We start from the raw sequence: 115,343 nt of genomic DNA, 5'->3' as shown, positions 1-115,343 counted from the left end.
TCCAAGCTGGAACTTGGTAAAACCAAGCAACACACGAACCGGAGGGGCGAGCGCGCATGGAGTTCCGGCAGTCGAACAAGCTGAGCGAGGTCTGTTACGAGATCCGCGGCCCGGTGATCGAGCAGGCCGACGCGCTGGAGGCAGCCGGCCACAGTGTGCTGCGCCTGAACACCGGCAACCCCGCGGCCTTCGGCTTCGAGGCGCCGGAGGAGATCCTCCAGGACATGATCCGGATGCTCCCCCGGGCGCACGGTTACACGGACTCGCGGGGTGTCCTCTCCGCCCGCCGTGCCGTGGCCCAGCGCTACCAGGAGCGGGGCCTGGAGGTCGGTGTCGACGACGTCTTCCTCGGCAACGGCGTGTCGGAGCTGGTCTCCATGGCCGTACAGGCCCTGGTCGAGGACGGCGACGAGGTCCTGATCCCGGCCCCGGACTTCCCCCTCTGGACGGCGGTCACCACCCTCGCCGGCGGCAAGGCGGTCCACTACCTCTGCGACGAGCAGGCCGAGTGGTACCCGGACCTGGACGACATGGCGTCCAAGATCACCGACCGCACCAAGGCCGTCGTCATCATCAACCCCAACAACCCCACCGGCGCGGTCTATCCGAAGGAGATCATCGAGGGCATCCTCGATCTTGCCCGCCGGCACGGTCTGATGGTCTTCGCCGACGAGATCTACGACCAGATCCTCTACGACGACGCCGTCCACCACTCGGCCGCCGCGCTCGCGCCCGACCTGGTGGTCCTGACCTTCTGCGGCCTGTCCAAGACCTACCGGGTGGCGGGTTTCCGCTCGGGCTGGCTCGTGGTGACCGGCCCCAAGCAGCACGCCAAGGACTACCTGGAGGGCCTCACCATGCTGGCCTCCATGCGCCTGTGCGCGAACGCGCCCGCCCAGTACGCCATCCAGGCGGCGCTCGGCGGCCGCCAGTCCATCCACGAGCTGACGGTGCCGGGCGGCAGGCTCTACGACCAGCGCGAGACGGCCTGGGAGAAGCTCAACGAGATCCCCGGCGTGTCGTGCGTGAAGCCCAAGGGCGCGCTGTACGCGTTCCCGCGCATCGACCCGAAGGTGCACCCGATCCACGACGACGAGAAGTTCGTCCTGGACCTCCTTCTGCGGGAGAAGATCCAGGTCGTCCAGGGCACCGGCTTCAACTGGCCGGCCCCCGACCACTTCCGCATCCTGACGCTGCCGCACGCGGACGACCTGGAGGCGGCGATCGGCCGGATCGGGCGGTTCCTGAGCGGGTACCGGCAGTAGGCGGCCGGGCGGGTGGTTCGCCGGACCGTTCACCGGACGGAGTTCCCGCCCGACGCCGCCTCCCGCCGCCCGTCTCCCGCACGCCGCCGATCGCCCGCGTGCGCACGCCCAGGTCCTGTGTCACGGTGCTGGAAGGCACGGCAGGAAGGGGCACGCGCGCGTGGGCGACCTTTTTCTCGTGCGGCACGGGGAGACCGAGTGGTCCCGCTCGGGCCGGCACACCGGAACGACGGACGTGCCCCTGACCGAGCACGGCCGGGACGAGGCACGACGGCTGGTGCCGCTGATCCGTTCACAGCGGATCGGGGCCGCGTTCGTCAGCCCCGCGCAGCGCGCGCGGGAGACGGCGGAGCTGATCGGACTGCACGAGGTCCGGGTGGACGCCGGCCTGCGGGAGTGGGACTACGGCGGCTACGAGGGCATCACGACGGCCGAGATCCAGCGGACCCGACCGGACTGGTTCCTGTTCACGGACGGGGTCCCGCCCGGCCCGCCCGACCATCCCGGGGAGACGCCCGAGCAGGTCGGCGAGCGGGCCGACCGGGTGCTGGCCCAGGTCGACGCGGCGCACACCGACGCCGGGCACGGCGTGGTGCTGGTGGCGCACGGGCACTTCCTGCGGGTGCTGACCGCCCGCAGACTCGGGCTGCCGGCATCGGCCGGAGCGCTGTTCCAGCTGGCGACGGGGACGCTGTGCCGGCTGGGCACGGAACACGGGCGGCCGGTGATCGCCGCCTGGAATGTCAGACCCGGGCCGTAGCCTTCGACGAGGGCCCCCGCCGGGGGCGGCACTCGAGGGGAGCCCGCCGTGACACGACCGCCGACCGCCGCCCAGCGGCGGGTGATCGACGCGGCCGACCCGGTCACCGGGCGGCTGCGGGGCACGCAGGCACAGCTGGCGGCGCTGGTACGGCAGGGGCTCGCCTTCCGGCATCCGCGCCCGCCGCACGACCACTTCCTGACACCGGCGGGACACCGGACACGAGAGGCGGTCCCGGAGCCGGGCGCCCGATCGCCCGAGGCCGCCCCGGCAGGAGCTGCTGCGGCCACGGCGGCAGCCGCGGCCGCAGGCACTCCGCGGGCCGCCGCCGAGCCGCCGGCGGCGGCGGACACCGGTGTCTTCGCCGCGCGCGTCGGCGGCGAGGAGGACATCGGCCCGGCCGCCGCTCCCGCCCGGGCCCGCGAGGTGCACAGCGCCTGGCAGGGCCTGCTCGAACTGCGCCGGATGACCCACCCGGACGGAGGCACGGACCGGCCGTGCGGCTGGGAGCGCAGCCACCTCGTGCGGGCCGCCGCGCTGGCCCTGGAGGCCGCCGGCCACCGTCCCGCCGGGCCGCGGGGCACCGACGGCTACCGGGTGCGGGCGACCCCGCAGCCGGAGGCGGTCGCCGTGCACGGACCGGACGACACGACACTGCGGGCCTGCGCGGCCACCCTGGAAAAGGCGGGCTGGCAGGCCGGCGAGCACACCGATCCGCGCACCCGGGCGCGCTATCTGCTGGCCTCCCCACGCCGGGTGTGAGGGACATGCCAAGATCAGCGGGCAGGGCACCGACTCCGAGAAAGCGAGAAGGGGACACCGTGAGCGAGCCGTTCTCCGTCCGGATCACCGTACGCGGATACGAGACCGACGTGCAGGGGCACCTCAACCAGAGCGTGTACATCAACTACGCGGAGCACGCCCGCTGGTCGCTGCTCCAGGCCGCGGGCATCACCCAGGCCGGCCTGCTCGCCAAGGGGGTGGGCCCGGTCGCCCTGGAGACGACCATCCGCTACCAGCGCGAACTGCTGGCGGGCGACGAGGTCGACGTGACCTGCGTCTTCGAGTGGGGCGGCGGCAAGACGTTCCGGATCCTGCAGACCATCAGCAAGGCGGACGGCACGGTGTCCGCCCAACTCACCTCGGTCGGCGGGCTGCTGGACCTCACGAAGCGCCGGATGGTGGCCGACCCGACGGCCTACTTCAAGGAACTCGCCTCGGATCCGGGCCTGTTCGGGCTGTAGCGCACACCGGCTCAGCTCACACCGGCTCAGCTCACACCGATTCCGTTTCCCGCGCGGTGTCGTAGGCCGCCCGCGCCTCGGCGATATAGACCCTGTTGCGCTCGGCCCAGTCGGTCAGGCGTTGCAGGGTCTCGTGCAACTCCAGCGCCACCGGGGTGAGTTCGTACTCGACCTTGGGCGGCACCGTCGGATGCACCGTGCGGGTGACGAGCCCGTCGCGCTCCAGGTTGCGCAGGGTGAGCGTCAGCATGCGGCGGCTGATGCCCTCGATACTGCGCTCCAGCTCCGTGAAACGGATGGGGCCGTGCGCCGCCGCGACGAGGATCTGCACACTCCACTTCCCCGAGACCCTGTCAAGAACCTCCCGCACCGGACAGGCGTGCGCGTTCACGACCTGCGAGGTAACACCGGTGTTCCCCTGGGACATCGAAGTGCCTCCTTATGCCGCTCTCCATGGTTATCCACGATGGTCCCCGTTACAAGTCGTGCACCAAGGGTTCACCAGGAGAATGTGGAGGCCACGCCGCCATGACGGCCATCGCCGGGTCCCCGAGACCGACACCGACACACACATCGCCATCGAAACGAACGTACTCCCGCCGGGCGTCCCTCGTCGTCCTGTGCGCCGGAACCCTGATGACGATCCTGGACGGCAACATCGTCACCGTGGCGATGCCCGCCGTCCAGAGCGACCTGGGGTTCAGCGCGTCGGGGCTGGCCTGGGTCGTCAACGCCTATCTCATCCCCTTCGGCGGTCTGCTCCTGCTGGTCGGCCGGCTCGGCGACCTGGTGGGACGCAAGCGGATGTTCACGGCGGGCCTCGCGGTGTTCACCGCGGCGTCCGTGCTGTGCGGGGTCGCGGGCAGCCGGGGGACGCTCATCGCGGCACGTGCCCTGCAGGGCGTGGGCGGGGCGATGACCTCGGCGGTGGTCCTGGGCATGCTCGTGACCCTCTTCCCCGAGCCGCGGGAACAGGCCCGCGCCATCGCGGTGTTCAGCGCCGTCGGCGCGGCGGGCGGAGCACTGGGCACGTTCCTGGGCGGGGCGCTCACCCAACTCGTCAACTGGCACTGGATCTTCCTCATCAACCTGCCGATCGGCATCGTGGCCTGGCTCGCGGCCGTGCGGGTCCTCGCGCCGGAGACCGGCGCCGGGCTCGGCAGGGGCGCCGACTACCCGGGCGCGGCTCTGGTCACGAGCGCGCTCATGCTGACCGTGTACGTCATCGTCGGCGCCGGTGGCCGCGACGGCACCGCCACCGTGCTCCTGGCCCTGCTCGCCGTGGCCCTGTTCACGGGGTTCGTCCTGCGCCAGGCCCGGGCCGCGCGCCCGCTGCTGCGCCTGCGGCTGTTCGGCTCCCGGCTGCTCAGCGGGGCGAACGCCGTCCAGGTGCTGATGATCGCGACGATGTTCGGCTTCCAGTTCACCGGCGCGCTGTATGTGCAACGCGTCCTCGGGTACAGCGAGTTGGCGACCGGTACGGCGTTCCTGCCCGCGCCGGTCCTGATCGGCCTGCTGATGCTGGTCCTGTCCGCGCGGACCGTCGGCCGCTTCGGCCCGTACCGCGTCCTGCTGGGCGGTCTGGTGCTGATCACCGCGGGAATGGCGCTGCTGAGCCGCGCACCGGCCGACGGCTCCTACGCCGCCGACTTCCTCCCGCCCATGCTGCTGATGGCCGCCGGTTTCGCCGCCGCGATGCCCGCACTGACCGGACTGGCCATGTCGGGAGCCCGGGAGGAGGACGGCGGCCTCGCCTCCGGTCTCTTCAACACCACGCAGGTGGTGGGCGGTTCTCTCGGCCTCGCGGTCCTGTCGACCCTGGCGGCGAGCCGCACGGACGACCTGCTCGACGGCGGCGCACCGCTCCTGCCGGCCACGGCCGAGGGCTACCGGCTCGCGTTCCGGGCCGCGTCGCTGATCGCGGCAACGGCACTGACCCTCGCGGCGGCAACCCTGCGGACGAGGCACCCGGAGCGGGACAGAGGCTGAGACGGCCCCCCTCCCCCCGGGGGGGGAGGGGGAGAACCGACAGGACGCCCGGCGGAGCGAACCCCCGCCGGAGGCAGGTGTGTTGGTCGGCCGCCCCCGGTGGCTCATGCCGTGCCGAAGGCCTCCCGGTGGTCCCGTGCCCACTCGCGGTACGTCCGGGCCGGACGTCCCAGCAGTTCCCGTACGTCCTCGGTGACGACGGCGTTCCCGCCCCGGCGGACGTAGGCGGACCCGCGCGCGATTCCGTCCGCGACGGCCTCGTCCTGCCCCCGGCCGAGGAGGTACTCGCGCACCTCGTCCGGGGCGAGGTCGTGTGTCGTCACCGGACGGCCGAGGACCTCCGTGAGGACGGCGGCCTGGCCGGGCACGCTGATGGTCCCGGGTCCGGTCAGCGTGTACGTCCGCCCCGCCCGGCGCTCGTCGAGGAGCACCACCGCCGCCGCCTCGGACACGTCCCGCGGGTCGACGACGCCCTGGCGCCCGTCGCCGCTCAGGTTCGGTACCGGCTCGCCGGCGGCGATCGCCTGCGCCCAGCCGAGCGTGTTCGAGGCGAAGGAGGAGGGCCGGAGCACCACCCACCGCGCCCCGCTCTCCCGGACGGCCCGCTCGCCGGCGACATGCCACTCGCCTCCCGGGCCCACCTCGGGATCCCCGGTGGCGATCGCGGACAGCTTGACCAGCCGTCCCACGCCCGCGGCCCGCGCCGCCGCCACCAGGGCGCCGTCGTGCTGCGCGGACGGTCCCGGCACGCCCACCAGGAAGGCTGCCGTCACCCCGGACATCGCCGCGTCCAGGGAGGTCCGGTCGAGGTAGTCCCCACGTGCCACCTCGGCCTCCGCGGGCAGGTGCGACCCCGCCGGGTCGCGGGTCAGGGCGCGCACCTTCTCGCCGCGTGCGGTCAGGTGCCGTACGAGTTCGCTGCCGATGGTGCCCGTGGCACCGGTCACGAGAATCATGTCGACCACGCTGGCGTCCGGCCCCGCCGTGGCTCTAGGAAATTCCGGCACGGTTCGACCGCCCGGGGGAACCCGGGGCACGCCTACCGTGGAGGCGTGACGAACAGCCCCGCGCCTCCGGCAGATCCGTCGTCCCCGCCCGAGCGGGCCCTGCCCGTCCCCTCCGCACTGCGGCCGTGGTTCACCGGCATCGGGGCGGTCACGGTCGACGGCCCCTTCGACGACGCCTTCGCGCACGTACCGGACACGGACACGAAGGTGGTCGTCCGCGAGGAGCGAAACGGCCGCCGGGACACCCTGGTGGTGGGACCGCGCACCCGCGCCTCGTACCACACGGACCTGCACAAGCGGTCGGTGTCGTGTGTCCAGCTGCGCCTGGAACCAGGGGCGGTGGGACCGCTGTTCGGCGTGGCGGCGGTGGACCTCGTCGGCCGGGTCGTCCCGCTCGGCGACCTGCCGACCGGGACGGCCCGACGCCTCGCCCACGAGCTGACGGGGGTCGAGCGGGAGGGGATCACCGCACGTCTGGCGGACCTGCTCCCGCCCGCCGCGGACGGCTCCCGCGAACGGCTGCTGCGGGCCGCCGTCGACGCCCTGTCGACCCGCCCGTACCGCACCCCCGCCCCCGTACGGGACGTGGCACGCGAACTCGCGGTGAGCGAACGTCAGTTGCGCAACCTGTTCGCCGACGGCGTGGGCGTCTCCCCCAAGCACTACGCCCGTATCGACCGGCTGCGCCACGTCCTCACGCACGCGGCCTCCGCCCCGTGGGCCGAACTCGCCGCCGCCACCGGCTACTACGACCAGTCGCACATGACGGCCGACTTCCGCACCCTGATGGGTGTCCCGCCAGGGGCGTTCTTCACCGGGCGGCTGCCCCGGGCCACACCCTGTCAGGCGCTCCGGCAGCGGTGAATTCGGATGCGCGCAGCCGTGCGGACCTGCGATGCTCCGGTCCCATGCCCGTACGACGTGTGAAACCCAGCCTCTATGTCTCCGTCGACAAGTACTAACTAAGGGCCTTCGAATCCTAGGCCGCTGACCTGGGGCGACGTCGATTTACTTTAGTTAATTCGGCCCGATCGGGCGGGCGGAGCACACCAGGGAATCCCTGGCGCTCGACGCTCCTCGCCAGGGATCCACAGAAGCCCAGGTCAGTCCCTCCAGGGCGAGATCACCCGGCTGAGCGACCCCCTGTGCAGCCGGGCGCGCAGCTCCGGCGGCCAGGTGTCGACGGCGGCGTGGTCCTGCTCGGTCAGGCCCTGCACCGGGGCCACCGACCGCTCGGCCGCCGGGGGCGGGGCGGACAGGGTGCGCCTGCGCCGACGGCGGGCCCGCTTCAGCTCGGCGGTCAGCTCGGCCACCCGCTCGGTGTCCGGCGGGTCCTCCGCCAGGGCGGCCGTCAGCTCAGCCTTGATCGTCGTCTTCGTCCTCATCGTCATCCTCCTCAAGCAGGGCGCGGGCGGCGGCCAGCACCGAGTCGGCGTCGTCGCGCGGGGGCCGCCGGGCAGACGGGCCGGGCGGCAGGGCGAGCTGTTCGACGGTCGGGGCGTCCTGCGGCTCCACGGCCATGACCCGGTACCGCAGCCCGTCCGGCCCGTCGATGTAGAGCTGTCCGCCCTCGTTGTAGGGCGTGGGCGCGGCGGTCAGGGGCGGCAGCGGCTCCGGCGCGCTCCAGGCCCCTTCCAGGGCGCGGAGCCGGGCACCGGCGGCCTCCAGGGCGTACTGCTGCCGGTCGGGCGGCAGGGAGACGGCCGCGAGCCCGGCCATGACGGCTTCTACGACGTCCACGGACTCCTCGTCCACCCGGCGCTCCAGGGAGACGGTCAGGGCTTCGGGGGCGTCGGCCCCGTGCAGCTTGCGCCGGGACTCATTGATCCCCCGCAGGACGTTGATCGCCTTGAGCCGGGTGTCGGGGTCGTCGGCCTTGGCGTACTGCGCCTGCGCCTTGAGCCACAGGTCTTGCAGCTCGGCGTCCCGCATGGTCACGAAGGTTCCCACCACGGGGGTGAGGTGCGCCGCCGCCTGCTGCTCGACGATGGCGTTGACCCGGGACTGGGACAGGCCGACTTCGGCGGCGATCTGCCGTTCCGACAGCCCGCGCACCTTGAGTTTGAAGATCTTCTCGTCACGTTCGGCCCGGCGGGCACGGTTGCCACGGGCCTGCGGGGGTGCGGTCATGTGATCACTCCTCTGTGATCAGGCGGGCGAGGTCGCACAGGACGTTCACGGCCTCGTCGCACGCGCTCTCGGCTGCGACCCACCAGGCGTCGTACGCCCTTCGGTAGCGGTCTCCACGGGGCCGGTGAGGGCCGGAGCGGCCGGGGACCTTGACGGTGCAGGGGCGGCCGACGGGAGCCCGGCACCACGTGCACGGGAAGTCGGTCGGCACGGGTGCCGGTACCCGGGCGGTGAACCGGTCCCGGGCCTCGGAGCATGCGGCGGTCAGGACGTCGTGGGCGGGGCTGTGGATCATGGTTGGGGCTCCTTTCGGATCTTGAACTGAGTGATACCGCGATCTTGGGTATCGGGGCCCGAACCGATACCCGGGTATCGGTACCGGGTATCGGTTCGGGCGGGTATCGGTATCGCTCGTGCGGGGCTCTGACCTGGGCTTACGGCGATACCCAAGATCGGGGTATCACCGGGTATCACTCGGTATCGCCCCCGATACCCGGAGCGGAGGGGGGCCGGTAGGCCCCTCCTCCGGTATCGGTACCGCTGCCTCTTTTTCAGCCCTGTGGTTGCGGGCGTCGATCGCATCGTTCTTGAGACCCCTGCGAAGGGGGATCTTGACGCCTTCGCCGTTCATCCACGCGTGCGTCGCGCGCTGGGAGAGCCCCGTGGGCACCCCGGCCTCGTCCATCTTCCGGACGGCCCACTCGATCCGTTCCGCCTCCGTCCACTTCTCGTCCTCCTTCTCCTCCGAGACGAACGGGTCCGGCGCCTCGAACACGGTCCGCACAGGCCCAGCCGGAGCGCCCTTCTCCGCCTCCGACGTCATGACGGCCGTGGCGACGGTCTTGCCGACCTGGTCCCCGAGGGCGCCCTGGTTGTCCTTGCGGAGGATGAGCCGCGTCCGGCCGATGAGGCCGGGCTTCAGCGGTGCCTCGAACTGGCACTCGTACAGGGCACCTTGTACCGCCTGCGCCTTGCGGATGGAGCCCGCCTGCCGGTCCTTGGACTCGTGGCCCACGTGGTCCACGAACAGCCCGCACGCGCCGTGCAGCGTGAACGGCGCGAAGAACTCCCGCACCGCGTTGTCGATGCCGCCGGGATGGTAGGGGTCGCCACCGAGCGACGTGACCGCCGGGTTCAGGGCGTCCAGGGTCACCAGCCTGACCGCGCGCTGCACGTCGTCCGTCAGGGCGTCGCGGTCGAGCGTGGAGTACAGCACGTGGAACCGGCCCTCGATGTGCTCTCGGGTCGCGCCAGCGTGCAGCAGCCGGGCCACGATCACCGTCACCGGGTTGTTGTCGAACTCCCAGTGCACGACGATCCCGCCGTCGGCGAGCGTGCGCGCCTCTACCTCGGCCTGGATGACCGACTTGCCGACCGAGGCGTCTCCATACACCCCGTTCACGAGCCCGGGGTAGAACAGGCCGCTCCTACCTCCGCCCGCCAGCCGGGCGACGGTCGGGGTGACCGTCGCCTGCCCGCTCAGCACGGCGTCCAGGGCCTGCGAGACGGTCATGGTGGCGTTGGTCCGCTGGCTTGCCTCGTACCTGCTGACGAGCCGCTGAGCGGCCTTGTACTCCAGCATCCGTTCGGCCGCTTCGCGCACCGCCGGACTGACGTCCGGGGCGAACACCTCCAGCCCGGTCGGCTGGGCTGGCTCGTCCGGAACGGCCTTGGCCCACGGATCGTCCGCGCTCTCCTTCTCCCTCTCAGCCGCTGCCACCAGGACCCGGCCAACGCCGTCCCGAAGCATCTCCTCCCACTCGCCGGACCGGTACCGGTCTGAGGTGTGCTCCTCGAACATCTCGCCCAGCCGGTCGAATCCGTGCTCCGCCGGGTAGCGGCCGTCCACCGCATCCCGGGCGATCTTGCAGATCGCGATGAAGGCGTTGCAGTGGCGGGATCCGCCTTTGTCCACGGCCTCCCGGTACTGCCCCAGGACCCTGTCCAGGATGTCCGTACGGTCACCCCGGGCATAGTCAGCGCAGAAGTCGTCCACGCCCTCGTCGGACACGGTGCCGCTGTTCCCGGGCGGGCGGAGCCGGACCAGGACGTCATCCGGAACCATGCAGACGGGCCCGGTCCGCAGCCACTGGTAGTGGCCGTGCTCCTTCTCGTGCGGGGTCGGCTCAACGATGATCACGGCGTTCCCGCCCCGGATCTCACCCCACCCCTGGCCCTCGAACCCGGCCGTACTGCTGCCGCACATGAAGCCGCCAGGCAGTTCGAACAGGAAGTGGCGTCGTGTGTCGTCGTTGTCCCGGGTGGACTGGACCGGGCCCTCGTACCTGCCGTTCAACTCGCAGGCCAAAACACCCGTCAGCCTGTCAGTGTGATCCGCGTCGAACGCGACTGCACCGGACGGGCCCATGTGCAGAGCAATGCCCTTGACCCGCTTGCGGAACTTCCCGAACCATCCCCGGATCACCGCCTCGTCCCGGCTGGTCTGGTGCTGCCACCCCGGCCCCAGGAGACTCCCCGGGTTCTTGGACGCGTCGACCGGGGCGATGTACCAGCCCGCCTCCGCGTACGCGAGCATTGCGGTTCCCAGCGCCATTCCCCGCACGTCGGGGATACGGAGGCCGGTCGAGCTTATTCCGGAGCCATTCCGGGTACCCTGGCCATTGACGTTGGCAGCGTCTCCTTCAGGGCCCCTCGGTTCCCGGACCGGGGGGTTTTCTGTTTCCTGGATCATTCCGCCTTACCCCCCGTCGGCCGCAGCAGGCGGCGCAGCGCGACATAGTCCGTCTCGGTCGGCTCCCCGGCCTCCGCGACCCACTCCCGCACGAATGCTGCTCGTGCTTCCCGGGCCTTTTCCGGGTCCTGCTTTCCGCTCATCGTGAGCGCCCTTCTCGCGTGCCTCCTTCTGGGTCTGGTCTCTGGTCATGTGGTCGTTGGTCGGCGGTGCGGGTCGTGCTACTCGGCCGGGCCGGTCTGCTCCATCTCCTCCGCCTCCTGACGGAGCCGGGCGGCCTCGGAGGTCAGGGTGTCTGCCTGGGCCCTCTTCTGTGCGATCAGGTAACGGTGGGCCTCGTCGGGGCGGCCGTATCGCAGGGCCGCCGCCCGGCCGCTCTTGGCCGTCCATTCGGCGGCGGACATCTTGATCCGGGGCATTTCTTCCTCCTGAAATGCAGAAAGACCAGGCCCCTGGCTGGGGCTCTGGTCTGTGGTCTACCTCCATCATGCCCGGTGCATGATGCCCCGCAACCCCCATTTCGATCGCCTTAGATAACGACTTCATATACGGGTTTAATTAATCCCAGCCGGCCAGCACCCGAGGTGTACCTAAACGGAAAGGGACGCACTCCCGATCTCTCGGCATGAAACTAGGAGTGCGCCCTTCATCAGGCTACTCTTATTTCGAAACCTTTCCCACCCGTCGAATTAGGTGGACCGAATGGACGAAATAGGGGTCGCCGTAGCGGCCCGGCGGCTGGGCATTTCCGAGCCCGCCGTCCGCAAGATGATCACCGCCGGTCGGCTGCCCCGCCTGACCGGCTCCGGCCCGGCGCTCGTCGCCTCGGCCGACGTCGACCGCGTGACCCACGAGCGCCGGGCCGACGCGCTGCGCCGCCACCCGGACCCGGCAGCCTTCGCCCGCCAGGTGCGCGAGCACCTGTGGCCCGGTGAGCGGGTCGCCCGGGTGACTCTCGCGGACGGCCGGACCGAGATAGCCGACCCCCAGCAGGCCTACGACCTGTTCGGCCTGAAGCACGGCCGCAAGGCCCTCGCCACCCTGTCGCCGGACGCGGTCGCGCTGTTCGGCTGGGCCGCCGTGGAGACCGCCGCCAGCGACCGGAAGGCGTTCGCTGGTGCCTGCCGTACGTGCTACGCCGACACGGCGGCCCGGGTGCACGGGGGCCTGCGGCCGACCGACGCTCCGGCGTACCGGGTCCTGCTGGGCGACCCGTGCCCGGCCGACCGGAAGCGCTGGGCGGCCGAGGCGGAGCAGCACCGGCGGGAAGTCACCCACGCCCGGATGACCGAGCAGCGTCAGCGTCAGGACGCCGAACGCGCTGCCGCCCGGCAGGAGTTCCAGGCGGCCCGCACACAGGCCGAGACGGCTGCCTCCCGGCTTCGCACGGCGACCCGGGTGTACGCCGCACTGGACCCCTCCGTCGCCCGCGAGGCGGCGACTCAGGCCCGCGCCCGGGGTGCGTTCAAGGCGGTGAGCCGGATGCCGTCGTGGTGCGACTGTGACGCCGACCGCCAGTGCTCCAAGCACGCGGAGACCGACCGACGGGCGGCTCGTCGGCCCCGGCTCGGGCGGCAGCGGTGAGCGCCCCCTGCGCCTGCACAGGGGCGGGCCGCAACCTCCGGCCCTGCCTCACGCACTACGACGCCCTGCCCCCGGCAGAACGCATCCGGGTGCTTCACCGGCTGGGCATTCACAACCCCCTTCCATCCAGGAGGAGTTGACATGCCCAGGGAACTCGACAAGGAGCGCGAGCGCATCGCGGAGGCCGGGCGCGAGGCACTGGCCGACATCCGCCGCACCTCGGACGAGGCGGCGGCGGCCGTGGTGCGCGTGATCGAGCAGCAGACGGGCATCACCCTCGTGCCCCCGGCGGGCCCTTCGATCATGGACGCGACGAAGGAACAGCTCATGGCCGCCGACCTCCGGGCCCAGTACGCGGTGGCCGCGATGAACATCGTCCTGCGGAAGTGGACCTGGGGCGACGCGCAGACCCTCGGGGAGCTGGTGCGCGGCCTGCCCGAGGACGTCCGCGAGCGGATCGCCGACAACCTCGTGAAGGCGGGGCTGTCGTGAGCGACGTACCCATACCGCAGCGCACCGCCGCCCTTGAGCTGGTCACGGCGAACCCCGGCCGCCGGGCGGCGGAGCTGACGGCCCTGTGCCCGTCCGTGATCCTGCGGGCGTGGCTGCCGACGGCCCTGATGGTGCTGCGCGAGTGCTGCACCGTACGCATCGACGACCGGGGCCGGTACTGGCCCACTTGAGCTGGGCGAGCCGTTGGCCGGCCTCAAGTCCCCTCAGCTCAAGGACATATAGAAGCCCCCGCCGGGCGTACCGGCGGGGGCTCCGCGTCTCGGTCAGCTCAGGCTGCTCAGGATGCCGCTCACGGTGGTCCCGAACTCCGAGAAGCCGCCCATGATCAGGATCGTCGCCACGATGGCGATGGCGATCTTGGCGCGGTCCTGCTTGGCGGCGGCCAGCAGCACGCCCAGGGCGATCAGTGCTCCGAACTCGATCATCACGCGTACCCGCCTTCAGTGTCCTTGCGACGTTCCCGGCGGACGGCTGCGCCGACGCTGCCGGGGTTGGCTTCGGGAAGCCGGGCGAGGATGTTCGCCACGGCCTCGGTGTTGCTCGGGGTGATCGCGATCTGCTCGCGAGCAAGCTCGCTGATGCTCGGCTGCTCGCGATCCGTGTTCGGCCCGGTCAGCGGGGCCGTGCTCGCCGTGTTCGCGAGCTGATCGCGAACAGGCTCGGTGTGCTCGATCGTGCTCGCGATCTGCTCGGGCTGCTCGCGAGCAGTGACCCGCTCCAGCTCGGTGGTCTCCGGCGCGCGCTCGGCGTTCAGCTCGGCCGTGATCCGCCGGGCTGCGTCCAGCGCGCGTGTCTCCTCGGCGAGCGCCTTGCGGGCGTAGATGTCGTTCCGCGTCTGGTCCAGCCAGGCCTGGTTCTTCGGGTCCAGCTTGCGGACCGTCAGCTTGAACCGCAGCAGCCAGGCCCCCTTGGAGCCGAGGGGGATCAGGGCGGCGATGACGCCCGCCGCCAGCTCCCCGAGGAGCACCCCGTAGACGACGATGGCGGCCATGGACAGAGCCACGAAGACGGCCCCGGCAGCCTGGGCCCAGCGGGCGGTCTTCGGGTCGTAGCGGGCCTCCCACTCGCCCATGACTGCGTAGATCCACAGGGCATCCAGGACGGCGGCAGCCGGGTAGGCGACGAACGGCGTCACCAGCCGGGCGAGCAGTCCGCCGATGGCCGCGACCGACAGCGCCACGGCCAGCACGGTGATGGCGACGGCCATGCGGAACATGACCCGCTTGACCAGGGCGGGTACGTCCCGGGGCGGGACGGGCACCTCGGCCTTGTACTGCTCCGGCACCATCTGCGTGATGCCGTCGTGGGTGACGGGAACGCTTCGCGTACGGGTCTCAGTCCTGGTGCGCATCGGTGGCGTCTCCCTTCAGGTGGATACGGAGGCCCTCCAGGAGGGTGGCTACGTCTGCGCTCAGCGCGTCTATCTCGGGCTGCTGGGCCGTTACGCGGGCGAGGGTCTGAGCGGCCCTCTCGCGGGCTTCGGCCGCCTTCTCCAGGGCGGCGGTGTCGTGCACCATGGGGTCAGTCCTTCTCTGCTTGGCGGTCGAGGGGGATGGTGAAGCCGTCGGCGGCCTGGGCGACCAGGCCCCGGCGGCGTAGTTGTGTCAGGACGTCGTGCGCGCGGTTGCGCTCGATGCCCAGCTCGCGGGCGAGGTCGGCGGCACCCAGCGGGCGGTCGGCCACGTCCAGTGCCATGAGCGCCTCACGCTGACGCCCCGTGAGGGCGTCCGCCGTCCGTCCGGGTGTCCGTGCGCCCGCCTGACCTGCGCCTTCCGTGCGGACGGGCGGACGGGCTGACGCCTTGACGAGCACGACCGGGCGGGCGAACTCGGGTGCGGCGTACGGGCCCTTACGCTCCAGGGCGGCGAGCCGACCGGCAGACAGCCACAGCCCGTAGACGACGCGCGGAGCGGACATGGCCCGCACGGGCGTCCAGATGAGCATCTGGCCCGAGCGCATCAGCCGGTGCGGCGACCACCCGGCGGAGACCAGTTCCTTGAGGGCGACGCGCGCCGCCTCTTCCGTCTGGAGCTGGTGGACGAGCTTGGCGCTGAACTGGTCGCGGATCTCGGACGGGACGCTGTCCGTCTTCGGGTCCTGGAGTCCGAACCACAGGTGCACGCCGAGTTCGCGGCCGGTCTGGATCACGGTGACTAGGTCGCGCAGGGCGGCGGACGACAGCTCGTTCAGCAGTCGGGACTCGTCCATGACGATCGCCAGGTGCGGCGGCTCGGCCATGAGTGCACGGGCGGGCAGCTCCCGCGTGACGAGGTCACGCAGCCGGGCCTCGATGGCGTCCATCGTGTCCAGGACCGGGCACTTGCCCCGGTAGGCGCGGACGCTGGCTCCCCACTTCCCGTCCCAGGCCTCCAGCGACCAGCGGGGGCTGGCGAAGGCCCAGGCCGCCAGCACCCGCAGCGTGGACGACTTCCCGGAGCCGGTGAAGCCGACCACGAGGATGTGCTGCGCGGGGTCGATCCGCTCGTACCGGCCGAACGGCCCCCGGCGGGCGACCCGGACCGTGGGACGGATCCGGCGCTCGGGGGTCCAGCCGAACAGCCGGGACACGGCGGTGTCGGGCAGCAGGGCGTGCAGGCGCTGCGTCAGGGCGCGGCGGGCGGCCTCGCGGGACTTCGCTGCTTTGCCTGCGTCGATGGCCCGGCGGGCGTCACGCACGGCCTTCCAGGTACGCAGACGGTGCCGCAGGTAGAACCAGCCCCCGACTGCGGCGGCGAGGCACAGGTAGACCTTCACGACGCCCCGCCCCCGTCCGCTTCAAGGAAGTGGATCAGGTCGGCGGTGCGGACCTTCTGGCCTCCGAGCACCCGGACGACGGGCACGGGGAACCGGCCCCGGGCGGCGAGGGTGAAGGCGGTGGTGCGGCTGATACCGAGGGCGCGGGCGGCCCGGGTGAGAGGGACGAGGGCGGGCCAGGCGCGGACTTCGTCGAGGGTGGCGGGGTTGCCCATGCGGGCCTCCGGTCGGGTCGTGACCCGGACCAGCCCCACGCAGCAGAAAGACCACAGACCGCGTGTTGCTGGTCTGTGGTCTTGGTCGTCTTGCTGATCCCAGAGTACGCCGAAGTACGGCCCCGTTCCAGGGGGTTCGGGGCCGTTCGGAGGCCAATCTGAGCTGGGGCTTCAATGGAATTAGTTATGTCGCCGGCCAACGGGCACCGGGGCAGCAAAGAGCCCCGGGCGGGGAGGGCCCGGGGCTCGGCTTCGGGGTCAGGCGCTGTGCCCGATGCGCGGGGCGACTTCGGACGCCTCCGGCGGCAGGATGCACTCGGCCGCGTCGGCGCAGACGACGATGCGGACGTCGGCAGCGGACATGCGGGGGATCCAGTGGGTGATGCCGTTGTCGGTCCAGTGGCCGCAACGGGCGCAGACCCCCGACGCCCGGGACGACGCCATGTCCCAGACCGGGCTCACGGGTTGCTCCGTCCGGCGCAGCGCGAGCACCCGCACGGGGGGAAGGTCAGGCTGTCTACCGGCTCGTCGACGGGCGCCAGGGTGCGCTTCGCCCGGACGAGCGTGCGCACCCGGGTCTCGGGATCGACCCGGTAGATGCCGATCGTCAGGCCGGGGTGTTTGGTCTCGTCACGTTCTGTGGTCGCCATGTGACTCACCATCAGGCTCAGCGGCCCCGGCGCGCGGCGGCGAGGGAGGCGTCATTCCGGCGTCACAGGGGGCGTCAATTCGGTGTCATTGGCGAGGGTGCGCGGGTAGCTTGATCCCATGAGCACACCGAACGCAACGCTCCGGGCCGTGCGGCTCGGACTGGTGATGAGTCAGGACGACTTCGCGCGAGCCATCCGGGAGGCCGGGCAGCGCGCGGGTCAGCCCAACGAGGCGAACAAGCGGCTCGTGCAGCGCTGGGAGGGCGGGGAGACGGCCGCACCCCGCCCGGTGTACGCCCGTGCCCTCGAAGTCGTGACAGGCCTGCCGATCGAGGCTCTGGGGTTCGCAGCCTCCGCGCCTCAGGTGCGGGTGTCCGGCGACGGGCACGGCGGCCACGACGTACAGGACAGCCCTGTGGGCGTCCCGGCCGCCAGCGGCCAGCCAGCCGCCCAGACCGCCCCCCGGGGCAACTACTCGGGCATCTGGCTGTCGACCTACGAGTTCTTCAGCTCGGGGCGCGACGACACGTTCAAGGGGCAGCACTACGTGGTGCTCCTCCAGCACGGCAACCGGCTCACCGGCCGCAGCCTGCCTCAGGGCTCGCTGAACCCGGACAGCCCGCTGACCCTGGACCTCCAGGTCGAGGGCAACATCGTCACCGGTACGTGGACCGAGGCCACGGCGACCGAAGGCTACTACCGAGGGGCGCGGTACTTCGGCGCGCTCCAGATGCTCGTCGAGCCGACCGGCCGTCGCATGGCCGGAAAGTGGGTCGGGTTCGGCAAGGAGTTCGACGTGAACACCGGCCCCTGGGAGCTGCGGTTCATGGACGCCGACACATCCAAGGCCACCCTCGCCCGGTACAACAAGGCGCCGGAATGACCGGTGCCGGACAGCACTGAGCCCCCGCCGATCCGGCGGGGGCTCAGTCATGCGGGGTGCATGGCGTCGGGGTTGTGCTGGCCGGCCTACAACTCGGCAAGAACGCCGGGCATTTGGGCACCCCCAGTTGTCAGTGTCGGGTGGGAGAATTCCGTGCATGAGCGATGAGCTGACCTCACCTGACATGTCCCTCGCCCTCGACGCCCCGCAGAACATCCCCCTGGTGAGTGAGTGGCTGCTCGGCACGAGCGCAGTGCTCGCGTATCACCTCGGGAAGACCGATACGGCTCGGATGATCGCCGACGTGTCATCGATTGAGGTCCGGCTCTGGAACACCGAGTACGACCACGAGGGCTACCGGATCGTGCTTGTGGTGGAACCGAGCCTGTACCCCACGTACACCGAGCCGGAGTTGGAGAACATCGCTGTGGTGATGCGAGACGTGATGTGGGGGTCCAGGAAGTCCGTTGATGAGGTTGTCGCCCGGCCCTCGATTCCTCGCCTCGGCCCGGACTGGCGCAGGCAGGTCAAAACCGCCGACGGCCCCAAGCCCAGCAATCAGGGGCGAAGGCAGCAGCTCGAACCAAGTCACCCCGTGGAGGACCAGCTTCGCTTCACGAACCGGTACGAGCAGCGCGTCTACCAGGTACTCAAGCAGAGGCAGGCCGCGCTGCCGGACAACGAGACGATCGGGATCATGCCGCTCGGCGGGATGCGGGTGAGGGGTTGGACCTTCGAGCCCGACCTGTTGGTCACGTATCGCGGGTACGCCGGTGTGATCGAGATCGACGGGCCCCAGCACAAAGGCCACGCTGGTCGTGACCACAGCCGCAGCCGCCTGTTCCTGCACTCCGGGGTGAAGATCGTCGACCGGCTGAACGTGGAGGAAGTGAACAGCTTGGCCGAGATCGAGAAGTTCGTCGACGACTTCCTGGCCCAGCTCAAGCGGTAGACAGCCCTGATCCCCTGCCGGATCGGCGGGGGATCACCGGACGGGGCTCCTGCGCCTCGGCACAGACGGCGGACGCGCCACGAACCCACCTGTGACCAAGGACACTTGGGCACTTTGGGAGAGAAGCAAACACCGTAAGAACGCCCCAAGAAGTACCCGAGAAGCACCTAGGAAGTACCCAGGAAGTACCAAGGAGCACCCCGGGAAGCCAAACCCCATTTGCAGTCGGCCGAATCGCACTGCCGCGCGCTTTACCTAGACTGCTCATCACATGCAAAGGAGCCCGGCCCCCGCCCAGTTGGCCTACGAAACCGAGGGCGGGAGCGGGCTCCCTGCGTGCACCCCACCAACACGGAATTGGAAGGAGACCCATGCACCATAACCAGCCGGGGCCTGACCTGCACAAGGGGACTCGGGCTCGTCGTGCAGCCGAGCGGCTGAAGCGCTACCGACACGCCTTGCTGCTGCGCGCCGTGCAGGGCGCGGCATACGGCGCGAGCACGACGGCCGCCAGTCTGTTTGTGATCTGGCTGCACTCCCGCTTCTGAGCCAAGAGGGCCCGCCACCTGATGGTGGCGGGCCCTCCGTGTCAGATCTCCACATGCGGGTGAATCAGGCGGCGCGAACCCACCTGAGACGGTCAGTCACGGCGTCCGAGGTGCTGTCGGCGACGCGCTTGATCCGGACCTGACCGAGGAGTTCGGGGGTGAGGAGGAGGGCGGCGACGGTGCGCTGTGCCGTGACGGGCGCAGCCTTCCACCACAAGATCAGGTCGGCCCCGGGGTCGTCGGGCAGAAGTCCGGCGAGCGGGTTGGGCGCGGTGAGTTTGGACAGCTTCACGTCCAGTGCTGCGATGTCCATCTCGATCTCTTCCATGTCGGCGGTGCGGGCAATCCGAGCGCGGGCCGTCTTCGGCGACGGAGCAGCTTCCAGCTCCTTCAACTCGACACGCAGGCGGCTGAGTTCGGCACGGGCGGATGATTCCTCGGTCCCGGCTTCGGGACGACGGCTCAGGGCCGCGTGCCGGTGCGGTACGGACAGGTACGCGAGGATCGCGCCCAGCTCCGGAGCTGACTCGCCGGTCTCCGGGTCGACCGCTTCCAGGTCGCCGATGATCACTCGGTCCACGTCTGCCTGACGGATCCGCAGGCATCCGTACTTCCGGCACACGTAGGCAGCTTGGCCGTGGTGTCCTGTCCCGGACCGTTTGGGGCGGTCTCCGGCGGTGATGGTCATGGCGTTGCCGCATACGTCGCACCGGAGCGTTCCGGTCAAGACGTGCCGCACGGCGCTGGTTACGGTCGACTTCCGGGACGGGTCGGCGAGCACCTCCTGCACGGCGTCGAAGAGGTCGCGGCCGACGATCGCGGGCCAGTTCCCTTCGCTCTCCGTGCCCTTGTGCGTGCGCACTCCGATGTACGCCTTCCGCAGCAGCATGGGGCGCATGTTCTGAGCGGAGATCGGCACGCCCTTCTCACGGCTGACGATCCCGCGCTTCTCCCAGTCGAGGGCGATGCCACGGATCGACTCGCGCTCTCGGCCGTTCCACCCGGCGACGCGCTCGAACAGCTCGACGACCAGCGGGCCTTCGACCGGGTCGGGGTACTGCTCCACGACGCGGGACCGGCCGTCCACCACCTCGTACCGTCGGGCATAGCCGAATGGCCGCTTACCGTGCGGGCGTCCCTCGGCCAGGGCGGAGTCGGTACCGCGCTTGGTCCGCTTCGACAACAGCCGCGCCTCCTTCTCCGCGTCATTGATCCCGCTGATCAGGCTATGGCGGTCGCCGTAGTTCGAGGGGTCGAAGGTCCGGTCGAGGCTGGTCACGTGGATCTTGTACCCGGCTGTCTCACACAGGTCGATCAGCTTGACTCCCTTGCCGGTCTCGCGGGCAAGCCTGCTGATCTCCCACAGGACCAAGACGTCGCCCGGGTCCCCGAACGCACCATCGGCGAGATCGGCCGTCAGCCGGTCGAAGTCGTCGCGGCTCTTGGTCGCGAACTTGGAGGCACTGCCGGTGTCCCTGTACGCCTCGCCCCAGGTCCACGGCCCGTGGTCCTGCTCGGCCGCGAGGTTGTCGCGGTGCTGGTCATCAATGCTGCGGGCCGTGCGGCCCTTGCCCTTGCTGACCCTGAGGTATTCGCGTGCTGCGGTCATCCCCGGCCCCTCCCTGGTGTCTTCTCCCTTCAACCGTAGGTGAGTATTTATCCGTCGACGTCGAGGCGGACGGTCCGATCCCGGGACCGTACTCCCTGCTGAGCCTGGGCGCGGCGGTCGCCGGGCGGCAGGACGCCGACGGGTTCACCGCGGCCGACCCCACCCGGCAGACCTTCTACCGTGAACTGCGCCCGATCAGCGACGGGTTCGTCCCCGAGGCCCTGGCCGTGAGCGGGCTCGACCGGGCGCGTCTGGTCGAGGAGGGTCTCGAACCCGCCCTGGCGCTGGCCCAGTTCACCCGCTGGGTGCGCGAGGTGAGCGGCGACGCCCAGCCGGTGATGTGCGGCTACCCGGCGTCGTACGACTGGACGTTCCTGTACTGGTACCTGATCCGCTTCACCGGGGAGAGCCCCTTCGGGCACTCCGGCTGCCTCGACATGAAGACCCTGTACGCCGCCAAGGCGGGTCTGCCGCTGCGGGCGGTGGCGAAGCGGAGCATGCCCGCCCACCTGCTGCCGAGGCGTCCTCACACGCACCACGCGCTGGACGACGCCGTCGAACAGGCCGAGTTGCTCGCGAACCTCATGGCGTGGCCGGGGCCCGGGACGCCCCGGTGATCTCCTCCCCCGCCTCCATCGGATGGGTGACGTCCGCCGCGTTGCGCCCCTGGCCGACGTGGTTGAAGACCAGGTTGAGCAGGACGGCGGCCAGGCAGCCCGTGGAAATGCCCGAGTCCAGGACGATCTTCGCCGTCTCCGGGAAGGCGTGGTAGAAGTCCGGCGCGGTGATCGGGATGATGCCGACGGCCAGGGAGACCGCGACGATCAGGACGTTGTTGTCCTTCTCCAGGCCGGCCCGGACCAGGGTCTGGATGCCGCTGGCGGCGACCGACCCGAACAGGACCACGCCGGCGCCGCCGAGGACCGGACGGGGTACGACGGCGATGAGTGAGGCGGCCATCGGGCACAGGCCCATCAGGACGAGGAAGCCGCCGCCGGTGGCGACGACATATCGGCTGCGGATCCTCGTCATCGCGACCAGCCCGATGTTCTGGGCGAAGGCGCTGCACATGAAGCCGTTGAACACGGGGCTGAGTGCCGAGCCCAGGGTGTCGGCGCGCAGGCCCGCCGCGATGGTCCGCTCGTCCGCCGGGCGTTCGACGATCTCGCCCAGCGCCAGCATGTCCGCGGTGGATTCGGTCATCGAGACGACCATCACCACGCACATCGACAGGATCGCCGCGAGCTGGAACTGCGGGACGCCGAAGTGGAAGGGAGTGGGGAAGCCGATGACGTCCGCGTCGGCCACCGGACCGAAGTCCGTGACGCCGAACGGGATCGCGACGAGCGTGCCGGCGAGCAGCCCGAGCAGTACGGCGATCTGCTTGACGAAGCCGCGCGTGAAACGGCGCAGCAGCAGCACGATCAGGAGGGTCGCCGCCGCCAGGCCCAGGTTCGTGGTCGACCCGTAGTCCGGTGCCGCGGGGTCGGGACCCTGCGCCCAGCCGAAGGCGACGGGGAGCAGGGAGACGCCGATCAGGGTGATGACCGTCCCGGTGACGACCGGCGGGAAGAAGCGGACCGCCTTGCAGAAGACGGGCGCAGCCAGAAAGCCCAGCAGACCGGCGACGATCACCGCGCCGAAGATGACGGGCAGGGCGTCCCGCTTGTCGTCCGTGGACGCCACGATCGCCGTCATGGGCGCGACCCCGGCGAAGGTGACGCCGTTGACGAAGGGGAGGCGGGCGCCGATCTTCCAGACGCCCAGGGTCTGGAGGAAGGTGGCGAGTCCGGCGGTGAACAGGCAGGCGCCGGTGAGGAAGGTGAGCTCGGTGCCGGTGAGGCCTACGGCCGCGCCGACGATCAGGGGCGGGGCGACGACTCCCGCGTACATGGCGGCCACGTGCTGGAGGCCGCTCGTCGCCATTCTCAGTGCGGGGAGTTTCTCGTCGACGGGGTGGTCGACTGCATGCGGGGACACGGCGGCTCTCCTCCGGTCGGGTACACGTCGGCTCTGACGCGGGTGTCAGGGAGGTGGTGCGGCGGTGCGGGAGTACCTGGAAGCCGGAGGTACTCGCAAACGGGGACGGTGGGGAACCGTTCCGGGGCACGCGCGTTCCACGCGCGCCCCGGCCACGGCTACCGGTCGAGGGCCGTCCCCCCCGACCGGAGTGCGGTGCTCGCGTCGGGACCGGGTCCCTTGCCGAGCGGGTGTGTTCAGCCCTGTGCGGCGATGCGCGCCAGCCGCTGTGCCTCTTCCCGCGTCGAGCGGGCGATCGCGTCCTCGTCGGCGTGCAGCAGTCGTCCGTCCTCGACGATCTGACGGCCGTTCACGAAGGAGGCGGTGACGGGGGCGGCCGCGCCGAAGACCAGGGCGGTCACCGGGTCGGCGATGGAGGCGTGGGCGAGGGTGTCCAGCTTCCACAGCACCAGGTCGGCCAGCTTGCCCGGCTCCAGCGAGCCGATCTGCGCGGCGCGGCCCAGGACCCGGGCGCCGCCGTGGGTGCCGAGGCGCAGTGCCTGACGGGCGTTCAGGGCGGCCTCGCGGTGGGCGCCGAGGCGGTTGATGAGCAGGGCGTTGCGCAGTTCGGTGTGGAGTTCGCCGGACTCGTTGGAGGCCGTGCCGTCGACACCGAGGCCCACGGGGACGCCGGCCTTGAGCATGTCGGGGACCCGGGCGATGCCGGCCGCCAGCCGGGCGTTGGACGACGGACAGTGGGCGACCCCCGTCCCGGTCCGGGCGAAGGCGTCGATGTCGGCGTCGTTCATGTGGACGCAGTGGGCCATCCACACGTCCTCGCCGAGCCAGCCGGTGGACTCGAAGTAGTCGGTCGGTCCCATGCCGAACAACTCGTGGCAGAACTTCTCCTCCTCGACCGTCTCCGAGCCGTGGGTGTGCAGACGCACGCCGAGGCGGCGGGCCGACTCGGCCCCCTGACGCATCAGTTCGGTGGAGACGGAGAAGGGCGAACAGGGGGCGACGGCGACCTGGGTCATCGAGTCGAAGGAGGCGTCGTGGTGCAGCCGTACGGTCTCCTCGGTGGCGGCGAGGGCGCCCTCCAGGGTCTCGACGGCGAAGTCCGGGGGCAGGCCGCCGTCCTTCTCGCTGCGGTCCATGGAACCGCGGGCGAGGGTGAAGCGGACGCCCATGTCGCGGGCGGCGCCGATGATCGCGCCGGACAGGTCGCCGGAGCCCCTGGGGAAGACGTAGTGGTGGTCCATGGCGGTGGTGACGCCGCCGCGGGCCATCATCGCCAGCGAGCCCTGGGCGGCCGCGCGGACCATCTGCTCGTCGATGCGCGCCCAGGTGGGGTAGAGGGCGACGAGCCAGTCGAAGAGGTTGTGGTCGGTGGCCAGGCCCCGGGTGATCCACTGGTAGAAGTGGTGGTGGGTGTTGACCAGGCCCGGGGTGACCAGGTGCCCGGTGGCGTCGATGCGGCGCTCGACGTTCTCCAGGCCCTCGGGGGCCCGGCCCGCGCCGAGCGACTCGATCCGGTTGCCGGCGAGAACGAGGTGACCGTTCGCGTACTCGGTGTCCTGGGCGTCGACGGTCGCGATCGAACAGTTCTCGATGACGGTGCGCCGGTCTGCTGCCATGGTGTCGTCCTTTTCACTCAGTGGACTCTGGTGGAGAGGGCACGGCAGGACCCTGGGAGTTTGAGTGCCGTGGCCGGTGAGGCGCGGGCTCGCCGGCCACGGGTGCCGAAAAAGGGGCGGTGCGGGTTCAGCGGTTCGGGTTCAGAGGTTGGTGAGGTCCGCCGGGATCCTCGCCTCGCAGCCGTCCCGCAGAACGGTGCCCTCGATCAGTCCGTAGGGACGGTCGGCGGCGTAGTAGACGGCTCCGTCGGCGGTGTCGTTCTTCAGTCCGAACGGCTTCAGGTCCACCAGGAAGTGGTGCTTGTTGGGGAGCGAGAAGCGGACCTCGTCGATCTCGCCCCGGTGGTCGATGATCCGGGCGCCCATGGCGTACAGGGTCTGCTGCAGGGAGAGGGAGTAGGTCTGCGCGAAAGCCAGCAGCAGGTGCTTCTTGACCTGGGCGTACGACTCCTCCCAGTCCGGCGCCTGCTGGGCGTCGTCGGACCAGTTGAAGCGCCAGCGGCCCGACACCTCGGTTGCCAGGACGCGGTCGTACGCCTCGGGCAGTGTCGTGTACTCGTCCTTGACGTAGCCCCAGAACTCGGAGTTCGTCGAGTTCATGACGGTGAGGTCCTTGAGCCCGGAGACGACCTCCCAGGACGAGCCGTCGTAGGTGATCTGGGCGAGGCGGGTCTCCTGGCCCTGGCGGACGAAGGAGTGCTCGTCCTCGCCGGGCGTCCCGATCCGCTCCCAGCCGTACTCCTCGATGCGGATCCGCGCGGTCCTGATCGGTTCCTGCGAGGTCACGAAGTGGCGGGCGAGGTGGATGCCGAACTGCTCGGCGGACTCGATGCCGTGCTCCTTGGCGAACGCGTACACCGTGTTCTTGGTGGTGTCGGTCGGCAGCACGTTGGCGTTCGAGCCGGAGTAGTGGACCTCGTCCATGTCGCCGCTGAGCGACACGGACACGTTGAGGTCCTTGATGTGGTGGGTGGTGCCGTCCCGCGTGATCTTGACGACTCGGTTCTCGGCCTTGCCGTACTGGTTCTGTCCCAGGTAGGTGGGCATCTAGCTAGCTCCCTCGGTAAACGGAGTAGCCGAACGGGTTGAGCAGCAGCGGTACGTGGTAGTGCTCGCCGGGCACGACGGCGAAGGTGATCGCCACCTCCGGGAAGAACACTGCTGGGGGACCGCTGTCCCGATTCGCGGGGGCGTCCTGCTGCGCATCGGCTTGCTTCTTCTCGGATCGCTCGAAATACGCCTCCACGGCGAAGTCGAGCCGTACATGGGTGGTCCCGTCCGGCAGCGCCGGCAGGTCCTTGCAGCGGCCGTCCGCGTCGGTCGCGGAACCGCCGAGCGCCCGCCAGTCCCCTTCCTGCCCGTCCCGGGCACCCCGGCCCGAGCGGGCGGAGAGGTGGACGGCGACTCCCGCGGCGGGTCGGCCGACGGAGGTGTCCAGGATGTGCGTGGACACCGATGCGGTGCTGCTGGTGCTCATGGGGTGTGTCAGTCCTCTTCGACGAGTCGGGCGAGGCGGATACGGTTGATCTTGCCCAGTTCGACGCGGACGATCTCCCGTTCCTGCTCCGGCGCGTTGCCGATCCGTTCCTTGACCGCGTCGCGCATCTGCTCGCCGGTGCGACCGGTGGCGCAGATCAGGAAGACCTGGCCGAACCTCTCCTGGTAGGCCAGGTTCAGTTCGAGCATCTCCGCCCTGAGCTCCTCGGAGGCGCCGGCCATGCCGCGCTGTTCACGGGCCGAGGTCGGGTCGCCGGGCTTCGGACGGCCGATCGGCGGGTGCCCGGCCATCGCCTCCGCCAGGTCCGTGGCGGTCAGGCCGGCCGTGGCGGCGTCGCTGACGGTGTACAGGTCGTCGACGGTGGCGTAGGGGCGGCCCGCGAGCAGTCGGGTGGCCCACGCGGTGGAGGCGCACGCCTCGTGGAGCGCGGCGCGGGCCACGGACTCCTCGAGGTCGTTGAACCGGGCCAGGCCCGGGGGCGGGGAAGTCGAAGTCACGGGAGCCTCCGTGGCCGCGGGACGGCCTTCGTGCTTGAGCGGGCTGCGGCCAGCTAACGCCTGTCCGCGACATCACGTCAACACTTTGTTGAAAATTCCGGGTAACGAAACCCGGCCGTCTCCCACTGGCTCGCCGACCGCCCCCCMCCCGCCCACCCGGCTGTCCCCCACCGGCTCCACGGCCCGTCCCCGGTCGGCCCGGGAGACCCCGGGGAAGGCCGCTCAGGCCTCTTTCTCCCGGTTGAGATAGTTGTAGACCGTGAAGCGGCTCACCCCGAGCGCGCTCGCCACGGTCTCCACACCGTGCCGCACGGAGAAGGCGCCGCGCGCCTCGAGTATCCGTACGACCTCCTGCTTGGCCTTGCGGTCCAGGTCGGCCAGCGGTCTGCCCTTCCTGCGCTCCATGGCGGCGAGGATGTGGTCGAGGGAGTCGGCGAGCTGGGGCAGGCGCACGGCGACGGCGTCGACACCCTCCCAGGCCAGGACGACGTCGTCGGCGCCGGCCTCGTCGGGCGGGATCATCTCCCCGCCCATCGCGTCGATCAGCGGCTTCACGGCCGCGATGAAGGCCTCGTCACCTGAGGTGCTCACACGCCCTCCCCGACGACATCGCCGTCCGTGTCCCGGTCCGCGTCCCCGATGACGTTGACCTGGAGCGAGATGCGGGTGGCGCCCGCGCCGAGGGACTTGCGCAGCAGGGCGTCCACGGCGGCGAGCACGGCGTCGGCGGCCCCCTCGGCGGTGTTGCCGAACGGCCCGACGTCCACCGTGTCCAGGTCGGCCGCCTCGATCACCTCGCGGGCGACCAGCGCGTGCGCGGGCGCCTCGTCGAGGTCGAAGGGCTCGGTGGTGAACTCCACTTTCAGTCGCATCGCGCCCCACACCTCTCTCAACGGGACCGGACCTCCGGCGCCCGGACCCCGACCTTAACGGACCGGACCGACGATCACCCCGGACTCGGGATTCCCCCTCGACCGGGCTCGGGCGCCCCCTCATCCCCTTGACAAGCCGCCCGACCCACCGGCAATCTTCCAATAAGCAGAAAACAACTTCCGCAATACGGAAACACTCGACACGGAAGGGAGCGCGGAACCCCTATGGGCTTCGAAGACCAGCGCTTCAACGTCAACCTGTCGATCCTCTTCACGGAACTCCCGCTCCTGGAGCGCCCCGCGGCCGCCGCCGCGGCCGGCTTCACCGCGGTCGAGCTGTGGTGGCCCTGGATCGACTCCCCCACCCCCGAGCGGTCCGAGCTGGACGCCCTGAGGAAGGCGATCGAGGACGCGGGCGTACAGCTCACGGGCCTCAACTTCTACGCCGGACAGCTCCCGGGCCCCGACCGCGGCGCCCTGTCGCTGCCCGGCGAGGAGTCGCAGCGGTTCCGCGCCAACATCGACGTGGCCGCCGGTTTCGCGCAGTCCCTGGGCTGCCGCGCGCTCAACGCGCTGTACGGCAACCGCCTCGACGGCGTCGACCCGGCCGAGCAGGACGCCCTGGCGCTGGAGAACCTGGTCCTCGCGGCCCGGGCCGCGCACCGGATCGGCGCGATCCTGCTCGTCGAGGCGCTGAACCGGCCCGAGTCGCCCCGCTATCCGCTGGTCGGCGCGCCGGCCGCGATCGGGATCGTCGACAAGGTCAACGACGCGACGGGGCTCGGCAACGCGAAGTTCCTGATGGACCTCTACCACCTGTCGATGAACGGCGAGGACCTGCCGTCGGTGATCGAGCGCTACGCCTCGCGGACCGGCCATGTGCAGATCGCCGACAACCCGGGCCGCGGCGCGCCGGGCACCGGCTCGCTCCCCCTCGAGGACCTCCTCGACCGGCTGCGCAAGGCCGGATACGACGGCTGGGTCGGCCTCGAGTACAAGCCGGGCGACCGTCCGAGCGCCGAGGCCTTCGACTGGCTGCCCCGCTGATCCCCCGTACCGAGAGGCACCCCCGATGAGCAACGCACTTCCCGCACTTCCCAAGATCGCCTGGATAGGTCTCGGCATCATGGGCTCGCCCATGTCCGAGAACCTGCTCAAGGCGGGTTACGACGTCACCGGCTTCACCCTGGAGCAGGACAAGCTGGACCGGCTGGCCGCCGCCGGCGGCACCGCCGCGGGGTCCATCGCCGAGGCCGTGCGCGACGCCGACGTCGTGATCACCATGGTGCCCGCCTCACCGCAGGTCGAGGCCATCGCCTACGGCCCCGACGGCATCCTGGAGAACGCGCGGTCCGGGGCGCTTGTGATCGACATGTCCTCGATCACCCCGCAGACCTCGATCGACCTGGCCCGGGCGGCCAAGAACAAGGGCATCCGGGTGCTCGACGCCCCCGTGTCCGGAGGCGAGGCCGGGGCCGTCGAGGCCGTGCTGTCCATCATGGTGGGCGGCGAGCAGGCCGACTTCGACGAGGCGGAGCCCCTCTTCGAGGCGCTCGGCAGGACCATCGTGCTGTGCGGTCCGCACGGCTCGGGCCAGACCGTGAAGGCCGCCAACCAGCTGATCGTCGCCGTGAACATCCAGGCGTGCGCCGAGGCCGTGGTCTTCCTGGAGAAGTCGGGCGTGGACCTGAAGGCGGCGCTGGACGTCCTGGGCGGCGGGCTCGCCGGCTCGACCGTGCTGGCCCGCAAGAAGGACAACTTCCTCACCCGTGACTTCAAGCCGGGCTTCCGGATCGACCTGCACCACAAGGACATGGGCATCGTCACCGACGCCGCCCGCAACGTCGGCGCGGCCCTGCCCGTCGGCGCGGTGGTCGCCCAGCTGGTCGCGAGCCTGCGCGCGCAGGGCGACGGCGGACTGGACCACTCGGCCCTGCTGCGGGCCGTCGAGCGCCTCTCGGGCGCGCGGCTCTGAGACTTCCGGGCGGCGCCGTCGCTGACATCTGTCCTGTCGCGCCCAGGCGGCGACGCCGCCCGGAAACCACTTCCGGCAACCGTTTCCGGCAACGCGTTCCGGAAGCCGTTTCCGGCAACCCGGTCCGGAAAGCGTTTCCGGTATCCCGTTCCGGAAGCCGTTTCCGGCAACCCGGTCCCGAAGCCGTTTCCGGCAACCTGTTGCCGCCCGGTTCTCACGGCACCGGCGGCGACGTAACAACAAGCTCGCGCATGGGTCCTGACGATAAGTCATCACTTCGTGCGCGCGGCCCGCGACCGTACCGCGCGACCCGGATGAGGGGTGGCCGCCGGACACGGGCGCGGGCAGGGCGAGGACCGCGGCGGCGTGCGAGCCAGTGCGGTGGTGAAGGAACGGGGCCCGCTTCTCGACCTGAGGGAAGCCCGCTCCCGGCTCCGTCGCAACCCGCCGCGGTCCCTGCCCCCACCATGAACACACCACACCCCTCCCAAAACTCCGTCCGGCGGCGCGAACGTCCTGTCGCGCCCAGCCTCGCGCCGTCGGGCGGCCACCCGTACCCCAGCGCTCCCCCGTCAGCAGGACCGACGAGGGAGCGCCGCGCGTTGCCCCCTGGACAAGGACGCCGGTCCGGATATGAATACGAATATGAACAATTCGCCGCAATATCCGCACATCGTGGTCCACCCCCCGGCACTGGACGGGTCCCGGCGGGTCACCTCGGGTGACGCTGTTCTCGGGGTCGCCTCCCATCTCGACGACGTCGTCGAGATCCTCCGCCTGGCCGACCTGGACCGGATCGAGGTGGAGGAGAGCGACCTCATCGAGTGGCAGGGCGGCGGCCCCGACTACTGGCCGGGACTGTCGGAGGAGCACGGGCGCCGGCCCGAGGAGTAGACCGCCGCCCGCCAACCTCAAATCAACCTCTGAAGTCCGTTCAAGAGGCTTCAACCACCCCCGGCCAAGGGCACATTGTGGTCACGCGGGGCCCGCCGACACGGGGGCGGCGGGCCTCGTTCCGGGGGTGGGGACATGAACGGTGGTACGTCGGTCCGGCTGGAGCCTTACGAGGTCGCGTTGCTGCGGGGCGGTCCGCGGGCGGCGGTCACGGTGGCCGCGCTCGCCCTTCAGCTGCGCGGGCTGGTCGAGGCGGGACGGCCGGGCAGGATCCGGGCGACGAGGGCACCGGGGGTGACCGGAGCGCCGGGGGTGACCAGGCCGACGAGCGCGACGGGGACGCCGTCGGCCGAGGACGCGGGAGGCGGTCGGTCGGCCCGGGGCGCCCAGCCGCCCGTTCCGGACACCCCGGACGCCCAGCCTGCCCTGGACGCCTTGCCCGAGGCGGTCCACGCGGCGCTGCAACGTCCCGCGAGCTTCGCCGAGTTGGAGGCCCGGCCGGATGTGCGGGAGGCGCTGTCCGGGCTGCGGGCCGGGCTGGTGGCGGCCGGGATGCTGCGCTCCCTTCCGCCGCGACGGACCCGCGCCGCCCGGCGCGCTCTGCGCGTCCTGCGGGACGGGCATCCCCTGCCGACCGGCAGGAAGGGTCTGTCGACGGAGGACGTCCTGATGGCGGTGGCCCTGCACGGCGAGCCCGCCCTGAGTGTGCTGGCGGCACGCTTCGCCCTGCGGGCGGGTCTGATCGCCCGGGCCGAGGTCGCGGACGAGGGGTTCCACCGACGCTCGCCGCGGGGCGGCGGCACGGGCGGGGTGATGTACAGCTGCGGCGGGGGCGGCGGCCCGGACTGAACTCCCCCGGAACGCCTGCGGAAAGAGCGAAGGGGCGGCCCATCCCACGGATGGGCCGCCCCTTCGCGACGACGGACCCTCGGCCCCGGTCCTGCCGCCTCAGACCTTCAGCGTCCTGATCGACGTCGGCGCATGCCCCGGCTCGGTGGCCGGCTCCTCGAACTCCACCACGTTCCCGATGTCGTTGGTGCCGCTCATCGAGATGTTGGTGACACGCTCCAGGATCGCCTCCACGACGACCGGCACCCGGAACTCGGCCGCCAGCTTCTTGGCCTGCTCGAAGGCGGCCCCCAGCTCGGCGGGGTCCGTCACCCGGATCGCCTTGCAGCCGAGGCCCTCGGCGACCTTGACGTGGTCGACGCCGTACACGCCCAGCTCGGGCGAGTTGATGTTCTCGAACTCCAGATTGACCTGGAAGTCGATGTCGAACGCCCGCTGTGCCTGCCGGATCAGCCCCAGGTAGGAGTTGTTGACGAGGACATGGACGTACGGGATCTTGTGCTGCGCGCCGACCGCCAGCTCTTCGATCATGAACTGGAAGTCGTAGTCCCCGGAGAGCGCCACGACCTGCGCCTCCGGGTCGGCCTTCGCGACACCCAGGGCCGCCGGGATCGTCCAGCCGAGGGGCCCCGCCTGGCCGCAGTTGATCCAGTGCCGCGGCCGGTAGACGTGCAACATCTGGGCGCCGGCGATCTGTGAGAGTCCGATGGTGGTGACGTACCGGGTCTCCGGGCCGAAGGCCTTGTTCATCTCCTCGTAGACGCGCTGCGGTTTGATCGGGATGTCGTCGAAGTGCGTACGGCGCTGGAGGGTCGCCTTCTTCTCCTGTGCGGCGGCCGCCCACGCGGAACGGTCGGGAAGCGTACCCGCCGCCCTGGACTCCCTCGCCGCCTCGACGAAGAGCTCCAGAGCCGCCTTCGCGTCCGAGGCGATGCCGTAGTCCGGAGCGAAGATCTTGCCGATCTGGGTGGGCTCGACGTCGACGTGGACGAAGGTGCGGCCGGCCGTGTAGACGTCGACACGGCCGGTGTGACGGTTGGCCCAGCGGTTGCCGATACCGAGGACGAAGTCGGACTCCAGGAACGTCGCGTTGCCGTAGCGGTGCGAGGTCTGGAGGCCGACCATGCCGGCGTTCAGCTCGTGGTCGTCGGGGATCGCGCCCCAGCCCATCAGCGTCGGGATGACCGGAGTGCCGGTCAACTCGGCGAACTCCCGCAGCAGTTCGGCGGCGTCGGCGGTGATGACACCGCCGCCCGCGACGATCAGCGGACGCTCGGACGCGTTCAGCATCGAGAGCGCCTTCGCGATCTGCGCACGGGTCGCGGCCGGCTTGTAGACGGGCAGCGGCTCGTACGTGTCCACGTCGAACTCGATCTCCGTCTGCTGGACGTCGACCGGCAGGTCGATCAGGACGGGGCCCGGCCGGCCGGAGCGCATGAGATGGAAGGCCTGCTGGAAGACGCCGGGCACCTGGGCCGCCTCCAGGACGGTGACCGCCATCTTGGTCACCGGCTTGGCGATGGACGCGATGTCGACGGCCTGGAAGTCCTCCTTGTGGATCACGGCGGTCGGGGCCTGGCCCGTGATGCACAGGATCGGCACGGAGTCGCCGATGGCGGAGTACAGCCCGGTGATCATGTCGGTGCCGGCCGGGCCGGAGGTGCCGACACAGACCCCGATGTTGCCCGGGTGGGTACGGGTGTAGCCCTCGGCCATGTGCGAGGCGCCCTCGACATGACGGGCGAGGGTGTGGTTGATCCCGCCGGAAGCCTCGAGCGCCGCGTAGAAGGGGTTGATCGCCGCGCCGGGGACACCGAACGCGCTGGTGACGCCCTCGCGCTTGAGGATCTCGACTGCCGCGCGGGCAGCGGTCATACGAGCCATGGGCTACTCCTGCTTCGACTGCTTCAGCTGCTCTAGCTGTCGGATTCGCTCTCCCGTCGCGCCCCGCGGTGAGCCCTTCCATCGGTGGACAGCATTCCCGCACATTTCCGTGATGCGGAAAATACTTTCTACTATCTGGAAGCAATGTATGTGGGGGCGCGAAGGTCGTCAAGAGACGGACAAGCGGGGTCCGGAGGAGGACGATGGGGGCCATGCCCGAGAGCGTGCCGGTGCGCTGCCCGGCCTGTCGGCGCGAGCGCCTCTACACCGCGCCCTGTTACCCGTGCGCGTGCGGTGCTCCCGTCACGCCTGTGCTCGACCGGCGGACGGCACCGTCGACCGTCGCGCACCGGGCGTGGGACGAGGAGTGGGTCGCACTGCGCTGCCCCGCCTGCCACCGCCGTCACCAGTGGCCGCACCCCGAACTGGGCTGCGCCTGCGGAGCGGTGATACGGATCCCGGTGACCGACCCGGCCCCCGAGCCGGGGCCGGGGCAAGGCGGGAAGCCGGGGCAAGGCAGGGAGCCAGGGCAACGGACGGAGCCGGGGCAACGGACGGAGCCGCCCGGGCCGGGGATGGAGCCGAGGCCCGAGCCAGGGCCGGAGCCCGGGACAACCGCGTCGACGCCGACGCCGACACCGCCGGCGCCCTCCCCACCTGCATCAACACCATCGCCATCGCCAACGCCCGCACCGGCACCGGCACCGGCACCGGCACCGGCACCGGCACCGGCACCGGCGGCACAACGGCGTGCCTTTCGGCCCGTCGCCATCCGGACCGCGCGCGACGCGGTCACCACCGCCGCGCTCTATCTGAACTGGCTCGGACACGGGGACATCCGGCGGGCCGATCAGCGGCCCACCTCCGGCATCGGCCTCGCCGCCCGCGGGCTCGTGGCCCAGGTGGACCCCAGCGTTCGCCCGGCCTCACTGCGGGACGTGGAATGCCTGTGGCTGACGGCCATGACGGAATCCGCGGACTGTGTCTACTTCTCCCTGGCCGGATACGCCGAGGAGGCCCGCGCCCGCGCCGACCAGCTGCGCGTGCCGCTCTTCGTGCTGGACCTGACGGGCACCCCGCAGCCGGTCAACGCGATGGCCGACGCCCTCGACGCCGGGGACGCCTGAGGCGACGGCCGTCGCCGTGAGAAACCGGGGCGGCCCGAGCATCCCGAGCAACCCCGGTAACCCGGACACGCGAAGCACGGACACGCGAAGCCCGGACACGCGAAGCCCGGAGACCCGAAGCACGGACACCCGAAGCACGGAAGCCGCGCTATAGGCCGTACCCCTCCCGCAGCTCGATCTTCCGCACCTTCCCCGAGACGGTCATCGGGAAGGCCTCCATGATCCGCAGGCCGCTCGGGATCTTGTAGTGCGCGAGCCGGCCCTCGCAGTAGGCGCGCAACTCCTCCAGCGACAACGGGTCCGCCGCGTCGGCCGGGATCACACACGCGAGGACCTCCTCGCCGTACTTCTCGTGCGGGACACCGACGACCTGCACGTCCTGGATCTTCGGGTGGCCGTAGAGGTACTCCTCGATCTCGCGAGGGTAGATGTTCTCCCCCGCCCCGGATGATCATGTCCTTGATACGGCCGACGATCTCGACGTAACCGTCTTCACGCATCACCGCCAGGTCCCCGGTGTGCATCCAGCGTCCCGCGTCGATCGACTCGGCGGTCTTCTCGGGCTCGTTCCAGTAGCCGAGCATCACGCTGTAGCCGCGGGTGCACAGCTCGCCCGCGACGCCGCGCGCTCGGGTCACCCCGTCCACCGGGTCCACGACCTTCACCTCGATGTGCGGCAGGACCCTGCCCACGGTGCCGGTGCGGTGCTCCAGATCGTCCTCGCGGCGGGTCTGGGTGGAGACGGGCGAGGTCTCGGTCATGCCGTAACAGATCGACACCTCCGCCATGTTCATCTCGGCGACCACCCGTTTCATCACCTCGACCGGACAGGGCGAGCCCGCCATGATGCCGGTGCGCAGGGAGGAGAGGTCGTAGGTGGCGAAGTCGGGCAGGTTCAGCTCCGCGATGAACATGGTCGGCACGCCGTACAGGGAGGTGCACCGCTCCTGCTGGACCGCCTCCAGCGTGGCCTTCGGGTCGAAGGACGGGGCCGGGACGACGATGCAGGCGCCGTGCGAGGTGGCCGCCAGGTTTCCCATCACCATGCCGAAGCAGTGGTAGAAGGGCACCGGGATGCAGATCCGGTCCTGCTCGGTGTAGGCGATCGCCTCGCCCACGAAGTAACCGTTGTTGAGAATGTTGTGGTGGGAGAGGGTGGCTCCCTTGGGGAAGCCCGTGGTCCCCGAGGTGTACTGGATGTTGACGGGGTCGTCGCAGGACAACTCGTTTCTGCGGGTGCGGAAGGCCTCGTCGAGGTCGGGCGTTCCACGCCGCAGCAGGGCATCCCAGCTCGGATCCCCGATGTAAACGGTCTCCCGCAGTTGCGGGCATCTGCCGCGTACCTGCTCGACCATCGCGCGGTAGTCGCTCGTGCGGTGGCCGAGCGAGGCGAACAGCACGGAGATCCCGGCCTGCCGCAGGACGTACTCGACCTCGTGCGTGCGGTACGCCGGGTTGATGTTCACCATGATCGCGCCGATCCGGGCGGTGGCGTACTGGACGTGCACCCACTCCGCGCAGTTGACCGCCCAGATGCCCACCCGGTCGCCCTTGGCGACCCCGCTCGCGAGCAGCGCGTACGCCAGCCGGTCGACGTCCTCGACGAATCGGCGGTACGTCCAGCGCCGCCCCGACGGCACGTCGACCAGTGCCTCGCGGTCCGGCCAGCGCTCCGCCGTCCGGTCCAGGTCGGCCCCGATGGTGTCCCCGAGCAGCGCGGTCGCGCTCGTCCCGTGCGCGTACGACGCCCCGCTCACCGGAAGTCCTCCTCGCGGTACTCGTCCGGCGAGCCCGCCTCGGTCGCCGCCCGCAGCTCGATCCGGCGGATCTTGCCGCTCACCGTCTTCGGCAGGGGGGCGAACTCCAGACGGCGGACGCGCTTGTACGGGGCGAGGACCTCGCGGGAGTGCTCGAACAGCACCTTCGCGGTGTCGGGACCCGGCTCCCAGCCCTCGGCGAGCACGACATAGGCCTTGGGCACGGCGAGGCGCAGCGCGTCGGGGGCCGGGACGACGGCCGCCTCGGCGACCGCCTCGTGCTCCAGCAGCGCGCTCTCCAGCTCGAAGGGGCTGATCTTGTAGTCGGAGGCCTTGAAGACGTCGTCGGCCCGGCCGACATAGGTGAGGTAACCGTTTTCGTCGCGGTTGCCGATGTCGCCCGTGCGGTAGTAGCCGCCGGCCATCGCCTCCGCCGTGCGGTCGGCGTCGCCGTGGTAACCGGTCATCAGGCCGACCGGCCGGGCCGCCAGGTCCAGCGCGATCTCGCCCTCCTGCGCACCCGGCGCGCCGGACACCGGGTCGAGGAGCTCCACCCGGTAGCCGGGGCTCGGCCGCCCCATCGAGCCGGTCTTCAGGTCCTGTCCGGGGCTGTTGGCGATCTGCACGGCCGTCTCGGTCTGCCCGAAGCCGTCCCGGACGGTCACCCCCCAGGCGCGCCGCACCTGCTCGACGACCTCGGGATTGAGCGGCTCACCCGCGGCCACCGCCTCGCGGGGCGGGGTGCGCAGCTGGGTGAGGTCCGCCTGGATGAGCATGCGCCAGACGGTGGGCGGGGCGCAGAACGTCGTGACCCCCGCCCGGTCCATCTCGGTCATCAGCCGGGCCGGGTCGAACCGGGTGTAGTTGTGGATGAAAACGGTTGCTTCGGCGTTCCAGGGGGCGAAGAGGTTGGACCAGGCGTGCTTGGCCCAGCCGGGCGAGGAGATGTTGAGGTGTACGTCGCCCGGCCTGAGCCCGATCCAGTACATCGTCGACAGATGCCCGATCGGATACGAGGTGTGGGTGTGTTCCACCAGCTTGGGGCGGGCGGTCGTACCGGAGGTGAAGTAGAGCATCAGCGGGTCGTCGGCGAGGGTGGGGCCGTCGGGTGTGAAGCCGGCCGGGGCGGTGCGGGCGTCCTCGAACGGCTGCCAGCCCTCGGGGGCGCCGCCGACCGCGATGCGCCGGTAGTCGCCGGGGACCGCGTCGAACTTGCCGGTGTCCTCGGTGCGGACGACGACGTGCCGGATGCGGCCGCGTTCCACGCGGTCGGTGAGGTCGGCGGGGCCGAGCAGCGGAGTGGCCGGGACGACGACGGCCCGCAGCTTCATCGCGGCCAGCGCGGTCTCCCAGAGTTCGGCCTGGTTGCCGAGCATGACGAGGATCCGGTCCTCGGCGGCGACACCGCTCCCGCGCAGCCAGTTCGCGAGCCGGTCGGAGCGCTCCGACAGTTCGGCGAAGCTGAGACGGGTTTCGGAACCGTCTTCTTCCACGATGTGCAGGGCGGTGCGCCCGTTGCCGTCGGCGATGACGTCGAACCAGTCGAGGGCCCAGTTGAAGTGCTCCGGGCGGGGCCACTCGAAACGCTCGTAAGCGGTGGTGTAGTCCTCGCGGTGTTCCAGCAGGAAGTCGCGGGCTCTGCGGAAACGCTCCGTCGCCGTCGTCATCTGTCCTCCGTGCTTTCTGGGCATGTTCGGCCGGCTCGCCTCCGGGGCTCGCTCAGCCCCTGCGGCCCACTCCCGTGGTGCCGGACCATTGCCGGGCGGCTCTCTGCCATCGTGTAATCCGTGATGCAGGTCTCACTACCCCCGGACGGGGGTGTGCGGCACCACGCCGCGCGGAAAGGGCGAGAACGTGGCGGCAGACGCGGCCGGAACGGTGGAGATTCGCGGTGCGCTGGCACGGCTGCGGCGGGCGACGGGGCTGCCGGTCGCCTTCGGTGGTCTGGTGGAGCCGGGGCGGCAGCGGATGCGGATCAGCGAGTTCAGCGGCGCGGCCGGTCTCGCGCTGCGCGGACTGGCGGTGACCTCCGGCAACGGCCTCGGCGGCAAGGCGGTGGCGCTGGCCCGCCCGTGCGCGGTGACCGACTACTCCCTCTCCCGGCAGATCAGTCACGAGTACGACGCGGCCGTCGCGGCGGAGGGCCTGCGCTCGGTGCTGGCGATCCCGGTGGTCGTGGGGCGCCGGGTGCGCGGGGTGCTGTACGGCGCCCTGCGCACGGCCCAGCCGCTGGGTGACCGCACGCTGACCGCGGCCGTGCAGGCGGCGCGGGACGTGGAGCAGGCGCTGGTGGCCGGGGACGCGGCGCGGGAGCTGCTGGCGGCGGCCCGGCCGGGCGCCGCGGGCCCGGGGCCCGCTCCGGCCCCCGGGGCCCCCGCCGGGACAGGCCCCGGGACGGGCGCCGGGGCGGGGGCAGGGGCGGGCTGGGAGCAGGTGCGGGAGGCGCACACGGCCCTGCGCGCCCTGGCCCCGCGGATCGCCGATCCGGCGCTGCGCGCCGAGCTCCTCGGGGTCTGCGGGCTGCTGGCGCCGGGGCCGGCGGAGCGGCCGCCGGGACAGCCGGTCGCCCTGGCCCCGCGTGAGCTGGACGTGCTGGCGTGGGTGGCGGCGGGGGCGACGAACGCGGCCGCCGCCGAGCGGCTGGGGCTGCGTCCGGAGACGGTCAAGGGTTATCTGAGGTCGGCGATGCGCAGGCTGGGCGCGCACACCCGGGGAGAGGCGGTGGTCGCGGCCCGGAGGGCGGGCCTGCTGCCCTGAACGCGGGGTGCGCAACATGCCCGTAGCGCGGGCGGTGCAAGATGCGGGGGAGCAGCGATCACATCAAGCCAGGGAGGCCCCTCACGACAAGAGACCATTCATCCATCGCCTCCATGAATTTCCCTATGCGTCACGTTGTTATATGCCTCACCACGCCGTGTCTCCGAATTTCAAAGGGACGTTGCCTAGAATTTGGCCCGGACACGACACTCGGAGGGGAGCGGTGACCGTGCGACGGGACTTCAAGGAGCCTGCCAGATGCCGCCCCGACCTGGTCATCGGCAGGGACGAGCTGTTCACGGCCGCCCGTGACCAGCTGACGCGCGGCGGCAGCGTGCTGCTGCACGGTCCGGCCGGAATAGGAAAGTCGACCGTGCTGCGGGCATTGGCCGCGGATTACGGCGAGGCGGCCCGCACCGTCCTGCGCTGCTCGGCGACCGAGTCCGAATCCCATCTCCCCTTCCTGGCCCTCGCCGACCTCTTCGGCCTCGTGCTGGACGAGGTCTCGGACAAGCTGCCCGTCGCCCAGCGCACGGCCCTGGAGTCGGCGCTCACCGGCCGAGGCGAATCGACTCTGCAACGCGACGGCCTCGCCCTGCGTCTGGCCGTGCTGTCGGCCCTGCGCGCGCTGGCCGCCGCGGGTCCCGTCCTGCTCGTCGCCGACGACCTCCAGTGGCTGGACTCGGCCAGTGCCGAACTCCTCGGCTTCGCCGCCCGCCGGCTCGGCGACACCCCCGTCCAGCTGCTGTGCGCGGTGCGGACGGAGGAGCAGGAGTACGACCGTCATCTACGCGCGTCCCCGCCCGACACCCTCGCCGTCCGGCTCAACCCCCTCTCCCGCGCCCAGGTCTCCGCGCTGCTCGACCACCGCGGCTACAGCGACCTGCCCCGCTCGACCATGCGGGAGATCCACCGCACCAGCGGCGGCAACCCCCTCTTCGCCCTGGAACTGGGCCGCGCCCTCGGCGAGAGCCCGACGCCGCCCCGGCCCGGCGAGCCCCTGCCGGTGCCGACCTCGCTGCGCGCCCTGGTCCTCAGCCGCCTCGACATGCTGTCCGACGAGGCCCGCCGCACGCTGCTCGTGGCCAGCGCCGGCGCCCGCCCCACGCTGGCCCTGCTGCACGCGGCCGGCCGCGAGAACGCCGAGGCCGAGACGGCGCAGGCGGCGGCCCTCGGGCTGCTGGCGACGGAGCCCGAGGGGCCGGCCGTACGGTTCGCGCATCCGCTGATCTCGGCCGCGCTGTACGCGGAGGCGCCCGCCCAGGAGCGCCGGGCCGCGCACGCCGCGCTGTCCACCGCCGCCTCCGATCCGATCGAGCGGGCCCGCAACCTCGCGCTGGCCACCACCGGCACCGACCCGGAGGTCGCCGCCCGGCTCGCCGAGGCCGCCGCGCTCGCCCGCGACCGGGGCGCCCCCTCGGTCGCCGCCTCCCTCGGGCTGCTGGCCGCCCGGCACACCCCGCCGGACGGCGCCCCCGCCCCGGACGACCGGCGGCTCCAGGCCGCCGAGGACGCGATCACCGCCGGCGAGGTGGACCTCGCCCGGGACGTCGCGCGCGAGGTGCTGACCCGGGCGACCGTGCCCGCCGAGCGGATCCGGGCCTGGGAGGTGGTGATCGAGGCCGCCGGGCAGTCCCTGGGCGAGGTCGACGCCGTCTTCCCGCAGGCCCTCGCCGACGCCGGTGACGACCCGCGGCTGCTCGCCCTGGTCCATTACCGGCTGGCCTGGCGCAAGCTGATCGTGGAGGGCGACTTCGCCGAGGCCCGCGAGGAGGCCGCGCACACGGCCGATCTGGCGGCCTGCGGGGACGACCGGCGCACCGAGCTGATGGCGCTCTCCTTCCAGGCCTCGACCGAGACCCTGATGGGCCACCCGAACGCCCCCACCACCATCAAGCGGGCCCTGCGGGAGCCCCAGGACCCCTACGTGGCGTGCCATCACAACGGTGTCGGGGCGGCCCGCTTCCGCTGGCTGCTGATGAGCGATCAGCTGCCCGAGGCCCGGTCGACCATCACCGCGCTGCTGCGCGAGGTGCGCCGCCGCGGCATGGTCGAGAGCGAGGTGCACTTCCAGCGCTTCCTCGCCGAGACCGAACTGCGCTCCGGGCACTGCGGGCGCGCCCTCGACCTGGCCCGCGAGAGCCTCCGGCTGGCCCGGGACTCCGGCATCGGCCTGGGCGCCTCCGCGATGCTGGCCTCCCTCGCCGAGGCCTCCGGCGGTGACGTCGACCGGGCGCTGGCACTGGCCCGGGAGGCGGCGGGCAAGGCCGAGGAGGACGGCGACCAGATGTACGTCTCGCGCGCGCTGGCCGCGCTGGGCCACGCCCAGTTGGTGGCCGGGGACGCGGCGGGCGCGGTCGGCTCGCTGCGCCGGGTGCGGGAGCTGGAGCAGGGGCTGGGCATCACCGACCCCGCCCGGGGCCGCTGGCAGGGCGACCTCGCCGAGGCGCTGGTCCGGGTCGGCGAGCCGGGCGAGGCACAGGACGTCATCGACGTGACGCGCGAGCACGCGCTCCGGCTGGGCCGGGAGAGCGTGCTGGCCGTGCTGGACCGGGCCGAGGCGATGGTGCGGGCGGCCCGCGGCGACCACGAGGCGGCGCTGTCGCGGCTGACGTCCGTTCAGGACCGGCTCGCCAAGCTGGGGTACGGCCTGGAGGAGGCGCGGGCGGCGTTCGCGCTGGCGATGCTGCGCACCGGGCGGCCGGGCCCCACGTCGTTCGACGAGGCGGCCCGATTGTTCCGGCGGTGCCGGGCGCTGCCCTGGCTGCGCCAGGTGGACGCGGCGGTCGCGGCGGCCGTGCCGGGGACGGTCGCCGTGCCCCCGCAGACCGCTCCCCCGTCCGACGCGCTGGAGGGGCTCGCCTCGATGGAGCGTCAGGTCGCCGCGCTCGTCATGGAGGGCGCGACCAACCGGGAGATCGCCGCTCGCCTGTTCATCAGCGTCAAGACGGTCGAGGCGACCCTGACCCGGGTCTACCGCAAGCTGGGGATCCGTTCGCGGGTGGACATCGTCCGACTGGCGGCGGGGCGTCACGCGAAGTGAGGAATCCGCGGGTTAACTGCCCCTGAAGGGCTCCCCGCCCTCAGCGGGTGCTGTGCCCCGCGCGGCGGTCTCCCTGAGCGCCCCCTCGGCGGCGACTGTGGCTCGCCTGAGCCGACCGAGGGTTTTCCCTGCCCCAACTCCCTTAGGGGGTTCCCTCATTGGGGGGAACGGGTGCCGGGTCCTAGCTTAAGGGACGTGCCGCTCGCCCGGGCATACGGGGGTCGGTCCCGCGACCCCCGTGCTACCCCCCACACCCGCGCGACCCCCCACCGGCAACCCCCACCGAGGAGATCCATGTTCGGGCTCAACCGGTTCAAGAAACCCGCCGCCGTCCTCGCGGCGACCGCCGCGGCGGCGGCGACCGCACTGCTCAGCGCCCCCACCGCTGTCGCAGCGCCCCAGCCGATCGTCGGCGGCACCACGACCACGACCACGACGTACCCGTTCATGATGCAGATCACGGACGCCTCGCAGAACCAGTTCTGCGGCGGCACCCTCGTCTCGGCGACCAAGGTGGTCACGGCCGCCCACTGTATGGTCGGCGAGACCACGAGCAGCGTGCGGGTCGTCGGGGGACGCACCTACCTCAACGGCACCAACGGCACGGTCAGCCGGGTCAGCAAGATCTGGATCAACCCGGACTACACGGACGCCACCAACGGTGACGACGTGGCCGTCCTGACCCTGTCGACGTCGATGCCGTACACCACGGCGTCGTACGTCTCCTCGTCCCAGACCGGGGTGTACGCGACCGGCGCCACCGCCCGCATCATCGGCTGGGGCACCACCTCGGAGAACGGCAGCTCCTCCAACCAGCTGCGGACCGCGACCGTCCCGATCGTGTCCGACACCAGCTGCAAGAGCTCCTACGGTTCCGACTTCGTCGCGACCGACATGGTTTGCGCCGGATACACATCCGGCGGCGTAGACACCTGCCAGGGCGACAGCGGCGGTCCCCTGCTCATCGGGGGCGTCCTGGCAGGGATCACTTCTTGGGGCGAGGGCTGCGCGGAGGCCGGCTACCCGGGTGTCTACACCCGGCTGACGACCTTCTCCAGCCTGGTGACGACGCAGGTCAACTCGTAGCCCGTCACCGTGTAGCAGCCTCCGAGAACTCCTGAGCACCCCTCAGGGAAAGACCGGGGGGCGCTGCGAGCCTCCACGAGCGGCCCGCAGCGCCCCCTATCCAAGCCCTCACCGGTCCGCGGTGGGGGCTTCTCGTCTGCCCGCGGAGCGCGGTGGTCAGGACCGTCCGACGGTCCCGAACCGGATGTCGTGGGGCTGCCCCGGGTGCATGACGGCCAGCATCCGCTCGCCCTCGGCGGTGACTTCCCGCCGCTGGGCCGCGGTGAGGGTGCCGAAGGGCTCGACGACCAGGGCGTCCTGCTCCCGTTTCCACACCCCGGCCAGGAAGCCGTCGACCAGGAGGGTGCAGTACGCCTGGTTGCCCTGCCAGGAGCGGCCCCGGTACGCGGCCGGGACGACCCGGGTGCGGTCGGCGTGGGAGAGGAGGAGGTTGTCGAACTCGGGGAGGAAGCGGGGCGGGGCCGGGGTCCGCGGGTCGGGGCGCGGCGCGCCGGGGAGGTCGAACAGCTCGACGCCGTGCTCGTCGCGGAAGGTGAGGAGGTCCGGACGCAGGCGTTCGAAGGCGTCGCGCAGCCGGGTCAGACCGGCCCAGGTCTGCATGTCCTTGACGGAGGCCGGACCGAAGGCCGCCAGATAGCGCAGGACCACGGAGTCCGCCGTCGGGGCGCTCCGCGCGGGCCGGCCCAGCCAGTGCTCGGCGGTGGTCAGCGCGACCTGCCCGCTCCTGCCCCACAGTCCGCGCGGGGTCACCTGGACCAGGGGCAGCCGGCAGCGGGCGGCGACGGCGAGGGACTGGGGGTCGGCGTCCGGCCACTCGACGCAGAGCGCCTCGCGCAGCTGCTTCATGGTGCGCGGCTCGGCCTCGACGAGGTCGCGGGCGAGGACGGCGAGCCGGTCGAGGTCGACTCCGGCGAGGCCCTTGCGGAAGTACGTCAGCTCGCGGTCGCGGGCGGGCTGGACGAAGGGCCGGAGCGTCAGGCAGTCGTCGGCGGTGTGGGTGTGGATGGTGGACCGCATGCTGACGATGCGGACGGCCTCGCGGCCGGCCATCAGCGTCGACAGGTCCTCGGGGACGAACCCGTCGAGTCGGGCGGCCAGCGCGTAGTACGGCGGCTTCACGTTCTGCGCCTGGAGCCCGAGCAGATGTTCCACGGCGTCCCCGGCGGACATCGGCGACGGCCGCAGCAGCAACTGCCGTTCGAGGGTGGCGCGGTTGAGGGCACGAGCGCCGAGCACGGGGCCCGCCGGGTACGTCGTCTTCGTCATGAACGCAACGTAGCGGGACTTGCGGACACCCTCTGTCCGCGGACGCGCCGGAGCCGTTCCGCAGGTCTCGGCCGGCCCGCGCCACTCCCCGTCACCCACACCGGTGAGCGCGTCGGCGGCTTCCGCCAGGTACTCGGCGAGGGCGGCCCGCGGGCGTCACCGCTCTCCGCTGATCTCCTCGCCCGCGATCAGGACCGTGCGCGCGGTCCCGTCGGCGGCGACGGACTTGGGGTGCAGCGTGAGCGTGATGCGCTGCGTGGCCGTCCGGGCGTACTTGCCCTCGGCACCGGCTTCCACGACCCAGAACCGGACCTTGCCGCTGCCGCCCGCCTCACGGGTCACGGCGACCGTCGCCTCCACCTCCACGGGACCCAGTTCGAAGCGCACCGGCGGCGCGACCTCGTCGGCCATCGCGGCGATCAACTCCCGGCGTAACTCCCTCAGCACCTCGGCGAGTTCAATCACGGCGCTCCCCACCCCCAGGGTCCATGGCCGCATATTACCGACACCGCTCGCCCCGACCTCCCGGCTGCCGAAGCCGACTGGACGCCCGGCGGTCCGGGTATGCCTGTGACGACCTCGGACCCAGCGGCGCCGAAGCAGAGTTGCCGATACCGGAGCGATGAGACCATGACCGCACCGACCTCCTCCCAGGGCCTCGAACCCGGCAGGGTTGCCGAGGTCATGGTCTCCGCGCACGGCGGCGAACCGGGCGGCCGCGGCTCCGGGTATCTCGTGGGAGACCGCTGGATCCTGACCACGGCGCACACGGTACGGACGCCCGGCGCCACCGTCACCGTGCGGTTCGACGCCGATCTGCCCGGCCAGTGGGTCTCGCCGACGCGCGTCCTGCTCCTCGCCGACGCCGCCGATGTGGCCCTGTTGGAGATGACCGGTGCGAAGACCCCGCGCCCGTCGGTCGCGTCACCCCGCTACGGCCTGGTACCGGACGCCGATCTGGTGCTGCCGTGCAGCGCCATGGGCTTCCCTCGTTTCAAACTGAGGGACCCCCGGGCACTGCGGCCGTTCGAGGACGGCACACCGGGCCCCTACCGCGACTCCTGTCATGCCACGGGGACCATCTCCGTGCTGTCCAACCGCAGGGAGGGGACTCTCGACTTCGCCGTGGCGGCCCCGGACCACTGTCCGGACCCCGGTCACTCCCCCTGGGAGGGCATGTCCGGGGCGGCCGTCTGGCATGACGGGGCCGTCATCGGCCTCGTCAGATCGCATCATCACGCGGACGGGCCGGGCCATCTCGCCGTGGCACGGGTCGACCGATGGTTCGATCTGCTGACGGCCGACGAACTGAGGCTGCTGCGGCACGCCGCCGGCTTCCCCGAGGGCCCGGACGGCCTCTTCGCGCCGGGGTCCGCGCCGACACCCCACGGCAGCCTCGTCGGCCTGCCGGACTCCGTTCCCCTGCGCGAGCTGGACGGCCTGGTGACGGCCCTCACGGCTCTGCCCGTCATCAGGGACAGGTCCCGCCTCGACCTCGTCCTGCAGAACATCGATCCGGTGATCGCGGCGAACGCGCCCCGCGACGCCGTCCTGCGGGTGGACGTCTTCGGCATCGTGAAGACCTGCCTGAGCTACCCGGGCACCCTGGACGCACTGCTCGAGACGGTGCGCCTCATCGAGAGCGGCTCCTCGGCAGCCGCCCGGCTGGACCGCGCGGTCGCGGAACTGATGCGACGTCAGGGTTTCCCCGGAAAACGGGCGGTGGTGTCCCACACCCCCACCGGGACCGAGAGCTGATCCATGAGCCATGATGTGAACGTTGTGGAAAGCTAGCTCTCCGAATGAAGGGGCCAGGCCGTTCATGGATCAGCCGATGGCCGCCGTCGAGTCCGATCTGGTAGACCTCACGGGGGTATCACTCGAGATGTTGCGCAACCTCGACGGCTCGACGGTAGCCCCGTCCCTCGCCGGCATCCTGCTCAAGCTCGACAATCCGCAGGCAAGCACGAGCGACTTCAACCCCTCGCACGACGACTGACCCTTCCCACGCCGCAAGGGACCTCGACGATGCCGGGTGACCGTCCCGTCCTGCCGCGCCACCGGGTTCCGGCCCGGAGCCTGATCGCCCTCGCCGAGGGAGAGGGCGACGACGGCGTCCTCGATCTGCTGGCCTCGGCCGAACGAAGCCGAAGGCTTCTGCTCCTGCGCACTCTGGACGACATGACGTCGGACGCCGACGCGCCTGACCGCCTCGGCCCACTCCCGCTCACCGGGGCCTGGGAGCTCCTGACGCGAGCTCAGAAGACCGACCCCGCAGCGTTCGACACTCTCCTGATGTATCCGCAGACGGGCATGTGGCTGTCGTCGGCCCTGCGCCGCCTGCGGGGCACCGAGGGAGGGACGACGCCTCGGTGGATCGTTCTCGGTCACCTGTCCGCCGTCGCTGCCGCGGCCGGAGTCCGGGCGGGCCTGGACTTCGCCATCGATGTGCCGGTGCGTCACGGGTACGCCCTGTTGCCCACCCTGGGGGCCGCCGAGGTGGCGGGCGGGCAGCCATGGACGACCGTGCCGGTGCGTTCGCAGGAGGGGCGCGCCTGGATCGAGACCCCGCGCGGCCCCGTGCGGTGCGCTCCGCACGCCGACCGGAGCAACCCGGGGTGGCACCCGCTGCGCTGGGTCCGGGCAGGGCACGGTGAAAGCGAACTCGCCCTGGCCCTCGACGACTTGGATCCCTACAGGATCGACTCCCACCGCAGTCGGCCGGCCAGGCTGCCCGACCACCGGGTCCTGCGATGGCAGAAGATCCTGGAGGACAGCTGGGCGGTACTTCTGCGGGACGATCCGCGGACCGCCAGGGCCATGCGCCGGGGACTGACGTCCGTCAGCCCCGTCGAGGCGGCCGAGCGATTCCGGCCGCGCAGTGCCTCCGGCGGGGACGCCTTCGGCAACATCCTGGTATCCGAACCGGACGACGCGGTCCAGTTGGCGGCCACCCTGGTGCACGAGTTCCAGCACACCAAGCTGAGCGGCCTCCTGCACCTCGCACCGCTCTACGTGGCCGACGCGGCCCAGCACGACGAGCGGCTGTACGCCCCTTGGCGTGACGATCCCCGGCCGGTGGGAGGACTGCTTCAGGGGATCTACGCCTTCGCCGGCGTCACCCGGTTCTGGCGCTCCCATCGCCGATCCGCAGTCGGCCGGGCGGCCGACGCCGGGCACTTCGAGTTCGCCCTGTGGCGCTCACAGGTGTGGTCCGCCCTCGAATCCGTGCGTGATCACTGGCGACTGACCCCGCTGGGCCTGCGGTTCCTCGGCATCCTGCGTGATCGGTGCGCCGCGTGGACCGACGAGCCGGTACCCGACGCACCACGGGCACTGGCTGATCTGTGCGCGATCAACCACCGTTCCCGCTGGCGCGCCCACCACCTGCGCCCGGCCCCGCAATGGACCGACGAGGCCGTGGCCGGCTGGCTCCGCGGAGCGAACGGACCGAGCGGCCCGAGCGGCCCCCCGGCGTCCCACGACGCCGGAACCCTGCTGGTGCCGGACCGGGCCGCGCGGCACCTGGACAGCCTCGCGATCCTGGTCAGGCACCGCCTCTACGACACGGCCGTGTCCGGTGCCCTGAGCTCGCACCCGGCCGAGGCCGCACGCCACGTGGAGGGAGCCCTCGAGGGCGACGCACTGCTCGCCGCCGGGAAACCCGGCGCAGCGCGCCGTTCCTACCTCGCCCATCTGTCCGAGGCCCCGGACAGTGCCGCGGCCTGGGCGGGCCTCGGTGGAGCGCTCGCCGCCGAGGGGGTGGAGCCGGCCGCGGCAGGCCTGCTGACACGGCGTCCCGAACAGGTGCTGGCGGTTCAGCGTGCCCTGGTGTCCCGTTCGGGCCGAGCCGCCGATCCGGTACGCCTGGCGGCCTGGCTGGGCCAGGCCCGCAGGGACGGCTGACGGGTCGGGCGCGAACGGGGCGCCCATGGCCCGGTCGCGTTCGCACGGCTCGCGCAGCCCCTACAGGGGCATGGGGTCGATCGCGCAGTTGGCGCGTTCCCGGTTCTCCGCCTGCCGGGTGGCGGGGTGCGGAGCCGCGCTCGGTGAGCGGAGCCGGGGCGCGTCCAGGACGGTCCGGAGCCGCTCCACCGTCCGTGCCAGCAGATCCTCGCCGACGTCCGCACCCTCGGCGCCCGTCGCGATCTGGTCCAGTGCCAGGTTCGTCGCGCACGCCAGCGTGGTCGGGTGATCGGGACCGAGGGCCGCGCGGCACCGTTCCAGCGTGACCTCCCCCAGTCCCCGGGCCTCGGCCTCCGCACCCAGCGCGCTCAGGTCACTGGCCAGGTTGATCGCGCAGGCGAGCGTCATCGGATGGTCCGCGGCCAGCCGCTCCGTCAGCCGGGACAGCGCGTTCTCATCCAGTCTCCTGGCCTGCTCGGCCCGGCCGAGCAACCTCAGGGTCACGGCCAGGTCGACGTCGGCGGCCAGGGCATGGGGATGGGACGAATTGAACAGGCTCCGGTACCGTTCACAGGCTTCCGTGCCGAGCGTGAGGGCGGTGTCGAGGTCGTCGTTCTGACGCTCCGACACCGAGAGGGCGAGCGCCGCGTCCAAAGACCGCGGATGGGTGTCGCCGTACCGCCTGGTGAACTGCTGGAACGACTCGCGGGCGAGTTCCAGCGCGGCCTCGTGGTCCCCCTCCTTCCGGCAGGCCTCACTGAGCTGCTTCATGGCCTGGACCGTCGCGGGATTGGTGGCGCCGAAGACGATCCGGTTGGCGTCGAAGACCGCTTGCTGCAGCGAGCGCGCCCGGACGTAGTCACCGGTCTCCCGCACGTCGATCGCGATGCCGGCCTGGGTGACGAGTGCTTGCTGGTGATCCGAACCGAACAGCTGCACCTTCAGAGTGTGCGTGCGCTGGTCCAGTTCCAGCGCGCGGGTGAAGCGACCGGTCAGCCGCAGACTCACGGCGAGATTGTGGGCCGTGTAGAGCGTCACCGGGTCGTCCTCGCCGTAGAACCGCCGGGCGCGCTCGTGGACACGGGAGTCCAGTTCCTCGCCGGCCGCGAATTCGCCGAGGGCTCGTCGAACCGCCGCGACCAGGTTCAGCGCCTCGATGGCGTCTTCGCGGTCGTCCTCGCCGTCCGGCGGAGACGTGGTCTCGTAGATCTCCTGCAGTCGCTCCGACAGCACTCTCGCGTCCTCGTGGCGGCCTGTCCTGAGGTAGACGAAGCACAGCCACCAGGCCATCCTGCGGGTTGCCGTGTCCTGCGCCCCGTACAGCTCCTGCCAGGTGGTCCACGTCTGCTCGCAGAAATCTACGGCGATCTCCCAGTCGCCCCAGAAGTAGAGGTACTTGGCGATGTTCATCACGAGTTCGCGCACCCACAACTGGTCGGATCTGATCGCCTGCGACGCGACCACGTGCCCGTACAGTTCCGCGTAGCGGGGCCAGTTGCCCGGCTGGGTGGGTTCCTTGGGATCGGCGGCCGCCATGAGCATGTGGGCGCCGACGCGCATGAGTTCCCGCTCCTCGGGGGTCATGCGGTTGATCAGTACGGCCTGCACCAGTCGATGCATCTCCACGGAGTTCGTCCGGTGGTCGATGCGGGCCAACGAATACCGGTTGATCTCCCGGAGGGCTCGGGCCAGCCGGATGGGGTCGTTGAGCGCATGGTCCAGTTCGGGAACGATGCTGCCGCCACCGAGCCCGGAGAAGATCGCGCGCGAGATGGGACCGGGAGCGAAGTACGAGCACAGCTGGAGCAACCGGAGCGCCGCCACACTGCGCGTCTCGACGTGGTCGAGCGACACGTTCCAGGCCGCGGCCACCGGCAGCTGGTAGTCCAGGGGCGGGGAGACTTCGAGGAGTTCGGAACGCTTGCTCTCGAAGAGCCGCAGGTATTCGGCGACGGGCATCCCCGTCTCGGACCGCCAGGCGGCCGCCTGCTCGAGCGCGAGCGGCAGGTCGCCCAGGGCTTCGGCGAGCCGGTCGGCCTCGTCCTCCTCGATGGGCGCCCCGTCGCGGCGGAGCAGCTCCTTGCTCTCCTCCCGGGTGAACACATCGACCTCCAGTGAGCCGCCGACCAGGCTCCACCGGCGATTGCGCGAGGTCACCAGAATGGTGCCGCTGCCTCCCGTAGGGAAGTAGTGCCTCACCCGCTCGGGACTTTCGGCATTGTCGAAGATGAGCAGCCAGCGCGCATAGGGCCGTCCCTCACGCAGCGCCTCTCGAACGGCCGGTCCGGCGATGTTCGCTTCCGAAGACGTTTTGAGACCGAGCCTATTGGCGAGTTCGACCAATGACTGACCTATCTGGCCGGGCCGTTCGGCGGGGATCCACCAGACCAAATCGTATTCCGCCTGGTGACGGTAGGCGTACTCGATGGCCAACTGTGTCTTGCCGACGCCACCCATGCCGTGCAGCGCTTCGGGCAGCACGGTGGTGGTGCCTTCCCGCAACCGCCTGGCCAGCAGTTCCAACAGGTCTTTGCGACCGGTGAAATTCGGATTACGTGGCGGGATATTGCCCCACACACGGGGGGTCGAGACGTTTCCCTCGTCCGCCGGAGGCAAGGGCGGGACAGCCATGCCTGACTCTCCTTCCGAGAGCGCCGCAGGCAGTTCTGGGCGATTCGCCCGGTCTGACTTCACAGCGGAGACCGCATCGTACTGCTCGAACGCGTTGAGCACACTGGCAAGCATTTCGGCGCGTTCGAGGAATGGCCCGGACAGCGCCTGGAGGGCGTGGAGTTCGACGCGAAGGAAGGGAATGCTGCGCGAGGTGGTGATCGGCACGGCCGTACTGTCCAGCGCCTCGGAGACGGGCGGCAGCAGCGGAACCTCCGTCGAATCCCCGGAGTTGTCCAGCATTCTGCGCACATCGCGCAGCACACGAATCGTGTCGGTGCGGCGGCCGAGTGCCAGCAGTTCCTCGCGTACACCCGGGGTGAAGGCGAAGGCGATGTCGGCCCGGCCGTCGCCGGCTCCCGCGACCGGGCCGACCAGCCCGCTCATCAGCAGTTCGCTCAGGTGAACCGGTCCGGCGCCGGGGGTCTGCTCGATGAGCATGCGGACGACGGGCAGCGTCAAAGGGGCTGCCGCGAGCTGCGTGGCAAGAGTGAACGCGGTGGGCGAAGCCGCGGCCCGCAGGTCCGAGACCTGCTCCTGGGCGGACCTGACAGCGGGTTGCTCCTGCCTGTCCATGTCCGCGGGGTCCTGCCCGGACTCCGCGGAACCCGTGCCCACCACCGCGGCCGACATCTGCAGCGCACCGCCCCCCGCGTTGCGCACCAGCTGGGACCAGGCCTCCATCCAGCGCTCGGTGAACTCGAGGACGGGCACGGCCACCCCGTCGGGTTCCGTGCCGTCCTCGCCCTCCGCGGTCTCGAAGGAGACCTCCCGCCGTTGCCAGACGTACCGGCTGTTCGGACTCCACGCCGCGGGGGCCTGGATCTGTAAGTGCGCGACTCTCAACCCGCCGCGGAACCAGAGGGGTTGTGGCAGCAGATGGACGATCGCCGCCGGCCCGCGGGTCAGCCGGGCCGGCAGAGCGAGCAGGGAAGAGCCGTACCGCCATCCTGCCGCCAGCCCGTCCGTGACCACCAGCACCATCCTGGGCCGGTTCCCAGCGGCGGCGGGCAGCGGTTCCAAACGGGCGCCTCCTCCGGCGCGTGTGTCGGAGCCGAGCAGGCGTACGGTCTCGATCCGGCCGAACGGGCTCGCGGAGCGCAGGTCGTGGAGGGCCTCATCCAGGGCGTCCTGCCAGACCCGCATCGTGGGGTGGGCATCGACCACCAGGAGCAGGTCGCCGACCGGTGACGAGCCGTCGGGCCCGGCGAGCACCCGCAACGGCCTGAAGGGGGATCCCGCCCCGGTCGGCCGACCCGCCCCGTTGTCAGAACCCATGGCGGTTCTATACCGGGGAGCGGACGACGGCCGGCGGACGCGGGCACGCGCGGGGCCTGTGTGCGGAAGATGCATCCACCTCCTCAGGTTTGCAGCCGAGTCATGAGGACGCAAGACACCGCGGCCGGGTCAGGGAGCGTGGTGGGACCTCTGCAGACCCGGCTGGTGCTCCGGGTCGTCCAGCAGGATCGCCAGGTGCCTGCCGACATGGGCCTCCCAACGGCCCGGCCCGAGTGCGAGGGCCTCGGTGCGCAGCCGCGCGACCCGGTCCGCGAGGCTGGCGAGCCCGCGGTCCTGCACCATCTCGCTGACGGCTTCCTTGAACGCCGGATCGGCGCAGTCCCGGCGATGCCAGATCATCAACGGTACGCCGGAGCGCAGGCCGACGAGGAACTCCTGCCGGTCCGCCTCCTCGGCGCCGCCGGGTGGCGCGCTCAGGATCAGACACACCGCATGCTGATCCTCCTTGAGTTCCCGCTCCAGATGGAAGTAGTAACTGGGCCCGTCGGCGGGACGGCTCCAGTACGAGTGGCTGTCGGCCGGCTGCTCGCTCAGCCGACGCCACTTGTTGCGCCACGGCCGGTGCCAGGCCGTTCTGCGCAGGCGGTCGAGGCTTCGCAGAAGCACCATGTAGTCCATGACCAGGGGTGTCGGCAGGGACGAGGACGATTCCTTGTGCCACCACTCGACCGGCTCGTTGAGCAGTTCCCAGGGCAGGATGAACTCCAGAACGATCGGTTGGGTCAGATCGACCCACCTCTCCTCGGTCCTCTCGATCAGCCGCTCGACCTCGACCGGCAGCTCGTCCCGGTGCAGGTGCCGGGTCTCGCCCTGTACCGGATGCCAGCCCGCGCTGTCGGACTGGTGCCAGTGAGACAGGTAGTAGCGTTCCGGGTCCAGGCCGTCCGGCTCGAACTGGATGATGAGATACGCGGGGACCAGCGAGGGATCCCAGTCGTCCGTCTGCGTGTCAAGTCCCCACTCGTACTGCCGCGACCGGCGCCAGCGACGCAGTTCCTCGGCCTCCTCGATACGCCCGTCCATCGCGAGCTGATCGGCGATCAGGGCGAGAAAGGCCAGACTGGGGGACGCCTCGCCCTGAGCCGAGTTCTCGCCGGCCAGCCGGAGGAACACCTGCCAGCCCGAATCGCACCATGAGGGCAGTTCCTGGACGCGTGACCGGCTGGCGCGTCGGGCCAGCGCGTTGAGTCCGGGCGGGCCCACGGATTCCAGCGCGGGCCGCAGCCTGCGCAGGTCCACACCGGAGAAGAACGCCGAAGCCTCCCACTCCTCGAGCAGCCGCCACAGAGCGGTGACCGCGGTGCTCTCCTGCTCGACGTACCGCAACGCCCGCGCCAGACAGGGAAGCCCGTCGGGGAGGTGCGCACACCGCTCGACCAGATTCAGCAGCCACGGACGCAGCGCCTCGCCGGTCAGTGGCTCCACGAAAACGTCCAGCTCCTCCGACAGATACGTGGTCCACAGATGGCGGCTGCCGGAGAGGCGGAGGGTGGCCGCCGACTGGAGCACGTCGACGATCTCGGCCATGAGTTCGTTGCGGATACGCGCCGGATGGCGATCCTCCACCACGCAGTTGCCCCCCGATAGCCACCGTGCCGCGCACGACCGCCCGTTTCCCCAACCGCTTCCAGCGTAGAGGTGGCGACGGCCGAACGGCAGACAGTGCGCCGCTCAGTGAGCATGCCGACGAGCGGCGACGCCTCGTCGCGAGCACCGAGGACGCGGCGGGCCGGGACCGGCGGCCGGGGCTGATGGCAGGGGCGGGTGGCCGGGGCTGATGGCAGGGGCGGGTGGCCGGGGCTGATGGCAGGGGCGGGTGGCCGGGGCGGATGGCAGGGGCGGGTGGCCGGGGCGGATGGCAAGGCGCGCTGCGCCGCCCCGTCTCCCTCACACAGGCCGCGAAGCGTCGGCGTCGCCTCCCCCGACGGGCTGCGCGCGGGCCGCGCACGGGGCGTCGGCGTCGCCTCCCCCGACGGGCCGCGCACGGGCCACGCACGGGGCCCGCCCCGGGTCGCCGCCCGGTCGCGTACACGCCGCTCGGGCCGCTCGGCCACCTGTCGGCTCGCGTCTCCGCCCGTCGTCGTGGCCTCGGACGGCAGGGACTCGGCAGCCGGGGCCCGGCTCCGGGCGCTCCGCCGCAGGACCGTCGGCCGTGCGATGCGGCCCGCACCGGATCATGACGCGCACATGGCCCGCACGTTTCGGTCGTGTGCCATTCAATGGAAATCTGCCTGGTGGCCAGGGCGGAGGGCCCTCATTCTTGCCGCACGCCTCGTGGGGGGGGCCGACCGCGATGTGTCGGACCTGCCGTTCCCGGGCGTTCTGCCCTTCCCGCCCGGCTCGCGAAAGGAGCGGCTGCGTGACATCGACGTCTGCAAGCCCCTCGCTCACGGCATCGTCCGCCCGGACCTCCGAACGCTGGAACCGCCGTCTGGTGGCCTTGCTGGTGGCCCTGATCTGGCCGACGCAGCTGCTGGCCGTCGCCGGCATCGTCACGGCCAACACGACGGCCGACATCGCGCAACGCTTCCACACCACCCAGGTCGCCTGGTTCTCGTTGATCGTCACCATGGTCTCGACCCTGCTCATCCCGTTCGTCATCAAGGCCGGTGACCGGTACGGGCGGCGGCGGATCATGCTCGCCATGATCGGTCTCGGGGTCGTCGGCGACATCGTCGCGGCCATGGCGGGCAGCTTCTGGCTGCTGCTGGTCGGCCGGGGCATCGCCGCCTGCTACGCACCGTTCGCCGCCCTGTCCTTCCCTGCCGTGCGTGACCTCTTCCCGGCCCGGATGGTGAAGCAGGCCAGCGCGATCCTCGGCGGCAGCATGGGTCTGGTGGGTGTGGTGGGGCCGCTGCTCGCCGGCTGGCTGATCGACGCCGGGGGGTACCGGGCCGCGCTGTGGTTCATCGCCGGGGCGACCGCGGTGGCGTTCGCGCTGGTGGCCCTGCTGGTGCCCGAGACCCCGCGGCACGACTTCCAGAACGGCTTCGACTGGCTGGGCGGCATGCTGCTCGGCGGTGGTCTGACGGCCGTGGTGTACGCGGTCGGCCAGGCAGGGAGCTGGGGCTGGACGAGCGGTGCGACCCTCGGCTGGACGGCCGGCGGGCTGCTGGCGCTCGTGGCCTTCGTCCTCGTCGAGCGCGGCAGCGCCCATCCGATCCTCGATCTGCGCGTGCTCGGCCGGCGGCCGGTCGCGCTGACCGTCAGCGCCGCGGCCGTGGGGCAGGCCACCGCGCTGGCGATGGCCTCCATGGGCATCCTGCTGGCCCTCTACCCCGCGATCCCGGGGGTCTCCGACGGACTGGGCTGGACCAGCACCCACAACGCGCGGATCGGCCTGACCTGGAACCTGGTCATGCTGGGCACCGGATTCGCCGCCGGCCGCCTGCTGCGCAAGGCCGACGCCCGCCTGCTGTGGGGGATCGGACTGGGGCTGGCCGCGGCGGGATACGGGCTGATGGGCCTCTTCCACGCGAATGCCACCGAGCTCGTCCTGACGGCGTGTCTGGCCAACCTCGGCACCGGCCTCATCGTGTCCATCGCTCCCGTGCTGGTCCTCGGCGTGGTCTCGGTGGAGGAGCAGGGGCAGGGCAGCGGCCTGATGCAGATGTTCTTCAACTTCTTCGGCACCGTCGTACCCGCCGTGTGCTTCGCCGTCCTCGCCGCGCACAGCACGGTCCTCAAGGGCACCGCGTTCTACCTGGACGGGGGCTACACCTGGGTGTTCTGGACCGGAGCGCTGATCCTGCTGGCGGCGCTGGCGGTGTCCCTGTTCATCCCGGCACTGCGGGATCCGGAGAGTGACCCGGAGAGCGACCCGGAAAGCGACCCGGCCCCGGCCCCCGCCGCCTGACCGCACCACACCACACCGCGCCACACCGCGACAGCACCGCCACCGTCGCCCCCCGCCGAGTCCCCCGGCGGGGGGCGGCGCCGTCGCCTCGCGGGGGCCGCGCTCACGGCCTCATTGCTGCCGGCGAAGGCCGCCCCGCGCCGGAGCCGGCGGGGCCGTGACGGCGCCGAGGCTGCGGGACAGGGCCCGGGCCGTGGCACGCAGGGCCGGGGCGAGCACGCGGGGCTCCGCGTGTCCGGCGGGCACGACGACCGAGAGCGCCGCGACGACCTCGCCGTCGGCCCCGCGCACGGGTGCCGCCACGGCGTGCAGCGGGACGGGCTCCGCGCGGTTGACGACGGCCACCCCGGTGCTGCGGATCTCGGCGAGGGACCGCCGCAGCGCGGCGGAGGAGAGCGGTACGCCCTCGGGCTCGTGCGTCAGGGCCTGCCCGAGTATCCCGTCCTGGAAGTCGGGTTCGGCGTAGGCCAGCAGCACCAGACCGACGCCCGTGGAGTGCAGCGGCAGCCGGCCGCCCACCCGGTACAGCACGTCGATGGCGGTGTGGGCCGACAGCCGCTCGACGAGCAGCGCGTCCGTGCCGTCCCGTACGGCCAGCAGGACGTGCTGGTGGGTCGCCTCGTACAGGTCCTCCATGTACGGCAGTGCCACCCTGCGCAGTCCGTGCGCGCGCGGCGCGAGCGAGGCCACCTCCCACAGCCGCAGGCCCACGACGTAGCGGCCGTCGGCGTCCCGCTCCAGAGCGCCCCAGTGCACGAGTCGCCGGGCCAGGCGTAGCGTCGTACTCGGCGGCGTGTCCGTGACGCGGCTCAGTTCGGCGAGCGACAGCGAGCGGCGGTCCTCGGAGAAGGCCGTGAGCAGCGCGAACGCACGGTCGATCACCGGCTCGCCCTGCGGCGGCCGGCGTCCCCGGCCGGCGGCACGGGGCGCGTGCGCGTCGTTGGTCACCCGTGCAGTGTGACCCAACCGGCGACCGGAAGCACGTTGCGTCCAGGTTTCGATCGCGTGCCATTCAATGGAATTCCGCCTGGTGGGACGAGGCGGCGGACTCCATCCTTTACGGCACCCGTCCGCATGGCCCCGGCCTTGCGGCCCCACCTCGACGGGTTGCCCGCCTCGGGCAGAGCCGACCAGATTTCCGAGGAGACCCCATGACTGCGGAGTTCGCCCAGAGCGGCGGTGCGAAGCGCCTCGCCCTGCCGGGGAAGCCGGTGCCCTTCTTCCTGGAAGCCGGGGAGGGGGAGCGATCCCACCTGTTCGACGCCCTCATCACCGTCGTGCTCAGCAAGGACGAGACCGGCGGCCAGTTCGGCCTGTTCACCTACGCCGCTCCCAAGGGAGACGCGATCCCCACCCACAGCCACGCCGACGTGCACGAGACCTTCTATCTGCTGTCCGGCCGCGCCCGGGTGTGGATCCAGGACGGCGACGGGGAGACGTACGAGAAGCTCCTGAAGCCCGGCGACTTCGGCTACGTGCCCGCCGGCTGTCTGCACACCTTCCGGGTCGAGGCGGACGACACGAAGATCATGGGCGCGTCCAGCGGCGGCTTCGAGCGGTTCTTCGGGGAGGCGGGCACCCGCACGGACTCGCCGGAGCTTCCGCACCCGCCCTACATCCCCTCCCACGAGCAGCTGGCCCGGGTCGCCCGTGAGCACCGGCAGGAGTTCCGGTTCGACCTCCGTCCCCTGGACGGCTGACATGGCGGCCCCGAACGCTTCTCCCCTCCCGGCTTCTCCCCTCTCGGCTTCTCCCCTCTCGGCTTCTCCCCTTCCGGGTTCTCCCCTCCCGGCTTCTCCCCTCCCGGCTTCTCCTCTTCCCGCAACCGCGCTTCCCGCATCGCCCCTCCCGGCCGAACAGACCACGCCCGCGGGCACCCGCGTGCTCCGGGGGGTCGAGTACGGCTCGCCGCCCGGATTCCGGCCGCTGCTGCTCGACCTGTACCGCCCCGCGCGCGACCCGGAGCACCCGGCCCCGGTGGTCGTCTTCCTGCACGGCGGCGGCTGGCGGATCGGACGCCGGGACCAGTTCGGCCCGGCCTTCGCCGGGTGGCAGGCCGGACCGTTCGACCGGCTCGTCCGAGCGGGCTTCGCGGTCGCCTCCCTCGACTACCGGCTCAGCGGCGAGGCCGTCTTCCCGGCCCAGCTGCACGACGGCAAGGCCGCGCTGCGCTGGCTGCGCGCGCACGCCGACGAGCTGGGGCTCGACGCCGGACGGGTCGTGCTGTGGGGCGAGTCGGCGGGCGGTCATCTCGCGGCCCTGCTCGCGCTGACCGACGGCAGGCCCGAGTGGGAGGGCGACGTCGGCGAGCCCGGTCCGGGCGTGACCGTCGCCGGGGTCGTCGACTGGTACGGGCCCGCGGACCTGCGCACCATGCAGCGCCAGTCCCGGCCCGACGCGGTGAGCTCCCCGGACGCCGCGGACTCCAGGGAGGCGCTGCTCATCGGCGCACCGGTGCCCCAGGCGCCGGAACGCGCCGCCGCGGCGAGCCCGGTGAGTCATGTGTCCGCCGCCGCCCCGCCGTTCCTGCTCGCCCACGGCACCGCCGACCGGTTCGTCCCCAGCGGGCAGAGCGAACAGCTCGCCACCGCCCTGCGCGCCCACGGGTGCCGGGTGCGCCTGCATCTGATCGACGGCGCGGATCACCTCTGGGCCGGGCTGCCCGATCCGGAGCCCGTGTTCGCCGAAGCCCTGGAGTTCGCCATCCAGGTCTGCGGTCCCCTCGGGCTTCCCGCCCCGGCCTGACTCCCCCTCGAACGTTTGGTCACCTGTATGAACGCCGCTCCCACCTGTCTGCGTGCCGACGAGCTGGAACAGCCGCTGGGCCTCGGCAACCGCCGCCCCCGGCTGTCCTGGTGGCTGCCGCCCGGCTCGCGCGAGCAGTTCGCGTACCGCGTCGGCACGAGCACGGGCTGGGACTCCGGCCGTGTCGACTCCGCCGACAGCACGCACGTGCCGTACGGGGGGCCACCGCCCGGCTCCGGGGAACGGATCACCTGGCGGGTCAAGGTGTGGACCGACCTCGGCGAGAGCGCGTGGTCGCCGGAGGCCTGGTTCGAGACCGGCCTGCTGGATCCCGCCGACTGGCAGGCCCGGTGGATCGAACCCGTCGAACCAGTCGAACCCGCCGAACCCGATGCCCCCATTGCACCCGGCGGGCCTTACGGACCCGGAGTGCCTGACAGGCCCCGCGAATCCGGCGGACCCGGCGTGCCCGGCGGACCCGGCGTGCCCGGCCGTCCCGGTGTCCCGCCCGCCGGGCAGCGGCCCGCTCCGCTGCTGCGCACCGCGTTCACCGCGGGCTCCCCGGTCCGGCGGGCCCGGCTCTACGCCACGGCGCAGGGTCTCTACGAGGTCTTCCTCAACGGGGAGCGGGTCGGGGACGCCGAGCTGACACCGGGGTTCACGCAGTACGACGTACATCTCCAGGTGCAGGCGTACGACGTGACGGAGCTGCTGCGGGAGGGCGAGAACGTGCTGGGGGCGGTGCTCTCCGACGGCTGGTTCCGCGGGCAGGTGGGGGTCACCCGGGCCCACGACCAGTGGGGCGAGCGGGTCTCGTTCCTGGCGCAGCTGCACCTCGAACACGCCGACGGCACCACGTCCGTCGTGTGCACCGACCGGCACTGGCACTGGTCTCCCGGGCCGGTGGTGGCCGCCGACCTGATCGCGGGGCAGTCCACCGACCTGCGCCGCACCCCCGTCGGCTGGGACCGGCCGGGGTACGACGACTCGGCGTGGACGCCGGTGGAGGTCGCCGACCACGGACATGCCGGGCTGGTCGCCTCACCCGCCCCGCCCGTGCGGCGCGTCGAGGAACTCGCCCCGGTCTCGGTGACCCGCCCGCGCCCCGACCGGCAGGTCTTCGACCTCGGCCAGAACATCAACGGCTGGGTGCGGCTGACCGACCTCGGTCCGGCGGACACCCGCCTCACCCTCACGCACGGCGAGTCCCTGGGCCCGGACGGCGATGTGACGACGGATCACCTGCGTGTGGACATGCCGTTCCTGCCCGAGCCGCTCCCGGCCGGCCAGGTCGACCGGGTCGTCTCGGCCGGCCGGCCCGGCGAGGCGTTCGAGCCGCGGCACACCACGCACGGCTTCCGCTACGTCCGTGTCGAGGGTCATCCCGGCGAGCTGACCGCCGACGACCTGCGCGGTGTGGTCGTCCACACCGACCTGCGGCGGACCGGCTGGTTCGACTGTGACGACGAGCGGATCGAGCGGCTGCACGAGGCCGCCCGGTGGGGTCTGCGCGGCAACGTCTGCGACATCCCCACGGACTGTCCCACCCGCGAACGCGCCGGCTGGACCGGGGACTGGCAGCTGTTCGTGCCGACCGCCGCCTTCCTCTACGACGTGTCGGGCTTCTCGGCGAAGTGGCTGCGCGACGTCGCCGCCGACCAGTGGCCGGACGGCACCGTCGCCAACATCTCGCCCGCCTGCCGCACCGAGGGGCCCAAGGGGCCGGTGGCGCAGCTCAACGGCTCGGCCGGCTGGGGCGACGCGGTGGTCATCGTGCCCTGGCAGCTGTACCTGGCCTACGGCGACCCGGGGATCCTGGAGGAGCTGTGGCCCGCCATGACCGCCTGGCTCGGCCGGGTCGAACGGGCCGCCCGCGAGGAACGGCACCCGGACCGGATCCGGCGTTCCCCCCGTCCGGCGCCGCACGAGCGGTACCTGTGGGACACCGGGTTCCACTGGGGCGAGTGGCTCGTGCCCGGTGAGAAGGTCGGTGACCTGGCGGCGTACGCGGCCCTGGACAAGGCGGACGTCGCCACCGCCTACTACGCCCACTCCACCCGGCTGGCGGCGCGCATCGCCCGCGTCCTGGGCCGCGACGAGGACGCCGACCGCTACCGGGAACTGAGCGAGCGGGTGCGTGCGGCCTGGCGCACGGAGTTCATCGCGGCCGACGGCTCGCTGCGCCCGGACACCCAGGCCCACCACGTGCGGGCGCTCGCCTTCGACCTGGTCCCGGCCGGACTGCGGGCCCAAACCGCCGCACGGCTGGTGGAACTCGTCCGCGCCGCGGACACGCATCTCGGCACCGGCTTCCTCGCCACCCCGGACCTGCTGCCGGTGCTCGCCGACTCCGGACACCTGCACGTCGCGTACGAGCTGCTGCTCCAGGACACCGCCCCGTCCTGGCTCCACATGATCGACCGGGGCGCGACGACCATCTGGGAGCACTGGGACGGCGTCGGCGCGGACGGCACCGCGCACGACTCCCTCAACCACTACTCGAAGGGCGCGGTCGTCTCCTTCCTGCACCGCTGCACGGCCGGGATCAGGCCCGACGAGGACGCTCCGGGCTACCGCCGCTTCACCGTGGCGCCCCGCCCCGGCGGGGGCCTGACCCGGGCGCGGGCCGAACACCACTCGCCGTACGGGCCGGTCCGCTCGTCCTGGCACATCGACGACGGCCGCTTCCACCTCGCCGTCACGGTGCCGCCCGGCACCACCGCGCAGGTCGTCCTGCCCGACGGCGCCCGGCACCAGGCCGGGGCCGGCACCCACACCTACGGCTGTGCGGCACCGGACGCCGCCCTGACGCCCACGGGAGCGACCCCATGACCGACACCACCGGACCGGCCCGACACGCCCCCGCGCAAGGGTCCGTGCCCCCCGGCTCCGCCCTCGGCGCCCCGCCGGACGCCCTGCTGCGGCAGGTCCTGTCCACCGTCCGGGGCGACGACGAGCGGCTGCGGGAGCTGATCGGCGGCCTCGTGAGCCATCTGCACGCCTTCGTGCGGGAGACCCGGCCCTCCGAGGACGAGTGGCTGCGCGCGCTGGACTTCCTGGTCCGCACGGGCCGGGCCTGCACCGAACGCCGCAACGAGTTCATCCTGCTCTCCGACATGCTGGGCCTGACCTCGGCGGTGGACGAGGTCAACCACACGGGCCCGGCCACCATGACGCCCAGCTCGGTCGAGGGCCCCTTCCACTCGCCGGCGCCGCCCCGCGCGATGGGGGCCTGGATCGCCGAGGGCCCCGAACTGCGGCGCGGGGAGCGGGCCGTGGTGCACGGCCGGATCACCGACTGCGACGGCGGTCCGCTGGCCGGCGCCGTGCTGGACGTCTGGCAGGCGAACGACACGGGTCTGTACGACAGCCAGGACGACGAGCAGCCCGACGGCAACCTGCGCGGTCTGTTCACCACGGGGCCCGACGGCGCCTACTGGTTCCGTACGGTCAAGCCCGCCAGCTACCCGGTGCCGACCGACGGCCCGGTGGGCGAGCTGCTGCGGGCGCTCGGCCGTCACCCCATGCGCCCCGCCCATGTCCACCTGCGGGTGGAGGCCGCCGGGCACCGGTCGCTCACCACCCATGTGTTCGCCGCCGATGACCCCTACCTCGGCTCCGACGCGGCGTTCGCCGTCAAGGACGCGCTCGTCGCGCCGTTCGCACCGGGCGACGAGGACACGGCGCGTCGGTTCGGCATGGACGGACCGTTCCTGGCGGCCGAGTTCGACATCCGTCTGGCCGCGGCACCCGCGGAGGAAACAGGAGGCACGCGCGCATGAAGCTCGTCGGCATGGTGGATCCGGGCCGGGAACCGGGCCGCAGGCGGATCGTGATCGGCGTCGTCGTGGACGATCGGGTCACCCCGCTCACGGACGTGGACGACTTCTACGCGGACCTCCCGCACTGGCTGGAGCGGGCTCGCGCGGTCCGCCACGGCACGGTCCCGCTGGCGGAGGTGTCCCTGGCCCCGCCGGTACCGGCGTCGGCGCGGGTGCTGTGCGTGGGTCTCAACTACCGTGCGCACGCGGCCGAGGGCGGCTTCCGGGCACCCGAGCACCCCACCGTGTTCGGCCGCTGGACGGCCTCCCTGTCGGTGGACGGCGTACCGGCCCCGGTGCCCGCGAACGAGCCGGGCCTGGACTGGGAGGGCGAGGTCGCGGCGGTCGTCGGTGCCCGGCTGTGCGACGCCGGGGAACAGGAGGCCGAGGCCGCCGTCCTCGGCTACGCCGTCTTCAACGACCTCACCGCCCGCACCGCGCAGAAGCTCACCGCCCAGTGGACGCTGGGCAAGAACGCCGATCGCAGCGGCCCGATCGGGACACTCGTCACCGCCGACGAGGCGGGCAGCCTCTCCGACGGGCTGCGCCTGGTCACCCGCGTCAACGGGGAGGTCATGCAGGACGGGAACACCCGCGACATGATCTTCGGGGTGTCCGAGCTGCTGTCGCGGATCAGCGCGACCCTGACCCTGCACCCGGGCGACATCGTCGCCACCGGCACCCCGGAGGGCGTCGGCTACGTCCGTACGCCGCCCCGGCTGCTGCGCTCCGGTGACGTCGTCGAGGTGGAGGTCGACCGGCTCGGGACGCTGCGTACGCCCGTCACCGACGCTTCCGCGAGGTCCGGCGCGTGACCGGGACGACCGTCCAGGTACTGATCGCCGGCGGAGGGCCGTCCGGTCTCGCCGCGGCGGTCGAGCTCGGCCGCCGCGGCATCGCCGCCGTGCTCGTCGAACCGCGCACCACCGTCGACGACGACCGGCCGCGGGCCAAGACCACCAGCATCCGCACCATGGAGCACTTCCGCCGCTGGGGCCTGGCCGACCGCCTGCGCGCGGCCGCCCCGCTGCCCGTGGCCTGGTCCCAGGACGTCATCTTCTGCACCGCGCTCCTCGGCACCGAACTGACCCGGTTCCGCAACGTGTTCGGGTTGTACGACGGCCGCGACGAGCGCTGGGCGGAGCCGGGCCAGCAGGTTCCGCAGCCGGTCGTCGAGCGGGTCCTGCGCGCGGCGGTGGCCGAACTGCCCTCGGTCACCTGCCTGACCGGCCACCGGGTCACCGCCGTCGAGCAGGACGAACACGCCGTGCGCGCCACGGTCACCGCCGCCGACGGCTCCGTCCGTGTGCTGACGGCCCGCTATCTGCTGGGCTGTGACGGCGGCGGCGGAGTCAGCCGGCAGGCCGTCGGAGCGGTCTACGCCGGCTCGTCCGGCGAGCGGCCCAACCTCAGCGTCGTCTTCCGGGCGCCGGGCCTCGGCGAGGCGGTCGGTCTGGACCGGGCGGTGCAGTACTGGGTGGTGAGCCCCGAGGCCTCCGGTCTCATGGGCCGTCTCGACCTGGACGACCGGTGGTGGGCCATCGTCCAGCGGACCGACCCCGACCGTCCGGTGGCGCCCGAGGCGCTGATACGCGCTCTCGTCGGCGCCGGGCATGCCGGGCCCGTGGAGGTGGTCGCCACCGATCCCTGGACCGCCCGCATGCTCCTGGTGGACCGCTACCGGCGCGGCCGTGTCTTCCTGGTGGGCGACGCCGCCCATCTGAACCCCCCGTGGGGCGGGCACGGCTTCAACACGTGTGTCGGCGACGCGGTGGACATCGGCTGGAAACTCGCCGCGGTCCTCCAGGGCTGGGGCGGCGAGGAGCTGCTGGACACCTATCAGACCGAGCGGCGCCCGGTGGCTCGGCGGATCATCGCCGGCAGCGCCGCCCAGGACAGGCTGCTCGCCCCGTCCTTCGCCGACCCCGCACTCCTCGGGGACACGCCCGAGGCCGGTCGCCGCCGGGCGCGGACCGCGGCCGCCCTCCAGGCCAAGGCGGACGAGTTCCACAGCGAGGGCCTCGTCCTCGGCCAGCACTACGCCGCGTCCCCCGTCGTCGTCGACGACGGCTCCGCCGTCCCGCCCCTGGTGCCGCGCAGCTATCACGGCCTGTCCTTCCCGGGCGCCCGGCTGCCGCACAGCTGGCTGCCCGACGGCCGTTCCCTGTACGACCTGCTCGGCGACGGTCTGACGCTGCTCCTCCTGGCCGGCGACCGGGAGCCCGGCCGCGCCGCCTTCGCCAGGGAGGCGGCGGCCCGGGGCATTCCCCTCACCACCGTCGACCTGACCGGCCTGGCCCCGCGCGAACGCTACGGCGCGCCGATGCTGCTGATCCGGCCCGACCAGCACATCGCGTGGCGGGGCGCGGACGGCGCACGGGCCGGGGACGTGCTCGATGTCGTGCGCGGCGCCGCGCCGACGCGTCGGCCACGCCCGGAACCCGACACCGACGCCCCCCGGCCGCGGGCGTAGGTGTCGCCGCCGTAGGGGCACGCGCGGGGCGCAGGCGCACGCGGCGAGCGGGTCACGGTGCGGTCCGACTCGGGGGTCACCCGAACGCGCCCGCCCTGCCGAAGGCGAGGGGCAGGAAGCGCTCGGCCATGCGCGCGTAGCCGGCCGCGTTCGGGTGCAGGCCGTCGGGCAGATCGGCCACGTCACCGGGCCCGAACAGGGTGGTGCCGTCGATGAGGTGCAGCCGGTCGTCACCGTCCTTGCGGCGCTGCCCCACATGCTCGCTCAGCAACGCGCGGATGCGGGTGAGCGTGAGGGCGCCGAAGGCGAGTTCGGCGGGACGGTCGGCGGTGTGGACCATTCCGTCGGGGCCCACCAGCGTGGGCCCGGGCCGCTGTTCGGCGGCCGGGCAGACGATGGGGCTGATGACCAGGACCGGCGTGGACGGGTGCCCGTCGCGGATCGTGTCGAGGAAGCCGTGGAAGGCCGGGACGAAGGCGCGTTCCCGCATGCTGTCGGCGTTGTGGACGTTGATGCCCAGTTCGAGGCTGATCGCGCTCGCGGGCAGGTCGCGGACGGCGCGGGCCATGAAGGGGTCGAGCTGGCACTGCCCGCCGAGGCCGAGGTTGACCAGGGACCGGCCGGCCGAGCGGGCCACGGCGGCCGGCCAGGTGGAGGTCGGCCGGTCCGCGTCCGAGCACTGGCTGATGGAGCTGCCGTAGTGCACCCACAGCGGACCGCTCGCCGGAGCCGGACGCACCGACGCCCCGTCCGGGACGCGGACGTCGATCAGCGTGACGGCCGGGGTGACGGGCAGCCAGATCTCCACGCGTCGTTCGGCTGCCCGCGGACCGATGGGGAAGCGCACGGTCGCGGGCCCGGCCGGTCCGGCCTCCAGCGAGCCGTCGGCGGGATCGAAGAAGACCGGGCTCTGTCGCGTCGCCACCACCGGCTCGCGCAGTTCACCGTCGACCACCAGGTCGAAGACGCTGCCGGAGGACGGCATGCCCACGGGAAGGAGCACCGTCAGCCGGGCGTCGAGCTCGATCTCGGTGGCGTCCGTGAGCATCTCCAGCCGCACTCCGGAGGGCACCGCGCTGTTGAAGTCGAACGCCCGGTCGGCCAGCCGCGCCCGTCCCGTGTCCGGGGAACGGTGCAGGGTGACTCCGGTCGTGTCGGTGGTCTTCCCGAGCGCGCCGACGGCACAGTCGAGCGCGCGGTCGAGTACGGAATACATGCGAGGACCTCTCGGCGGCACAGGTCAGGTCAGGTCAGGTCAGGTCAGGTCAGGTCAGTCGTAGTCCTCTGTCCGGCATTCGTCGCGTAATGCGTCGCGTCGGTCCACGAACGGTCGACGGCCTCCTTCCCGAGCGGTAGGCGCGGGTCCTCCTGGAGGAGGACGGCGCAGCGTCGGCTCCTGCACCGGCACCAAGCGGGAGTGCCCGCACGGGCACGATGCCCCGGAGCGCCCCCGCGAGCCAGTCTGGTCGTCCACCCGAACCCAGACCTGGAGATCCGTTTCCCGTGGCTACCTTGCTCTACCGGATGGGCCGGACCGCCTTCCAGCGGCGCTGGCTCGTGACGCTGCTCTGGGCGGTGATCCTCGGTGCCGTCGGACTCGGCGCCGCCAAGGCTCCCGCCGCCTCCGACGACGGCACCTCCTTCATGCCCGGCATCGAGGCGCAGAAGGCGTTCGACCTGATCGGAGAGCGGTTCCCCGGCTCGGACGCCGACGGTGCCGACGCGCGGATCGTGTTCGTCGCTCCCGACGGTCAGCGGGTGACCGCGGCCCGCCACCGCGCCGCCGTCGACGCACTGGTGACCGAGGCCGCCGACGAGCCGCGGGTCGCGAGTGCCGTGAGCCCGTTCGTGGCGGGCGCGGTGAGCGAGGACGGCTCGACCGCCTACGCCACGGTGACCTACGAGGTGAAGGCCGACGACCTCACCGACGCCGACAGGGCGGCCCTCGAGAAGGCCGTCGACAAGGCCCGCGCCTCCGGCCTCACGGTCGAGGTCGGAGGCACCGCACTCGCGACCCGGCCCGCGGCGGGCGGCTCCTCGGAGGCCATCGGCATCGTCCTCGCCGCCGTGGTCCTGCTGATCACCTTCGGCTCCCTGGCGGCCGCCGGCCTGCCGCTGCTCACCGCCGTCATCGGCATCGGCATCAGCATGGCGTCCGTCATGGCCCTCGGCAGCGCCTTCGGGCTGTCGGCGACCACCGGCACGCTCGCCACGATGCTGGGCCTCGCGGTCGGCATCGACTACGCCCTGTTCGTGGTCTCCCGCTACCGGGAGGAACGCGCGGGCGGCCACGCCCCGCGCGAGGCGACCGCACTCGCCGTCGGCACGGCCGGATCCGCCGTGGTCTTCGCCGGTCTCACCGTGGTCATCGCGCTGGCCGGCCTGTCGGTGGTCGGCGTTCCGATGCTGACCAAGATGGGCCTGTGCGCCGCGGGCGCCGTGGTCGTCGCCGTCCTGATCGCTCTCACCCTCGTGCCCGCCCTGCTCGGCATGTGGCCCGAGGCCGTCCTGTCCCGCGCCGCGCGCAGGGCCGGCCGGGCGGCCGGGCCCGCCGGCAACGGCGGTTCGCGGTGGGCGCGCTTCGTGCTGCGCCGCCCGGCCGCCGTGCTGGTCACGTGTGTCGCGGGCCTCGGCGTACTGGCGCTGCCCGCCACACGTCTGGAGCTGGGCATGCCGGGAGACGAGTCCAAGCCGCTCTCGTCGACGGAACGACGCGCCTACGACGCGCTCGCGGACGGCTTCGGCGCGGGCTTCAACGGGCCGCTGACGATCGTCGCGGACGTCAGGGACGCGGCCGGACCGAAGGCGGCCGCGCAGTCGATCGCCCGGGAGATCGGCGCGACCCGCGGGGTCGTGTCCGTCTCCGCGCCGCGGTTCGACGAGGCCGGTGACACCGCGCTGTTCTCGGCGGTCCCGGCCGCCGGCCCGAACACCGAGGACACCAAGAGCCTGGTCAGGGCCATCCGCGCGGAACGGCCCGGTCTAGAACGGGAGACGGGGGCGACCTTCGAGGTCACCGGCAGCACCGCGATGAACATCGACGTGGCGCAGGCCCTTCAGGACGCGCTCGTCCCCTACCTGGCCGTCATCGTCGTCCTGGCGCTGCTCCTGCTGCTGGTGGTCTTCCGGTCCGTGCTGGTTCCCGTCAAGGCCGCCTTCGGGTTCCTGCTGTCGGTGCTGGCCGCTCTCGGCGCGGTCGTGGCGGTCTTCCAGTGGGGCTGGGGCGCGGAACTGCTGGGGGTGGAGCAGACCGGTCCGGTCATGAGCCTGATGCCGATCTTCCTGGTGGGCATCGTCTTCGGCCTGGCGATGGACTACGAGGTGTTCCTGGTGGCCCGGATGCGGGAGGCGTACGTCCACGGGGACCGGGCTCCGCAGGCGGTCGTGACCGGTTTCCGGCACAGCGCGCGGGTGGTCGCCGCCGCCGCGGTGATCATGATCGCGGTCTTCTCCGGATTCGTCGGCGCCGCCGAGTCGATGATCAAGACCATCGGTTTCGGTCTGGCCGTCGCCGTGCTGTTCGACGCCTTCGTCGTCCGCATGGCGCTCGTCCCCGCCGTGCTGGCCCTGCTCGGCGACCGGGCGTGGTGGCTGCCCGGGTGGCTCGACCGGCTGCTGCCTCGGGTCGACGTCGAGGGCGTGGGGCTCACCGTGCCGCCGGTGCCCGCCGCACGGGTGGGGGGCGAGCCCGCGCCGCAGGAACCGGCCCGCACCTGAGGTCAGGCCCCGGGCGGGTCCCCCGTGGGCCCGGAGCTCTTCCCCCACCCGCCCCCGGCCGCGGCGCCGGGACGTCCCGGCGCCGCGGCCGGGGGTGTGTGAGTATGTCTGCCTTTGAACGTCTCGGAGCGTGATGAGCACCAGCTGGCAGCGCCGGGCAGCGACCCGCCCGAAGGCCGTCGAGGCCACGACCCTGGTCGTGCTGTGCGCGCTCACCGTCGCCAGTGTCCTCGTCACCCGGGCGGTCATGCCCGAGACGCCGGAACTGTGGCCCGCGGTCGCGACGGCCGTCGTCGCCTGCGCGGCACTGCGCCGGCGCCGCGACCACCCCCTTCCGGTCCTCGCCGTCACGCTGCTGTGCACCATGGCGCAGGGCGCCCTCGGCTATCTCCTGACCCCCGGGCTGATGGGCCCGCTCCTGTGCGCGCAGTACTCGATCAGTGTGCGGAGCCCTCGCCGGGCCACCTGGAACAGCGCGCTCACGGCCGCCGCCGGCATCGCCGTCACCGGGCTGTTCACCCCCGCCTTCCACGACTCGCCGATGCTGGCCGTCGTCAACCCGGCGGCCTGGGTCCTGCTGTCCGCGGCCTTCGGCGCCTACGTCCGGGTACGTCGTGAGTACGCCGCGGCCCGTGCCGAGCACGCCGACCGGCAGCGGGAGGAGGAGGCACGGCACCGGGTGATCCAGGAGCGGATGCGCATCGCGCGGGAGCTGCACGACGTCGTCGCCCACCATCTGACCCTGGCCGACGCCCAGGCGGGCACCGCCGCCCACCTCGCCCGCGCCGATCCCGGCAAGGCGCTCGAGATCATCGGCCGGCTGCCGGAGACGACGGCGGCCGCACTGCGCGAGCTGAAGGCGACCGTCGGGCTCCTGCGCGAGGACACCGACCCCACGGACGACCTGACGCCCGCGCCGGGCCTGGGGCGGCTGCCCGACCTGGTGGAGTCCTGCTCGGCGGCCGGTCTGGAGGTGACCGTCACCGTCGAGGGACCGGCACGCCCGCTGACCCCGGTCCTCGACCTGACGGCCTACCGGATCGTCCAGGAAGCGCTCACCAACGTCAGCAAACATGCGGCGACCCGCAGCGCGCGGGTCCGGGTCGCCTACACCCCGGACCACCTGACCCTGACCGTCACCAACGACACCGTCCCGGGCCGTCCGGCACCCGCACCCGGGCCCCGTCCGGGACGCGGCTTCGGTCTGCTCGGCATGCGCGAGCGCACCTCGGCGGCCGGCGGCACCTTCCACGCCGGCCGCCGCCCCCAAGGCGGCTTCGAGGTCGCCTGCACCCTTCCGCTCGGCCGCCCCCACGAGAGTCCCGCCTCATGACCATCCGTGTCCTGCTCGCCGACGACCAGGCCCTGCTCCGGGCCACCTTCCGCATCCTCATCGAGTCGGTCGCCGACATGACCGTCGTCGCGGAGGCCGCCGACGGGCGGGAAGCCGTCGACCGCACCGAGACGCACCGGCCCGACGTGGTGGTCATGGACATCCGGATGCCGGACGTCGACGGAGTGGCGGCCACCGCCGCGATCTGCGCCCGGCCGGAGCTGGCGGGGACCCGGATCCTCGTGCTCACCACCTTCGAGGACGACCGCAACGTCGCGAAGGCGCTGCGGGCCGGCGCCAGCGGCTTCCTCGGCAAGGGCGTCAGCCCCGAGGTCCTGCTGTCGGGCATCCGCACCGTCGCGGCCGGCGACTCCCTCCTCTCCCCGCTCGCCACCCGGGCCCTCATCACCCGGTTCCTGGCCGGCCCGGACACCGACGGCGTCCCCGCGCTGCCCGACGTCCTCAGGACCCTGACCGACCGCGAGCGCGAGGTGATGGCCCTGGCCGCGTACGGCAGGTCCAACGCGGAGATCGCCGCCGAGCTCTTCCTGAGCCCGCTGACGGTACGCAGCCACATCCAGCGCGCCATGACCAAGCTCGACGCCCGCGACCGCGCCCAGCTCGTCGTCGTCGCGTACCGGAGCGGGCTGGTGAAGCCGCCGCCGGCGCAGCGCGACTGACGGCGGCGCCGCGGGGCGAGCGGCGCGGGGGCAGACGTCGTCGGTCCACTCCCCCGCGCGGGCCACGGCGGAGCCCGGGTCGTGGGCGCGGCGCGCCTCCCCGGCCCGGCCGGCCCGGCCCCCGCGCCCACCACGGCGGCGTCCGCGCCGTCGCCTTCGTCCGGCTGCCTTTGCCACGGCGGACCGCAGGGACCGGCCGTGGCTCCCTGGTGGGCCGCGGGTCCGGGTGCCAGAGTCGGGGCCATGGCCATCGATGTCGCCGCCCTCCGGGCGCACTTCCCGTCCCTCGCGCAGGGTCTCTCCTACTTCGACGGGCCGGGCGGGACCCAGACGCCCACCCCCGTCGCCGAGGCCGTCGCCAGGACGATGACCGGTCCGCTGTCCAACCGCGGGCTGGTCAGCGCGTCCGAGCGCAACGCCGAACAGGCCGTCGCCGGCTTCCGGGCCGCCTACGCCGACCTGCTGGGCGTCCCGGAGACCGGCGTCGTGCACGGGCGCAGCGCCACGCAGCTCACGTACGACTTCTCCCGGACGCTGGCCGCCGGATGGCGGCCCGGTGACGAGATCGTCGTCAGCCGGCTCGACCACGACGCCAATGTGCGCCCCTGGGTCCAGGCGGCGGAGCGCGCCGGGGTCACCGTCCGCTGGATCGAGATCGACGGCGCGACCACGGAACTCGACCTCGGCTCCTACGAGCGGGCGCTGTCGCCCCGGACCCGGCTGGTGGCGGTGACGGCGGCCTCGAACGTGCTGGGCACCAGGCCGCCGGTGCGCCGGATCGCGGACCTGGCGCACGAGGTCGGCGCCGTGGTGTTCGTGGACGGGGTGCACTACGCCGCCCATCACCTGGTGGACGTGCCCGCGCTCGGGGCCGACCTGTTCGTCTGCTCGCCGTACAAGTTCCTCGGTCCGCACTGCGGGGTGCTCGCCGGTTCGCCCGACGTCCTGGAAGCACTCGTACCGGACAAGCTGCTGCCGTCGCCGGACACCGTGCCGGAGCGCTTCGAGTTCGGGACGCTGCCCTACGAGGTCCTGGCGGGTGCCACCGCGGCCGTGGACTTCCTGGCCGCGCTCGACCCGGTCGGGCCGGGCCGGCCGGCGGTGCCCGGCGACGCGCCGGGGACGGCGGTGCCGCGCAGGGAGCGGCTGGCGCGGTCGCTGCGGTCCCTGCACGAGCACGAGAACGTGGTGCGCGCCCGGGTGGAGGAGGGGCTGCGCGCGCTGGGCGACGCCGTGACCGTCCACTCCAGGGCGCGGGACCGCACGCCGACCGTTCTGATGGGTTTCGCGGGCCGGGACGCGCGCGAGGCGCAGGCGCATCTCGCCGCACGGGGTGTCGTGGCCCCGGCGGGCTCGTTCTACGCCTACGAGGCCTTCACCGCGCTGAAGCTCGACGCACCCGCGCTGCGGGTGGGGCTCGCGCCCTACAACGACGCCGAGGACGTCGACAGGCTCCTCGACGGGCTCGCCTCGTTTCTCTGACGTGTGCCGTTTCCCAGACTTGCACCATTCGTTTTCTTGAATGGTTCGTGTTTATGAAGTAGGTTCGACGCCATGACAGCACCCCGTACACCGACCACCGCCGAAGAGCTGCGCGGTGTCGGCCTGCGGGTGACGGCCGCCCGTGTGGCCCTGCTCGAGACCGTCCGGGAAGGCGACCACCTCGGGGTCGAGGCGATCGCCACGGGGGTGCGCGGCCGCGTGGGCCACATCTCCCTCCAGGCCGTCTACGAGGCTCTGCACGCGCTGACCGGCGCGGGACTGGTGCGCCGCATCGAGCCCCCGGGCAGCCCCGCCCGGTTCGAGGGACGCGTGGGGGACAACCACCACCACCTCGTCTGCCGGTCCTGCGGCGCGGTCGTCGACGTCGACTGCGCCGTCGGTCACGCCCCCTGTCTGACCGCCTCGGACGACCGCGGCTTCGCCATAGACGAGGCCGAGGTCATCTACTGGGGCCTGTGCCCCGACTGTTCCACCGCCCCCAGCACCTGAGCGCCCGCGGGACCCGACACCTGCGGTACGTGAGCATGTGATCCGACCAGCCCAGAAGGATTCCCCCATGACCGAGAACCATGATGCGATCGTGACCGACTCGAAGGCGGCGGAGGCAGGTGGCTGCCCGGTCGCGCACGGCGGTCGCGCCGCGCACCCCACCCAGGGCGGCGGCAACCGCCAGTGGTGGCCGGAGCGCCTCAACCTCAAGATCCTCGCCAAGGACCCCGTCGTGGCGAACCCGCTCGGCGCGGAGTTCGACTACGCCGCGGCGTTCGAGGCCCTCGACCTGGCGGCCGTGAAACAGGACATCGCCGAGGTGCTGACCACCTCTCAGGACTGGTGGCCCGCCGACTTCGGCAACTACGGCCCGCTGATGATCCGCATGGCCTGGCACAGCGCCGGCACCTACCGCATCAGTGACGGCCGTGGCGGCGGTGGCCGCGGCCAGCAGCGCTTCGCGCCGCTGAACAGCTGGCCGGACAACGCCAACCTCGACAAGGCCCGCCGTCTGCTGTGGCCGGTCAAGAAGAAGTACGGCCAGTCCATCTCCTGGGCCGACCTCCTGATCCTCACGGGCAACGTCGCGCTGGAGACCATGGGCTTCGAGACCTTCGGCTTCGCCGGCGGCCGCGCGGACGTCTGGGAGGCCGACGAGGACGTGTACTGGGGCCCGGAGACCACCTGGCTCGACGACCAGCGCTACACCGGCGACCGTGAGCTGGAGAACCCGCTCGGCGCGGTCCAGATGGGCCTCATCTACGTCAACCCCGAGGGCCCCAACGGCAACCCGGACCCGCTGGCCGCGGCCCGCGACATCCGCGAGACGTTCCGCCGCATGGCGATGAACGACGAGGAGACCGTCGCCCTGATCGCCGGTGGCCACACCTTCGGCAAGACCCACGGTGCCGGTCCGGCGGACAGCGTCGGCGACGACCCCGAGGCCGCCTCCCTCGCGCAGCAGGGCCTGGGCTGGAAGTCCTCCTACGGCACCGGCAAGGGCGGCGACGCCATCACCAGCGGTCTGGAGGTCACCTGGACCTCCAAGCCCACCCAGTGGAGCAACGACTTCTTCGACATCCTCTTCGGCTACGAGTGGGAGCTGACGGAGTCCCCGGCCGGCGCCAAGCAGTGGGTGGCCAAGGACGCCGAGGCGATCATCCCCGACGCGCACGACGCGTCGAAGAAGAAGCTCCCGACGATGCTCACCACCGACCTGTCGCTGCGCTTCGACCCGATCTACGGTGAGATCTCGCGCCGCTTCCACGAGAACCCGGCCGAGTTCGCGGACGCCTTCGCCCGCGCCTGGTACAAGCTGACCCACCGCGACCTGGGCCCGAAGTCCCTGTACCTCGGCCCGGAGGTCCCGGCGGAGACCCTGCTGTGGCAGGACCCGCTGCCGCAGGCCGAGGGCGAGGTCATCGGCGCCGAGGACATCGCGGCGCTCAAGGCCAAGCTCCTCGACTCGGGGCTGAGCGTCTCGCAGCTGGTGTCCACCGCGTGGGCGTCGGCCTCCACCCACCGGGGCAGCGACAAGCGCGGCGGCGCCAACGGCGCCCGCATCCGCCTCGAGCCGCAGCGCGGCTGGGAGGTCAACAACCCGGACGAGCTGGCCCAGGTGCTGCGCGTCCTGGAGGGCATCCAGCAGGAGTTCAACTCCGGCGCGAAGAAGGTCTCCCTGGCCGACCTGATCGTCCTCGGTGGTGCCGCCGCCGTGGAGAAGGCCGCCCAGGACGCCGGTCACGCCGTGGAGGTCCCCTTCACGCCGGGCCGCGTGGACGCCTCGCAGGAGCAGACGGACGTCGAGTCGTTCGCCGCGCTCGAGCCGACCGCCGACGGGTTCCGCAACTACCTCGGCAAGGGCAACCGCCTGCCGGCCGAGTTCCTGCTGCTCGACAAGGCGAACCTGCTGACCCTGAGCGCCCCCGAGCTGACCGTCCTGGTCGGCGGCCTGCGCGTGCTGGGCGCCAACCACGGCCAGTCCTCGCACGGCGTCTTCACCGACACGCCGGGCAAGCTGACCAACGACTTCTTCGTCAACCTGCTCGACCTGGGTACGACGTGGTCGTCGACGTCCTCGGACCAGACCACCTTCGAGGGTCGCGACGCCGCCACGGGCGAGGTCAAGTGGACCGGCACCCGCGCCGACCTCGTCTTCGGCTCGAACTCCGAGCTGCGCGCGCTCGCCGAGGTCTACGCGAGCGACGACGCGAAGGCGAAGTTCGTGAACGACTTCGTCGCCGCGTGGGTCAAGGTCTCGAACCTCGACCGGTTCGACCTCGTCTGATCCCGGGCTCTCCGTCAGGAGGGGCCGGAGCCGGCAAAGGCCTGAGTCGGCTGAAGCCGGAGTCGGCAGAGGCCGGCACAGGAGAACGGCAGCACGTCCAGGGCGTCCCGCCCGGTCCCACGGCGACCGGGCGGGGCGCCCCGGCGCGTTCCCCACCGTGAACCGGCCGTGAACCGGCCGTGCGGGGACGGCTGTCGCCCCGAGGGGTTCCCGGTGCCGCCGAGGCTGTCGAAACCATTGACGAGGACATGCACGACCCCTATCTTCTGGCCGAAGTTACGAACCATGTTCGAAATACCGGACAGGCAGTTTCACGGACAAGGGACGGTCCTGCATGCCTCGGAAGTACCGCCGCAGACCCCTGCTCGTCTGCGTCCTGGCCCTCCTCGTCGCCCTGGTGGCGGCGACCCAGCCGGTGGCCGCGGCCGACGGCCGCCCGTACACCAACCCGCTGAAGTCGGCCAAGGGCGCCGACCCCTGGCTGGAGTTCTACGACGGCAACTACTACCTGATCACCACGACGTTCACGGGCGTCCTCGGCATGCGCAAGGCGCCGACCCTGGCCGGCCTCGCCACCGCGCCCACCGTCCAGGTGTGGTCGGACACCACCTCGACGCGCAACACCAACATCTGGGCACCGGAGATCCACCGGTTCAACGGCCACTGGTACCTCTACTACTCGGCCGGCCAGGGCGGCACCGCCTGCTGCGACTCCCAGCGCACCCACGTCCTGGAGAGCGCCGGAACCGACCCGCTGGGCCCCTACACCTACAAGGGCTCCCTCACCGGCTCCAACCTCACACCCGGCGGCTGGCTGATCGACGCGAGCGTGCTGCAGGCGAACGGAAACCTGTATCTCGTCGGAAGCGGTTTCGTGAACGGCAGCGCGCAGAGCCTGGTCATCGCGCCGATGGCAAACCCGTACACGCTGTCCAGCAACACGTTCACCGTGATTTCCAGCCCCACCCTGGACTGGGAACGGGTGGGCGCGCCCGTCAACGAGGGCCCGGAACCGCTGTACCACGACGGCCGCACCTTCCTCAGCTACTCCGCCAGCTACTGCCAGACCGCCGACTACAAGCTCGGCCGGCTGGAGTTGACGGGCAGTGACCCGCTGAACCCGGCGTCCTGGACCAAGAAGCAGACGCCCGCCTTCCAGCGCAGCGACACAGCAGGCGTCTACGGCCCGGGCCACAACGGTTTCTTCACCTCACCCGACGGCACCGAGAACTGGATCGTCTACCACGCCAACTCCTCCGCGAGCGGCGGCTGCGGAAACGGCCGGACGACCCGCGCCCAGAAGTTCACCTGGAACGCCGACGGCACCCCGGACTTCGGCACCCCCGTCGCCCTGGGCACGGCGCTCCCCGGCCCGTCGGGCGAGACGGCGGCGACCCCGACCTCGTACACCCTCGTCAACCGCAACAGCGGCAAGTGCCTCGATGTCGAAGGCGGTTCCACGGCCAACGGCACGAACGTCCTCCAGTGGACCTGCACCGGCGGGACCAACCAGAAGTGGCGGATCGAGGACCAGGGTGACGACACCAGCCGGCTGGTGAACGTGGCCACCGGCGGCGTGCTGGACACCGCCGACTGCTCCGCCGCCGACGGCGCCGACCTGCGCCAGTGGTCGTGGCTGAACAACAAGTGCCAGCGTTTCCGTCCCGTCTTCACCGCGAGCGGCGACTACGTCCGGCTCGTGAACGAGAACAGCGGCAAGGTCGCGGACGTCGCCGACTGCGGGACCGCCAACGGCACCGACGTACGGCAGTGGACCTGGCTGAACAACACCTGCCAGCAGTGGCGTCTGGTGCCCACCACCTGACCCGGCGCCTTCTCCCCCTCCCCCGCCTCCCCTTCCTTCCTCCCCCTCGCCTCCCCTTCCTTCCTCGCCCCCTCCTCCTTCCTCGCCCCCTCTTCCTCCGTCAGGAGAACTCCCTTGAGACGCAACGCCGTTCGGCTGATCCTGGCTGGCCTCGTCGCCCTCGCGGCCGTCCTCACCGGTGCGGTCGCCCCCGCCCAGGCCGCCGTGCCCGACTCCCCCGCGGTGACGTACACCAACCCGATCGCGGAGCAGCGCGCCGATCCGCACATCTTCAAGCACACCGACGGCTACTACTACTTCACCGCCACGGTCCCCGCGTACGACCGCATCGTGCTGCGCCGGGCGACGACCATCCAGGGCCTGTCGACGGCCCAGGAGGTCACCATCTGGACCAAGCACAGCAGCGGGGTCATGGGCGCCCACATCTGGGCGCCGGAGATCCACTTCATCGACGGCAAGTGGTACGTGTACTTCGCGGCCGGGTCCACCAGTGACGTCTGGGCGATCCGGATGTACGTCCTCGAAGGCACCGGCGCCAACCCGCTCACCGCGACCTGGGCCGAGAAGGGCCAGATCAAGACCACGTGGGAGAGCTTCTCGCTGGACTCCACCACGTTCGTGGTGAACGGCGTCCGCTATCTCGCCTGGGCGCAGCGCAACCCGTCCGAGGACAACAACACCAGCCTGTTCATCGCGAAGATGACCAACCCCTGGACGATCTCGGGCACTCCGGCGGAGATCTCGCAGCCGACGCTCTCCTGGGAGACGATCGGCTACAAGGTCAACGAGGGCCCCGCGCTGATCCAGCACGGCGGCAAGGTCTTCATGACCTACTCGGCGAGCGCGACCGACGCCAACTACTGCCTGGGCATGCTGACCGCCTCCGCGACGGCCGACCTGACCGACCCGGCGTCCTGGACCAAGGGGACGCAGCCCGTCTTCACCTCGAACGCCTCGACCTCGCAGTACGGGCCGGGCCACAACTCGTTCACGGTCTCCGAGGACGGCAGGTCCGACATCCTCGTCTACCACGACCGCAGCTACAAGGACATCACCGGTGACCCGCTGAACGACCCCAACCGCCGTACCCGCGTGCAGAAGGTGTACTGGAAGGCGGACGGCACACCCGACTTCGGGATCCCGGTGGCCGACGGGGTCACCCCGCAGCGCTTCTCCTCGTACAACTACGCGGACCGGTTCATCCGGCACTGGGAGTACCGCGCCCGCATCGAGGCCGGGGTGAGCCCGCTCGCCGACTCGCAGTTCCGGGTGGTCACCGGTCTCGCGGGCACCGGCACGGTCTCCCTGGAGTCGGCCAACTTCCCGGGCTACTACCTGCGGCACAAGAACTTCGAGGTGTGGCTGGAGAAGAGCGACGGCACGTCGGCGTTCGCGTCCGACGCGAGCTTCTACCGGCGGGCCGGTCTCGCCGACTCCGCGGGGGTCTCGTACGAGTCGTACAACTACGCCGGACGCTACGTCCGTCACTACAACTACGTGCTGTACGTGCAGACGCCGAGCACGGCCACGGACAGGGGAGACGCGACGTTCTACGCCCAATGAGGCCCCGCCCGGCCTGAGGAGCGCATGACGACCGAGACTATACATAGGGTGTATACGCTCTATGTATAGTCTCGACATGCCTTCTCTGACCAGGAAGATGAAGAAAACGGGGGCCAGGTTGCGGGCCGTTGCCATCTCGGCGGCGGCCATCTGCCTGGCGGTCACGCTGACCGGCTGCGGCGGCGCCGACGTCACGCATCCGAGCGCCGCCCGCGCCCGCCCCGCCGCCACCACCCAGGCCGCCCGCTTCGGCCCCGTCGACTGCCGGGAGGCGAAATGCATCGCCCTCACCTTCGACGCCGGCCCGAGCGAGAACTCGGCCCGGCTGCTCGACATCCTGAAGGAGCAACAGGTCCCGGCGACCTTCTTCCTGCTGGGCGAGCGGCACATCGAGAAGTACCCGGAGCTCGTCACACGCATGGCCGCCGAGGGACACGAGGTGGCCAGCCACACCTGGGACCACAAGATCCTCACGCGGATCACCCCGGAGGAGATACGCGAGGAACTCCGGCGCCCCAACGACGAGATAGAGCGCCTCACCGGCCGGCGCCCCACCCTGATGCGCCCGCCGCAGGGCCGCACCGACGAGACCGTGCACGAGATCTGCCGCGAACTGGGCCTCGCCGAAGTGCTGTGGACGGTGACCGCCAAGGACTACACGACGACCGACTCCGCACTGATCCGACGCCGGGTGCTCGCCCAGGCCGACCGGGACGGCATCATCCTGCTGCACGACATCTACGACGGGACCGTGCCGGCCGTACCGGGGATCATCGACGCGCTGAAAGAGCGCGGATACGTTTTCGTGACGGTTCCCCAGCTGCTGGCGCCGGGGACGGCGCTGCCCGGGCACGTCTACCGCTGACCCGGCCACCACACCGCGAAGATGCGTCCGAACCTGTGAGCCGGAGGGTAATCCTCCGTCGGACGGCTTCCGCTCCCTACGATCAGCGCGTGGTCTTCTTCCAGCTGCAACGCACGGTACCGCTTTCCCCGGACGACGCCTGGCGTCGCCTGACGGAGTGGTCCCGGCACGGTGACGTGGTACCGCTGACCCACGTCGCTGTGCTCACCCCCGCGCCGACCCGCGAGGGCACGGTCTTCGAGGCGCGGTCGGGTCTCGGCCCGTTCACCTTCGCCGACCGGATGGAGGTGACCGTGTGGCAGCCGCCGTCCGACGAGGGGCCGGGCCGGTGCCGGCTGGAGAAACGCGGCCGGGTCGTCCTGGGCTGGGCCGAGATCGAGGTACGGCCGGGCCCCGGTGGGCGGACCCGGGTGCTCTGGCGGGAGGAGTTGCGGATGCGCTTTCTCCCGTCGTTCCTCGACCCCCTCGTCCGGACCACGGCCCGCTCGGTGTTCGGGCGCGCGGTCAACCGCCTGCTCCGCGGCCGATGACCGCGCGAGGGCGGGGAGGGCTGTCCCGCGCCGAGGCCGGGACGGCAGCCGACGACGTCGAGGAACTGGCGGTGGACGCCCTGCGCTGGCTGCGGGGCACCGCACGGGACACCGGGGGCGGCGGGCTCGGCTGGCCTGTCAGACCCTCCGACGACCACGTCGACCCGACGCTGTACACCGGGACGGCCGGGGTCGTACCCGTGCTCCTGGAGGCCTGGCGGCACTTCGGCGACGACTCCTGGGCCGACACCGCCCTGCGCGCCGCCCGCAGCCTCGCCGACGACGTCGACGACCACCCGGACCACTCCCTGTACTTCGGGCTGACCGGTATCGCCCTCGCGCTGCGGACCGTCCAGCGCGAACTCGCCGACGACACCGCAGGCGCCGCCGCCGACCGGGCCCTGGAGCGGGTGCGGTCGCACTTCGACGGAGTGCGCTGGGGCGTGCTGTTCGAGCTGATGGGCGGCAACGCGGGCATCGGCCTCGGCGCGCTGGCGGCCGGCGACGCCGACCTCGCCGTACGGGCGCTGGAGCCGTACCTGGAAACCGCCGAGCCCACCCGAGCGGGCGGTGTCACCTGGGAGTTCAAGCTCGGCGCGGCGGCCCGGCTGCACCATGTCTCGCACGGCACGCTCGGGATCGCGTACGCCCTGGCCGCCGTCGGGGCCGCCACCGGACGTACGGACCTGGTGGAGCTCGGGCGGGCCGGCGTCGCGGACGTCGTCGCCCGGGACGAGGACGGGCCGGACGGATTCCTCGTGCCGCACTCCGACCCGCACCACCGGCCCGACGTGGTCGAGCGGTACAGCTACGGCTGGTGTCACGGACCGGCAGGCGACGCCCAGGTCTTCCGGCTGCTGCGGGACCTGCTCGGTGAGCCCGCGTGGACGGAGCTCGCCGACCGCTGCTGGCACACCGTGACCCGGTCCGGACTGCCGCGCCGGCTGCGGCCCGGGTTCTGGGACAACAACGGCCGCTGCTGCGGGACGGCGGGGGTGCTGGCGCTGGCCTCGGACCGGATCGCCGAGCAGGGCGACTCCCCCGGCTTCGCCCGGACCCTCGTGGCGGACCTCGCCGCCCGCGCGACCCGGGACGCGGACGGCGCGCGCTGGTCCAACCTCGCGCACCGGCCCACGCCGGACCGCCTCGAACCGCGGACCGGCTGGGCGATGGGCAACGCGGGCATCGCGCGCGAACTGCTGCGCCACGTCCGGCTGGGCCGGGGCGGCGACCCGCGCTACGCGTTCACCTGGCCGGACCAGCCGGCCGTGCGCGGTGCGGCGGCTCAGGCCACCGAGCCGATCCGGCCCGTCGGCACCGAACCGGCGTCGTGATGGATGGGCGTGTGCGCGCCGGTGAGTGAGACCCCGCTGCCGCCGCGCCGGTCGGCCACGATCTCGGCGGCGATCGACAGCGCCGTCTCCTCGGGCGTACGGGCCCCCAGGTCGAGGCCGATGGGGGACCGCAGACGGGCCAGCTCCAGGTCGGTCACACCCACTTCACGCAGCCGGGCGTTGCGGTCGAGGTGGGTGCGGCGGGAGCCCATCGCGCCGACGTAGGCGACCGGCAGCCGCAACGCCAGCCGGAGCAGGGGGACGTCGAACTTGGCGTCGTGGGTGAGGACGCACAGCACGGTCCGCGCGTCCACCGCCGTGCGCTCCAGGTACCGGTGCGGCCACTCGACGACGACCTCGTCGGCCTGCGGGAAACGGGCCTCGGTCGCGAAGACGGGACGCGCGTCGCACACCGTCACGCGGTAGTCCAGGAACTTGCCGACCCGCACCAGCGCCGACGCGAAGTCGATCGCGCCGAACACGATCATCCGGGGCGGCGGGACGGAGGACTCGACCAGGACCGTGAGCGGCGCCCCGCAGCGGGAACCCTGCTCGCCGATCTCCAGGGTGCCGGTGCGACCGGCGTCGAGGAAGGCACCGGCCTCGGCCGCGACCGTACGGTCCAGCTCCGGATGGGCGCCGAAGCCTCCGTCGTAGAAACCGTTGTCGCAAGAGGCGCCGCCGCGGAAACCGCTGTCGTAAGAACCGCCGTCGCGGAAACCGCTGTCGTAAGAACTCCCGCCGTGGAAAACGGTGTCGTAGGAGGCGCTCATGCGGGAACCGTTTTCGTCGGTCGCCCGGCGGCGGACGACGAGCGCGCGGCCGACGAGGTCCGCCGGTCCGGTCACGATCCGCGCCAGCGCCGTGGCCCCGCCGGAGGCGGCGGCCGCCAGGGCGGCCGCGATCACCGGCCGGACCCGGTCACCGGCTCGCACCGGGGTCACGAGGATGTCGATGATCCCGCCACAGGTGAGCCCGACGGCGAAGGCGTCGTCGTCGCTGTACCCGAAGCGCTCGAGGACGGACTCCCCGTCCTCCAGCGCTTGCCGGCACAGCTCGTACACCGCGCCCTCCACACAGCCACCGGAGACCGAGCCGATCGCCGCCCCGTCGGCGTCCACCGCCAGGGCGGCGCCGGGCGTGCGGGGCGCGCTGCCGCCGACGGCCACCACGGTGGCCACGGCGAAGTCACGGCCCTGCTCGACCCACCGGTTCAGCTCCTCGGCGATGTCCAGCATCTCTCGGTCTCCTTGACTGCGGTTGCGTGGAGGGCGGTGGTGCGATCGGGCGGTGGTGCGAAATGCGGTCGTGCGGGGGCGGGTGCCCGGCGGACCGGGGTGCTAGTGCACGCCCAGCCAGCTCTCGATCGGGTGGAGGGCGAAGTAGACGAGGAAGATCGCCGTCAGGACCCACATGAAGGCGCCGATCTCCCGCGCCCTGCCCTGCGCGGCCTTGATGGCGACGTAGGAGATGACGCCCGCGGCGACACCGGTGGTGATCGTGTACGTGAACGGCATCAGGACGACGGTCAGGAACACCGGGACAGCGGTTGCCCGGTCGGCCCAGTCGACGTGGCGGGCGTTCATCAGCATCATCGCGCCGATGACGACCAGGGCGGCGGAGGCGACCTCCTGCGGGACGATCGCGGTGAGCGGGGTGAAGAACAGACAGGCCGCGAAGAAGGCGCCGGTGACGACCGAGGCGAGACCCGTACGGGCGCCCTCGCCCACGCCGGTCGCCGACTCGATGAACACGGTCTGGCCGGAGCCGCCGGCCACCCCGCCGATCGCTCCGCCCGCGCCGTCGATGAACAGCGCCTTGGACAGCCCCGGCATCCGGCCCTTGTCGTCGGCGAGCCCGGCCTCGGTGCCGACGCCGATGATGGTGGCCATCGCGTCGAAGAAACCGGCGAGGACGAGCGTGAAGACGATCATGCCGACGGTCATCGCGCCGACCTCGCCCCAGCCGCCGAACTCCACGTCCCCGAAGAGCGAGAAGTCGGGCATCGAGACCGCGCTGCCGTGCAGTTCGGGAGCGCCGGCCGCCCACTGCTTCGGGTCGACGACCCCGGCGGCGTTGAGGACCGCGGCGACGACCGTGCCGCCGACGATGCCGATGAGGATGGCGCCGGGGATGTTCCTGGCCTGCAGCATGAAGATCAGCAGCAGTGTGCCCGCGAACAACAGGACGGGCCAGCCCGCGAGTTCGCCCGCCGGGCCGAGGGTGACCGGGGTCGCCTCGCCCTGGTGCACGAAGCCGGACTTGTAGAAACCGATGAGCGCGATGAACAGGCCGATGCCCATGGTGATGCCGTGCTTGAGCGCGAGCGGGATCGCGTTCATGATCATCTCGCGCAGGCCGGTGACGACCAGCAGCATGATGACGACGCCGTACAGCACGCACATGCCCATCGCCTGCGGCCAGGTCATCTCCGGCGCGACCTGGGAGGACAGGACGCCCGAGACGGAGAGCCCGGCGGCGAGCGCGAGGGGCACCTTGCCGAAGAAGCCCATCAGCAGGGTGGAGAAAGCCGCTGCGAAAGCGGTTGCGGTGATGAGCGCCTGCTGGCCGAGGGTGTTCCCGGCCGCGTCCTTGCCGGACAGGATCAGCGGGTTGAGCAGGAGGATGTACGCCATCGCCATGAAGGTGGTGACGCCGCCGCGCACTTCGCGGGCGACCGTGGATCCCCGCCCGGATATGTGGAAGTACCGATCGAGCCAGGACCGTCCGGCCGGGACGCGGGTGCCTTCGCCCGCGTCTTCGGCTGTGGTCCTCGGCTCCAGTGACTGCTGGGTCATGGGCCATCTCCCAAGGTTCAAAGGGACACCCGCGTGGCGCCTTCGGCCGGTCGCGGGATTTGGGAATGGACGACCCGGGGGACGGCCCGAGACGAACAAGGGGAGGGTGGTCCGGGGGTGCGGCACCCCCGGACGACACCTGAGCGGACCCCGAGGGGTCACGTTGCGGTGAGGTGCTCCGGACGTACCGGCGTGCGGTTGAGCTCCAGCCCGGTCGCGTTCCGGATGGCCGCGAGGACCGCCGGGGTGGACGACAGGGTGGGTGCCTCGCCGACGCCACGGAGCCCGTAGGGGGCGTGGTCGTCGGCGAGTTCGAGCACGTCGACCGGGATGGTCGGCGTGTCGAGAATCGTGGGGATCAGGTAGTCCGTGAACGAGGGGTTCCTGACCTTCGCCGTCTTCGGGTCGACGATGATCTCCTCCATGACCGCCACGCCCAGCCCCTGGGTCGTGCCGCCCTGGATCTGGCCGATCACCGACAGCGGGTTGAGCGCCTTGCCGACGTCCTGCGCACAGGCCAGTTCGATGACCTTCACCAGGCCGAGCTCGGTGTCGACCTCGACGACGGCGCGGTGCGCGGCGAAGGAGTACTGGACGTGTCCGTTGCCCTGCCCGGTGCGCAGGTCGAACGGCTCGGTGGGCCGGTGCCGCCACTCCGCCTCGACCTCGACGCTCTCGCCCTCGAGCACGTCGACCAGGTCGGCGAGGACCTCGCCGCCGTCGGTGACGACCTTGCCGCCCTCCAGGAGCAGCTCGGCGGTGGCCCAGGCGGGGTGGTAGGAGCCGAACCTGCGACGGCCGATCTCCAGGACCTTCTCCCGGACGAGTTCGCAGGAGTTCTTGACGGCGCCGCCGGTGACGTACGTCTGCCGGGAGGCCGAGGTCGAGCCGGCGCTGCCCACCTGCGTGTCCGCGGGCTGGATGGTCACCTGCGAGACGCCCAGCTCGGTGCGGGCGATCTGCGCGTGGACGGTGACGCCGCCCTGGCCGACCTCCGCCATGGCGGTGTGGACGGTCGCGACGGGCTCGCCGGCGATGACCTCCATACGGACCCTGGCGGTCGAGTAGTCGTCGAACCCCTCGGAGAAGCCGACGTTCTTGATGCCGACCGCGTAACCGATTCCCCGTACGACGCCCTCGCCGTGCGTGGTGTTGGACAGCCCGCCGGGCAGCTGCCGTACGTCCGCGCCCTCGCTGCTCTCCCACTGGCGCTCCGGGGGCAGCGGCATCGCCTTGACCCGGCGCAGGATCTCGGCGACCGGCGCCGGGGAGTCGACGGGCTGGCCGGTCGGCAGGAGGCTTCCCTGCTCCATCGCGTTGAGCCGGCGGAACTCCACCGGATCCATGCCGAGTTCGGCCGCGACCTTGTCCATCTGCGCCTCGTAGGCGAAGCACGCCTGGACCGCGCCGAAGCCGCGCATCGCGCCGCAGGGCGGGTTGTTGGTGTAGAGGGCGATGGCCTCGATGTCGACGTCGTCGACGACGTACGGGCCGACGCCGAGCGAGGAGGCGTTTCCGACGACGGCCGGGCTGGCCGAGGCGTAGGCGCCGCCGTCGAGGACGATCCGGCACTTGACGTGGGTGAGCTTGCCGTCGCGGGTCGCGCCGTGCTCGTAGGTGAGCTTCGCCGGGTGGCGGTGGACGTGGCCGAAGAAGGACTCGAAACGGTTGTAAACGATTTTGACGGGTTTTCCGGTGCGCAGGGCCAGCAGACAGGCGTGGATCTGCATCGACAGGTCCTCGCGGCCGCCGAACGCGCCGCCGACACCGGACAGCGTCATCCGCACCTTGCTCTCGGGCAGGCCGAGGACGGGCGCGATCTGGCGCAGGTCGGAGTGCAGCCACTGGGTGGCGATGTAGAGGTGGACGCCACCGTCCTCCTCGGGCACGGCGAGACCGGACTCGGGGCCGAGGAAGGCCTGGTCCTGCATGCCGAAGGTGTACTCGCCCCGGACGACGACGTCGGCGCGCGCGGCGGCCGCGGCCGCGTCGCCCCGGACGATCGGCTGGCGGTGGACGATGTTCGGGTGCGGGACGTGACCGATGTGGTGGTCGTCGCGGCCCTCGTGGATCAGGATCGCGTCCGGCGCGGTCGCGGAGGCCTCGTCGGTGACGACGGGCAGTTCGCGGTACTCGACCTTGATCTTCGCCGCGGCGCGGCGGGCGGTCTCCGGGTGGTCCGCGGCGACGATCGCGACCGGCTCGCCGTGGTGGCGGACCTTGCCGTGGGCCAGGACCGGGGTGTCCTGGATCTCCAGGCCGTAGTTCTTCACGTCCGTCGGCAGGTCGTCGTAGGTCATCACGGCGTAGACGCCGGGCAGGGCGAGGGCCTCGGAGGTGTCGATGGAGACGATCTCGGCGTGGGCGACCGTGGAGCGCAGGATCTGGCCCCAGAGCATGTCCTCGTGCCACATGTCGGAGGAGTACGCGAACTCGCCGGTGACCTTGAGCGTGCCGTCGGGGCGGAGCGTGGACTCGCCGATGCCGCCCTTGGTCCGGGAGGCCTGGGTGACCTTGGTGGGCGTGCCGAGGGGAGCGCCGGTGGGGGCGCCGTCCGCTCGTGCGGAGCCGCGAGTGGGGGAAGGCATCGTCAGACCACCTCTCCCTGACGGGCGGCCGCCAGGCGGACCGCGTCCATGATCTTCTCGTATCCGGTGCACCGGCAGAGGTTGCCGGAGAGCGCCTCGCGGATGTCCGCGTCGCTCGGGTTCGGGTTGCGTTCCAGCATCTCGTCGGCGGCCACCAGCAGCCCCGGAGTGCAGAAACCGCACTGGACGGCGCCGGCGTCGATGAACGCCTGCTGGATCGGGGCGAGTTCGGTTCCCTCGCCGGTGTGGGAGTCGGCGCCCCCGGCCGGCCGGTCGTCGGCCTCGCCCGGGGAGGCGTCCGACGCGCCCGCCGTGCCGCAGGAACCGGTTCCACAACCGCCGTGCGCGGCGCGCTGCTTGGCGTAGTCCGCGAGCCCCTCGACGGTGACGATGTCGCGGCCCTCGGCCTGTCCGGCGGCGACCAGGCAGGAACACACCGGGACGCCGTCCAGCCGGACCGTGCACGAGCCGCACTCCCCCTGTTCGCAGGCGTTCTTCGAACCCGGCAGTCCGAGCCGCTCGCGCAGCACGTAGAGCAGGCTCTCGCCCTCCCACACGTCGTCCGCTTCCTGCGGACGTCCGTTGACGGTGAAGTTGACGCGCATCACGCGGCTCCCTTCGCGGTGCTGCGGGTGCCGCGGTACGACTCCCAGGTCCAGGTCAGCGTGCGGCGGGCCATGACGCCCACCGCGTGCCGTCGGTAACTCGCCGTCCCCCGGACGTCGTCGATGGGGTTGCAGGCGGCGGCGCACAGGTCCGCGAACTGCTTGGCGACCGACGGGGCGATGATCTTTCCGTTGTCCCAGAAACCGCCTTCTTCGAGTGCCGCGTTGAGAAAGTCCTCCGCGGTCTTCGCCCGGACGGGGGTGGGCGCGGCCGAGCCGATGCCGGTACGGACGGTCCTGGACCGCGGGTGCAGGGCGAGACCGAAGGCGCAGACGGCGATCACCATGGCGTTGCGGGTACCCACCTTGGAGAACTGCTGCGGGCCGTCGGCCTTCTTGATGTGGACGGCGCGGATCAGCTCGTCGGGGGCGAGCGCGTTGCGCTTCACGCCGGTGTAGAAGGCGTCGATCGGGATCCGGCGGGTACCGCGCACCGACTCCGCCTCGACCTCGGCGCCGGCCGCCAGCAGGGCGGGGTGGGCGTCGCCGGCCGGGGAGGCGGTGCCGAGGTTGCCGCCGACGCCGCCGCGGTTGCGGATCTGCGGGGAGGCCACGGTGTGCGAGGCGAGGGCGAGGCCCGGCAGTTCCGCGCGCAGGTTCTCCATGATCCGGGTGTAGGGGACGGAGGCGCCGAGCCGCACGCTCTCCTCGCCGACCTCCCATTCGTAGAGGTCACCCACCCGGTTGAGGTCGAGCAGGTACTCGGGCCTCCGGTGGTCGAAGTTGATCTCGACCATCACATCGGTGCCACCCGCAATCGGCACAGCGGTGGGGTGCTCGGCCTTGGCGGCGAGCGCGTCCTCCCAGCTGGCGGGGCGAAGGAAGTCCATGACCGGCTCTCTTCTTCGTCTCTTGAGTCTCGTGAGTCGTATCGAGCCAGAATCGGGTGCGGCGGGCCCGGCTCGTATCTGTGGTGTTCACGCGGAGTGAGGCCAGTACACAGCGCCTTGCTCCGACCGGGTCAGTCACGGAAACCATGAAGGAGTTGGCTGGTCGGCCCGGGCATCTTGTAGATTCGTATGAACGGAGGTCCTCGGTAACCTCCTCGTTTTCCTGTGGAAACGTAGGAAACGACCTGGCCACCGAAGAATGCGGTTCGTGACAGTCCGCCGCACGGGTCGGGCTCCCCCGGGCCGGGCCGACGGCGGGTCCCCTCCCACCACGTCCTTCAGGATTCATCGTAGTTTTCGAGACAAAGAACGGCGGCGACGAGATGCGGCTGCGCGCACTGCTGGACACCGATGCGCTGGGCCTCAGGCTCCTCGGCGGCGAGGACGAGCTGGACCGCACGGTACGGGGTGTCATGACCACCGACCTGCGCGACCCCAGCCGCTACCTCTCCGGGGGTGAGCTGGTGCTGACAGGCCTGGCGTGGCGCCGGGACGCGGCGGACTCCGAACCGTTCGTGCGGATCCTGGTGCAGGCCGGGGTGGCCGCGCTCGCGGCCGGCGAGGCGGAGCTGGGTGCCGTCCCGGAGGACCTGGCCGTGGCCTGCGCCCGGCACCGTCTCCCGCTGTTCGCGGTGCACGAGTCGGTGGCCTTCGCGACGATCACCGAGCACGTCGTACGGCAGGTGTCCGGCGAGCGTGCCGGGGACCTCGCGGCCGTCGTGGACCGGCACCGCCGGATGATGACCTCGGGCCCGGCGGGCGGCGGCCCGGACGTGGTCCTGGACCTGCTCGGCTCCGACCTGGACCTGCGGGCCTGGGTCCTGTCCCCCACCGGACGGCTCATCGCCGGCCCCAAGGCGGCGGGCCCGGCCCTGCCGCCCGACGCGTGCGCGAAGCTGGCGGCGGAGCACCTGGCGGCCGTCCGCACCGGGCGGCGCGGACCTCACCGGGTGATCATGGGCCATACGACGTACTCGCTGTTCCCGATCGGCAGCGGCGGCCGCGTCCCGCAGGCCGCACGGGCCTCGCAGGCCGCCCAGGGATCGCGGGACGTGCGCGAGAGCGTCCTGTCGGACTGGCTGCTGGCCGTCGAGGCGGACGCCGGGGACTGGGCGGACGAGCGCCTCGACCTGCTGCAGGGCGTCACCCAGCTGATCGCCGTCGAGCGGGACCGCCGGGACGCCGCGCGCACGGTGCGCAGACGTCTGGCGCAGGAGGTGCTGGAGCTGGTCCAGACGGGCGCCGCCCCGGGGGAGATCGCGGCCCGCCTGCGGGTGGCCGCGCCGGTGCTGCTGCCGGGGCTGGGGGCCGCCCCGCACTGGCAGGTGGTCGTGGCCCGTGTCGAGTGGGACGACGGCGGGCCGGCGGCCGGCCCGGTCGCCCAGTCGCTCCTGGAGGAGATCCTGGTCGACCCGCTCGCCACCGGCCCCGAGCCCTCCGACCGCATCGCCGTGGCCCACACCGGCGACGAGGCCATCGCCCTGGTCCCGCTGCCGGCGGTGTCGAGCGAGCACGACGGCTCCGAGACCGGCCTCCTCGCCGACGCCCTGCTGGCGGCCGTCCGCGAGCCGCTGTCGTCCGGCCTCGACGGCGACGGGCGGCTCACGCTGGGCGTCAGCGCGGCCGTGCACTCGGCCGAGGGGCTGCGCGGGGCCCTGGAGGAGGCACGGCACGCCCGCCGCGTGGCCGCCGCCCGCCCCGGCCGGGTCTGCGCCGCGGGCCACCAGGAACTGGCCTCGCACGTGCTGCTGCTCCCGTTCGTCCCGGACGATGTGCGGAAAGCGTTTACCGCCCGTCTCCTGGACCCGCTGCGCGACTACGACCGGCGCCACCGTGCGGAGCTGATCCCGACCCTGGAGGCGTTCCTGGACTGCGACGGTTCGTGGACCCGGTGCGCGTCCCGTCTGCACCTGCACGTCAACACGCTGCGCTACCGGGTCGGACGGATCGAGCAGTTGACGAGCCGTGACCTCTCACGGCTGGAGGACAAGCTGGATTTCTTCCTGGCGCTGCGGATGAGCTGACACCGGGGCGACACCGGTCACCACCCCCGGATCGCGACGAGTCGAAGCCTTTGGGGCGCGGAGTCCCACGACTTTGTGAAATCCTTCACCCGCCCCCTTGGCCCGGTCCCGCGATTCGTGCTGAGATGCGGCCACCACTCAAAGCTCGACGGCGCGCTCGGGGAGGGCAACGTGGCGTACACCGCCATGTCTGGTACCGGAACGACCTCAGGTGACGATCCCCTCCAGACCGCGGTATGGCGGCTGCGCTCGCGCGCCTGCTGGGCCGACGCGGCGGCTCTGCTCCCGCCCGACAGCGCGGCGGGCTCGGTCCAGCGGGCCGCGCTGCTCGTGGAACGGTGCCTGTACACCGAGCAGGGCTGGCAGGACGCCGAGGACGCGCTGCGCACGGCGGAGGCACTGGCCCACGACGACGAGGAGCGCGGCGCGGCCGCTTGTGAACGGGGGCAACTTGCCTACGCGGCCACGCTGCACGGCGTGCGCGACCGGGTGGACGAGGCGCGGGCCGCGCTCGGCCGGGCGGCGGCGCTGATCCCGCCGGACGCGCCCGGACGAGCACTGCTGGACTTCCGCCGGGGGCTGCTCGCGGAGAACATCTCGCGTTCCCCGCAGGCCGCGAGGGCCGCCTACCGGCGCGCCCACACGGCCGCCGCGGCCCACTCCGACCTGCTGCTGCTGTCCTTCACCTGGCGCCATCTGGCCGGACTCGCCCTGCGCGACGGCGAGGTGGCGGAGGCGCGGCACGGCTTCGCCGAATCCCTGCGCATCCGGGAGGAGTTGGGCTACCTGGTGGGCACCGCCCCGGCGCTCGCCTCACTGGCGGACGCGGAGGTCGACCCGGAGGCCTCCCGGCTGCGGGAGGAGGCACGACGGCTGTTCCGGCTCCTGGGCGGCGTACCGACCTGGCTGGCACGGCAGTTGGCCCCGCCGCCGACGCCCAGCCCGTCCGGAGTCTGAGGACGGGGCCCGAGCGGAGGCGTGCGGCGCGGATCCGGCCGCGGCCCCGGCCGAGCGCGGAGCCTCCGCTGCGGCTCCCGCTCCCGCCCCATCCCTCCCCCGGATGCGCGCGCCGTGACGGGGTGCCCGCACACTCACGGCCCAAGAGGGCGGGGCCTCTTGACCGCTCGAGCGGGCGAGGCCCCCTCACGACTTGAGGGAACGTGCCGCCCCCATGGGCCGAGCACATGAGGCGCTACTGCGCATCGAGGGGCGGAGCTGCCCGCGGGCGGGGCGGCGCTCAAGCGGGGGGGGCTCAGGCGGGGCGGCGCGGTCGCCTTCGCTCTGACCGGGCCGAGTGGGCGGCGGGGCCGCGGCCCGGCAGCGGTCGGCTCAGCCGCGTGTGCCGGCGAAGTGCCCGCGCACCAGCGCCGCCGCCCGGTCCGGCTCGCCGGCCGTCAGCGCTTCCAGCAGGGCCATGTGCTCCGCCGCGTCGGCCATCAGCTCCGCCCGCCCGCGCCGTACCGGGACGCCGGCCGGCGGCCATTGCGAGCGCCGGTGCAGCTCCTCGGCCACGCCGACCAGTTGCTCGTTGCCGGACAGGGCGAGCACCGCCCGGTGGAAGACCCGGTCGGCCTCCGCGTACGCGGCCGGGCAGCCGGAGGCCGCCGCGCGCACGCCCGCCTCGCCGGCCGGCCGCAGCTCCGCCCAGCGCTCCGCGGGGACCGTACGGGCGAGCCGCAGCATCACGGGAACCTCGATCAGCGCGCGCACCTCGGCCAGCTCGGCCAGCTCGCGCTTGCCCCGCACGATCACCCGGAAGCCCCGGTTGGGGACGACCTCGACCGCGCCCTCCAGCGCGAGCTGCTGCATCGCCTCGCGGACCGGTGTCGCGGAGACCCCGAAGCGATCACCGAGGACCGGCGCCGAGTACACCTCGCCCGGCAGCAGTTCCCCGGCGACGAGCGCGGTGCGCAGGGCGTCGAGTATCTGGCCGCGCACCGAGGCACGCTGCACCACCGGCCGGGGGCGCGGAACAGGGGGCTCGCTGTGCGTGTGCTCACCGCGCGCGGCACCCGCCGGACCGCATCTCTCCCGGTCCGCGTCCTCGCCGTACCCGGCGGAGCCCCGTGACTGCGCCGGGACCCGGGCACGGCCCTCGGCCCCCGGTACGGCCGGGGTTCCGGTACCGGTGGAGCCCTGCGCACCCTGCTCCACGGGGCCTCCTCCGGCCTTGTCGGTACTTGGGGTCATTACGGCGGGTTGTTACTCGTCCGTCAAGCACCTTAGGCGTACTGGCCGTCAGTTCAAATCCCGACCATACTGAGTAAGGTTAGGCTACCTTTAATTCCTCTGGAAACGGCGGTCCCGGCATGCCCACAGCCCCGTCGGCCACAGCGGAGGCCTACGCCCGCCTCGCGGAGGTCTTCCCCGAGCTGACCGTCACCGAGCTGGCACACGGGGAACCGTTTCCGCAGGGTGGCGGCTGGGTCGCGGCGGCCGACCTCGCGGAGGGCGGGGCGGCACTGGAGGCCTTCCTCGCCTGGGACGACGCCCAGGTCGTCCGTGACTACGGACGGTCCGCCCGCCCGGACGTCGTGGCGAGCTTCGGGCTGCACCGGTACTCCTGGCCCGCCTGCCTGCTGATCACCGTCCCCTGGTTCCTGCACCGCCGGGTGCCGCGCCTGCCCGTGACGCACGTCTCGTACGACCGCACCGGCGACGGCATGCGGATGGCCGTCCGGCCGCCCACCTCCTTCGCCTGTCTGCCGGGCGACCCGGCGGCACTGCTGCCCGGCGCCCGGGTGGTCCGGGACGAGGAGGCGCTGCGCGCGGAGGTGCGGGCCGCGATAGCCGAGCACCACGAGCCGGTGCTCGCCGGATTCGGACCCCCCGCGCGACGCCGCGGCCGCGCCCTGTGGGGCATGGTGACCGACGAGCTCGTCGAAAGCCTCTGGTACGTCGCCGAACTGCTCGGCGAGGGCGAGAAGGACCGGGCGCGACGGGAACTGGAGCTGCTTCTGCCGGGCGCCACCCGCCCCTACGTCGGCGCGGCGTCCTTCCGCGAGCTGACCGGCCCGGACGGCGCGACCCTGCCCACCCGGGACCGGGCGAGCTGCTGCATGTTCTACACACTGCGCCCCGAGGACACCTGCGCCACCTGCCCGCGCACCTGCGACGCGGACCGCGTCACCAAGCTCACTGCGGCCGCCGCGAGTTGAGGGGGCCTCAGGCGCCCCCGGGGGACGGGGCATCGCCGGACGTCCCGTAAGATCACCCGGACGAGACTCCTCCCAGGGTTACGGGCAATTCACAATTCCCTCACTTGCCCCGGGAACTTTCCGAGGAACCACCCGTACGGGTAGTCTTATTCGAACTCAACTCCCGCCCCTCAAGCGGCAGTTCGAGCAGAACGTCGCCCTGGGCATCCCCTTGCACTTCCTTGGCGGCCTCTTGCCCCGAAACCCCCTGAGGGACGGCGGGATTGCGCCACTATGGCGGGCGTTACGCCCTATCCCAATGCAAGGGACCCCTGATGAGATTGACCGACATATCGCTGAACTGGCTGCTTCCCGGCGCCGTACTGCTCCTGGGCATGCTGGCGGCGGTGGCGGTGCTCGCGCGCGGCAAGCGCTCCTCCGGGGCAAATGCGAGCGCGGACGATTCGTGGGAGCGTACCGAGGAGCGCCGCAGGCGCAAGGAGGCCATATATGGCACCGCCTCCTATGTCCTTCTGTTCTGCTGCGCGGCCGTTGCCGCCGCCCTCTCCTTCCACGGCCTGGTCGGCTTCGGCCAGCAGAACCTCGGCCTGACCAACGGCTGGGAGTACCTGGTCCCGTTCGGCCTCGACGGCGCGGCCATGTTCTGCTCCGTGCTCGCGGTGCGCGAAGCCAGTCACGGCGACGCCGCACTCGGCTCCCGGATACTCGTGTGGACGTTCGCGGGCGCGGCCGCCTGGTTCAACTGGGTGCACGCGCCCAGGGGCCTCGGCCACGACGGCGCGCCGCAGTTCTTCTCCGGCATGTCCCTCTCGGCGGCCGTGCTCTTCGACCGTGCCCTGAAGCAGACCCGCCGGGCCGCGCTGCGCGAGCAGGGCCTCGTGCCCCGTCCGCTCCCGCAGATCCGCGTCGTGCGCTGGGCGCGTGCCCCCCGCGAGACCTACAGGGCCTGGTCGCTGATGCTGCTCGAGAACGTGCGCAGCCTGGACGAGGCCGTCGAGGAGGTCCGTGAGGACAAGGCCCGCAAGGAGGAGACGAAGCTGCGCCGCCGCGAGCAGCACCGCGTCGAGCGTGCTCAGCTGAAGGCGATCAGCCGGGGCCACGGCAGCCGCTTCCCCGGCCGCGGTGGCGGCGGTGGTGGCCGCCAGGTGGAGGCCCCGGCCGCCCTGGAGCCGGCCACGGCCGAACGGGTGTCCGCGGAGCCTGCCATAGCGAACTCGGCGGAGCAGCTGCCCGTACGCTCACGGCCCTCCCTGCAGCCCGTACGCCACTCTTCTGACTCCTCCCTCACCGTCGACCTCACCGCGGAGGACGACACCATGGCCCTGCCGCGCCTCGACTCCCTGGAGCGCAAGCTCAAGGACCTGGAGCAGCAGTTCGGCTGACGTGTGATCAGTTGGCATGGGAAGGGGGCGCGACCGCCGAGGCCGCGCCCCCTTCCCGTTGCCCGGCGCCCGGCGCCCGTTGCGCGTTGACCGGCGATCGCTGCCCGCTGCCCGCTGCCCGCTGCCCGCCGCATGGCGGCCGCAGGTCCACGGTCGCCCGCGGGCTCGCCCGGCTGCCTCCGCTCACGCGGCTCCGGCGCCCAGCTCGAACCAGACGACCTTGCCGCCGCCCTGCGCCCGTACCCCCCACGTGTCCGCGAGGGACTCCACCAGGACCAGACCCCGGCCGTGCGTGGCCTCGTCGGCGCTCGGCACCCTCGGCCGGGGGCGGTGGGCCACGGAGTCCCGCACCTCCACCCGCAGACCGGTCGGTGAGACGGTCGCCGTCAGGACCGCGTCGTCGTCGGTGTGTACGAGCGCGTTGGTGACGAGTTCGCTGGTGAGCAGTTCCGCCGTCTCCGACCGCCCCGGCCTCCCCCAGCCCCGCAACAGTTCCCTGAGCGCCCGCCGTGTCTCGGGCACCGCCCTCAGGTCGGCCCGTCCGAGTCTGCGACTGAGCTGCGACGCACGGTCCTGCCGGTCCTGCTCCACCACGTCCTCGGTCCTGCTCTCCCCCGCCTGTCTCGTCGCCGAGGTGCCCGCGATCGCCGTCGGACCGCTTCCCCGTGCCTGCCTCTCCATGACCCCCGCCCGCGTGTCGATGTGGGTTCCCCTCCTGCTCGAACACGTTCACGGGGATCCTTGCCCGGTCGGCACCGCGCCAGTCATGTCGAATCATCGACGCCCGGGTGTTCGGCCATGTTCGGGCGGGCGTCCAGGAACTGCCGGGAACGGGGAGACGTACGACAGCACTGTTCGGGCCGTACGGGAGGCGGCCGCGCACGACGTGTCCGCCCCTCACCCGAGCACGACCGGAGTGAGCACGGTGACGGCGCGCTCCTCCCGCGCGCCACGTGCCCCCTGGGCCGCGGGTGACGTCGGTGACGTCGGCGTGGTACGCACCGCACAGGCCGGTGCCGGTGGACCGGGCCGTACGGCCGCCCCTGATCCCTCCGCAACCGGCGCCCGGCGGGGAAAGCCCTGGTCGACGTGCCGGTTCCGCTTGGCGGGGAGGCACCGGGGCAAGGGGCGGGCCGCCGGACGTAGAGGGCGATCGGCCCGGATTCCGGGCGAAGGGGCTGCCGTACGACAGCGCCGACGCTTCTTCGGGGGGCGTGCACCCGCGCAACGGCACCTGCCCGTCAGCCTCCCTCGCGAGCGGGAGTGAGCCGGCGTATCCACGGTGCGATACGGCCGCCTCCCCGGCCGTCCCGACCGTCTCCGAAGCTACGCGCCGAGGCGGCGGGCCGACCGCCGGACAGCGGCCCGTCCACCGACTCGCCCCTACCTACCTGGCCGTATGCAAGGAAGGACTGGGGCAGCAGCTACCGCCCCCACCGCCCCGTCCGCCGACCTGCACCACGCCACCGCGCCGAATGCGCCCTCGCGCGGCCGCTGAGGTTGGCCGGAATCCACCGGTGCGTGAACGGCCCTGGCGGGGAACAGGGTTGGACGGACCGCCCATCGAACCGCCCCTCGATCCGTGGATTCCCCGCACGCCACCACGAGCCGTGCCGCGTACCGGCATCCGTCCGGCATCCGTCCGGCCGGACGACCGAACAACCGCTGGACCACCGGAAGTCGGTGGGACCGGACCACCGGACCACCGGACCACCGGACCGACGCACCGACGCACCGACGCCGGTATCGCTCATGTCGGGGCGGTGGGACCTGGGGCCTGTCCGGCGAGGGGAGGCCCTCACGTCTCGGCGCGGCGGAACCTACGGCTTGTGGGATACCCAGAGCAGTTCCGCCGGCCAGCGGTGTGCCCAGTCGGGTGGGTCGGTTTCGTTGTAACCGTTGGGTGTGCCGGGTTCGGGCCGCGCCTCGATGAGGTCGTCGATGACGAGACCCGCGCCGCGCAGGACCTTGACCCAGTCGCCGTAGGTGAGCTGATAGCTGGTCGCACCGTCGTCTTCGGCGATGGTGTTCAGCCCGAAGTAGTCCTGCTGCAGCGTCGTGGTCACGCGGCCGGCGGCTTCGTCGTAGCAGGCTTCGAACCATGGGCTGGCGACGTTGAACACCAGGCGCCCGCCCCGGTCCAGGACGCGTGCGGCCTGCGGGACGGCCAGGTGCGGGGGCGCCCAGCTGAGCCCGCCGAAGTCGCAGAACACCAGGTCGAAGCTGCCGGTGGCGAAGGGGAGTTGTTCGGCGGCGCCTTGCACCAGCGGGTAGCGGGCCGCTCCCATCGCGCGGGCCGCTGCGGCGAGTTGGGCTTCGGACAGGTCGAGCCCCACCACGGTGGCGCCCTCGGCTGCGAGCGCCCTGGACCACTGGCCGGCGCCGCAGCCGAGTTCGAGGACGCGCTTGCCGGTGACGTCGCCCAGGACGTGCAGGTGCGCGTCGGGGATGGAGTACATGCCCCACAGCCGGGGCGCGGCGCCGATCTGCGGGTCGTGCTCGTGCTGGTAGGCGCTGCTGATCCGGTTCCAGAGCCGCCGGTTGGCGGGGATGCTGTCCACCTGCCGACTCCAGCACCGCCTGCCGGTGGCGGTCAACACGATTAGGGCACCGGCCTGCCCTCGCCTCGGTCCTCCAGGGCGCGCGGCCGCGGCCGCGCGCCCTGGCTCGGCCCGTGAGCCGCCGGACGAGCCCTAGCCGGCCTCGACTCCCTTCGTGCCGATGTGGAAGATCTTGTGGGTGCCGCGGGTCATGTCGACGATGAGCTGCGTGGTCTCGCTGCCCCAGGTGAGCGTGACGACGGCCTCCGTGTAGTTCGCCGTGCCGTTGTCGGTGACCTTCCAGGCGAGCGGGACGTTCTGCGCCCGCAGCACGCCGTCGGCATGGTTCTTGTCCTCCCAGGCCGCCAGCTCCTTCTGGAAGGCGGGGGTGAGGTAGTGCTTGCGGAGTTCGTCCGCGAGCTTGCCGCCGCCCTCGTCGGTCACCGCGTCGGTGTAGGCACCGTAGAAGTCGGCGATGCGCGTGATGTTGTCGGACGGCTTGCCGCTCACACTGCGCGGGCTGCCGGCGGAGGCCTGCGCCGTCACGCCGAGACCGAGGGCCAGCGCGAGCCCGGCCGCCAGAGCGGTACGGCGGCGGGCGTTACGGAAACGGTTGCTGCTGCTCTTGCCGACCGTGTCGTTGCTACCGGCCGTGCTGTTGTCGCTGATCATGTGCGTGTTCCCCGTGTGTCTCTTGTGTGCGGCCTGTACGGCCCGACTGGTGGCTGTGTGCTGGTGGTCATACGGGGCCACCGACCCTCCCGACCCCCGTGGCGGGAGGGCGGCGGCCCCGGTTCTTCCTCGGTGGTCGTGTGTCAGTGAAGCTTGTTGACGGCCCTGACGGTCGTCTTCTTGAAGGCCTTCACCGGGGCGTCGCCGAAGTCGCCCAGCCGGCCCCAGTCCACGACCGTCACCGTCGTACCGTCCCGGCCGACGGAGAGGAGGCGGATGTCGGTCGCGCCCCAGGAGGTCTCGGTGTGCAGGCCGTAGACGTGGGCGCCTTCCTCCACGTCGAGCTTCCCGTAGTCCTTGAGCGTGGCCTCGACCTCCGGGTCGGCCTGCTCGATCCACGCGGGGCAGGACTTGATGTCCTGGTTCACCCGGGCGAACCGGCCCTTCGCCGCGCTGACGCTCGGCAGTACGACGCTCACCTGGCGGGCGCTCGCGTCGAGGTCGGTCCGGAAGTCCCGGTACCAGGAGTCCCGGCCGTCGCCCAGCGCCGTGCCGAGGCAGCGGTCCACCTCCACGTCCGGGGACGCGCCGGCGGTGATCCTCCCGGCCGTCCAGGACGAGCCGGGGTGCGGCGGAAGGTCGGCGGCCGAGAGGAAACCCGGCGGTCGCGGGGTGGCGGCGCCCGCCGGTACGGCGAGTACGGTGCCGAGGGCGAGGCCCGCGGCCGTGAGTGCGGTGAGCCCGGTGAGCGTGCCGGCTCGGGTGCGCTTGGACATGGGTGTCCCCCGTGAGTGAGTGCATTGCTGTGGGTGGTCACCACGACGCCGGTTGGTCGGTCCGGCCCTGGTCGGTGCGACACCAAGAGCATCGGCGGTACGGGCGGCCCGGTGCAACGGTCAGCGCCCGATCGGCCGAGGTGGAACCATCCCAGCCCATCTGACGTGCAGGTATATGAGTGCCTGGGATGACCGCCGGGCCGGACGAACACAGGGAGAACGGTGCCGACCGACGACGGCGTGACCGATGTGACGGAGTTCGCGGCGCTGCTGACGGAACTGAAGGGGCGCACGGAGCGCAGCTACGGCTCCCTGGCCCGTCGGCTCGGCATGAACACCTCGACGCTGCACCGGTACTGCGCCGGGGAAGCGGTTCCCCAGGACTTCGCCCCCGTCGAACGGCTCGCGGAGTTCTGCGGGGCGACACCGGAGGAACGCCTCGAACTGCACCGTCGGTGGCTGCGAGCTGTGGCGGCCCGTCAGCGGGCCCGGACCACGGCGGCTTCGGAGACAGCGCCGGAACACCGGGAAACACCGGAAGCCCTGGACGTCCGGGAAACACATGCGGCCTACGAACGGTCGGAAACACCAGGAACGGCAGCCTTACGGGGAACGCCGCTAACACCGGCAACGCGTACAACTCGGGAAACGCCGGCACCAACCGGGGCGCCGGAAACACCGGAAACCGCAACGCCCTCGGAGACCGAGAAACCCTCCGCAACACCGGTAGAAACCGCACGCCCTCCCACGGCAGGCACGCAAGCCCGGAAACCGGACGGAAACCAGGTACCGCCTCGCCGTTGGTACCGCCGCCGGCGCATCACGGTCGCCGTCGGTGTCTCCTGCGCGCTGCTCGCCACCCTGGGAACACTGTCCGCGCTGCCCGGCGGCGGCCGCCCCGCGGCCTCCGGCGACGTCGGCCGGTCCTCCGGTTCCGCCACGGCCGTGCCCAGGACGACGGTGCCGTCGCACTCGCCGACGCCAGGAGTCGGCTCGACCACCTCCCCCGCACCCGGCACCGGGTCCCCGTCCGCCCGCCCCGCCAGGAGCTCCCCCGCCCCGGACACCTCCCCGGCCGGCGGCAAGGCCACGAAACCCGCGGCGGGCATACCGCTCGCCTGGACCGTCGACTCACAGATCTGGGCCCTCGGCTGCAGTCACGACTACGTCATCGACAAGCCTCCGGCGCAGGTTCCGCCGCCCCCGGCGGAGCAGGACGCCGGCCCCTGGGCGACCGCCCAGGGAGCGGTGCACGGGCGGGAGACCGACGTGGAGATCTCGGTGCAGGGCCGCACCTCCACGGCCGTCGTGCTGACGGCGCTGCGCGTGCGGGTCGTCGGTCGGGCCGCACCCACGCCGGGCACCGCGTACGCCATGGACCAGGGCTGCGGCGGTTCCCTCAGCAGGCGTTACTTCGCGGTCGACCTGGACAAGGACCGTCCCGTGGCGCACTCCGTCGCCGGCAACGACGCGGGCACGCCGATCCCGGCGGTGAGCCTGCCCTACCGCGTGTCCAGCACCGACCCCGAGGTGCTGCTGGTCACGGCACGGACCGAGTCGTGCGCCTGCGACTGGTACCTCGAACTGGACTGGTCGTCCCAGGGCCGCACCGGCACGGTCCGTATCGACGACCGCGGCCGCCCGTTCCGCACGAGCGGCATCAAGGGGCTGCCGCGCTACTGGTACGGCTCCGAGGACGGCGAACGTCGGTGGGTCCCGACCGGCGACTGACCCACCCGACCGGCCGCCACCCTCCTACGGCCGGGGCACGTTGCGCAGGTTGGAGCGGGCCATCTGCAGCATCCGGCCCACTCCGCCATCGAGAACGATCTTCGAGGCGGAGAGCGCGAAACCGGTTACCATCTCGGCGCTGATCTTCGGCGGGATGGACAGCGCGTTGGGGTCGGTGACGATGTCGACGAGGGCCGGGCCCTTGTGCCGGAAGGCGTCCTTCAGCGCGCCGGCCAGTTGTCTGGGCTTCTCGACGCGCACACCGTGGGCACCGCAGGCGCGGGCGACGGCGGCGAAGTCGGGGTTCTTGTTGGTCGTGCCGTACGAGGGCAGACCGGCGACCAGCATCTCCAACTCGACCATGCCCAGCGACGAGTTGTTGAACAGCACGACCTTCACCGGCAGGTCGTGCTGCACCAGCGTCAGGAAGTCGCCCATCAGCATGGCGAATCCGCCGTCGCCGGACATCGACACGACCTGCCGGCGGCGGTCGGTGAACTGGGCACCGATCGCCATGGGCAGCGCGTTCGCCATGGAGCCGTGCGAGAAGGAGCCGATGACACGACGCCGGCCGTTGGGGGTGAGATAGCGGGCGGCCCAGACGTTGCACATACCGGTGTCGACGGTGAACACGGCATCCTCGTCGGCGAGTTCGTCAAGGACGGCGGCGACATACTCCGGATGGATGGGAACGTGTTTCTCCACTTTCCGCGTGTACGCCTTCACCACCCCCTCCAGCGCGTCGGCGTGCTTCTTCAGCATCCGGTCGAGGAAACGCCGGTTGTCCTTGGCCCGCACCCGCGGGATGAGACAGCGCAAGGTCTCCCGTACGTCGCCCCATACGGCGAGGTCCAGTTTCGATCGTCGGCCGAGGTGTTCCGGGCGTACGTCGACCTGGGCGATCTTCACGTCGTCGGGGAGGAAGGCGTTGTAGGGGAAATCGGTTCCGAGCAGGATCAGCAGGTCGCACTCGTGGGTGGCCTCGTACGCGGCCCCGTAGCCGAGCAGGCCGCTCATCCCGACGTCGTACGGATTGTCGTACTGAATGTGTTCCTTGCCCCGCAACGCATGCCCCACCGGGGACTTGATCTTCCCGGCGAACTCCATGACCTCGGCGTGCGCGCCGGCCGTGCCGCTGCCGCAGAACAGCGTGACCTTGTCGGCCTCGTCGATCATCGCGACCAACGCGTCGATCTCGGCGTCGCCGGGGCGGACGGTGGGCCGGGCGGTGACAAGAGCGCTTTCGACGGCTTTCTCGGGCGCGGGCCGGTCGGCGATGTCACCGGGCAGCGACACGACGCTGACGCCGCTGCGCCCGACCGCGTTCTGGATGGCGGTCTGCAACAGCCGGGGCATCTGTTTCGGGCTGGAGATCATCTCGCTGTAGTGGCTGCACTCGCGGAACAGCTGATCGGGATGGGTTTCCTGAAAATAACCGAGACCGATTTCGCTGGACGGAATGTGCGAGGCCAGGGCCAGCACGGGGGCCATGGAGCGGTGGGCGTCGTAGAGGCCGTTGATGAGATGCAGGTTGCCGGGCCCGCAGGACCCCGCGCAGGCCGCGAGCTTCCCGGTGATCTGGGCTTCCGCACCGGCGGCGAAGGCGGCCGTCTCCTCGTGCCGGACGTGAACCCAGTCGATGGCGGGGTTGCGCCGCACCGCGTCCACCACGGGGTTGAGGCTGTCCCCCACGACACCGTAGAGGCGCCGCGCCCCCGCGCGGGCGAGGATGTCCACGAACTGTTCCGCGACGTTCTGCTTGGCCATGGATCGACGCACCCCTTCGGTCTCCTCGGGTCCTTGACTCCACAGTGGCCGCGGCGACTCGGTTACGCCTCCCAGACGGCCGCCGCCGTGCGGTCGTCGGCGTAGCCCTTCACCCTGACCCGGGTGTCGGCGAGGAAGGCGGCGAGGCCGGGCGGAGTGGGGCCCGACCAGCGTCCCGCGAGGTACGCGGACAGCTCCCGCTCCCCGCGCAGGGGTTCGGCCATGCCGTCCGTGCACATCAGGAGCGTGTCACCCGGGCGGGCTACGGAGGCACGGAAACGGAAGGGTTCGCGGGGCGGTCCGGGGTCCGGGTCGTAGGGGTTGGGCGGCGTGGTGATGCCCAGGTCCATGGTGAGCCGGTCACCGTCGGGCGTCTCGGCCGGCAACGAGCCGAACCCGACGACCGGTGCGCCGGCCACCTCGCCCACCTGCGGCTCGATGTCCCGCCACACACCGTCGCGCAACCGGAACAGGCCGCCGGCGCCGACGCCGAAGAAGACGCGTGTACGGCAGGCGGGGTCGGCGGGCAGGAGCAGACAGCGCAGGGTGGCCGCGTACTCCTCCGGTTCCAGGCCCTGTTCGGCGGCGCTGGCGCGGAGCCGGCCGAGGCTGCGGTCGGTGAGCCGGTGCAGGCCCGACTTCAGATCTCCGCGCCTGGCCGCCCTCATGTCCTCGGCGAGCCGGACGTGACTGCTGCCCACGGCCCGCCCGATCCACCGGCACACCTCGGCGGCCGCCCGATGCGCGCCCGGGGTCGCCCGGGCACCGGTCGCCATCGCGACCAGGATCAGCGCCTGCTCCCCCGCGCCGAAGCGGGCGGTGAGGAACGAGTCCCGGCGCGGCTCCCCCCGGTACCGCGCGGAATCCCCCCGCACCGACGCGGCCCGCAGTGCCCAGACTCCGTACCGGGCGCCGTCCAGGACGGTGTCGGCGACGAGATCGGCGAGGTCGTCCGGGTCGGCGGGCGGTAGAGCGGTGGGCTCGGCGTCGTAGGTGGGCGGCCCCGAACCGACGTAGTCCTTGGAGGTGGACGACGGCGGGACGGCGGGCAGGGCGGGCAGGCCGGGGACGGTGGGCGGATGACCCGGTGGGGAGGTGCTCGGGGAGACGGGGGCGCGTTCGGCGTCCGGCTCGCGCTCGGGCGCGGGTGCGGGGTCCTCCGCGTACAGGGGGGCCGCCGAACCGTCGACGGAGGTGGTGGGGGCCTGTGGGGGCGGCGGCGCGTGGGCCGGCACGGGGGGCACCGGGGGCGGTGGGGGCGGCGCGGCGGAGGAGGCCGGCCCGGTGCCCTCGCCGGCTGCGGCCGCGGTCGCCTGTCCGGCGGGTGAGCGCGTCGGCGGTGCGGGCGGGGTGGACGGCGGCGCGGGAGGGGCGGACGGCGCCGGAGGTTCGGAAGCCTCGGGGGGTGTGTCCGTCGACGCGAGGCCTTCGGCGGTGGACGGGGTGGGGTCGTGGGGCGGCCGCTCGGCGAATCCCGGCGGCAGCGGGCGGGGCGGGAAGTTCGTAGGACCGGAGGGCGTGGCCGGCGGCGGCTCCCAGGGAGCGCGGTGCCGCCCCTGCCTGCCGGCACCCCGGTCCGTCTCCGCGGCGCCTGCACCGGCACCGGCACCGGCACCGGCACCGGAATTCCGCTCGACGACGTCACGCTCGACGACATCCCGCCCGACGACGTCACGCTCTGGACTGCGCCCGATGTCGTCGCGGGCGGTGTCCTGTCCTCCGCCCCGTCCCGACTCCCGTCCGCCGCCCCGTCCGGAGTCCCTCCAGAAATCCGATCCGGTGTCCCGCCAGAAGTCCGATCCGGAGTCCCGTCCGGTGCCGGGCTCGGCGTCGCTCCAGCCATCACGCCCGTCACCATCGCGTCCGGCACCGGCAGCGCCACCGGCACCAGCACCAGCACCAGCACCAGCACCAGCACCAGCACCAGCCTGCTCGGGGTCCTGCCCGGCATCCGGCCTGGCATCCGGCCCGGCATCCCACGGGGTGTCCCACCCGGCGTCTCGGCTGGAGGCGGGCTCGGGAGCGGACTCGGGGGCGGACTCGGGGGCGGATCGGCTCCGCGGCGGCGGAACGGTGGGCTCCCGGGACGGCGGTGCCCCTGCCCTCGTGGCGGACGACGCGGACCACCAGTCGGCCTGCCCGGCGGAACCGGACCGCTCGGCACGGGGTGCCGGCACCGGTCCCGCGCCGCCGCGGGCGTCGGCGCCGCCGGAGTCGTCGCCCCCTGTGTCGCCCGCGCCCTTCGGGTTCCGCGGGGCCGCCGTGGACCCGGGGCCGCCGATGTCGTCCGGCGTCCCCGCCTTCTCTCCCGCACCGCCGGTGCGCACCGCTCCGGCGGCCGAGGCGAAACGGTCGTCCAGGGAGTCTGCGGTGCGCGCGGGCCCCGTGTCCTCGGTGGCATCGTCGTACAACTGCCCCCACCAGTCGTCCTCGTGACCGGTGGGCCTTCCCCCCTGCTGGCTCATGCCCCCGATTGTCCACTGCGCGGGCCGGATGAAAACGGGGCATCCGGAAAATGCGCCACCGCACGTGTGTCGAACAGCGGGCCGAGTGACGCCCTGAACGCCAGTGCGAAGCACGATGCGACAAAGGTCGCCGGGCGGTTCCACCCCCCACGGGAGAACCGCCCGGCGACATGGGGTGACCCGGACTCATATCCCCTATGCGCCCCTGCGCGTCATGAGTCGGATCACGTTCTCGAAAGGTTTCCGGGCCGCGGCGTCGTGGCCGACCGGCCCGAGTCTGTACGGCGCTTCTGGACCTCCGCTGTGGATGATCAGTGGATGATCACGTGTTTCCGCCGTGGCCACACCTTGGCAGAGTGACCGGCGGTACGGCGATGATGTGCGGCGGCGGGTTTACGCCGTGGCTGTTTCCCGCCATTCACGGGACGTCAGAAGGAGGGAAGCACCCGATGCTGGGAGCGATAGGGCTGGACGGGACGCACGAGTCGGCCTACCGGGCGCTGGTGTCCGTGGGGGCCGCCGACGTGCCCGACCTGGCGCGGCGGCTGGCCCTCGGCGAGCACGACACCGAACGTGCGCTGCGCCGGCTGGAGCGGCACGGTCTCGCCGCGCAGTCCTCTGGTCGCCCCGGCCGCTGGGTGGCCGCGCCTCCGGGCGTCGCCCTGGGGGCGCTGCTCACCCAGCAGCGGCACGAGCTGGAGAAGGCCGAGCTGGCGGCGGCCCTGCTCGCCGAGGAGTACCGGGCGGCGGCCGCCGAACCGTCCGTGCACGACCTGGTCGAGGTGGTGACGGGCGCCGCCGCCGTCTCCCAGCGCTTCCTTCAGATCCAGCTCGGGGCGAGCGAGGAGGTGTGTGCGCTGGTCACCGGCACCCCGGTGGCCGTGACGGGCGGCGAGAACGACGCCGAGGAGCGGGCGACGGCTCGCGGGGTGCGCTACCGCGTCGTACTGGAGCGGGCGGTGCTCGACCAGCCGGACGGCATGGCGGAGCTGACCGCCGCGCTGGGCCGGGACGAACAGGTGCGGGTGATGGACCGGGTGCCGACGAAGCTGGTCGTCGCCGACCGCTCGCTCGCCCTGGTGCCGCTGACCGGCCGCTCGGCCGAGCCCGCAGCGCTGGTGGTGCACGCCAGCGGATTGCTGGAGCTGCTGTCGGGCCTGTTCGAGTCGGTGTGGCGGGAGGCGCTGCCGCTGCGCCTAGGCGCGGCCGGCGTGGCCGAGCAGGCCCCGGACCGTCCCGACGCCACCGACCTGGAGATCCTGTCCCTGCTGCTGGCCGGGATGACCGACGCGAGCGCGGCCAAGCAGCTCGACCTCGGGCTGCGGACCGTCCAGCGCCGGGTGAAGGGGCTGATGGAGCTGACGGGAGTGACGACCCGGCTGCAACTGGGCTGGCACGCGTACGAACGGGGGTGGGTGGCCCGGGAGCACTGACCGTACGCGTCGGCGCTCGCCCGGCCCCGTACGGCTTGACCTGCGCTTTCTCCCTGACTCGGGCACCCTGGGCAGATGGGAGTGGGTCAACTCCTGCTGGTCGGAGTGGTCATCCTGCTCGGCCTGTGCGGAGTGCTGGTGCCCGGTGTGCCGGGATCGTGGCTGGTGTGGGCCGCGGTCCTGTGGTGGGCGCTGGAGGATCCGCAGCCGGCCTCCTGGGTCGTGCTGGTCGGTGCCACGGTCGCGCTGTTCCTGTCGCAGGTGGTGCGCTGGACGCTGCCACCGCGTCGGCTGCGGGAGAGCGGCGCGACCCCCCGGATGGCGGCGTACGCGGGGCTCGGCGCGTTCCTCGGCTTCTTCCTGCTCCCCGTGATCGGCGCGATCCCCGGCTTCATGGGCGGCATCTATCTCTCCGAACGTCTCCGCCTGGGCCGTCACGGCGAAGCCCGGGCGGCCCTGCGCACGGCGATGCGCTCGGGCGGCTCCAGCGTCCTCACGGAGCTGTTCACCTGCCTGTTGATCATGGGGGCATGGCTGTGGACGGTTCTGTGGGGGTGAAAGTTCTGCGGATGACCGTCTGAAGGTGTCGGCTCCCCATCAGGCGAGCGGCCGGAACCGCTCCTCGATCGACCCCTCCAGCTCGAGCAGCCGCACCTTGCGCTCCAGCCCGCCCGCGTATCCCGTCAGCGAACCGTCGGCGCCGATCACCCGGTGGCAGGGGCGCACGATCAGCAGCGGATTCGCGCCGATCGCCCCTCCCACGGCCCGTACGGCCATCCGCGAGGCGCCGACACGGGCCGCGATCTCGCCGTAGGTCGTGGTCGCCCCGTAGGGCACGGTGTCGAGGGCGCTCCACACCAGCTCACGGAACTCGGTGCCGTCACTGCGCAGCGGCAGCCGGAAATCCTTCAGCTCGGCGGCGAAGTAGGCGGCGAGCTGTTCCGCCGCGGAGCGGAAGGGCCCGGGGTCGTGCCGCCAGCCCTCCTGGACGGTACGTCCGCCCTTCTGTCCGGGCACGGAGAGGGAGGTGAGGGTGGCGTCGGCGTCGGCGGTGAGCAGCAGGGGGCCGAGCGGGCTCTCCACGCTGGTCCAGTACGTCAGGTCGGTCATCGTTCCTCCGCGGCGCGCAGGTGGTGCAGGGCATAGGTGCGCCAGGGGCGCCAGCTGTCGGGGACGTCCACGCCGGGCGGCACGACGTCGGGGTCGCCGAGGGCACGGGCACGGATCTCCGCGATCGTACGGGCGTCCAGTCCGGGCAGTGCGAGCAGCGCCTCCTGGGCGTCGTCCCGGTCGACCCCAGGGTCCAGCCGTACGGTGCCGTCGGCGAGGGCGGTGGCGAGGACGCGCAGCGGCCCCTCGGATCCGGAGCCAAGCCCCGCCCCGGAGTCAGGTCCGGACCCCGACTCGGATCCCGACTCGGACCCAGGCCCGGATTCGGACTCGGCACCGGGCCCGGATTCGGACTGCGCCAGGACGGCCGGCTCGGGGAAGAGGTGGGTGAGGGTCCCGCAGGGTGCGTCGAGGGCCTTGCCATAGGCGCGGACGAGGCGCTCGGCGGCCGCCCGCCCCACCACCGCCCGCACCGCGTACTCCTCCGGATCGGCGGCCCCCGGCGCACGCAGCCCGGGCCGGGCGGCGACCAGCGGGGCGAGCCGCGGATCGGCGCCGAGCCGCCCGTCGACGGCGTAGGGGTCGGAGTCGAGGTCGAGCAGCCTCCGCAGCCGCTGGACGGCCGTGGTGAGGTCGCGCGGATCGGTGAGATGCAACCGGGCGTCCAGCCACCCGCCCGGGTGTACGGCCGAGGCCCGGCCCGGGTCACCCGCACGCTCGTCCACGGCGACGATCCCGGTGCCGTACGGCAGCCGCAGCGTACGGCGGTAGGTGCGCGCACCGGGCGGCCCGCTCACCTCCTCCACCCCGGCCACGGCCTCCCGTCGCAGCAGGTCGAACACGGCGCCCGCGTGGTACGGGCCCCGGTGCGCGAGCCGCAGCGGGATCCCCGCGGACGGGGTGGCGGTACGGCGGGTCGCACGGACCGCGGCCCGCAGTTCGGTCGGGGTCGTCGCGTACACGGTCCGGACGGTGTCGTTGAACTGGCGCACGCTGGCGAACCCGGACGCGAAGGCGATCTCCGTGACCGGCAGGCCCGTCGTCTGGAGCAGGACCCGCGCGGTGTGCGCGCGCTGCGCCCGGGCCAGGGCGACCGGTCCCGCGCCGAGCTCGGCGGTGAGCTGCCGCTGCACCTGGCGGGCGCTGTAGCCGAGCCGTGCGGCGAGCCCGGTGACGCCCTCCCGGTCGACGATGCCGTCGCCGATCAGCCTCATGGCCCGGCCGACGACGTCGGCACGCGCGTTCCAGTCGGCCGATCCCGGCACCGCGTCCGGACGGCACCGTCGGCAGGCCCGGAAACCCGAGCCCTGCGCGGCGGCGGCCGTCGCGAAGAAACGCACATTGCGGCGTTTCGGCGTCACGGCGGGGCAGCTGGGCCGGCAGTAGATGCCGGTGGTCTCGACGGCGAAGAAGAACTCGCCGTCGAAACGGGCATCCCTGCTGCGGACCGCCTCGTACTGCGTGTCCTGGTCCGTCATGGGCTCCAGTCTTCGCGCCCGGGAGAGACGGTGCTAGCGGAAATCGGACGTGACGTTGGACCGGAAACAGGTTGCCCGGCAGGCAAGAGTTTCCGGCCCCCACGTGTGCGTTACCGAGACCGGATGGCGCTTCCGGAACAGACGCGCGTCACCGGATCGGACACGCGTTACCGGATCGGACACGCGTTACCGAGGCGGAGCGGGTCGCCACGGCCCGCGCCCACGCTTCGCCTCACCCGCGGCCCGGCCGGCGGCCTGCTTGCGCTTCCAGTCCTGGCGGACGTCGGCGCGCATGCGGGCGTCGGACTTGGCGACGATCCACTGGTTCTCACGGACCAGCTTGTGATAGCTCTCCAGACGGCGTGTGGGGAGCCGACCGTCCTCGAGGGCCGCCCGCACCCCGCACCCCGGCTCGGACTCGTGGGCGCAGTCGTGGAAACGGCAGTCCCGCGCGAACTCCTCGATCTCCGCGAAGACCTGTCCGACCCCGGTGCCGGCGTCGTAGAGGCCGACACCGCGCAGTCCGGGCGTGTCGATGAGGACGCCCCCGTCGGGCAGCGGCAGCAGGTTGCGGGTGGTGGTGGTGTGCCTGCCCTTGCCGTCCATGTCGCGGGTGGCCTGGACGCCCATCACGTCCTCGCCGACGAGCGCGTTCGCGAGTGTCGACTTGCCCGCGCCGGACGCCCCGAGCAGCACGGAGGTGCCCCGCCCGAGGAGCGCGGCGAGCTCCTCGACGCCGTCGCCGTCGCGCGCGCAGACGGTGAGCACGGGCACCCCGGGGGCGCTCGCCTCGACGTCCTCGACCAGGTACGACAGCGCGACCGGGTCGGGCACCAGGTCGGCCTTGGTGAGCACGACGACGGGCTGGGCGCCGGACTCCCAGGCCAACGCCAGGAAGCGCTCGATGCGGCCGAGGTCGAGCTCGACGGCCAGGGACATCGCGACGACGGCGTGATCGACGTTGGCGGCGAGGATCTGACCCTCGGACCGCTTGGAGGAGGTGGAACGTACGAAGGCCGTACGGCGCGTCAGAAGTGTCTGTACGTACCGCGGATCGGCGTCCTCGGGGTCGACGGCGACCCAGTCGCCCGTGCACACGACCTTCAGCGGATCACGGGGAACGACGAACTCGGTGTCTGCCCGCACGACTCCCGCCGCGGTGACGACATCGCACAGCCCACGGTCGACCCGCACGACGCGGCCGGGCAGCAGGCCCCGCTCGGCGTAAGGGGCGAACTCGGTTTCCCGGTCGGCGTCCCAGCCGTACGCGGCGAGAGGCGACGGCGAACCCGAAGGGGAGGAAAGGGAGGTGGAAGCAGAGGAAGCAGGGGAAACGGATGAGGAATGCAAGGGGGACCCTTCACAGGGGCGGCCCCGGCAGCGCTCGCGCAGGCGAGACGGAAGAAGTGGTCAGCCGGAGACCGCGGAGGTGGAGTGAACGAACGTCTGGTCGCTGCGAACAGCACCCTTCTCGGCGACAGTCATCGGTCACACCTCCCGTTCCTCAGGTTCCTCACACGGCTGACAGCGCGGCCGTCGGCCGCGCACAAAGCTCACTCAGAATAGGGGCGCGGTAAACCGGTTGCCACCCCTTTTCCGGCCCGCTCGCCGACATCGACTCGCGCGCGTGGCCGACGCGGCGGCCGCACCCGTCCCGGATCACCCGGAACGGCCTCGCGCACGGTGGATCGCCCTTCGCGCACAGAGGCCTCGGACGCGCAGAGGGAGAGGGTGAGAGGGGCCGAGAACCCCGCCCCCTCTCCGTCCTGCGCTCGGCTTCCGCATTCCGTCGGTGCCCGGCTCAGCGACGCCCGTCGGTGCCGGGTTCAGCGACCTCCGTCGGTGCCCGGTTCAGCGGTCGGGCGTCAAGAGCTCGTGCACGTCTTCCCGTTGAGGGTGAACGCGTACGGCGCGCTGTTCTTGTTCTGCCAGGAGGCGAGGAACCCGAAGGTGAGCGTGCCGTTCGCGGAGACGGACCTGTTGTAGTCGGCGGCGGTCGCGGTGACCCGCGAGCCGTCCTGGGCGAGGCTCGCGTCCCACATCTGGTCGACCTTCTGACCGTCACGGAAGGACCAGGCCACGCGCCAGTCGTCGAGCGTCACGGCGGTGGTGACGGTGACGGTGGCCTGGAAGCCGTCGGGCCACTGGTTGACGAGGTCGTACGTGGCCTCGCAGGCCGCCGTCTCCTCGCTTCCCCCGGCACCGGCGGTGGCCGAGGAGGTGCCCTGGGGCTCGGGGTCGGGCTTCCCGGCGTCGTTGCCGCCGGTCGCCGAGGGCGTACCGCTCGCGGACGCCGCGGGGCGGGACGAGGACGGCGCGGCGGAGGTGGCGGGATCCGCGGACGGCAGGACGGAGCCGGGACCGGCCACCGGGGTGCTGTCCGCGGGGTTGCCCTGGGCGACGTTCTCGCCGCCGCTGCCGCCTCCGGTGTCGCCGGGCATCATCGACACGGCGAGTGCCACCACGGAGACCAGGACGGCGGCGGCGAGCATGCCGCCCCGCAGCACGCGCGCCCTGCTCGCGGCGGCCTGCTCCGCCGTGCCCTCCGCGTCCGGCGCGTCCGGGCGTCCGGCGCCGAGGCGCACCTCGGCGGCCCGGCGGCGGCGCTCCAGGTAGGCGAGGCCGCCCCAGCCGATGACGCCCTGGGCGAGAGCGGCGGGCAGACCGCCCCCGTGCAGCCGCAGACAGGCGGCTGCCTCCGCGCACTCCACGCAGGTGGCGAGGTGACGGGAGAGGTCGGGGGGAGTGTCGGCGGCGGGCGAGCGGGTGACGGCGTCCAGGAGCCGGACGTAGCTGCGGCACTCCGCGTCCATCGGCGTGTCGAGATGGTTGCGGTGGCAGCGGTCCCGGAACAGTCCGCGGACCTGGTTCAGCTCCTCCACGGCGGCGGTCGGGTCGAGGCCCTGCCTGCGGACCACGGCCTGCAGCGGCAGCGCCTCCACCTCCGCCAGCCAGAGCAGAGCGGCGTCGGGTTCCTGCATGTCACGCAGCCCGCGCAGGGCGATGGGACGGCTCAGGGGCGGTCCGACGTACCGTGCGGCCTTGTCGGAGTTGAGCCACAGGCGCAGATCGGGGTCGAGTTTGTGGCCCTGTCCCCGGGCCTCCCAGGTGGCGGCCGTGGTGCGTACGGCGGTCAGCAGCAGCGGGATCCGGGGCAGCCGGGAGGAGCGACGGCCGGCACCTCGTGCGGTACCGTCCTCGGCGGCGCGGGCCTCGCGTATGCCGAGTGCGAACGCCTCACGGGCCAGCTGGTTCGCCGCGGTCGAGCCGGACGTGCACAGGTCGGCGTACGACAGGACGGCGTCCCAGCACTCGGAGAACAGCGCGGCCTCGGCGGCGTCCTTCGGGGTCGGCAGGTCGGGCATGAGTCTCCTGCATCCACAAGCGAGGTCAACTCACCATGACGGCAATGGAGTTGGGGGGAACCTCGCGGCAGGGGCAGAGCTTTTCACGTTTCCAACACAACTGACAAGCGCCCTGTTCAGATGTCATGTCAGGACAGCAGGACAGACAGCTGAACGGGACGCCGGGAAGACGGCCGCGCCCGGTACTCCGGCCTCCAGTACGGACGCGGACCGCCCTGCGTTCACTCCCGACGCCAAGTTTCGACACCGGTTTCGCAGACTTTTTCGCAGACTGCTTCGCGCCTTGTCCCGCGCCTCGTTCCGCGGGTTGTTCCGCGGGTTGTTTCGCGGACCGTGGTGACCGTTGCGCGGACTATACGGTCGCCGAGTCCTCTGCCGGAAGGCTGTCCATGAAGGAACTGACGGAGAACACCGCGCGGCCGGGTCCGGGCAGTCCGTAGCCGGGAGGCGAGGAGAGACCGAACTCGTCCATGGTGGCGCGGTAGGCCTCCAGCAGCCGGATGTGGTACTCCAGCGGCGCACCCTGCGGGTTGGCCTTGCCCAGCGGGGTGGTGGGCTCCGGGCACCAGGTGGTGAAGCGCGGCGTGATGCCCTGCGACATGAAGAAACGCAGGCCCTCCGTGGTGGAGGCGATGGCCTCGTCCACGGTGGTGAAACCGAACGGCTCGGCCATCTCCACCCCCGCGACGAAGTTGGGGATCACGTTGCGCGCGCCGAAGATCTCCGCCGATTCGAGGATCCGCTTGTGCCACTCGTCGCGGCCTACGTAGCGCTCCTTGCCCGGGCAGTACAGCTCGAACAGCCGGCGGTCCCACACCTCGTAGTTGGGGTGGTAGATCTGCACCCCGTAGTCCTTGAAGCGCTGTACGTCGTCGCGGGGCAGCGCCTGGGCGACGACCTTGCCGATCCAGCGGCCCGGGAAGCGCTCCTCGATGGCCTTGGCGTAGTGACCGTAGAAGTCGGCCTCGTCCCGGCCCGCGACGGTCTTGGTGATCGCGCCGCCGGTGAGGGTGTAGGCGGTGGACGCCTTCTGGGTGTCGTACCGGTCGATGATCTCCAGGGCTTCGAGGACCTCCTCGACGTCCTTCACGCCCGTGTACGGCCGGCCGGCCGCCTTGTGCTGGCGCCAGTTGTGGTTGATGTCGCAGTACTGGCACTCCTCCTTGGCGCCGAAGTACTGACACACCCGGAAAACGGTCAGATAGATCAGGTAACCCCACTGGATCGTCGGGGCGACCTCCATGACGGACTTCCCGTTGGAAAGCTTGTGCCGGTAGTACTCCGGCATCGGCGGCACGCCGACGTCGGCAATGCGCTTTCCGTCGAGGTACAGCCCGAGCAGACCTTCGTCGTCCGCCGCGACGCGGTACGGAGAGGACGGATTCACCCGGACCGAGACGACCGTCCGCCGCAGGTCGTAGGGGCCTCCCGTGAGGATGATCTCCTCCGGCGGACGGCGCAGCGCGGCCTCGCCCAGCTCGGGCAGGGTGCCGTGGTCGAAGGAGAAGATGAAGTAGGACTTCGGTTTGACCTCGCCCGACTCGTTGTCACTGAGGGCGGAGGGGTCGAAGGCCACGCCTCCGCGCAGCAGGTCCTCCTTGAAGACGGCCTCCCGCGGAACATGGGGAAACCGCTCCATCAGATCCTCGACCAGCGCGGTACGGCTGTCCATCCGTCTCTCCTCCCGGCTCAGGCGTACGACTCCTCACGGTATGCCCCCGACCGCGCGGTGGTGGGGGCGGGGGCCTCGTGTTGCGGGCAAGGTAGGTTCCACCTGGGAATTCCGGGTTCTCGATCTCCTCGGGAGGGGCGAGCAGTCGCATGACCGAAACCGTTACCAACTGGGCCGGCAACATCACCTTCGCCGCCAGGGAACTGCACCGTCCGCGTTCTCTCGACGCGCTCCGCTCGCTGGTGGCGGGGAGCGGGCGGGTGCGGGTGCTGGGCAGCGGGCACTCGTTCAACGAGATCGCCGAGCCCGGCGTCGACGGGGTGCTGCTGTCGCTGGGCGCGCTGGCCGGTGAGGTCGACGTCGACACGACGGCCCGGACCGTGCGGGTCGCGGGCGGGGTCCGGTACGCCGAGCTGGCGCGCCGGGTGCACGAGCGCGGGCTCGCGCTGCCGAACATGGCCTCCCTTCCGCACATCTCGGTCGCCGGGTCGGTGGCCACCGGTACCCACGGGTCGGGGGTCGGCAACGGCTCGCTCGCCTCGGCCGTACGGGAGGTGGAGATCGTCACCGCCGACGGCTCGACCGTCGTCATCGGACGCGGCGACCGGCGGTTCGGCGGGGCCGTCACCTCACTGGGCGCGCTCGGCGTGGTCACCGCGCTCGTCCTCGATCTGCAGCCGGGCTATGAGGTCGAGCAGCACACGTTCACCGAACTGCCTCTGGAAGGACTGGACTTCGAGACGGTCGCCGGGGCGGCGTACAGCGTCAGCCTGTTCACCGACTGGGATGCGCCCGGCTTCCGGCAGGTGTGGCTGAAACGGCGTACGGACGAGCCTCTCGCCGACTTCCCGTGGGCCACGCCGGCCGTGGAGGCACTGCATCCGGTACCGGGGATGCCGGCCGTCAACTGCACGGAGCAGTTCGGGGTGCCGGGGCCGTGGCACGAGCGGCTGCCGCACTTCCGGGCGGAGTTCACCCCGAGCAGCGGGAACGAGCTGCAGAGCGAGTACCTGCTGGCGCGCCGGCACGCCACCGAGGCGCTGTATGCGATCGACGGTATCCGGCAGACGGTCGCCCCCGTGCTCCAGGTCTGCGAGGTGCGTACGGTGGCCGCCGACGAGCAGTGGCTGAGCCCCTCCTACGGGCGGGACACCGTGGCGCTGCACTTCACCTGGGTCGAGGACACGGCGGCCGTTCTCCCGGTGGTGCGGGCGGTGGAAGCCGCGCTGGACCCCTTCGAGCCGCGGCCGCACTGGGGCAAGGTGTTCGGGGTGCCGGCCGACGTGGTGCGCGGGCGGTATCCCCGGATCGACGACTTCACGGCCCTCGCGCGGGTGCTGGATCCGGCCGGGAAGTTCACCAACGCCTTCGTGCGGGACGTCCTGGCAGGCTGAGCACGCGACTCCGGGCGACTTTATAAAGCCCCTTTCCTAACCCCTTGTCGAACGGTTCGGCAGCCCATAGCCTGGCGCGGCGCCGGTGCCGTCGCAGCGCGGGCCCGCCCGCCACGCAGAGGCACGGAAGGGATGAGGGGGCACGCTGGCATGAAGCGCGGCACATCACGGGACATCCGCACCGCGAACCGCTACGAGGTGCTGCGTCAGATCATCGCCGCCTCGCCCACCTCCCGGCAGGAGCTCGCGGCCGCCACCGGTCTCTCGCTCGCCACCGTCGCCACCCTCGTCGGCGAGCTGCTCGACCTCCGCATGATCACCGAGGTCGGGTTCGAGGATTCGGCGGGTGGCCGCCCGCGGGGCCTGGTGGCCGTCAACGCATCGGGGGGCGCGTTGATCGGCGTGGACATCGCGGAGACCTACGTCCATGTCGAGCTCTTCGACCTGGCGCTGAACGTGCTGGCCCGCGCCGAGGAGAACATGCGGCCCGGCGAGAGCCGTCCCGAACAGGTGGTCGGCCATGTCGCCGCGGCCGCCGGTTCGGTGGTCGCGCAGGCCGGGGTCGAGGCCGCCCGGGTGCTCGGCGTCGGGGTGAGCGTGCCGGGGCAGGTGGACCGGGCCACGGGTATCTCCGAGTACGCGC

The 115,343-nt window shown here is 72.0% G+C and carries 99 protein-coding genes and 2 pseudogenes (1 of these 101 cut by a window edge); 52 read left to right on the top strand and 49 right to left on the bottom strand.

Annotated features, from left to right (window positions below; translation table 11 throughout):
• Positions 1-56 precede the first annotated feature (56 nt).
• The 4 genes from ASD48_RS35720 to ASD48_RS35705 all read left to right on the top strand — a co-directional run bounded on the left by ASD48_RS35720 (position 57) and on the right by ASD48_RS35705 (position 3,269).
• Positions 57-1,265, top strand: coding sequence for a pyridoxal phosphate-dependent aminotransferase (locus tag ASD48_RS35720; RefSeq protein ID WP_057606016.1), 1,209 nt, complete (start codon positions 57-59; stop codon positions 1,263-1,265).
• Between the two features lie 160 nt (positions 1,266-1,425).
• A complete protein-coding gene (locus tag ASD48_RS35715; RefSeq protein WP_057606015.1) occupies positions 1,426-2,025 on the top strand; it encodes a histidine phosphatase family protein in 600 nt (199 codons plus the stop codon).
• Between the two features lie 48 nt (positions 2,026-2,073).
• On the top strand, positions 2,074-2,787 hold the full coding sequence (locus ASD48_RS35710) for a hypothetical protein (RefSeq protein ID WP_057606014.1): 714 nt from the start codon (positions 2,074-2,076) through the stop codon (positions 2,785-2,787).
• 59 nt (positions 2,788-2,846) lie between these two features.
• On the top strand, positions 2,847-3,269 hold the full coding sequence (locus ASD48_RS35705) for an acyl-CoA thioesterase (RefSeq protein WP_057606013.1): 423 nt from the start codon (positions 2,847-2,849) through the stop codon (positions 3,267-3,269).
• Positions 3,270-3,300: 31 nt separating this feature from the next.
• Here the strand turns inward: ASD48_RS35705 and ASD48_RS35700 are convergent, their stop codons facing one another.
• Complete coding sequence (locus ASD48_RS35700; protein ID WP_057606012.1) at positions 3,301-3,696, bottom strand: helix-turn-helix domain-containing protein; 396 nt, start codon at positions 3,694-3,696, stop codon at positions 3,301-3,303.
• 101 nt (positions 3,697-3,797) lie between these two features.
• Between ASD48_RS35700 and ASD48_RS35695 the strand changes: the two genes are divergently transcribed.
• Positions 3,798-5,258, top strand: coding sequence for an MFS transporter (locus ASD48_RS35695; RefSeq protein WP_057606011.1), 1,461 nt, complete (start codon positions 3,798-3,800; stop codon positions 5,256-5,258).
• Between the two features lie 104 nt (positions 5,259-5,362).
• On the opposite strand, the gene ASD48_RS35690 is transcribed toward ASD48_RS35695, so the two are convergent.
• Positions 5,363-6,223: an NAD(P)H-binding protein gene (locus tag ASD48_RS35690; protein WP_199876119.1), complete on the bottom strand. Its 861-nt coding sequence runs from the start codon at positions 6,221-6,223 to the stop codon at positions 5,363-5,365.
• An 87-nt stretch (positions 6,224-6,310) separates the two neighbouring features.
• Here ASD48_RS35690 and ASD48_RS35685 point away from each other — a divergent pair, with 87 nt between their 5' ends.
• Complete coding sequence (locus ASD48_RS35685; protein WP_079074175.1) at positions 6,311-7,129, top strand: helix-turn-helix domain-containing protein; 819 nt, start codon at positions 6,311-6,313, stop codon at positions 7,127-7,129.
• A gap of 239 nt (positions 7,130-7,368) precedes the next feature.
• Here the strand turns inward: ASD48_RS35685 and ASD48_RS35680 are convergent, their stop codons facing one another.
• The 6 genes from ASD48_RS35680 to ASD48_RS35660 all read right to left on the bottom strand — a co-directional run bounded on the left by ASD48_RS35680 (position 7,369) and on the right by ASD48_RS35660 (position 11,506).
• Complete coding sequence (locus ASD48_RS35680) at positions 7,369-7,650, bottom strand: hypothetical protein (protein ID WP_057606010.1); 282 nt, start codon at positions 7,648-7,650, stop codon at positions 7,369-7,371.
• Complete coding sequence (locus ASD48_RS35675) at positions 7,622-8,395, bottom strand: hypothetical protein (RefSeq protein WP_057606009.1); 774 nt, start codon at positions 8,393-8,395, stop codon at positions 7,622-7,624. Before ASD48_RS35675 ends, ASD48_RS35680 begins: the two co-directional genes overlap by 29 nt.
• 4 nt (positions 8,396-8,399) lie before the next feature.
• The gene (locus tag ASD48_RS35670) at positions 8,400-8,690 is read right to left on the bottom strand and encodes a hypothetical protein (protein ID WP_057606008.1); all 291 of its coding nucleotides are present in this window, start codon (positions 8,688-8,690) and stop codon (positions 8,400-8,402) included.
• Between the two features lie 165 nt (positions 8,691-8,855).
• Positions 8,856-10,931 carry a bifunctional DNA primase/polymerase gene (locus ASD48_RS35665; protein WP_057606007.1) on the bottom strand — a complete coding sequence of 692 codons (2,076 nt, stop codon included), beginning with the start codon at positions 10,929-10,931 and terminating at the stop codon, positions 8,856-8,858.
• A 152-nt stretch (positions 10,932-11,083) separates the two neighbouring features.
• The gene (locus tag ASD48_RS44575; protein ID WP_157880765.1) at positions 11,084-11,230 is read right to left on the bottom strand and encodes a hypothetical protein; all 147 of its coding nucleotides are present in this window, start codon (positions 11,228-11,230) and stop codon (positions 11,084-11,086) included.
• Between the two features lie 78 nt (positions 11,231-11,308).
• Entirely contained in the window at positions 11,309-11,506 is a 198-nt protein-coding gene (locus tag ASD48_RS35660) for a hypothetical protein (RefSeq protein ID WP_057606006.1), read from the bottom strand.
• A 283-nt stretch (positions 11,507-11,789) separates the two neighbouring features.
• Here ASD48_RS35660 and ASD48_RS35655 point away from each other — a divergent pair, with 283 nt between their 5' ends.
• The 3 genes from ASD48_RS35655 to ASD48_RS35645 all read left to right on the top strand — a co-directional run bounded on the left by ASD48_RS35655 (position 11,790) and on the right by ASD48_RS35645 (position 13,354).
• On the top strand, positions 11,790-12,671 hold the full coding sequence (locus ASD48_RS35655) for a hypothetical protein (RefSeq protein ID WP_057606005.1): 882 nt from the start codon (positions 11,790-11,792) through the stop codon (positions 12,669-12,671).
• 141 nt (positions 12,672-12,812) lie between these two features.
• Positions 12,813-13,163, top strand: a complete 351-nt coding sequence (locus ASD48_RS35650) for a hypothetical protein (RefSeq protein ID WP_057606004.1) — start codon at positions 12,813-12,815, stop codon at positions 13,161-13,163.
• Positions 13,160-13,354 carry a hypothetical protein gene (locus ASD48_RS35645; RefSeq protein WP_057606003.1) on the top strand — a complete coding sequence of 65 codons (195 nt, stop codon included), beginning with the start codon at positions 13,160-13,162 and terminating at the stop codon, positions 13,352-13,354. The genes ASD48_RS35650 and ASD48_RS35645 overlap by 4 nt, the downstream gene beginning before the upstream one ends.
• Positions 13,355-13,447: 93 nt before the next feature.
• Here the strand turns inward: ASD48_RS35645 and ASD48_RS44570 are convergent, their stop codons facing one another.
• The 7 genes from ASD48_RS44570 to ASD48_RS35615 all read right to left on the bottom strand — a co-directional run bounded on the left by ASD48_RS44570 (position 13,448) and on the right by ASD48_RS35615 (position 16,803).
• Positions 13,448-13,609, bottom strand: a complete 162-nt coding sequence (locus tag ASD48_RS44570) for a hypothetical protein (RefSeq protein ID WP_157880764.1) — start codon at positions 13,607-13,609, stop codon at positions 13,448-13,450.
• A complete protein-coding gene (locus ASD48_RS35640; protein ID WP_057606002.1) occupies positions 13,609-14,535 on the bottom strand; it encodes a hypothetical protein in 927 nt (308 codons plus the stop codon). Before ASD48_RS35640 ends, ASD48_RS44570 begins: the two co-directional genes overlap by 1 nt.
• On the bottom strand, positions 14,519-14,701 hold the full coding sequence (locus ASD48_RS35635; protein WP_057606001.1) for a hypothetical protein: 183 nt from the start codon (positions 14,699-14,701) through the stop codon (positions 14,519-14,521). The genes ASD48_RS35640 and ASD48_RS35635 overlap by 17 nt, the downstream gene beginning before the upstream one ends.
• Before the next feature lie 4 nt (positions 14,702-14,705).
• Positions 14,706-15,938: a helix-turn-helix domain-containing protein gene (locus ASD48_RS35630; RefSeq protein ID WP_057606000.1), complete on the bottom strand. Its 1,233-nt coding sequence runs from the start codon at positions 15,936-15,938 to the stop codon at positions 14,706-14,708.
• The gene (locus tag ASD48_RS35625; RefSeq protein WP_057605999.1) at positions 15,935-16,153 is read right to left on the bottom strand and encodes a hypothetical protein; all 219 of its coding nucleotides are present in this window, start codon (positions 16,151-16,153) and stop codon (positions 15,935-15,937) included. Before ASD48_RS35625 ends, ASD48_RS35630 begins: the two co-directional genes overlap by 4 nt.
• Positions 16,154-16,411: 258 nt before the next feature.
• Positions 16,412-16,615 (bottom strand): hypothetical protein, encoded by a 204-nt coding sequence (locus ASD48_RS35620; protein WP_057605998.1) that lies wholly within the window; start codon positions 16,613-16,615, stop codon positions 16,412-16,414.
• Positions 16,612-16,803, bottom strand: a complete 192-nt coding sequence (locus ASD48_RS35615) for a hypothetical protein (protein WP_057605997.1) — start codon at positions 16,801-16,803, stop codon at positions 16,612-16,614. Before ASD48_RS35615 ends, ASD48_RS35620 begins: the two co-directional genes overlap by 4 nt.
• A 118-nt stretch (positions 16,804-16,921) precedes the next feature.
• Here ASD48_RS35615 and ASD48_RS35610 point away from each other — a divergent pair, with 118 nt between their 5' ends.
• The 3 genes from ASD48_RS35610 to ASD48_RS44565 all read left to right on the top strand — a co-directional run bounded on the left by ASD48_RS35610 (position 16,922) and on the right by ASD48_RS44565 (position 19,186).
• Positions 16,922-17,686, top strand: a complete 765-nt coding sequence (locus ASD48_RS35610) for a hypothetical protein (RefSeq protein WP_057605996.1) — start codon at positions 16,922-16,924, stop codon at positions 17,684-17,686.
• Positions 17,687-17,843: 157 nt separating this feature from the next.
• Positions 17,844-18,638, top strand: coding sequence for a hypothetical protein (locus ASD48_RS35605; protein ID WP_057605995.1), 795 nt, complete (start codon positions 17,844-17,846; stop codon positions 18,636-18,638).
• Positions 18,639-19,009: 371 nt separating this feature from the next.
• Positions 19,010-19,186, top strand: a complete 177-nt coding sequence (locus ASD48_RS44565) for a hypothetical protein (protein WP_157880763.1) — start codon at positions 19,010-19,012, stop codon at positions 19,184-19,186.
• A 64-nt stretch (positions 19,187-19,250) separates the two neighbouring features.
• Here the strand turns inward: ASD48_RS44565 and ASD48_RS35600 are convergent, their stop codons facing one another.
• Entirely contained in the window at positions 19,251-20,795 is a 1,545-nt protein-coding gene (locus tag ASD48_RS35600; RefSeq protein ID WP_079074171.1) for a recombinase family protein, read from the bottom strand.
• Between ASD48_RS35600 and ASD48_RS35595 the strand changes: the two genes are divergently transcribed.
• On the top strand, positions 20,786-21,412 hold the full coding sequence (locus ASD48_RS35595; protein ID WP_107104489.1) for a 3'-5' exoribonuclease: 627 nt from the start codon (positions 20,786-20,788) through the stop codon (positions 21,410-21,412). The genes ASD48_RS35600 and ASD48_RS35595 overlap by 10 nt on opposite strands.
• On the opposite strand, the gene ASD48_RS35590 is transcribed toward ASD48_RS35595, so the two are convergent.
• The 7 genes from ASD48_RS35590 to ASD48_RS35560 form a co-directional block, all read right to left on the bottom strand.
• Positions 21,378-22,721, bottom strand: coding sequence for a nucleobase:cation symporter-2 family protein (locus ASD48_RS35590; protein WP_057606119.1), 1,344 nt, complete (start codon positions 22,719-22,721; stop codon positions 21,378-21,380). The genes ASD48_RS35595 and ASD48_RS35590 overlap by 35 nt on opposite strands.
• 290 nt (positions 22,722-23,011) lie before the next feature.
• The gene (locus ASD48_RS35585; RefSeq protein ID WP_057605992.1) at positions 23,012-24,391 is read right to left on the bottom strand and encodes an 8-oxoguanine deaminase; all 1,380 of its coding nucleotides are present in this window, start codon (positions 24,389-24,391) and stop codon (positions 23,012-23,014) included.
• A gap of 141 nt (positions 24,392-24,532) precedes the next feature.
• Positions 24,533-25,438, bottom strand: a complete 906-nt coding sequence (gene pucL / locus ASD48_RS35580) for a factor-independent urate hydroxylase (RefSeq protein ID WP_057605991.1) — start codon at positions 25,436-25,438, stop codon at positions 24,533-24,535.
• Positions 25,439-25,442: 4 nt separating this feature from the next.
• A complete protein-coding gene (gene uraH, locus ASD48_RS35575) occupies positions 25,443-25,868 on the bottom strand; it encodes a hydroxyisourate hydrolase (RefSeq protein WP_057605990.1) in 426 nt (141 codons plus the stop codon).
• A gap of 8 nt (positions 25,869-25,876) precedes the next feature.
• Positions 25,877-26,386, bottom strand: coding sequence for a 2-oxo-4-hydroxy-4-carboxy-5-ureidoimidazoline decarboxylase (gene uraD, locus ASD48_RS35570; protein ID WP_057605989.1), 510 nt, complete (start codon positions 26,384-26,386; stop codon positions 25,877-25,879).
• A gap of 222 nt (positions 26,387-26,608) precedes the next feature.
• Positions 26,609-26,977 carry a helix-turn-helix domain-containing protein gene (locus ASD48_RS35565; protein WP_057605988.1) on the bottom strand — a complete coding sequence of 123 codons (369 nt, stop codon included), beginning with the start codon at positions 26,975-26,977 and terminating at the stop codon, positions 26,609-26,611.
• Positions 26,974-27,258, bottom strand: coding sequence for a hypothetical protein (locus ASD48_RS35560; RefSeq protein ID WP_057605987.1), 285 nt, complete (start codon positions 27,256-27,258; stop codon positions 26,974-26,976). The genes ASD48_RS35565 and ASD48_RS35560 overlap by 4 nt, the downstream gene beginning before the upstream one ends.
• 225 nt (positions 27,259-27,483) lie before the next feature.
• Between ASD48_RS35560 and ASD48_RS35555 the strand changes: the two genes are divergently transcribed.
• From ASD48_RS35555 to ASD48_RS35540, 4 genes are all read left to right on the top strand, one after another.
• Positions 27,484-28,305 (top strand): TIM barrel protein, encoded by an 822-nt coding sequence (locus ASD48_RS35555; protein ID WP_057605986.1) that lies wholly within the window; start codon positions 27,484-27,486, stop codon positions 28,303-28,305.
• A gap of 25 nt (positions 28,306-28,330) precedes the next feature.
• A complete protein-coding gene (locus ASD48_RS35550) occupies positions 28,331-29,233 on the top strand; it encodes a 2-hydroxy-3-oxopropionate reductase (RefSeq protein WP_057605985.1) in 903 nt (300 codons plus the stop codon).
• A 645-nt stretch (positions 29,234-29,878) separates the two neighbouring features.
• Positions 29,879-30,127 carry a hypothetical protein gene (locus ASD48_RS35545; RefSeq protein WP_057605984.1) on the top strand — a complete coding sequence of 83 codons (249 nt, stop codon included), beginning with the start codon at positions 29,879-29,881 and terminating at the stop codon, positions 30,125-30,127.
• Between the two features lie 135 nt (positions 30,128-30,262).
• Positions 30,263-30,976 (top strand): hypothetical protein, encoded by a 714-nt coding sequence (locus ASD48_RS35540; RefSeq protein WP_057605983.1) that lies wholly within the window; start codon positions 30,263-30,265, stop codon positions 30,974-30,976.
• Between the two features lie 99 nt (positions 30,977-31,075).
• On the opposite strand, the gene gcl is transcribed toward ASD48_RS35540, so the two are convergent.
• The gene (gene gcl / locus ASD48_RS35535; protein WP_057605982.1) at positions 31,076-32,860 is read right to left on the bottom strand and encodes a glyoxylate carboligase; all 1,785 of its coding nucleotides are present in this window, start codon (positions 32,858-32,860) and stop codon (positions 31,076-31,078) included.
• A gap of 962 nt (positions 32,861-33,822) precedes the next feature.
• On the opposite strand from gcl, the gene ASD48_RS46250 reads away from it, so the two are divergent.
• Complete coding sequence (locus tag ASD48_RS46250) at positions 33,823-33,987, top strand: hypothetical protein (RefSeq protein ID WP_206780425.1); 165 nt, start codon at positions 33,823-33,825, stop codon at positions 33,985-33,987.
• A 148-nt stretch (positions 33,988-34,135) separates the two neighbouring features.
• Here the strand turns inward: ASD48_RS46250 and ASD48_RS35525 are convergent.
• A pseudogene (locus ASD48_RS35525) lies at positions 34,136-35,744 on the bottom strand (AMP-binding protein).
• The gene (locus tag ASD48_RS35520) at positions 35,741-37,411 is read right to left on the bottom strand and encodes an AMP-binding protein (protein ID WP_057605980.1); all 1,671 of its coding nucleotides are present in this window, start codon (positions 37,409-37,411) and stop codon (positions 35,741-35,743) included. Before ASD48_RS35520 ends, ASD48_RS35525 begins: the two are co-directional and overlap by 4 nt.
• A 187-nt stretch (positions 37,412-37,598) precedes the next feature.
• Between ASD48_RS35520 and ASD48_RS35515 the strand changes: the two genes are divergently transcribed.
• The 3 genes from ASD48_RS35515 (at position 37,599) to ASD48_RS35505 (ending at position 42,630) form a co-directional block, all read left to right on the top strand.
• A complete protein-coding gene (locus ASD48_RS35515; protein WP_057606118.1) occupies positions 37,599-38,501 on the top strand; it encodes a helix-turn-helix transcriptional regulator in 903 nt (300 codons plus the stop codon).
• A gap of 223 nt (positions 38,502-38,724) precedes the next feature.
• Positions 38,725-41,544 (top strand): LuxR family transcriptional regulator, encoded by a 2,820-nt coding sequence (locus ASD48_RS35510; protein WP_057605979.1) that lies wholly within the window; start codon positions 38,725-38,727, stop codon positions 41,542-41,544.
• A 294-nt stretch (positions 41,545-41,838) separates the two neighbouring features.
• Positions 41,839-42,630: a serine protease gene (locus ASD48_RS35505; RefSeq protein WP_057605978.1), complete on the top strand. Its 792-nt coding sequence runs from the start codon at positions 41,839-41,841 to the stop codon at positions 42,628-42,630.
• A gap of 156 nt (positions 42,631-42,786) precedes the next feature.
• On the opposite strand, the gene ASD48_RS35500 is transcribed toward ASD48_RS35505, so the two are convergent.
• Positions 42,787-43,896 (bottom strand): winged helix DNA-binding domain-containing protein, encoded by a 1,110-nt coding sequence (locus tag ASD48_RS35500; protein ID WP_057605977.1) that lies wholly within the window; start codon positions 43,894-43,896, stop codon positions 42,787-42,789.
• Positions 43,897-44,052: 156 nt separating this feature from the next.
• Positions 44,053-44,361, bottom strand: coding sequence for a trypco2 family protein (locus ASD48_RS35495; protein WP_057606117.1), 309 nt, complete (start codon positions 44,359-44,361; stop codon positions 44,053-44,055).
• A 165-nt stretch (positions 44,362-44,526) separates the two neighbouring features.
• On the opposite strand from ASD48_RS35495, the gene ASD48_RS35490 reads away from it, so the two are divergent.
• From ASD48_RS35490 to ASD48_RS35485, 3 genes are all read left to right on the top strand, one after another.
• Complete coding sequence (locus ASD48_RS35490; RefSeq protein ID WP_057605976.1) at positions 44,527-45,654, top strand: trypsin-like peptidase domain-containing protein; 1,128 nt, start codon at positions 44,527-44,529, stop codon at positions 45,652-45,654.
• Positions 45,655-45,718: 64 nt separating this feature from the next.
• A complete protein-coding gene (locus ASD48_RS44555) occupies positions 45,719-45,895 on the top strand; it encodes a hypothetical protein (protein ID WP_157880761.1) in 177 nt (58 codons plus the stop codon).
• A gap of 29 nt (positions 45,896-45,924) precedes the next feature.
• The gene (locus ASD48_RS35485; protein ID WP_057605975.1) at positions 45,925-47,802 is read left to right on the top strand and encodes an HEXXH motif domain-containing protein; all 1,878 of its coding nucleotides are present in this window, start codon (positions 45,925-45,927) and stop codon (positions 47,800-47,802) included.
• A 60-nt stretch (positions 47,803-47,862) separates the two neighbouring features.
• Here ASD48_RS35485 and fxsT read toward each other — a convergent pair whose 3' ends face one another.
• Together fxsT and ASD48_RS35475 are read right to left on the bottom strand one after the other, a co-directional pair.
• Positions 47,863-51,750, bottom strand: coding sequence for an FxSxx-COOH system tetratricopeptide repeat protein (gene fxsT, locus ASD48_RS35480; RefSeq protein WP_199876117.1), 3,888 nt, complete (start codon positions 51,748-51,750; stop codon positions 47,863-47,865).
• 129 nt (positions 51,751-51,879) lie between these two features.
• The gene (locus ASD48_RS35475) at positions 51,880-53,340 is read right to left on the bottom strand and encodes a hypothetical protein (protein ID WP_157880759.1); all 1,461 of its coding nucleotides are present in this window, start codon (positions 53,338-53,340) and stop codon (positions 51,880-51,882) included.
• Between the two features lie 790 nt (positions 53,341-54,130).
• Between ASD48_RS35475 and ASD48_RS35470 the strand changes: the two genes are divergently transcribed.
• A complete protein-coding gene (locus ASD48_RS35470) occupies positions 54,131-55,627 on the top strand; it encodes an MFS transporter (RefSeq protein ID WP_063887533.1) in 1,497 nt (498 codons plus the stop codon).
• Positions 55,628-55,738: 111 nt separating this feature from the next.
• Here ASD48_RS35470 and ASD48_RS35465 read toward each other — a convergent pair whose 3' ends face one another.
• A complete protein-coding gene (locus ASD48_RS35465; protein ID WP_242432826.1) occupies positions 55,739-56,575 on the bottom strand; it encodes an IclR family transcriptional regulator in 837 nt (278 codons plus the stop codon).
• Between the two features lie 203 nt (positions 56,576-56,778).
• Between ASD48_RS35465 and ASD48_RS35460 the strand changes: the two genes are divergently transcribed.
• The 6 genes from ASD48_RS35460 (at position 56,779) to ASD48_RS35435 (ending at position 64,666) form a co-directional block, all read left to right on the top strand.
• Positions 56,779-57,327 carry a quercetin 2,3-dioxygenase gene (locus ASD48_RS35460; protein WP_057605971.1) on the top strand — a complete coding sequence of 183 codons (549 nt, stop codon included), beginning with the start codon at positions 56,779-56,781 and terminating at the stop codon, positions 57,325-57,327.
• A gap of 181 nt (positions 57,328-57,508) precedes the next feature.
• Positions 57,509-58,372, top strand: coding sequence for an alpha/beta hydrolase (locus tag ASD48_RS35455; RefSeq protein WP_057605970.1), 864 nt, complete (start codon positions 57,509-57,511; stop codon positions 58,370-58,372).
• 27 nt (positions 58,373-58,399) lie between these two features.
• Positions 58,400-61,204, top strand: coding sequence for a glycoside hydrolase family 78 protein (locus ASD48_RS35450; RefSeq protein ID WP_057605969.1), 2,805 nt, complete (start codon positions 58,400-58,402; stop codon positions 61,202-61,204).
• A complete protein-coding gene (locus ASD48_RS35445; protein WP_242432825.1) occupies positions 61,201-62,154 on the top strand; it encodes a dioxygenase in 954 nt (317 codons plus the stop codon). Before ASD48_RS35450 ends, ASD48_RS35445 begins: the two co-directional genes overlap by 4 nt.
• Complete coding sequence (locus tag ASD48_RS35440) at positions 62,151-63,008, top strand: fumarylacetoacetate hydrolase family protein (protein ID WP_057605968.1); 858 nt, start codon at positions 62,151-62,153, stop codon at positions 63,006-63,008. The genes ASD48_RS35445 and ASD48_RS35440 overlap by 4 nt, the downstream gene beginning before the upstream one ends.
• The gene (locus tag ASD48_RS35435; RefSeq protein ID WP_057605967.1) at positions 63,005-64,666 is read left to right on the top strand and encodes an FAD-dependent monooxygenase; all 1,662 of its coding nucleotides are present in this window, start codon (positions 63,005-63,007) and stop codon (positions 64,664-64,666) included. Before ASD48_RS35440 ends, ASD48_RS35435 begins: the two co-directional genes overlap by 4 nt.
• A 76-nt stretch (positions 64,667-64,742) precedes the next feature.
• Here ASD48_RS35435 and ASD48_RS35430 read toward each other — a convergent pair whose 3' ends face one another.
• Positions 64,743-65,882, bottom strand: a complete 1,140-nt coding sequence (locus ASD48_RS35430) for an SGNH/GDSL hydrolase family protein (RefSeq protein WP_057605966.1) — start codon at positions 65,880-65,882, stop codon at positions 64,743-64,745.
• A 287-nt stretch (positions 65,883-66,169) separates the two neighbouring features.
• Between ASD48_RS35430 and ASD48_RS35425 the strand changes: the two genes are divergently transcribed.
• The 11 genes from ASD48_RS35425 to ASD48_RS35375 all read left to right on the top strand — a co-directional run bounded on the left by ASD48_RS35425 (position 66,170) and on the right by ASD48_RS35375 (position 80,792).
• Positions 66,170-68,383, top strand: coding sequence for an MMPL family transporter (locus tag ASD48_RS35425; RefSeq protein WP_057605965.1), 2,214 nt, complete (start codon positions 66,170-66,172; stop codon positions 68,381-68,383).
• A 133-nt stretch (positions 68,384-68,516) separates the two neighbouring features.
• Positions 68,517-69,716, top strand: coding sequence for a sensor histidine kinase (locus ASD48_RS35420; RefSeq protein WP_057605964.1), 1,200 nt, complete (start codon positions 68,517-68,519; stop codon positions 69,714-69,716).
• Positions 69,713-70,396 (top strand): response regulator transcription factor, encoded by a 684-nt coding sequence (locus tag ASD48_RS35415; protein WP_057605963.1) that lies wholly within the window; start codon positions 69,713-69,715, stop codon positions 70,394-70,396. Before ASD48_RS35420 ends, ASD48_RS35415 begins: the two co-directional genes overlap by 4 nt.
• 243 nt (positions 70,397-70,639) lie before the next feature.
• The gene (locus ASD48_RS35410; RefSeq protein WP_057605962.1) at positions 70,640-71,878 is read left to right on the top strand and encodes a cysteine desulfurase-like protein; all 1,239 of its coding nucleotides are present in this window, start codon (positions 70,640-70,642) and stop codon (positions 71,876-71,878) included.
• A gap of 72 nt (positions 71,879-71,950) precedes the next feature.
• Positions 71,951-72,388, top strand: coding sequence for a Fur family transcriptional regulator (locus ASD48_RS35405; protein ID WP_057605961.1), 438 nt, complete (start codon positions 71,951-71,953; stop codon positions 72,386-72,388).
• A gap of 67 nt (positions 72,389-72,455) precedes the next feature.
• A complete protein-coding gene (gene katG, locus ASD48_RS35400) occupies positions 72,456-74,675 on the top strand; it encodes a catalase/peroxidase HPI (RefSeq protein ID WP_057605960.1) in 2,220 nt (739 codons plus the stop codon).
• A 334-nt stretch (positions 74,676-75,009) separates the two neighbouring features.
• On the top strand, positions 75,010-76,500 hold the full coding sequence (locus ASD48_RS35395; RefSeq protein ID WP_057605959.1) for a family 43 glycosylhydrolase: 1,491 nt from the start codon (positions 75,010-75,012) through the stop codon (positions 76,498-76,500).
• 114 nt (positions 76,501-76,614) lie between these two features.
• Positions 76,615-78,063 (top strand): family 43 glycosylhydrolase, encoded by a 1,449-nt coding sequence (locus ASD48_RS35390; RefSeq protein WP_199876115.1) that lies wholly within the window; start codon positions 76,615-76,617, stop codon positions 78,061-78,063.
• A gap of 97 nt (positions 78,064-78,160) precedes the next feature.
• Positions 78,161-78,928 carry a polysaccharide deacetylase family protein gene (locus ASD48_RS35385; RefSeq protein WP_057605958.1) on the top strand — a complete coding sequence of 256 codons (768 nt, stop codon included), beginning with the start codon at positions 78,161-78,163 and terminating at the stop codon, positions 78,926-78,928.
• 89 nt (positions 78,929-79,017) lie between these two features.
• Entirely contained in the window at positions 79,018-79,458 is a 441-nt protein-coding gene (locus ASD48_RS35380) for an SRPBCC family protein (RefSeq protein WP_057605957.1), read from the top strand.
• On the top strand, positions 79,455-80,792 hold the full coding sequence (locus tag ASD48_RS35375; protein WP_057605956.1) for a lanthionine synthetase LanC family protein: 1,338 nt from the start codon (positions 79,455-79,457) through the stop codon (positions 80,790-80,792). Before ASD48_RS35380 ends, ASD48_RS35375 begins: the two co-directional genes overlap by 4 nt.
• Here ASD48_RS35375 and ASD48_RS35370 read toward each other — a convergent pair.
• The 5 genes from ASD48_RS35370 to ASD48_RS35350 form a co-directional block, all read right to left on the bottom strand.
• Entirely contained in the window at positions 80,744-82,030 is a 1,287-nt protein-coding gene (locus ASD48_RS35370) for an XdhC/CoxI family protein (RefSeq protein WP_057605955.1), read from the bottom strand. The genes ASD48_RS35375 and ASD48_RS35370 overlap by 49 nt on opposite strands.
• Positions 82,031-82,132: 102 nt before the next feature.
• Positions 82,133-83,590: an NCS2 family permease gene (locus ASD48_RS35365; RefSeq protein ID WP_057605954.1), complete on the bottom strand. Its 1,458-nt coding sequence runs from the start codon at positions 83,588-83,590 to the stop codon at positions 82,133-82,135.
• A 158-nt stretch (positions 83,591-83,748) separates the two neighbouring features.
• Complete coding sequence (locus ASD48_RS35360; protein ID WP_057605953.1) at positions 83,749-86,178, bottom strand: molybdopterin cofactor-binding domain-containing protein; 2,430 nt, start codon at positions 86,176-86,178, stop codon at positions 83,749-83,751.
• 2 nt (positions 86,179-86,180) lie between these two features.
• A complete protein-coding gene (locus tag ASD48_RS35355; protein WP_057605952.1) occupies positions 86,181-86,783 on the bottom strand; it encodes a (2Fe-2S)-binding protein in 603 nt (200 codons plus the stop codon).
• Positions 86,783-87,673, bottom strand: a complete 891-nt coding sequence (locus ASD48_RS35350; protein ID WP_057605951.1) for an FAD binding domain-containing protein — start codon at positions 87,671-87,673, stop codon at positions 86,783-86,785. The genes ASD48_RS35355 and ASD48_RS35350 overlap by 1 nt, the downstream gene beginning before the upstream one ends.
• Positions 87,674-88,056: 383 nt before the next feature.
• Here ASD48_RS35350 and ASD48_RS35345 point away from each other — a divergent pair, with 383 nt between their 5' ends.
• Both ASD48_RS35345 and ASD48_RS35340 read left to right on the top strand, forming a co-directional pair.
• Complete coding sequence (locus ASD48_RS35345; RefSeq protein WP_057605950.1) at positions 88,057-89,757, top strand: PucR family transcriptional regulator ligand-binding domain-containing protein; 1,701 nt, start codon at positions 88,057-88,059, stop codon at positions 89,755-89,757.
• Between the two features lie 171 nt (positions 89,758-89,928).
• Complete coding sequence (locus tag ASD48_RS35340) at positions 89,929-90,714, top strand: hypothetical protein (protein ID WP_057605949.1); 786 nt, start codon at positions 89,929-89,931, stop codon at positions 90,712-90,714.
• Between the two features lie 372 nt (positions 90,715-91,086).
• Here the strand turns inward: ASD48_RS35340 and ASD48_RS35335 are convergent, their stop codons facing one another.
• A complete protein-coding gene (locus ASD48_RS35335; RefSeq protein ID WP_057605948.1) occupies positions 91,087-91,911 on the bottom strand; it encodes a GntR family transcriptional regulator in 825 nt (274 codons plus the stop codon).
• 155 nt (positions 91,912-92,066) lie between these two features.
• Between ASD48_RS35335 and ASD48_RS35330 the strand changes: the two genes are divergently transcribed.
• On the top strand, positions 92,067-92,915 hold the full coding sequence (locus ASD48_RS35330; RefSeq protein ID WP_057605947.1) for a (2Fe-2S)-binding protein: 849 nt from the start codon (positions 92,067-92,069) through the stop codon (positions 92,913-92,915).
• Between the two features lie 314 nt (positions 92,916-93,229).
• On the top strand, positions 93,230-94,297 hold the full coding sequence (locus ASD48_RS35325; protein ID WP_057605946.1) for a DUF2637 domain-containing protein: 1,068 nt from the start codon (positions 93,230-93,232) through the stop codon (positions 94,295-94,297).
• A 183-nt stretch (positions 94,298-94,480) separates the two neighbouring features.
• On the opposite strand, the gene ASD48_RS35320 is transcribed toward ASD48_RS35325, so the two are convergent.
• The 4 genes from ASD48_RS35320 to ASD48_RS35305 form a co-directional block, all read right to left on the bottom strand.
• On the bottom strand, positions 94,481-94,978 hold the full coding sequence (locus tag ASD48_RS35320; protein ID WP_057605945.1) for an ATP-binding protein: 498 nt from the start codon (positions 94,976-94,978) through the stop codon (positions 94,481-94,483).
• A gap of 1,139 nt (positions 94,979-96,117) precedes the next feature.
• Complete coding sequence (locus ASD48_RS35315; RefSeq protein ID WP_057605944.1) at positions 96,118-96,858, bottom strand: methyltransferase domain-containing protein; 741 nt, start codon at positions 96,856-96,858, stop codon at positions 96,118-96,120.
• A 132-nt stretch (positions 96,859-96,990) separates the two neighbouring features.
• Complete coding sequence (locus ASD48_RS35310; protein ID WP_242432824.1) at positions 96,991-97,509, bottom strand: hypothetical protein; 519 nt, start codon at positions 97,507-97,509, stop codon at positions 96,991-96,993.
• 143 nt (positions 97,510-97,652) lie between these two features.
• A complete protein-coding gene (locus ASD48_RS35305) occupies positions 97,653-98,285 on the bottom strand; it encodes a hypothetical protein (RefSeq protein ID WP_057605943.1) in 633 nt (210 codons plus the stop codon).
• Between the two features lie 222 nt (positions 98,286-98,507).
• Between ASD48_RS35305 and ASD48_RS46245 the strand changes: the two are divergent.
• Positions 98,508-98,672: pseudogene (locus ASD48_RS46245) on the top strand (helix-turn-helix transcriptional regulator); the annotation flags it as partial.
• Positions 98,673-99,230: 558 nt separating this feature from the next.
• A complete protein-coding gene (locus ASD48_RS46240; RefSeq protein WP_348983244.1) occupies positions 99,231-100,016 on the top strand; it encodes a hypothetical protein in 786 nt (261 codons plus the stop codon).
• A gap of 24 nt (positions 100,017-100,040) precedes the next feature.
• On the opposite strand, the gene ASD48_RS35295 is transcribed toward ASD48_RS46240, so the two are convergent.
• Both ASD48_RS35295 and ASD48_RS35290 read right to left on the bottom strand, forming a co-directional pair.
• Positions 100,041-101,783 (bottom strand): pyruvate dehydrogenase, encoded by a 1,743-nt coding sequence (locus ASD48_RS35295; protein ID WP_057605941.1) that lies wholly within the window; start codon positions 101,781-101,783, stop codon positions 100,041-100,043.
• A gap of 62 nt (positions 101,784-101,845) precedes the next feature.
• Positions 101,846-103,477, bottom strand: a complete 1,632-nt coding sequence (locus ASD48_RS35290; protein ID WP_242432832.1) for a protein phosphatase 2C domain-containing protein — start codon at positions 103,475-103,477, stop codon at positions 101,846-101,848.
• 1,220 nt (positions 103,478-104,697) lie between these two features.
• On the opposite strand from ASD48_RS35290, the gene ASD48_RS35285 reads away from it, so the two are divergent.
• Together ASD48_RS35285 and ASD48_RS35280 are read left to right on the top strand one after the other, a co-directional pair.
• The gene (locus ASD48_RS35285) at positions 104,698-105,681 is read left to right on the top strand and encodes a helix-turn-helix domain-containing protein (RefSeq protein WP_057605940.1); all 984 of its coding nucleotides are present in this window, start codon (positions 104,698-104,700) and stop codon (positions 105,679-105,681) included.
• Positions 105,682-105,756: 75 nt separating this feature from the next.
• The gene (locus ASD48_RS35280; protein ID WP_057605939.1) at positions 105,757-106,239 is read left to right on the top strand and encodes a DUF456 domain-containing protein; all 483 of its coding nucleotides are present in this window, start codon (positions 105,757-105,759) and stop codon (positions 106,237-106,239) included.
• Between the two features lie 39 nt (positions 106,240-106,278).
• On the opposite strand, the gene ASD48_RS35275 is transcribed toward ASD48_RS35280, so the two are convergent.
• The 5 genes from ASD48_RS35275 to ASD48_RS35255 all read right to left on the bottom strand — a co-directional run bounded on the left by ASD48_RS35275 (position 106,279) and on the right by ASD48_RS35255 (position 113,306).
• Positions 106,279-106,791, bottom strand: a complete 513-nt coding sequence (locus ASD48_RS35275; protein WP_057605938.1) for a methylated-DNA--[protein]-cysteine S-methyltransferase — start codon at positions 106,789-106,791, stop codon at positions 106,279-106,281.
• Positions 106,788-108,269: a DNA-3-methyladenine glycosylase 2 family protein gene (locus ASD48_RS35270; protein WP_057605937.1), complete on the bottom strand. Its 1,482-nt coding sequence runs from the start codon at positions 108,267-108,269 to the stop codon at positions 106,788-106,790. Before ASD48_RS35270 ends, ASD48_RS35275 begins: the two co-directional genes overlap by 4 nt.
• Positions 108,270-108,455: 186 nt before the next feature.
• Positions 108,456-109,619 (bottom strand): ribosome small subunit-dependent GTPase A, encoded by a 1,164-nt coding sequence (gene rsgA / locus ASD48_RS35265; RefSeq protein WP_079074170.1) that lies wholly within the window; start codon positions 109,617-109,619, stop codon positions 108,456-108,458.
• Positions 109,620-110,134: 515 nt separating this feature from the next.
• Positions 110,135-111,634, bottom strand: a complete 1,500-nt coding sequence (locus tag ASD48_RS35260) for a cellulose-binding domain-containing protein (RefSeq protein ID WP_057605936.1) — start codon at positions 111,632-111,634, stop codon at positions 110,135-110,137.
• Between the two features lie 352 nt (positions 111,635-111,986).
• Positions 111,987-113,306: a radical SAM protein gene (locus ASD48_RS35255; protein ID WP_057605935.1), complete on the bottom strand. Its 1,320-nt coding sequence runs from the start codon at positions 113,304-113,306 to the stop codon at positions 111,987-111,989.
• Between the two features lie 149 nt (positions 113,307-113,455).
• Between ASD48_RS35255 and ASD48_RS35250 the strand changes: the two genes are divergently transcribed.
• Together ASD48_RS35250 and ASD48_RS35245 are read left to right on the top strand one after the other, a co-directional pair.
• A complete protein-coding gene (locus tag ASD48_RS35250) occupies positions 113,456-114,700 on the top strand; it encodes an FAD-binding protein (RefSeq protein WP_057605934.1) in 1,245 nt (414 codons plus the stop codon).
• 150 nt (positions 114,701-114,850) lie between these two features.
• Positions 114,851-115,343, top strand: the 5' portion of a protein-coding gene (locus ASD48_RS35245) for an ROK family transcriptional regulator (RefSeq protein WP_057605933.1). The gene runs 770 nt beyond the window's last position; the window shows 493 of its 1,263 coding nt (coding positions 1-493); the start codon lies at positions 114,851-114,853; its stop codon lies off the right edge, out of view.

Source organism: Streptomyces sp. Root1310, from assembly GCF_001426425.1.
Taxonomy (GTDB): Bacteria; Actinomycetota; Actinomycetes; order Streptomycetales; family Streptomycetaceae; genus Streptomyces.
This window is presented reverse-complemented; position numbering and strand designations above follow the sequence as displayed.

Coding starts and splice junctions, on each gene's coding strand:
- ASD48_RS35255 (WP_057605935.1), bottom strand. CDS start 113,306: ATGGACAGCCGTACCGCGCTGGTCGAGGATCTGATGGAGCGGTTTCCC.
- ASD48_RS35365 (WP_057605954.1), bottom strand. CDS start 83,590: ATGACCCAGCAGTCACTGGAGCCGAGGACCACAGCCGAAGACGCGGGC.
- ASD48_RS35375 (WP_057605956.1), top strand. CDS start 79,455: ATGACCGCGCGAGGGCGGGGAGGGCTGTCCCGCGCCGAGGCCGGGACG.
- ASD48_RS35280 (WP_057605939.1), top strand. CDS start 105,757: ATGGGAGTGGGTCAACTCCTGCTGGTCGGAGTGGTCATCCTGCTCGGC.
- ASD48_RS35275 (WP_057605938.1), bottom strand. CDS start 106,791: ATGACCGACCTGACGTACTGGACCAGCGTGGAGAGCCCGCTCGGCCCC.
- ASD48_RS35650 (WP_057606004.1), top strand. CDS start 12,813: ATGCCCAGGGAACTCGACAAGGAGCGCGAGCGCATCGCGGAGGCCGGG.
- ASD48_RS35305 (WP_057605943.1), bottom strand. CDS start 98,285: ATGTCCAAGCGCACCCGAGCCGGCACGCTCACCGGGCTCACCGCACTC.
- ASD48_RS35640 (WP_057606002.1), bottom strand. CDS start 14,535: ATGCGCACCAGGACTGAGACCCGTACGCGAAGCGTTCCCGTCACCCAC.
- ASD48_RS35695 (WP_057606011.1), top strand. CDS start 3,798: ATGACGGCCATCGCCGGGTCCCCGAGACCGACACCGACACACACATCG.
- ASD48_RS35560 (WP_057605987.1), bottom strand. CDS start 27,258: ATGCGACTGAAAGTGGAGTTCACCACCGAGCCCTTCGACCTCGACGAG.
- ASD48_RS35295 (WP_057605941.1), bottom strand. CDS start 101,783: ATGGCCAAGCAGAACGTCGCGGAACAGTTCGTGGACATCCTCGCCCGC.
- ASD48_RS35540 (WP_057605983.1), top strand. CDS start 30,263: ATGAACGGTGGTACGTCGGTCCGGCTGGAGCCTTACGAGGTCGCGTTG.
- ASD48_RS35520 (WP_057605980.1), bottom strand. CDS start 37,411: ATGACGACGGCGACGGAGCGTTTCCGCAGAGCCCGCGACTTCCTGCTG.
- ASD48_RS44570 (WP_157880764.1), bottom strand. CDS start 13,609: ATGATCGAGTTCGGAGCACTGATCGCCCTGGGCGTGCTGCTGGCCGCC.
- ASD48_RS35250 (WP_057605934.1), top strand. CDS start 113,456: ATGACCGAAACCGTTACCAACTGGGCCGGCAACATCACCTTCGCCGCC.
- ASD48_RS35260 (WP_057605936.1), bottom strand. CDS start 111,634: ATGCCCGACCTGCCGACCCCGAAGGACGCCGCCGAGGCCGCGCTGTTC.
- ASD48_RS35700 (WP_057606012.1), bottom strand. CDS start 3,696: ATGTCCCAGGGGAACACCGGTGTTACCTCGCAGGTCGTGAACGCGCAC.
- ASD48_RS35445 (WP_242432825.1), top strand. CDS start 61,201: ATGACCGACACCACCGGACCGGCCCGACACGCCCCCGCGCAAGGGTCC.
- ASD48_RS44575 (WP_157880765.1), bottom strand. CDS start 11,230: ATGAGCGGAAAGCAGGACCCGGAAAAGGCCCGGGAAGCACGAGCAGCA.
- ASD48_RS35680 (WP_057606010.1), bottom strand. CDS start 7,650: ATGAGGACGAAGACGACGATCAAGGCTGAGCTGACGGCCGCCCTGGCG.
- ASD48_RS35405 (WP_057605961.1), top strand. CDS start 71,951: ATGACAGCACCCCGTACACCGACCACCGCCGAAGAGCTGCGCGGTGTC.
- uraH (WP_057605990.1), bottom strand. CDS start 25,868: ATGAGCACCAGCAGCACCGCATCGGTGTCCACGCACATCCTGGACACC.
- ASD48_RS35345 (WP_057605950.1), top strand. CDS start 88,057: ATGCGGCTGCGCGCACTGCTGGACACCGATGCGCTGGGCCTCAGGCTC.
- ASD48_RS35670 (WP_057606008.1), bottom strand. CDS start 8,690: ATGATCCACAGCCCCGCCCACGACGTCCTGACCGCCGCATGCTCCGAG.
- fxsT (WP_199876117.1), bottom strand. CDS start 51,750: ATGGGTTCTGACAACGGGGCGGGTCGGCCGACCGGGGCGGGATCCCCC.
- ASD48_RS44565 (WP_157880763.1), top strand. CDS start 19,010: ATGCACCATAACCAGCCGGGGCCTGACCTGCACAAGGGGACTCGGGCT.
- ASD48_RS35485 (WP_057605975.1), top strand. CDS start 45,925: ATGCCGGGTGACCGTCCCGTCCTGCCGCGCCACCGGGTTCCGGCCCGG.
- katG (WP_057605960.1), top strand. CDS start 72,456: ATGACCGAGAACCATGATGCGATCGTGACCGACTCGAAGGCGGCGGAG.
- ASD48_RS35310 (WP_242432824.1), bottom strand. CDS start 97,509: ATGATCAGCGACAACAGCACGGCCGGTAGCAACGACACGGTCGGCAAG.
- ASD48_RS35285 (WP_057605940.1), top strand. CDS start 104,698: ATGCTGGGAGCGATAGGGCTGGACGGGACGCACGAGTCGGCCTACCGG.
- ASD48_RS35610 (WP_057605996.1), top strand. CDS start 16,922: ATGAGCACACCGAACGCAACGCTCCGGGCCGTGCGGCTCGGACTGGTG.
- ASD48_RS35625 (WP_057605999.1), bottom strand. CDS start 16,153: ATGGGCAACCCCGCCACCCTCGACGAAGTCCGCGCCTGGCCCGCCCTC.
- ASD48_RS35420 (WP_057605964.1), top strand. CDS start 68,517: ATGAGCACCAGCTGGCAGCGCCGGGCAGCGACCCGCCCGAAGGCCGTC.
- ASD48_RS44555 (WP_157880761.1), top strand. CDS start 45,719: ATGGATCAGCCGATGGCCGCCGTCGAGTCCGATCTGGTAGACCTCACG.
- ASD48_RS35460 (WP_057605971.1), top strand. CDS start 56,779: ATGACTGCGGAGTTCGCCCAGAGCGGCGGTGCGAAGCGCCTCGCCCTG.
- ASD48_RS35325 (WP_057605946.1), top strand. CDS start 93,230: ATGAGATTGACCGACATATCGCTGAACTGGCTGCTTCCCGGCGCCGTA.
- ASD48_RS35410 (WP_057605962.1), top strand. CDS start 70,640: ATGGCCATCGATGTCGCCGCCCTCCGGGCGCACTTCCCGTCCCTCGCG.
- ASD48_RS35350 (WP_057605951.1), bottom strand. CDS start 87,673: ATGGACTTCCTTCGCCCCGCCAGCTGGGAGGACGCGCTCGCCGCCAAG.
- ASD48_RS35585 (WP_057605992.1), bottom strand. CDS start 24,391: ATGGCAGCAGACCGGCGCACCGTCATCGAGAACTGTTCGATCGCGACC.
- ASD48_RS35635 (WP_057606001.1), bottom strand. CDS start 14,701: ATGGTGCACGACACCGCCGCCCTGGAGAAGGCGGCCGAAGCCCGCGAG.
- ASD48_RS35675 (WP_057606009.1), bottom strand. CDS start 8,395: ATGACCGCACCCCCGCAGGCCCGTGGCAACCGTGCCCGCCGGGCCGAA.
- ASD48_RS35615 (WP_057605997.1), bottom strand. CDS start 16,803: ATGGCGACCACAGAACGTGACGAGACCAAACACCCCGGCCTGACGATC.
- ASD48_RS35505 (WP_057605978.1), top strand. CDS start 41,839: ATGTTCGGGCTCAACCGGTTCAAGAAACCCGCCGCCGTCCTCGCGGCG.
- gcl (WP_057605982.1), bottom strand. CDS start 32,860: ATGGCTCGTATGACCGCTGCCCGCGCGGCAGTCGAGATCCTCAAGCGC.
- ASD48_RS35320 (WP_057605945.1), bottom strand. CDS start 94,978: ATGGAGAGGCAGGCACGGGGAAGCGGTCCGACGGCGATCGCGGGCACC.
- ASD48_RS35360 (WP_057605953.1), bottom strand. CDS start 86,178: ATGCCTTCCCCCACTCGCGGCTCCGCACGAGCGGACGGCGCCCCCACC.
- ASD48_RS35395 (WP_057605959.1), top strand. CDS start 75,010: ATGCCTCGGAAGTACCGCCGCAGACCCCTGCTCGTCTGCGTCCTGGCC.
- ASD48_RS35600 (WP_079074171.1), bottom strand. CDS start 20,795: ATGACCGCAGCACGCGAATACCTCAGGGTCAGCAAGGGCAAGGGCCGC.
- ASD48_RS46250 (WP_206780425.1), top strand. CDS start 33,823: ATGACGGAATCCGCGGACTGTGTCTACTTCTCCCTGGCCGGATACGCC.
- ASD48_RS35605 (WP_057605995.1), top strand. CDS start 17,844: ATGAGCGATGAGCTGACCTCACCTGACATGTCCCTCGCCCTCGACGCC.
- ASD48_RS35370 (WP_057605955.1), bottom strand. CDS start 82,030: ATGCTGGACATCGCCGAGGAGCTGAACCGGTGGGTCGAGCAGGGCCGT.
- ASD48_RS35660 (WP_057606006.1), bottom strand. CDS start 11,506: ATGCCCCGGATCAAGATGTCCGCCGCCGAATGGACGGCCAAGAGCGGC.
- ASD48_RS35440 (WP_057605968.1), top strand. CDS start 62,151: ATGAAGCTCGTCGGCATGGTGGATCCGGGCCGGGAACCGGGCCGCAGG.
- ASD48_RS35385 (WP_057605958.1), top strand. CDS start 78,161: ATGAAGAAAACGGGGGCCAGGTTGCGGGCCGTTGCCATCTCGGCGGCG.
- ASD48_RS35355 (WP_057605952.1), bottom strand. CDS start 86,783: ATGCGCGTCAACTTCACCGTCAACGGACGTCCGCAGGAAGCGGACGAC.
- ASD48_RS35590 (WP_057606119.1), bottom strand. CDS start 22,721: ATGGCGACGAGCGGCCTCCAGCACGTGGCCGCCATGTACGCGGGAGTC.
- ASD48_RS35270 (WP_057605937.1), bottom strand. CDS start 108,269: ATGACGGACCAGGACACGCAGTACGAGGCGGTCCGCAGCAGGGATGCC.
- ASD48_RS35665 (WP_057606007.1), bottom strand. CDS start 10,931: ATGCTCGCGTACGCGGAGGCGGGCTGGTACATCGCCCCGGTCGACGCG.
- pucL (WP_057605991.1), bottom strand. CDS start 25,438: ATGCCCACCTACCTGGGACAGAACCAGTACGGCAAGGCCGAGAACCGA.
- ASD48_RS35430 (WP_057605966.1), bottom strand. CDS start 65,882: ATGTATTCCGTACTCGACCGCGCGCTCGACTGTGCCGTCGGCGCGCTC.
- ASD48_RS35720 (WP_057606016.1), top strand. CDS start 57: ATGGAGTTCCGGCAGTCGAACAAGCTGAGCGAGGTCTGTTACGAGATC.
- ASD48_RS35550 (WP_057605985.1), top strand. CDS start 28,331: ATGAGCAACGCACTTCCCGCACTTCCCAAGATCGCCTGGATAGGTCTC.
- ASD48_RS35415 (WP_057605963.1), top strand. CDS start 69,713: ATGACCATCCGTGTCCTGCTCGCCGACGACCAGGCCCTGCTCCGGGCC.
- ASD48_RS35330 (WP_057605947.1), top strand. CDS start 92,067: ATGCCCACAGCCCCGTCGGCCACAGCGGAGGCCTACGCCCGCCTCGCG.
- ASD48_RS35450 (WP_057605969.1), top strand. CDS start 58,400: ATGAACGCCGCTCCCACCTGTCTGCGTGCCGACGAGCTGGAACAGCCG.
- ASD48_RS35655 (WP_057606005.1), top strand. CDS start 11,790: ATGGACGAAATAGGGGTCGCCGTAGCGGCCCGGCGGCTGGGCATTTCC.
- ASD48_RS35500 (WP_057605977.1), bottom strand. CDS start 43,896: ATGACGAAGACGACGTACCCGGCGGGCCCCGTGCTCGGCGCTCGTGCC.
- ASD48_RS35555 (WP_057605986.1), top strand. CDS start 27,484: ATGGGCTTCGAAGACCAGCGCTTCAACGTCAACCTGTCGATCCTCTTC.
- ASD48_RS35545 (WP_057605984.1), top strand. CDS start 29,879: ATGAACAATTCGCCGCAATATCCGCACATCGTGGTCCACCCCCCGGCA.
- ASD48_RS35490 (WP_057605976.1), top strand. CDS start 44,527: ATGACCGCACCGACCTCCTCCCAGGGCCTCGAACCCGGCAGGGTTGCC.